The organism is Glaciihabitans sp. dw_435 (assembly GCF_018449675.1).
Lineage (GTDB): Bacteria > Actinomycetota > Actinomycetes > Actinomycetales > Microbacteriaceae > Glaciihabitans.
In genome coordinates this window covers 513,149-594,334 of the sequence record NZ_JAAVUZ010000001.1, presented here as the reverse complement: position 1 = coordinate 594,334, position 81,186 = coordinate 513,149, and the positions used below count along the sequence as shown (strand labels likewise).

General features: G+C 66.0%; 83 protein-coding genes (1 of these 83 running past the window's edge). 41 read left to right on the top strand and 42 right to left on the bottom strand.

What is annotated here, in order from left to right:
- Together HB677_RS02835 and HB677_RS02830 are read right to left on the bottom strand one after the other, a co-directional pair.
- On the bottom strand, window positions 1-964 hold a 964-nt coding region (locus HB677_RS02835; protein WP_213814115.1), incomplete at its 3' end, for an aldo/keto reductase.
- A gap of 160 nt (window positions 965-1,124) precedes the next feature.
- Window positions 1,125-2,087, bottom strand: coding sequence for an aldo/keto reductase (locus tag HB677_RS02830; RefSeq protein ID WP_213814114.1), 963 nt, complete (start codon window positions 2,085-2,087; stop codon window positions 1,125-1,127).
- Window positions 2,088-2,215: 128 nt separating this feature from the next.
- Here HB677_RS02830 and HB677_RS02825 point away from each other — a divergent pair, with 128 nt between their 5' ends.
- Entirely contained in the window at window positions 2,216-2,722 is a 507-nt protein-coding gene (locus HB677_RS02825) for a hypothetical protein (protein WP_213814113.1), read from the top strand.
- Between the two features lie 125 nt (window positions 2,723-2,847).
- Here HB677_RS02825 and HB677_RS02820 read toward each other — a convergent pair whose 3' ends face one another.
- Together HB677_RS02820 and HB677_RS02815 are read right to left on the bottom strand one after the other, a co-directional pair.
- The gene (locus tag HB677_RS02820; protein ID WP_213814112.1) at window positions 2,848-5,130 is read right to left on the bottom strand and encodes a polyribonucleotide nucleotidyltransferase; all 2,283 of its coding nucleotides are present in this window, start codon (window positions 5,128-5,130) and stop codon (window positions 2,848-2,850) included.
- Between the two features lie 361 nt (window positions 5,131-5,491).
- On the bottom strand, window positions 5,492-6,715 hold the full coding sequence (locus HB677_RS02815) for an MFS transporter (RefSeq protein WP_255546066.1): 1,224 nt from the start codon (window positions 6,713-6,715) through the stop codon (window positions 5,492-5,494).
- A gap of 81 nt (window positions 6,716-6,796) precedes the next feature.
- Between HB677_RS02815 and HB677_RS02810 the strand changes: the two genes are divergently transcribed.
- From HB677_RS02810 to HB677_RS02795, 4 genes are all read left to right on the top strand, one after another.
- Window positions 6,797-7,687, top strand: a complete 891-nt coding sequence (locus HB677_RS02810) for a LysR family transcriptional regulator (protein ID WP_213814110.1) — start codon at window positions 6,797-6,799, stop codon at window positions 7,685-7,687.
- A gap of 71 nt (window positions 7,688-7,758) precedes the next feature.
- Window positions 7,759-8,340 carry a TetR/AcrR family transcriptional regulator gene (locus HB677_RS02805; RefSeq protein WP_213814109.1) on the top strand — a complete coding sequence of 194 codons (582 nt, stop codon included), beginning with the start codon at window positions 7,759-7,761 and terminating at the stop codon, window positions 8,338-8,340.
- Window positions 8,341-8,425: 85 nt separating this feature from the next.
- Complete coding sequence (locus HB677_RS02800; protein WP_307852452.1) at window positions 8,426-9,433, top strand: glycoside hydrolase family 6 protein; 1,008 nt, start codon at window positions 8,426-8,428, stop codon at window positions 9,431-9,433.
- 104 nt (window positions 9,434-9,537) lie between these two features.
- Entirely contained in the window at window positions 9,538-10,587 is a 1,050-nt protein-coding gene (locus tag HB677_RS02795) for a glycoside hydrolase family 6 protein (RefSeq protein ID WP_213814108.1), read from the top strand.
- A 6-nt stretch (window positions 10,588-10,593) separates the two neighbouring features.
- Here HB677_RS02795 and HB677_RS02790 read toward each other — a convergent pair whose 3' ends face one another.
- Together HB677_RS02790 and HB677_RS02785 are read right to left on the bottom strand one after the other, a co-directional pair.
- A complete protein-coding gene (locus HB677_RS02790) occupies window positions 10,594-11,220 on the bottom strand; it encodes an FMN reductase (RefSeq protein WP_213814107.1) in 627 nt (208 codons plus the stop codon).
- Between the two features lie 157 nt (window positions 11,221-11,377).
- A complete protein-coding gene (locus HB677_RS02785) occupies window positions 11,378-12,508 on the bottom strand; it encodes an LLM class flavin-dependent oxidoreductase (protein ID WP_213814106.1) in 1,131 nt (376 codons plus the stop codon).
- Window positions 12,509-12,697: 189 nt separating this feature from the next.
- Between HB677_RS02785 and HB677_RS02780 the strand changes: the two genes are divergently transcribed.
- Entirely contained in the window at window positions 12,698-14,392 is a 1,695-nt protein-coding gene (locus tag HB677_RS02780; protein WP_213814105.1) for an alpha-glucosidase, read from the top strand.
- A gap of 20 nt (window positions 14,393-14,412) precedes the next feature.
- On the opposite strand, the gene HB677_RS02775 is transcribed toward HB677_RS02780, so the two are convergent.
- The 7 genes from HB677_RS02775 to HB677_RS02745 form a co-directional block, all read right to left on the bottom strand.
- The gene (locus HB677_RS02775) at window positions 14,413-14,946 is read right to left on the bottom strand and encodes an adenine phosphoribosyltransferase (protein WP_213814104.1); all 534 of its coding nucleotides are present in this window, start codon (window positions 14,944-14,946) and stop codon (window positions 14,413-14,415) included.
- A 33-nt stretch (window positions 14,947-14,979) separates the two neighbouring features.
- Window positions 14,980-15,966, bottom strand: a complete 987-nt coding sequence (locus tag HB677_RS02770; RefSeq protein WP_213814103.1) for an NAD-dependent epimerase/dehydratase family protein — start codon at window positions 15,964-15,966, stop codon at window positions 14,980-14,982.
- Window positions 15,967-16,218: 252 nt separating this feature from the next.
- Window positions 16,219-17,154, bottom strand: a complete 936-nt coding sequence (locus HB677_RS02765; protein ID WP_213814102.1) for an FAD:protein FMN transferase — start codon at window positions 17,152-17,154, stop codon at window positions 16,219-16,221.
- A 1-nt stretch (window position 17,155) separates the two neighbouring features.
- On the bottom strand, window positions 17,156-17,455 hold the full coding sequence (locus HB677_RS02760; RefSeq protein ID WP_213814101.1) for a hypothetical protein: 300 nt from the start codon (window positions 17,453-17,455) through the stop codon (window positions 17,156-17,158).
- A gap of 123 nt (window positions 17,456-17,578) precedes the next feature.
- Window positions 17,579-18,349, bottom strand: coding sequence for a fructosamine kinase family protein (locus HB677_RS02755; protein WP_307852451.1), 771 nt, complete (start codon window positions 18,347-18,349; stop codon window positions 17,579-17,581).
- Window position 18,350: 1 nt separating this feature from the next.
- Window positions 18,351-18,566, bottom strand: coding sequence for a hypothetical protein (locus HB677_RS02750; protein WP_213814099.1), 216 nt, complete (start codon window positions 18,564-18,566; stop codon window positions 18,351-18,353).
- A gap of 55 nt (window positions 18,567-18,621) precedes the next feature.
- Entirely contained in the window at window positions 18,622-19,047 is a 426-nt protein-coding gene (locus HB677_RS02745; protein WP_213814098.1) for a hypothetical protein, read from the bottom strand.
- A gap of 46 nt (window positions 19,048-19,093) precedes the next feature.
- On the opposite strand from HB677_RS02745, the gene HB677_RS02740 reads away from it, so the two are divergent.
- Complete coding sequence (locus HB677_RS02740; RefSeq protein ID WP_213814097.1) at window positions 19,094-19,675, top strand: HdeD family acid-resistance protein; 582 nt, start codon at window positions 19,094-19,096, stop codon at window positions 19,673-19,675.
- Between the two features lie 6 nt (window positions 19,676-19,681).
- Here the strand turns inward: HB677_RS02740 and HB677_RS02735 are convergent, their stop codons facing one another.
- The 4 genes from HB677_RS02735 to HB677_RS02720 all read right to left on the bottom strand — a co-directional run bounded on the left by HB677_RS02735 (window position 19,682) and on the right by HB677_RS02720 (window position 23,400).
- A complete protein-coding gene (locus HB677_RS02735; protein ID WP_213814096.1) occupies window positions 19,682-20,755 on the bottom strand; it encodes an FUSC family protein in 1,074 nt (357 codons plus the stop codon).
- A gap of 64 nt (window positions 20,756-20,819) precedes the next feature.
- Window positions 20,820-21,089, bottom strand: coding sequence for a 30S ribosomal protein S15 (gene rpsO / locus HB677_RS02730; protein ID WP_213814095.1), 270 nt, complete (start codon window positions 21,087-21,089; stop codon window positions 20,820-20,822).
- Window positions 21,090-21,211: 122 nt separating this feature from the next.
- The gene (locus HB677_RS02725; protein WP_255546063.1) at window positions 21,212-21,964 is read right to left on the bottom strand and encodes a dienelactone hydrolase family protein; all 753 of its coding nucleotides are present in this window, start codon (window positions 21,962-21,964) and stop codon (window positions 21,212-21,214) included.
- Between the two features lie 122 nt (window positions 21,965-22,086).
- Window positions 22,087-23,400 carry a S1C family serine protease gene (locus HB677_RS02720; protein WP_255546061.1) on the bottom strand — a complete coding sequence of 438 codons (1,314 nt, stop codon included), beginning with the start codon at window positions 23,398-23,400 and terminating at the stop codon, window positions 22,087-22,089.
- Between the two features lie 263 nt (window positions 23,401-23,663).
- Here HB677_RS02720 and HB677_RS02715 point away from each other — a divergent pair, with 263 nt between their 5' ends.
- The gene (locus HB677_RS02715; RefSeq protein WP_213814093.1) at window positions 23,664-24,890 is read left to right on the top strand and encodes a cobalamin-independent methionine synthase II family protein; all 1,227 of its coding nucleotides are present in this window, start codon (window positions 23,664-23,666) and stop codon (window positions 24,888-24,890) included.
- Window positions 24,891-24,934: 44 nt separating this feature from the next.
- Window positions 24,935-25,720, top strand: coding sequence for a 1-acyl-sn-glycerol-3-phosphate acyltransferase (locus HB677_RS02710; RefSeq protein ID WP_213814092.1), 786 nt, complete (start codon window positions 24,935-24,937; stop codon window positions 25,718-25,720).
- A gap of 61 nt (window positions 25,721-25,781) precedes the next feature.
- On the opposite strand, the gene HB677_RS02705 is transcribed toward HB677_RS02710, so the two are convergent.
- Window positions 25,782-26,594 carry an alpha/beta fold hydrolase gene (locus HB677_RS02705; protein ID WP_213814091.1) on the bottom strand — a complete coding sequence of 271 codons (813 nt, stop codon included), beginning with the start codon at window positions 26,592-26,594 and terminating at the stop codon, window positions 25,782-25,784.
- A gap of 86 nt (window positions 26,595-26,680) precedes the next feature.
- Between HB677_RS02705 and HB677_RS02700 the strand changes: the two genes are divergently transcribed.
- A complete protein-coding gene (locus HB677_RS02700) occupies window positions 26,681-27,868 on the top strand; it encodes a MarP family serine protease (protein ID WP_213814090.1) in 1,188 nt (395 codons plus the stop codon).
- Between the two features lie 10 nt (window positions 27,869-27,878).
- Here HB677_RS02700 and HB677_RS02695 read toward each other — a convergent pair whose 3' ends face one another.
- Window positions 27,879-28,709: an aldo/keto reductase gene (locus HB677_RS02695; protein ID WP_213814089.1), complete on the bottom strand. Its 831-nt coding sequence runs from the start codon at window positions 28,707-28,709 to the stop codon at window positions 27,879-27,881.
- A gap of 181 nt (window positions 28,710-28,890) precedes the next feature.
- Here HB677_RS02695 and HB677_RS02690 point away from each other — a divergent pair, with 181 nt between their 5' ends.
- Window positions 28,891-29,085, top strand: a complete 195-nt coding sequence (locus HB677_RS02690) for a hypothetical protein (RefSeq protein WP_255546060.1) — start codon at window positions 28,891-28,893, stop codon at window positions 29,083-29,085.
- Here the strand turns inward: HB677_RS02690 and HB677_RS02685 are convergent.
- Window positions 29,082-29,453: a nuclear transport factor 2 family protein gene (locus HB677_RS02685; RefSeq protein ID WP_213814088.1), complete on the bottom strand. Its 372-nt coding sequence runs from the start codon at window positions 29,451-29,453 to the stop codon at window positions 29,082-29,084. The genes HB677_RS02690 and HB677_RS02685 overlap by 4 nt on opposite strands.
- Window positions 29,454-29,591: 138 nt before the next feature.
- Here HB677_RS02685 and HB677_RS02680 point away from each other — a divergent pair, with 138 nt between their 5' ends.
- The 3 genes from HB677_RS02680 to HB677_RS02670 all read left to right on the top strand — a co-directional run bounded on the left by HB677_RS02680 (window position 29,592) and on the right by HB677_RS02670 (window position 32,511).
- Window positions 29,592-30,677: a M4 family metallopeptidase gene (locus HB677_RS02680; RefSeq protein ID WP_213814087.1), complete on the top strand. Its 1,086-nt coding sequence runs from the start codon at window positions 29,592-29,594 to the stop codon at window positions 30,675-30,677.
- Window positions 30,678-30,731: 54 nt separating this feature from the next.
- Complete coding sequence (locus tag HB677_RS02675) at window positions 30,732-31,019, top strand: protealysin inhibitor emfourin (protein ID WP_213814086.1); 288 nt, start codon at window positions 30,732-30,734, stop codon at window positions 31,017-31,019.
- Between the two features lie 70 nt (window positions 31,020-31,089).
- Complete coding sequence (locus HB677_RS02670) at window positions 31,090-32,511, top strand: LCP family protein (RefSeq protein WP_213814085.1); 1,422 nt, start codon at window positions 31,090-31,092, stop codon at window positions 32,509-32,511.
- Here the strand turns inward: HB677_RS02670 and HB677_RS02665 are convergent, their stop codons facing one another.
- The 5 genes from HB677_RS02665 to HB677_RS02645 form a co-directional block, all read right to left on the bottom strand.
- Window positions 32,512-32,988: a VanZ family protein gene (locus HB677_RS02665; RefSeq protein WP_213814084.1), complete on the bottom strand. Its 477-nt coding sequence runs from the start codon at window positions 32,986-32,988 to the stop codon at window positions 32,512-32,514.
- A gap of 224 nt (window positions 32,989-33,212) precedes the next feature.
- The gene (locus HB677_RS02660; protein WP_213814083.1) at window positions 33,213-35,423 is read right to left on the bottom strand and encodes a UvrD-helicase domain-containing protein; all 2,211 of its coding nucleotides are present in this window, start codon (window positions 35,421-35,423) and stop codon (window positions 33,213-33,215) included.
- Window positions 35,424-35,502: 79 nt separating this feature from the next.
- Window positions 35,503-36,675, bottom strand: coding sequence for a PrsW family intramembrane metalloprotease (locus HB677_RS02655; RefSeq protein WP_213814082.1), 1,173 nt, complete (start codon window positions 36,673-36,675; stop codon window positions 35,503-35,505).
- A gap of 70 nt (window positions 36,676-36,745) precedes the next feature.
- Window positions 36,746-37,357, bottom strand: a complete 612-nt coding sequence (locus tag HB677_RS02650) for a hypothetical protein (protein WP_213814081.1) — start codon at window positions 37,355-37,357, stop codon at window positions 36,746-36,748.
- A gap of 132 nt (window positions 37,358-37,489) precedes the next feature.
- The gene (locus tag HB677_RS02645) at window positions 37,490-38,881 is read right to left on the bottom strand and encodes an FAD-binding oxidoreductase (RefSeq protein WP_213814080.1); all 1,392 of its coding nucleotides are present in this window, start codon (window positions 38,879-38,881) and stop codon (window positions 37,490-37,492) included.
- Between the two features lie 48 nt (window positions 38,882-38,929).
- Between HB677_RS02645 and HB677_RS02640 the strand changes: the two genes are divergently transcribed.
- From HB677_RS02640 to HB677_RS02630, 3 genes are read left to right on the top strand one after another with little or no spacing between them, the layout of a single operon-like run.
- The gene (locus tag HB677_RS02640; RefSeq protein WP_213814079.1) at window positions 38,930-40,438 is read left to right on the top strand and encodes an AlkA N-terminal domain-containing protein; all 1,509 of its coding nucleotides are present in this window, start codon (window positions 38,930-38,932) and stop codon (window positions 40,436-40,438) included.
- Window positions 40,410-40,934, top strand: a complete 525-nt coding sequence (locus HB677_RS02635) for a DUF6328 family protein (protein WP_213814078.1) — start codon at window positions 40,410-40,412, stop codon at window positions 40,932-40,934. Before HB677_RS02640 ends, HB677_RS02635 begins: the two co-directional genes overlap by 29 nt.
- Entirely contained in the window at window positions 40,880-41,992 is a 1,113-nt protein-coding gene (locus tag HB677_RS02630) for a YihY/virulence factor BrkB family protein (RefSeq protein WP_218624463.1), read from the top strand. Before HB677_RS02635 ends, HB677_RS02630 begins: the two co-directional genes overlap by 55 nt.
- 49 nt (window positions 41,993-42,041) lie before the next feature.
- Here HB677_RS02630 and HB677_RS02625 read toward each other — a convergent pair whose 3' ends face one another.
- Window positions 42,042-42,989, bottom strand: a complete 948-nt coding sequence (locus HB677_RS02625) for a Ku protein (RefSeq protein ID WP_213814077.1) — start codon at window positions 42,987-42,989, stop codon at window positions 42,042-42,044.
- 90 nt (window positions 42,990-43,079) lie between these two features.
- On the opposite strand from HB677_RS02625, the gene HB677_RS02620 reads away from it, so the two are divergent.
- The 3 genes from HB677_RS02620 (at window position 43,080) to HB677_RS02610 (ending at window position 46,968) form a co-directional block, all read left to right on the top strand.
- Window positions 43,080-45,578: an ATP-dependent DNA ligase gene (locus HB677_RS02620; protein ID WP_213814076.1), complete on the top strand. Its 2,499-nt coding sequence runs from the start codon at window positions 43,080-43,082 to the stop codon at window positions 45,576-45,578.
- Window positions 45,575-46,348, top strand: coding sequence for a glycosyltransferase family A protein (locus HB677_RS02615; protein WP_213814075.1), 774 nt, complete (start codon window positions 45,575-45,577; stop codon window positions 46,346-46,348). Before HB677_RS02620 ends, HB677_RS02615 begins: the two co-directional genes overlap by 4 nt.
- A gap of 62 nt (window positions 46,349-46,410) precedes the next feature.
- The gene (locus tag HB677_RS02610) at window positions 46,411-46,968 is read left to right on the top strand and encodes a protoporphyrinogen oxidase (RefSeq protein WP_213814074.1); all 558 of its coding nucleotides are present in this window, start codon (window positions 46,411-46,413) and stop codon (window positions 46,966-46,968) included.
- A 27-nt stretch (window positions 46,969-46,995) separates the two neighbouring features.
- On the opposite strand, the gene HB677_RS02605 is transcribed toward HB677_RS02610, so the two are convergent.
- Window positions 46,996-48,630: an aspartate ammonia-lyase gene (locus tag HB677_RS02605; RefSeq protein WP_213814073.1), complete on the bottom strand. Its 1,635-nt coding sequence runs from the start codon at window positions 48,628-48,630 to the stop codon at window positions 46,996-46,998.
- 125 nt (window positions 48,631-48,755) lie between these two features.
- On the opposite strand from HB677_RS02605, the gene HB677_RS02600 reads away from it, so the two are divergent.
- The 3 genes from HB677_RS02600 to HB677_RS02590 all read left to right on the top strand — a co-directional run bounded on the left by HB677_RS02600 (window position 48,756) and on the right by HB677_RS02590 (window position 49,727).
- Entirely contained in the window at window positions 48,756-49,238 is a 483-nt protein-coding gene (locus tag HB677_RS02600) for a hypothetical protein (RefSeq protein ID WP_213814072.1), read from the top strand.
- 1 nt (window position 49,239) lies between these two features.
- Window positions 49,240-49,416, top strand: a complete 177-nt coding sequence (locus tag HB677_RS02595) for a hypothetical protein (RefSeq protein WP_213814071.1) — start codon at window positions 49,240-49,242, stop codon at window positions 49,414-49,416.
- 128 nt (window positions 49,417-49,544) lie between these two features.
- Window positions 49,545-49,727: a hypothetical protein gene (locus tag HB677_RS02590; protein ID WP_213814070.1), complete on the top strand. Its 183-nt coding sequence runs from the start codon at window positions 49,545-49,547 to the stop codon at window positions 49,725-49,727.
- A gap of 21 nt (window positions 49,728-49,748) precedes the next feature.
- Here the strand turns inward: HB677_RS02590 and HB677_RS02585 are convergent, their stop codons facing one another.
- Window positions 49,749-50,165: a hypothetical protein gene (locus HB677_RS02585; RefSeq protein ID WP_213814069.1), complete on the bottom strand. Its 417-nt coding sequence runs from the start codon at window positions 50,163-50,165 to the stop codon at window positions 49,749-49,751.
- Window positions 50,166-50,318: 153 nt separating this feature from the next.
- On the opposite strand from HB677_RS02585, the gene HB677_RS02580 reads away from it, so the two are divergent.
- The 5 genes from HB677_RS02580 to HB677_RS02560 all read left to right on the top strand — a co-directional run bounded on the left by HB677_RS02580 (window position 50,319) and on the right by HB677_RS02560 (window position 53,709).
- Window positions 50,319-50,636, top strand: coding sequence for a tryptophan synthase subunit alpha (locus HB677_RS02580; RefSeq protein ID WP_213814068.1), 318 nt, complete (start codon window positions 50,319-50,321; stop codon window positions 50,634-50,636).
- Window positions 50,637-50,695: 59 nt separating this feature from the next.
- Window positions 50,696-51,220, top strand: coding sequence for an O-acetyl-ADP-ribose deacetylase (locus HB677_RS02575; RefSeq protein WP_213814067.1), 525 nt, complete (start codon window positions 50,696-50,698; stop codon window positions 51,218-51,220).
- 33 nt (window positions 51,221-51,253) lie between these two features.
- Window positions 51,254-51,838, top strand: coding sequence for a Rho termination factor N-terminal domain-containing protein (locus tag HB677_RS18725; protein ID WP_213814066.1), 585 nt, complete (start codon window positions 51,254-51,256; stop codon window positions 51,836-51,838).
- Between the two features lie 73 nt (window positions 51,839-51,911).
- Entirely contained in the window at window positions 51,912-53,255 is a 1,344-nt protein-coding gene (locus HB677_RS02565; protein ID WP_213814065.1) for a phosphotransferase, read from the top strand.
- A gap of 157 nt (window positions 53,256-53,412) precedes the next feature.
- A complete protein-coding gene (locus HB677_RS02560; RefSeq protein ID WP_255546056.1) occupies window positions 53,413-53,709 on the top strand; it encodes a TraR/DksA C4-type zinc finger protein in 297 nt (98 codons plus the stop codon).
- 20 nt (window positions 53,710-53,729) lie between these two features.
- On the opposite strand, the gene HB677_RS02555 is transcribed toward HB677_RS02560, so the two are convergent.
- Window positions 53,730-54,650 carry an NADP-dependent oxidoreductase gene (locus HB677_RS02555; protein WP_213814064.1) on the bottom strand — a complete coding sequence of 307 codons (921 nt, stop codon included), beginning with the start codon at window positions 54,648-54,650 and terminating at the stop codon, window positions 53,730-53,732.
- 148 nt (window positions 54,651-54,798) lie between these two features.
- On the opposite strand from HB677_RS02555, the gene HB677_RS02550 reads away from it, so the two are divergent.
- Window positions 54,799-55,737, top strand: coding sequence for a phosphodiesterase (locus tag HB677_RS02550; RefSeq protein WP_307852450.1), 939 nt, complete (start codon window positions 54,799-54,801; stop codon window positions 55,735-55,737).
- Here HB677_RS02550 and HB677_RS02545 read toward each other — a convergent pair.
- From HB677_RS02545 to HB677_RS02530, 4 genes are all read right to left on the bottom strand, one after another.
- Window positions 55,679-57,262 carry a stealth conserved region 3 domain-containing protein gene (locus HB677_RS02545; RefSeq protein ID WP_307852449.1) on the bottom strand — a complete coding sequence of 528 codons (1,584 nt, stop codon included), beginning with the start codon at window positions 57,260-57,262 and terminating at the stop codon, window positions 55,679-55,681. The two genes, HB677_RS02550 and HB677_RS02545, sit on opposite strands and share 59 nt — an antisense overlap.
- Entirely contained in the window at window positions 57,259-59,406 is a 2,148-nt protein-coding gene (locus tag HB677_RS02540) for a DEAD/DEAH box helicase (protein WP_213814062.1), read from the bottom strand. Before HB677_RS02540 ends, HB677_RS02545 begins: the two co-directional genes overlap by 4 nt.
- A gap of 204 nt (window positions 59,407-59,610) precedes the next feature.
- Window positions 59,611-59,967 carry a DUF6804 family protein gene (locus tag HB677_RS02535; protein WP_213814061.1) on the bottom strand — a complete coding sequence of 119 codons (357 nt, stop codon included), beginning with the start codon at window positions 59,965-59,967 and terminating at the stop codon, window positions 59,611-59,613.
- Window positions 59,968-59,988: 21 nt separating this feature from the next.
- Complete coding sequence (locus HB677_RS02530) at window positions 59,989-61,461, bottom strand: FAD-dependent oxidoreductase (RefSeq protein WP_213814060.1); 1,473 nt, start codon at window positions 61,459-61,461, stop codon at window positions 59,989-59,991.
- A gap of 353 nt (window positions 61,462-61,814) precedes the next feature.
- On the opposite strand from HB677_RS02530, the gene HB677_RS02525 reads away from it, so the two are divergent.
- From HB677_RS02525 to HB677_RS02500, 6 genes are all read left to right on the top strand, one after another.
- Window positions 61,815-62,528 carry a DUF1684 domain-containing protein gene (locus HB677_RS02525; RefSeq protein ID WP_213814059.1) on the top strand — a complete coding sequence of 238 codons (714 nt, stop codon included), beginning with the start codon at window positions 61,815-61,817 and terminating at the stop codon, window positions 62,526-62,528.
- 63 nt (window positions 62,529-62,591) lie between these two features.
- The gene (locus HB677_RS02520; RefSeq protein ID WP_307852448.1) at window positions 62,592-64,097 is read left to right on the top strand and encodes an ABC transporter substrate-binding protein; all 1,506 of its coding nucleotides are present in this window, start codon (window positions 62,592-62,594) and stop codon (window positions 64,095-64,097) included.
- Between the two features lie 68 nt (window positions 64,098-64,165).
- Window positions 64,166-65,131: an ABC transporter permease gene (locus HB677_RS02515; RefSeq protein WP_213814058.1), complete on the top strand. Its 966-nt coding sequence runs from the start codon at window positions 64,166-64,168 to the stop codon at window positions 65,129-65,131.
- On the top strand, window positions 65,128-66,021 hold the full coding sequence (locus HB677_RS02510; RefSeq protein WP_213814057.1) for an ABC transporter permease: 894 nt from the start codon (window positions 65,128-65,130) through the stop codon (window positions 66,019-66,021). Before HB677_RS02515 ends, HB677_RS02510 begins: the two co-directional genes overlap by 4 nt.
- The gene (locus tag HB677_RS02505; RefSeq protein ID WP_213814056.1) at window positions 66,018-66,836 is read left to right on the top strand and encodes an ABC transporter ATP-binding protein; all 819 of its coding nucleotides are present in this window, start codon (window positions 66,018-66,020) and stop codon (window positions 66,834-66,836) included. The genes HB677_RS02510 and HB677_RS02505 overlap by 4 nt, the downstream gene beginning before the upstream one ends.
- A complete protein-coding gene (locus tag HB677_RS02500) occupies window positions 66,833-67,594 on the top strand; it encodes an ABC transporter ATP-binding protein (protein WP_213814055.1) in 762 nt (253 codons plus the stop codon). Before HB677_RS02505 ends, HB677_RS02500 begins: the two co-directional genes overlap by 4 nt.
- A 33-nt stretch (window positions 67,595-67,627) precedes the next feature.
- On the opposite strand, the gene HB677_RS02495 is transcribed toward HB677_RS02500, so the two are convergent.
- Window positions 67,628-68,215, bottom strand: a complete 588-nt coding sequence (locus HB677_RS02495; RefSeq protein WP_213814054.1) for a GDSL-type esterase/lipase family protein — start codon at window positions 68,213-68,215, stop codon at window positions 67,628-67,630.
- A 113-nt stretch (window positions 68,216-68,328) separates the two neighbouring features.
- On the bottom strand, window positions 68,329-69,813 hold the full coding sequence (locus HB677_RS02490; protein WP_213814053.1) for an SDR family oxidoreductase: 1,485 nt from the start codon (window positions 69,811-69,813) through the stop codon (window positions 68,329-68,331).
- A gap of 86 nt (window positions 69,814-69,899) precedes the next feature.
- On the opposite strand from HB677_RS02490, the gene HB677_RS02485 reads away from it, so the two are divergent.
- From HB677_RS02485 to HB677_RS02475, 3 genes are read left to right on the top strand one after another with little or no spacing between them, the layout of a single operon-like run.
- Window positions 69,900-70,832 (top strand): ROK family protein, encoded by a 933-nt coding sequence (locus HB677_RS02485; RefSeq protein ID WP_213814052.1) that lies wholly within the window; start codon window positions 69,900-69,902, stop codon window positions 70,830-70,832.
- Between the two features lie 32 nt (window positions 70,833-70,864).
- A complete protein-coding gene (locus HB677_RS02480) occupies window positions 70,865-71,548 on the top strand; it encodes an SGNH/GDSL hydrolase family protein (protein ID WP_213814051.1) in 684 nt (227 codons plus the stop codon).
- Window positions 71,541-73,589 (top strand): acyltransferase family protein, encoded by a 2,049-nt coding sequence (locus HB677_RS02475; protein WP_213814050.1) that lies wholly within the window; start codon window positions 71,541-71,543, stop codon window positions 73,587-73,589. The genes HB677_RS02480 and HB677_RS02475 overlap by 8 nt, the downstream gene beginning before the upstream one ends.
- Before the next feature lie 86 nt (window positions 73,590-73,675).
- Here HB677_RS02475 and HB677_RS02470 read toward each other — a convergent pair whose 3' ends face one another.
- A complete protein-coding gene (locus tag HB677_RS02470) occupies window positions 73,676-74,914 on the bottom strand; it encodes an MFS transporter (protein ID WP_307852447.1) in 1,239 nt (412 codons plus the stop codon).
- Between the two features lie 68 nt (window positions 74,915-74,982).
- Here HB677_RS02470 and HB677_RS02465 point away from each other — a divergent pair, with 68 nt between their 5' ends.
- Window positions 74,983-75,648 (top strand): hypothetical protein, encoded by a 666-nt coding sequence (locus tag HB677_RS02465; RefSeq protein ID WP_213814049.1) that lies wholly within the window; start codon window positions 74,983-74,985, stop codon window positions 75,646-75,648.
- A gap of 14 nt (window positions 75,649-75,662) precedes the next feature.
- On the opposite strand, the gene HB677_RS02460 is transcribed toward HB677_RS02465, so the two are convergent.
- The 4 genes from HB677_RS02460 to truB are packed head-to-tail and all read right to left on the bottom strand — an operon-like array spanning window position 75,663 to window position 78,401.
- Window positions 75,663-76,604, bottom strand: coding sequence for a bifunctional riboflavin kinase/FAD synthetase (locus HB677_RS02460; protein ID WP_213814048.1), 942 nt, complete (start codon window positions 76,602-76,604; stop codon window positions 75,663-75,665).
- Between the two features lie 2 nt (window positions 76,605-76,606).
- Window positions 76,607-77,092, bottom strand: a complete 486-nt coding sequence (locus tag HB677_RS02455) for a hypothetical protein (protein WP_213814047.1) — start codon at window positions 77,090-77,092, stop codon at window positions 76,607-76,609.
- A gap of 11 nt (window positions 77,093-77,103) precedes the next feature.
- On the bottom strand, window positions 77,104-77,472 hold the full coding sequence (locus tag HB677_RS02450) for a hypothetical protein (protein ID WP_213814046.1): 369 nt from the start codon (window positions 77,470-77,472) through the stop codon (window positions 77,104-77,106).
- Window positions 77,469-78,401: a tRNA pseudouridine(55) synthase TruB gene (truB, locus tag HB677_RS02445; protein ID WP_307852446.1), complete on the bottom strand. Its 933-nt coding sequence runs from the start codon at window positions 78,399-78,401 to the stop codon at window positions 77,469-77,471. Before truB ends, HB677_RS02450 begins: the two co-directional genes overlap by 4 nt.
- Before the next feature lie 43 nt (window positions 78,402-78,444).
- Here truB and HB677_RS02440 point away from each other — a divergent pair, with 43 nt between their 5' ends.
- Window positions 78,445-79,434, top strand: a complete 990-nt coding sequence (locus tag HB677_RS02440; RefSeq protein ID WP_213814044.1) for a ketopantoate reductase family protein — start codon at window positions 78,445-78,447, stop codon at window positions 79,432-79,434.
- Between the two features lie 6 nt (window positions 79,435-79,440).
- On the opposite strand, the gene HB677_RS02435 is transcribed toward HB677_RS02440, so the two are convergent.
- Window positions 79,441-80,109 (bottom strand): uridine kinase, encoded by a 669-nt coding sequence (locus HB677_RS02435; protein ID WP_213814043.1) that lies wholly within the window; start codon window positions 80,107-80,109, stop codon window positions 79,441-79,443.
- A gap of 23 nt (window positions 80,110-80,132) precedes the next feature.
- Here HB677_RS02435 and HB677_RS02430 point away from each other — a divergent pair, with 23 nt between their 5' ends.
- The gene (locus HB677_RS02430; protein ID WP_213814042.1) at window positions 80,133-81,005 is read left to right on the top strand and encodes an A/G-specific adenine glycosylase; all 873 of its coding nucleotides are present in this window, start codon (window positions 80,133-80,135) and stop codon (window positions 81,003-81,005) included.
- 38 nt (window positions 81,006-81,043) lie between these two features.
- Here the strand turns inward: HB677_RS02430 and rbfA are convergent, their stop codons facing one another.
- A protein-coding gene (rbfA, locus tag HB677_RS02425) for a 30S ribosome-binding factor RbfA (RefSeq protein ID WP_213814041.1) crosses the window boundary here: on the bottom strand, window positions 81,044-81,186 show its 3' portion. 418 nt of this gene lie beyond the right edge of the window; the window shows 143 of its 561 coding nt (coding positions 419-561); its start codon lies off the right edge, out of view — the gene reads right to left on this strand; its stop codon occupies window positions 81,044-81,046.

Below are 81,186 nucleotides of genomic sequence, written 5' to 3'. Positions count from 1 at the left end.
GGGCGCTGACCCGATCGAGCTCCGCGGTTTGCTGGCGTGTCAGATGCACCGATGCTGCAGCCGTCAGTTCCGCGACCTGCTCCGGACGACTCGCCGACGCGACGGGCGCCACGACGAGGGGCTTCGTCAACAACCACGCGAGAGCAACGGTTGCGACCGTGACGTCATGCGCAGCCGCGACGGAGTCGAGCGCCGTAAGCACCCGTGCACCACGCCGGTTGAGGTAGCGCGCTGCCTCTCCCCCGCGTTCGCTGCGCAGCAGGTCGGCCTTCGACCGGTACTTGCCGGTCAGGAAGCCACTGGCCAGGGCAAACCTCGGCATAACTCCGAGTCCCTGACGCTCGGCGACGCGCGCGAGGTCGCCCTCGTACTCGGTGCGGTGCATGAGGTTGTAGTGGTTCTGGAGCGCGATCATCGGCGCGACGCCGATCTGGGCGGACGCGATCCGAGCTTCGATGAGCCGGTTACCCGTGTGATCGGATCCCCCGAAGTACCGCACCTTGCCCGCACGAATGAGTTCGTCCACAGCCAGCAACGTTTCTTCAAAGTCGACGGACTGGTCATCGATGTGCAGATAGAGCAGGTCGATGTATGACGTTTGCAACCGTTCGAGCGAGGCGTTGACAGCACGCGTGATGGTGCGCGCCTTCAGCCCGGGGTTGTCAGCACTCTTTCCCACCTTGGTGGCGATCACCATGTCGGCACGGTTGCCGCGATCGCGCATCCAGTTGCCGATCATGAGCTCGCTGCGACCTGCGGCGTAGGCGTCGGCCGTGTCGATGAAGTTTCCGCCCTCGGCGGCGTACGCGTCGAGGATGTCTTCGGTGGTGGCCGCATCGGCTGTCCATCCAAAAACGTTGCCGCTGATCGCGAGGGGAAACACGCGGAGGTCGGAAAAACCGATCCTGCGCAACCGGGGCACACCGTCACTGGCGTTCGAGCTCACTGCCAGTACCTGGGTCATGTCCACCTTCTCGCAGCCCCTGTTACCTGACGTGGCCCGGGGCGCAGGCCACGCGTTGTTCTCGACAATAAACGGCACCGCCGACTTTTCGACGTAAGGAGAGCCAATCGTTATGAAAATTCACACATCGAGTTCGAGATGGATGACATGGCCGCCCGCATCACGTCACCGAGGCCCTGTCGAGCTCCCCAATCTGGTGTCGGCTGAGGCGAAGCGAGGCGGCGCCGAGCATGGCATCAAGCTGGTGTGGATCCTTCGCCCGCACCACCGCGGCGGCGACCCCTGGCTTGTGCAGGACCCACGCGATTGCCACACGCGCGGGGGTCTCCCCCGTCTGGGCGGCCACGGAATCCAGGGCCGCGAGAACATGGTTGCCGCGGCGCCCGATGTACTGCATGGCGGCCCCGAACATGACCGAATCGGGCAAATCGTCACGTGTCCGGAAGCGCCCGGTCAGGTACCCGGATGCCAGCGGGAGCCGCACGAATGCCGCCGTTCCCAACGCGGCGGCCGCGGCCTGCACGGCTCCCTCGAACTGCGTGCGCTCCATGAGGTTGTACTCGACGACCATCGCCCGGAACTGGGGGTAGGCCGACTCCGCCGCAATCGCCTGCACCTGTGCGAACCGGGACGCCGAGTACCCGGCGGCCGACAGAAACCTCACCTTGCCCTCGCGAATGACCCGGTCGGCCGCTTCGAGACTCTCGTCGATGGGTGACTCCAGATGCTCACCGTCGAAGGAGAGAAAGTCGATGTAGTCGGTGCCGAGGCGCGCAAGACAGGTGTCGACGGCCCGCAGGATGGTGCGGTGCCCGAGCCCCCGCGCGTCGGGGTGACGCCCGACCTTCGTCGCGACGATGAGATCGCCCCGGTTCTTCTGCTCCCGCAACCAGCTGCCGATCATCACCTCGCTGCGCCCTCCGGCGTAGTGATCGGCGGTGCTGATGAGGTTCCCGCCGGCCTCCACGAACCTGTCGAGCACGTCGTTGGTGTCGTCGACACCGGCCGCCCAGCCGAAGAGGCTTCCATCAATGGCGAGCGGATGCACCGCTACACCGGTCGCGCCCACGACCCGTTTTGCCGGGACAACGCCCGCCGCGCCATCCGCTTCGGTGTAAATCATGGATACACCGTAGGTGATAGGGAATACCGTGCACCAGAACCCCAGCACGCTCGTGCTACAACTGGGGATCTATGTCCAGTGACTCAACGCCCCTCCCTCCGTCACCCCGTTTTCGCTTTCCGCACTGGATGGTCGGTCGCGACCCGAACCTCAGCGTCGACACCGTCGCGAGCCGGTCGGAAGCGTACGTGTACGGCAACATCCTCGTGCTCGCGGCGCTTGCGACCCTGACGGAGCACGACATCCAGACGGGTCACGCCGCGCTCCTTGTGGCAGGCACCGCGCTGTCGACGTTCGTGGCTCACGTTCTCGCCCACTTCATCGGCCACCAGATCCGCGCGCAGGGCCGGGACGAGAGCGCGCACCTGCGGGCCGGGGTGCGCAACGCCGTGCCCATTGCCACGTCGGGCGCTTTCCCCACGATCCTGCTGCTTGCCGGCATGTGGCACTGGCTGCCGGGCGGATGGTCCCTCGGCCTCGCCATCGCGTCGATCGTGCTGCGCTTCTTCTCTCTCGGCACCGTGCTGGCATCGCTCAGCGGCAAGCGCAGCTCGCTCCTCGCGCTCATGTCGGGAATCGGACTCGGTGTCGTCGGCGTCATCGTGGTCACGCTCAAGGTCGTTCTCACGCACTGACACCGCTGTACCTGCTCCCGGTGCCGGCGCGGACGCAAAAGAGCCCGTCCCACGAGTGGGACGGGCTCTTTCGTCTTACCGGAGCGCTGGCGAGCGGCCGCCGGCAGATCTATTGCGGCTGAGTGCTACTCGCCTTCGGCGGGAGCCTCGGGGCCCTCGCTGGCGGCTGCACTGCCCTCGGTGTCTCCACCGACGGTCTCGTCCATGACCGGAGCCAGGGAGAGCTTTCCTCGGTCGTCGATCTTGGTGATCTCGACCTGAATCTTCTGGCCAACACCGAGGATGTCTTCGACATTCTCGACGCGCTTTCCACCGGCGAGCTTACGTACCTCGCTGATGTGGAGCAGGCCGTCCTTGCCCGGGGTGAGCGACACGAACGCACCGAAGGTAGCGATCTTGACGACCGTTCCCAGGAAGCGCTCGCCGACCTCGGGGTTCAGCGGGTTGGCGATCGCGTTGACCGCCGCGCGAGCTGCCTCGGCCGAAGGACCGTCGACCGCTCCGATGTACACGGTTCCGTCATCCTCAATCGAGATGTCGGCTCCGGTGTCATCCTGAATCTGGTTGATCGTCTTGCCCTTGGGCCCGATGAGCTCACCGATCTTGTCAACCGGGATCTGGACGGCGATCACGCGGGGCGCGGTCGGAGCCATTTCGTCGGGTGCGTCGATCGCGGCGTTCAGCACGGCGAGGATCGTGGTTCGAGCTTCCTTGGCCTGCTTGAGCGCGCCATCAAGGACGGAGGACGGCAGTCCCGCGAGCTTGGTGTCGAGCTGGATCGCGGTGATGAACTCGGACGTTCCGGCAACCTTGAAGTCCATGTCGCCGAGTGCGTCTTCCGCACCCAGGATGTCGGTCAGGGCCGCGTAGCGGGTCTGTCCGTCAACCTCGTCGGAGACGAGGCCCATGGCGATACCGGCGACCGGTGCGCGCAGCGGCACACCAGCGTTGAGCAGCGACAGGGTAGAGGCACACACGGAACCCATGGACGTCGAACCGTTAGAACCGAGAGCCTCGGAAACCTGGCGGATGGCGTAGGGGAACTCTTCACGCGACGGCAGCACGGGCGCGAGTGCACGCTCGGCGAGGAAGCCGTGACCGATTTCGCGGCGCTTGGGGCTACCAACGCGACCGGTCTCACCGGTCGAGTACGGCGGGAAGTTGTAGTGGTGCATGTAGCGCTTCTTCTTGACCGGAGCCAGGGAGTCGATCTGCTGCTCCATCTTGAGCATGTTCAGCGTGGTGACACCCAGGATCTGGGTCTCTCCGCGCTGGAAGATGGCGGAACCGTGCACGCGCGGGATGACCTGCACCTCGGCGTCAAGCGCACGGATGTCAGACAGCCCACGGCCATCGATACGAACGCCCTCGGTGAGGATGCGACCGCGAACGATGGTCTTGGTGACGGACTTGTAGGCAGCCGAGACCATCGGGGCGATTTCCGCGCCGAGCTCGTTGTTGCTGATCTTCTCGTTGATGACCTGCTTGACGCGCTCCTTGAGTGCGTCGTCGGCGTCCTGGCGCTCGGTCTTGTCAGCGATCTGGTAGATACCGCGGAGCTCGTCGTAGGCCAGCTCGGCGACCGCGTTGTAGGCGGCGTCGGAGTAGGGCGGGAAGACGGGGTAGGCGGCGATCGGCTTGGCGGCCTGAGCTGCAACCTCGAGCTGAGCCTTGATGAGCTGCTTGAGGAAGGGCTTGGATGCCTCGAGGCCCTGGGCAACGACGGTCTCGTCGGGCTTCGTGGCGCCGGCCTGGATCAGGTTCCAGCTGTTCTCGGTTGCTTCGGCTTCGACCATCATGATGGCGATGTCTTCGTTGCCGTTCTCGTCCGTGATCAGTCGACCAGCAACGGTGAGGTCGAAGACGGCCTCTTCCAGCTGGCTGTACTTCGGGAACGCGACCCACTGGTCGTTGATCAGTGCGAGGCGGATGCCACCGATCGGGCCGTAGAACGGAAGGCCGGAGATCTGCGTGGACAGCGAAGCCGCGTTGATCGCGAGTGCGTCGTAGAACTCGTCCGGAGCGATGCTCAGGACGGTGATGACGATCTGGACCTCGTTGCGCAGGCCTTCAACGAAGGTCGGGCGCAGCGGGCGGTCGATGAGGCGGCAGACCAGGATGGCCTCCGTCGAGGGACGACCCTCGCGACGGAAGAACGATCCGGGGATCTTTCCTGCTGCGTAGGAACGCTCTTCGACGTCCACCGTCAGCGGGAAGAAGTCGAAGCCGTCACGCGGGTGCTTGCCGGCCGAGGTGGCCGACAGGATCATGGTGTCTTCGTCGAGGTAAGCAGCGATGGCACCCTGTGCCTGCTGTGCGAGGCGACCGGTCTCGAAACGGACCGTGCGCGTGCCGAACTTACCGTTATCGAGAACGGCCTCGGCAAACTTGATTTCTGGACCCTCCATAGGGGGGTTTCTCCTTTGTTTTACGTCGCTACCCCGAATGGGTCGCGACTCGTCAAGGAGCAGGAGCGGGTTCGATGACACGCGTTTCGGAATTGTCCCGAAGGCGTGTACGCGCGAAGTCCCGAGAGTGGGGAGGCGCATTGTCTGATCAACAGTAGAAAATCACTGACGGGGCGCTCTCACGCCATTCAGGAATTCACCACCGGTGACCAGCGTCTTGCCGGCCTGCTCCGTTATTCGTATTCAGTTGTGCTGCTGCCCGAGGGCAACCTCACAGAGCTTACCAGTCGCGGCGTGTCGCAGCCTAGCAACGGCACGGGGGCGGCGCGTCTGCGCCGCCCCCGTGCCCGCAACGATCGGTCTAGCGGCGGGACGCGATCATGCGGAGCCCTGCCCAGAGGACGAGGGCGATGATGATGATCACGAAGCCCACCAGGACCGTGGCCTGCGGCAGGAACGCGACGGCAAGCCCGATGAGCAGCACGGGAACCGCCAGCCCGGTGTACGCAATGAGGAAGAGAGCGGCGAGCACTTCGCCACGGGATTCCGGCGCGGCCACCGAGGCGGCGACCCCGACCGCGGAGCGGAAGAGCAGGCCGACGCCCGCGCCCGCGACGATGCCGGCAACGACGAACACCGTAAGGTTCACCACGAGCACACCCGTGGCGAGGGCGATGAGACCGACGACCATGAAGATCACCGCGAGCTGCAATTGCCGCACGGCACTGAGGCGGGCGAAGACCAGCTGGGCGGCGGCGGCGGCACCGAATACGGAGAAGGTCACGACGCCGGCGAGCATGCGGGAAGGCTCGTGGAGGGACCCGGCGAGGAAGCTCGGCGCGAGGGAGGTGAACAGACCGAAGATCGCGAAGGCGGCCACCACTCCGGCGCCGGCAGCGGAGAACGTGGACCGGGCGCCATCCGGAAGCGACACCTGCTGGGGACGATACGGCGGCAGTTCCTCTGCCCGCTCGACGGTCTCGGGCACCAACGCCACCGCGAACGCGGCGATCACCATGAGCACGAGGAAGACCACGTAGGGAACGACCAGCGGCGAGACCACGTACTGCGCGAAGATTCCTGCCACGAGGGGGCCAACGGCGAGTCCGCCCACGTTTACCACGCTGGAGACGGTGCTCGAGAAGGCGGGAGACTCGGCGGGACGGGCGATGGCGCGCAGCTCGCTGAGATGCGCCGTCGCGGTGGCCGTCAGCGCTCCCACACCAATACCCGTGACGAAACGGGCGACGATGAGCCCGGGAACCTCGGGCCACAGCAGGAAGATGACGACCGCGATGATCTCGACGAGGATCGCGGCAAGGATGATGCGCCGGCGTCCGAGCCAGTCGCTGATGTGCCCCGCGAGATAGAGGCTTGCCATCACACCGACCGCGTACGCGGCAAAGATGACGGTGATGAGGAATGTCGGGAAACCATCGCGCTGCTGGTAGAGGGCGTACAACGGGGTCGGCACGGTAGAGAAGGCCATCACCGTGAGGAACGCGGCCGCGATGATCCAGAACCCCGCACCGTGGCGAATGCGGGAGGGAGCGATGGTGGGGACGTCCACCGATGTATGTGTCATACCCCGAGAATGCCCCGTATCGGTCATCGTGTCCAACGAATGATTTCTGTATCTATGATCGCTCCGGGCGATAATAGGTGCATGGAGACACGACAACTCGAATACTTCGTCGCCGTGGCCGAAGAGCTGAACTTCACCCGCGCCGCCCGTCGGCTCTTTGCCACGCAGTCGACGGTGTCGGCATCGATCCGGGCGCTCGAATCCGATCTGGGCACGGCACTGTTCGTGCGCTCGACCAAACACGTGGCGTTGACATCTGCCGGCGAGGTGCTGCTTCCCGAGGCACGGACCGTCATCGAGGGCGTCGACCGCGTGCGAAGCGCCGTCGCCGAATCGAGCCGCGGCCTGCGCGGCAGACTCCGGGTCGGCATCTTCACGAGCATCGACCTCATCGACCTGCCGACCCTGTTCGGCGAGTTTCACGCTCGCCATCCCCTCGTCGACCTGGAGCTCGGCGCATCCGCGACGGGATCCACCGGCCTCGCCGACGACGTGCTGCGTGGCCGCATCGATGTGGCCTTCACCGGTCTGCCCGCGTCCGAGCTGACGGCGTTCGCGGTACACACGGTGCAGAAGACCCGGTTCGTCGTGGTGCTGCCGGCGGGACATCCGCTGTCCGACCGCTCCTCCCTCACGATGCGGGATGTCGCGGGCGAACGTTTTGTCGACACCCCCGCCGGATTCGGCAACCGGGTGGTCATCGAGCGCGCGTTTGCCGAGGCGGGTCTCTCCCGTACCGTCACGACCGAGGTAAGCGACCTCGTCGAGGTGCCGAAGTTCATCGCCGCCAGTCTCGGGATCGGCGTCATCCCGGAGGCGGTGCTGTCTCCGCACCGCGGGATCGCTGTCATCCCCCTCGTTGACCCGGTGGTGCCCTGGGAACTGAGCATCATCAGCCGGAAAGAACCAAGCCAGGCGGTGACGGCCCTTCTCGCCCTGTTCGACGCCCGCAGGCTCCGTGACACCGTGTGAAATACACGACGCATGTTGTCGGGAGGTTTGTCCTATGGTCGAAGAAGGGGTAGCTCAGCGAGGAGTTCACCATGGCGATCGATGCCCGGGTTGCACAGACAAGAGAGTCGCTTCGGCAGGCGATTTTTCGCATGGCCGCGCGCATGCCCATGTCCGAACTCAACGTGGCGGAGCTCACCCGCGAGGCTGGCATCAGCAGGGTCACGTTCTACGACCACTACAAGTCGCCCGCCCAGCTGCTGACCGAGTCACTCACGATCGAGTTGGACGAGATCCGTCGGCTGGATGTCGAGGCACGCCGGGAGTCGAGCGCCTCGGCGGAGACGATCACCAAGGACTCCACACTCCGCATCGCGCAGCACGTGCTCGGCCACCGCGACCTGTACGAAAAGTCGCTGTCGCACCGGTCGTCGACGACGACACTGCACCACGTGCTCGTCGCCCACATCAGCACGAGCCTCGAGGAGCGCTTCGCCCGCACCCCACCGGCGGAGATGCCCGCGGGCCTGTCGATCTCCACTGCCGCGAGCTACACGGCACACGGCATCGTCGGGGCAATCGAGGTGTGGCTCGCCGGGGACGACGGTGATCGCGCGAGCGCGGAAGCCCTGTCCGACTCGATCGGTCACATGCTCCCGTCGTGGTGGCGCTAAGACTGGGGGTGATATTCCGGCGCCGGCTGTGGTGGAGTGAGCACACGTCGGTACGGCCACGACACGATTCTGGGTGGGAGACATCGTGCGGAGAAAACATGTGTTTGCGGACGCCGTCGCGGCGTCGTGCGGACTGACGCTGGTCGCCGCGCTGACGCTGGGGGTTGGCACGACCGCTCCGGATGCGGCGAGCGCCGAGGCTGCCCCTGCGGCCGTGAGTGCGTCCGCGGCCTTTCCCCGTCCGCTGTACCTCGAGCCGAACACGGATGCGGCGAAGTCGGCCGCGCGTCTGCGAAGCGAGGGCAGCGTGGCATCCGCGTCCCTCATCGACCAGATCGCCACGCAACCCACCGCCATCTGGCTCGGCGACTGGTACACAACGGCGCTGCTGCGCAGCGTGATCAAGAGAAATGTGGATGCCTCGAAAGCGCAGGGCACCACGCTGGTGTTCGTCACCTACGCCATCCCCAACCGCGACTGTGGCGGGTACTCCGCGGGCGGCCACACGAACGCCGAGTACCTCGACTGGAACCGGGAGATCGCCGCCGACCTGCAGGGCACGTCCGCGGTGATCCTCGTGGAGCCGGACTCGCTCGCGATGCTGTCGGACGCGAAGTGTGCGGGCACCGCCGCCACCCGGTTGCCGCTTCTGCGGGACGCGGTGGGCATTCTCGCGGCGGCGGGGCTCTCGACCTACCTCGATGGGGGCAACTCGCGCTGGCTCTCCCCCACCGACCAGGCCGCGTGGCTGAATGCCGCGGGCATTTCGGGAGCCACCGGCTTCTACACCAACGTCGCCAACTACAACCCCGTTGCGCTCGAGCGTGACTACGCCGGGAAGGTCTCCTCCCGGGTGGGACTGAAGCACTACGTCATCGACGTGTCGCGCAACGGGCGTGGATGGACGGGCACGTGGTGCAACTCCCCCGGCGCCGGTCTTGGCGTAAATCCGCGGGTGACGCCCGACTCGGGAAAGCTCGATGCGCTGCTCTGGGTGAAGCATCCCGGAGCGAGCGATGGCACCTGCAACGGGGGTCCCGCGGCCGGCGCCTGGTTCGAGAGTTATGCCCTCGACCTCGTGCGAAACCGGTGAGAAACACGCGCTGCTAATGTTTCGGGCGCCTGAACTGCGCCTGTGCATTGCGCGGAACGACCTGTCCACCATGCGAGGCTAGGTGAGCGACGAGTGGGGGCGAAGTGACGAGATGGACCTGGATTGCGGCGGCACTTGCCGTGGTGGTGGTGCTTGCGGTGGTCATCACCATCGCCGTGCGGACCACGCTGCCGGGTCATCCGGACGCCTCGTCCAGCCCCTCGGCAACGCCCGATTCCACGCCAACGCCGACGACGACCACGCCCGCGAACACCGCAATCTTCCCCGGCGGGCTCTACCTCGATCCGAAGACCCACGCCGTCGCCGCCGAGGCGCGTCTGACGCAGGAGGGCAAGTCGGCCGAAGCCACGAAGATCCTCGAGATCAGCGGGCAGCCGACGGCCATCTGGATCGGTGACTGGCTCACGCCAGAGAAGCTCGCTCCCCTGCTTGCCGAGTACCGGGCGGATGCCTCGAAGCAGGGTAAGACGCTGGTATTCGTCACCTACGCCATCCCCAACCGGGACTGCGGTGGACTCTCGAAGGGCGGGCTGACGTCCGAGGAGTACCTGGAATGGAATCGCACCATTGCGACCTCGCTTGCCGGGTCGGGTGCGGTGATCCTCGTGGAGCCGGACTCCCTCGCCCAGCTCAGCAACGACGCCTGCAAGAACGAGAGCGAGAAGCGCCTGCCCGTGCTGGCGCAGGCCGTCGACATCCTGACCACCGCCAACCTGACCGTGTACCTCGACGCGGGCGGCTCCAACTGGGTGCAGCCGGATGTGATCGCCGAGCGTCTCAAGGCCGTGGGCGTCGAAAAGACCCGCGGCTTCTTCACCAACGTCTCGAACTACTACCGCGTGGACGAGGAGCGATCGTACGCCGAGAAGGTGTCGGCGCTGGTGGGAAACAAGAACTACGTCATCGACGTCTCCCGCAACGGAAACGGCTGGCAGGGAGACTGGTGCAACCCGAAGGGCGCGGCGCTCGGCCAGGCGCCGCACGTCACCGCCGGCACCACCGGTCTCGACGCCCTGTTATGGGTCAAGCATCCGGGTGACAGCGACGGCGCGTGCAACGGTGGGCCCAAGGCGGGCGTCTGGTGGGAGACCTACGCGCTCGACCTCGTCAACAATCGCGACACCTCGAAGTAGATCGGCTTACTGGGCGCCGTAGCCGCCGACGGGACTGAAGCCGGCGGGAAGCGCAAACGGGTCGATCACGCGTGTGGAGCGCGTTGACGTCATTACCAGTGCGGCGAGTTCGTTGGCAGCGCGGCCGATCCGATCGGGCAGCGAGCTCGATCCAGCATCGGCTCCGTGACCCCAGTCGCTCGACGCGGCGTACACGGCGGTGGGCACGACGACCGCGTGCAGGTAGCTGAACAGGGGGCGCATCGCGTAGTCGAGGGCGAGCGAGTGACGCTCGGTACCACCGGTGGCGGCGATGAGCACCGGCATGTCGGTCAGCGACTGCGGGTCGAGGATGTCGATGAACGACTTGAACAGCCCGCTGTAGCTCGTGGTGAAGATCGGGGTCACGGCAATGACGCCATCGGCGGTGGTGACCTTCTCGATGGCCGCGGCCAGCTTCGGGTTCGCGAATCCGGTGATGAGGTTGCTGGTGACATCCTGGGCGATCTCGCGCAGTTCGATGATGTCGACGGTGACGTCCTCACCGGAGTCGGCAAGGGACTGCTGTACCGCCTGCGTGAGGCGATCGGCGAGCAACCTCGTCGACGACGGCTGGCTGAGGCCGGCGGAGATGACTGCGATCCTGCGGGTCATGACGTTCTTCTTTCTTTTCCATGCGTTTGCATTGATATTCGATACAAGTCGCGCGGACGCCCGGTTATTCCCACCCGGTCCGTGGGTCACGGCACACGACAAACGACCGGCCCCTGCCCGATTTCTCGGGCCGGGGCCGGTCGTTGTGACGGACTGATTACTTGGTGAGCACTCCGGGTGCCGTCGCGTCATCCGCTGCCTTCACGAGCGCTGCCGCATCGCGCTGAGCGACGAGGTTTGCGTGTGTCGGGCCATCCGGAACGTGCGCCGGGCGGTTCTTGGCGAACTCCTTGCGGAGCACCGGCACGACCTCCTCGCCGAGGATGTCGAGCTGCTCGAGCACCGTCTTCAGCGGCAGTCCCGCGTGGTCCATGAGGAACAGCTGGCGCTGGTAGTCGCCGTAGTAGTCGCGCATCGCTGCGTACCGGTCAATGACCTGCTGGGGGCTACCGACGGTGAGCGGCGTCTGCTCGGTGAAGTCCTCCATCGTCGGGCCGTGTCCGTAGACGGGCGCGTTGTCGAAGTACGGGCGGAACTGCTTCACGGCGTCTTGCGAGTTCTTGGCCATGAACGCCTGTCCACCGAGTCCGACGATCGCCTGGTCGGCAGAGCCGTGACCGTAGTGCTCGAAGCGCTGGCGGTAGTAGGCGATGAGCTGCATGTAGTGCTCCTTCGGCCAGAAGATGTTGTTGGCGAAGAACCCGTCTCCGTAGTACGCGGCCTGCTCGGCGATTTCGGGAGAGCGGATGCTTCCGTGCCAGACGAACGGCGGGACGTCATCCAGCGGTCGCGGAGTGGACTGGAAGCCCTGCAGCGGCGCGCGGAACTTGCCCTGCCAGTCGACGTAGTCCTCGCGCCACAGGCGGTGCAGCAGGGCGTAGTTCTCAATGGCCAGCGGAATGCCCTCACGGATGTCCTTGCCGAACCACGGGTACACGGGGCCGGTGTTGCCACGGCCCATCATGACGTCAACGCGTCCGTCGGCGAGGTGCTGCAGCATGGCGAAGTCCTCGGCGATCTTGACCGGGTCATTCGTGGTGATCAGCGTGGTGCTGGTCGAGAGGATGAGCTTCTCGGTCTGCGCGGCGATGTACGCCAGCGTGGTCGTGGGGCTCGAGGAAACGAAGGGCGGGTTGTGGTGCTCGCCCAGCGCGAAGACGTCGAGGCCAACCTCCTCCGCCTTCTTGCCAATTGCAACGAGTGCCTTGATGCGCTCGTGCTCGGTCGGCGTGGTGTTGTTGGTGGGGTCCGTCGTGACGTCGCTGACGGTAAAAATACCGAACTGCATCTGAAGCTCCTGATTTCGTAGCCTGCGTGCCCGTGGGCATTACCCGCGGCATGTTCCATGCGTTTGCATGAACATTCTATCCAACTGAACTACCCGGCAGCTTATTCCCGACCGATTCATCCCGCTGAAGAACCCGCCTGGGGCCCCCGCGCCTCGACGCGGCGCCGTCATTAGCGATTGACTGGTGGCGTGACCGATGAACTCCAGAACACCTCCGTTACCTCGAATCCCGCCTCCGATGCCGCATGGTGGACCAGCGCCGTCGTCTACCAGATCTACCCGCGCAGCTTCGCGGACTCCAACGGGGATGGCATCGGCGATATCGGAGGCATCCGCTCCCACCTCGACTACCTGGCGGAGCTGGGAGTCGACGTCATCTGGCTCTCCCCCATCTACCCGTCGCCGCAGCACGACAACGGCTACGACATCCGCGACTACGAGAACATCGATCCCGTGTTCGGCGACCTCGACCAGTTCGACGCGCTCCTGGCGGAGGTGCACGACCGCGGCATGAAGCTCGTGATGGACCTCGTGGTCAACCACACGAGCGATGAGCATCCGTGGTTCATCGAGTCCGCGTCATCCACCGACAATCCCAAACGCGACTGGTACTGGTGGCGCACACCCGGCGCCAACGGCACGCCCCCGAACGCGTGGGTCAGCGCCTTCAGCGGACCGGCATGGACGATGGATGCCACGACGGGCGAGTACTACCTCCACCTGTTCGCGGCCCAGCAGCCGGACCTCAACTGGGAGAACCCCGAGGTGCGCCAGGCGGTCTACGCGATGATGCGCTCGTGGCTGGACCGGGGTGTCGACGGCTTCCGCATGGACGTGATCAACCTCATCGCGAAGCGGATCGAGCTCATCGACGGCGACGAGCGGGGCGAGGGGCTCGGCTTCACGATGGGCCCACAGATCCACGACTTCATGGCCGAGATGCACCGCGAGGTGTTCGCCGGCCGCGAGGGCAATTTCCTCACGGTCGGCGAGATGCCCGGGGTGAGCGTCGAGGAGGCCGCACTGTTCACCGACCCCGCACGGAAGGAACTCGACATGGTGTTCCAGTTCGAGCACGTGTCGCTGGACTCGGGCGAGAGCAAATTCGACCCGCTGGAGCGCGATCTGCCCGCACTCAAGAAGAATCTCGCGAAGTGGCAGTACGGACTGGCGGCGACCGGCTGGAACAGCCTGTACCTCGACAATCACGACCAGCCGCGGCTCGTGTCGCGGTTCGGCAACGACGCCGAGTTCCGGTACGAGTCGGCGACGCTCTGGGCACTGGTGCTGCACCTGCAGCGCGGAACGCCCTACGTGTACCAGGGCGAGGAGATCGGCATGACGAACGTGCGGTTCGGATCGATCGAGGACTACCGCGACATCGAGTCGATCAATCACTACCGTGAGGCCGTCGACGAGTTCGACCGCTCCCCCGCGAGTGTGCTCGAGGGCGTCTACGCGCGCGGCCGGGACAACGCCCGCACGCCCATGCAGTGGGATGACACGGAGCACGCGGGTTTCACGGCGGGCACCCCGTGGATCGCCGTCAACCCGAACTACCCGGTGCTCAACGTCCTGGCCGACCGCAAGTCCCACCGGTCGGTGTTCGACTTCTACCAGCGCCTGATCGAGCTGCGTCACAGCGACCCCGTCGTCGCGCTCGGCGACTTCGAGTTGCTGGAGCCGGATCATCCGCAGCTCTTCGCCTTCACCCGCCAGCGGGATGGTGTCACGCTCACGGTCGTCGCCAACGCGTCGGATGAGCCGCTGTCCGAGGCGCTTCCGCCCCAGCTGACCGCGGGCGACCTCGTGCTCAGTAACTATCCCGTGAGCGACGAGCTCGTGCTGCGCCCCTGGGAAGCGCGGCTCTACCGCACCCGCTAGAGCACTGCGCGAAACCCTGGTTACAGCCCGAGGATGCGGTGCACGTGCTGGTCGCCGAGCGCCTGGCGTCCGGCGAGCTCATCGAGTTCGAGAACGACGGCGATACCGATGACGTCGTACCCCGCACGCTCGGCCAGGCGAATGGTCGCGGCGAGCGTTCCGCCGGTGGCGAGAACGTCGTCGACGATGAGCAGGCGCTGCCCCTTCGATACGGCCGGCACCGGGTGGATCTCGAGCGACGCCGATCCGTACTCGAGGCTGTAGGACTCGGCGAGCACGGGCGGGGGCAGTTTGCCCGCCTTGCGCACCGCGAGGGTGCCGGTGCCCGTGGCGTACGCGGCGCCGGCGGCGAGCAGGAATCCGCGCGCCTCCACGCCGGCGATGATGTCGAACTGCCCCGCGAACGGGCGCGTGAGTTCGTCAATGACGGCGCGGAATGCCTCCGCATTGGCGAACACCGGAGTCAGGTCGCGAAAGATGATTCCGGGGCTCGGAAAGTCGGGCACCGAGCCGAGGAGAGATTCGATCAGTTCGGTTGCGGAGGGTGTATTCACCGGTCAAGCCTAGAAGGGTGCGGTGCCCACCCGTTACCGCGCCTCGGCGATGAGGGCGTCGAGCCTGCCGTTCAGCTCGGCGTCGACGACCCGGCGGGACGCATCGGCGTCGTACCAGTCAATGATCTGCCGCGCACCGACCCAGAACGGCGTCGTCGCCCGGTAGGCGGGAACGAGCGACCTCACCTTCGCGTTATCGAACACCACCGAATGCGCCTTGTCTCCGATGAGACCCGGTCCCCACTCGGGGATGCTGCGCGCGATGCGGTCGGATGCCACGTGCACGATGGTCGGCTCGGTTCCGGCAGCCCGACCCAGCGTTGTCGCGATCTCGTCCCAGGGCAGCGCCTCGTCGGAGGTGATGTGGAAGGTGTCACCGACCGCCTTCGGGTGCCCAAGCAGCCCGACGAACGCCTGCGCGAAGTCGGCGGTGTGGGTCAGCGTCCACAGGGACGTTCCGTCGCCGTGCACGACGACCGGCTCGCCGCGACGCATGCGGTCGATGATCGTCCAGCCGCCGTCGAGCGGAATGGATGTCTCGTCGTACGTGTGTGACGGACGCACGATCGTCACCGGGAACCCGCGATCACGGTACGCCGTCACGAGCACGTCCTCGCTGGCGATCTTGTCGCGGGAGTACTGCCAGAAGGGGTTGCGCAGCGGCGTGGACTCCGCGATCGGGAGCCGCCCCACGGGCTTCTGGTACGCCGACGCCGAGCTGATGTACACGTACTGGGCGGTGCGTCCGGTAAACAGGTTGACGTCGGCCGCGGCCTGCCCGGACGTGAAGGACTGGAAGTTGACGACAACATCGAACTCGCGGGTTCCCACCGCGGCGCGCAACGACTCCGGGTCGGACGCATCACCGACGAGCGAGCTGACGCCCTCGATCGGCGGGCGGCGGGAGCTTGTCGCACGGTTCAGCAGGGTGAGGTCGATCCCCTGTTCCACCGCGAGGCGACTGCTTGCCGCGCTGATGGTGCCGTTGCCACCGATGAATAGTGCCCGTAGTGCCGACATGCAGTCTCCCTTGACCGAATTAGTGTGTGCTTCTCAATTCTGCCGCAGCGTCAGCGCGACACGCGCGCACAGGGACAGGGACATCCGACCCGCACTCAATCGCGAGCGGGTAACCCCAGTCGTCCCGGCCCAGCAGCTCGGGGAGGATCTCTGCGCACAGCACAGCCCGCGGCCGCCGCAGGCGGTCCAGTCGATGTGCAGGCTGGTGCGTGGCTCCCGTTCCCCGCCCCAACGCCTAGAGTGCTTCGTCCATCAGGCGGCCCACCGGGACTTCGCGAGCGGGCTGGTCGAGGATTCGGGCCAGTCCCCGAGGGCAACGATGCGCCCGCGCCAGTCGACGAGGCGGGCGCTCACGCCCTGGGCGCCGAGCCAGGCCATGGCGGTGTGCCCGCGCACGATGCTGGCGGTGGCCAGCGTGTTCGCACGCAGACACGTGGTCGCGACGACGGTGACGCTGCGCCACACGGCGTCGGCGGGACGCCCGGTTCGCGGATTCAGAATGTGGTGCTGAGGTTCCCCGCCCCTGGACCAGGTGCGCTTCTGGGTGCTCGACGTGGCGATGGCCCAGCCGGGCGACAGACGAATCATGCAGGCCGGATCCCCGACTGCATCCTGAGCGAGCACGTGCCAGCCACCGTCGGGCTCGGGGCCCGCCGTCGCGATGTCGCCGCCGAGGCTCACCAGGGCGCCACCGCCGAGTTCGTCGACGACGGCATGGGCGGCGCGGTCGGCCGCCACCGCCTTCGCCGTGGAGCCGAGGTCGAGCGACAGGTGCGCCGGAACGCGCAGGTGGTTCTCCGCGAGCACCACGCTCTTCCACCCGGGTCGCCGGGACTCGATCGCGCGGACGAGCACCCCGTCATCCTCGATGAGCCGAAAGTCACGGTCGTACCCGGCGGCGCCCATCGCGTATCCCAGCGTGGGATCGACGTCACCGTCGGTGGCGGCGGCGCTGTCGAGTGCCGCGCGCACGAGACCGACGAGCGTGTCACTGATCTCCACCCCCGAGTGCAGCCGCGGCGCGATCCGCTGCAGCTCCGAGTCCGCACGGAAGCGACTGGCAGCCGCATCGACCGAGGCCAGCACCCGGTGCACGATCGCGCAGGCCGCATCGAGCTGCGCGGCGTCGGTCACCACGAGGCGGGCGGTGGTGCTCCACAGGGGCCAGTCCCGCGTTCCGGTGCCCATGTCACGACCCGCTCGTCGTCGCGTGGGACGAGTCGCTGGTGGACGACGAGACGCCCGAATCGGTCGTCGTGTCGTCGGTCGTGGCATCCGTCGACGAAGAATCGGTCGAGGTGCCAGCGCTCGTATCCGACGGCGTGGTGACCGACGTTGTCGTCTCAGCGGACGCCACATCGGTTGACTTGGTCGCCTCGATGTCGGCCCACGTGTGGAGGCCGAGGGCGGTGGCGCCAATGATTCCGAGAAGCCCAAAGGTTCCGGTGATCATCGAGCTGAGTCGTTTTCCCCGTGCGAGCGTATTCATCGTGTTCCGTCCTTCCGTCGAGAAGGACAACGATCGCGGCTCCCGCTATGAGCGTTCTATGGCCCACCTGCACGATGCGGGAACCTTTGCTGAGCGGATGTCCCGTGCCACAGTCATCCCGCGTCACCGACCCGCGAGGTCGAGCACCTCTCGTGCAGCCTCCTGGAGCGCGTGTCCGTAGGAGGGGCCGTGGCCGGCCGCGTGTACGGCGAGCGGGTGCAGCTGGTGCAGCGGAACGCGGGCCTCCCAGCCGGGACGCAACGGGCTCGCGTCGAGGTAACCGTCGATCACCTCGGTCAGATACGGACACCCAAATAGCGCGAGCATGGCGAGATCGGTTTCGCGGTGGCCGCCGTGCGCCGCAGGATCGATGAGCACAACGCCGTTCGTTGCCCACAAGACGTTGCCGGTCCAGAGGTCACCGTGGATGCGCGACGGGGCATCCCCGTCGTCGAAGAATCCCGAGGCGACCACCTCGCAGGCTTCACGGACGACGTCCGCGCCCGCACGGTCGATCGATCCCACGCCCTCGGCCACGGCGAGGAACGGCAGCACCCGGTCGCGTGCGTAGAACGATCCCCAGGAGTCGTCGCGCGCGACTGCCATGGCGCGGCTGCCGATGAACAGGGGTCCGTCCCAGCCGTCGGGCGGTGCGCCAAACGCCGCGGCTCCGGCGGCATGAGTACGGGCGAGGGATGCCCCGAAGCGACGGGCAACCCCTGCGGTCGGCCTCACTTCGTCCACACGCTCGAGGTCGATCGCGCCCGGGGCGACGGAGAGCACCCGCACCACACGGGTCCCGCCGGCCACGGACAGCCATTCCAGGCCGGCCGCCTCGGCTTCAAAGAACCGGTCGGGTGCCTCTGGAAGTCGCTTCGAAAAGGAGCGGCGCACGTCAGGAGTAGTCGGCCCCGGGGATCCCGGCCTGGCGGTACTGGTAGTCGGGGGCGTCCTCGACGAGTTCCCACACCATCTCTTCGCCGTCGTCATCGAGTGAACGGACGAAGCTTTTTTGCGGGAGTCCGCTGATGAAGTCGAGCTCGACGGTCGCGGTGCCGTCGCTGCCGATGAGGGTGGCGGTGTACGTCGTGGGGCTGTCGGTATCGGTCATGAATCGAGACTACGTCGGCGCACTCGCATCGTCACAGCATCGGCCAGGAGGTTGACTAGCGGGTCAGTCCCATGAGCAGCGTGACACGCAGTCCGTTGCGCGTTCGGGTGATCTGCGCGGGGATACGCGTTGAGCGTCCGGCGTTACCCAGCCGCACGAGTGCCTCCAGCGCGGGTGCCTCGAGGCCGCGGGGAACGTAGCCCACAATGCCCGTCATGCGGCTGTCCACGAAGAAACGCACGGCGACCGGGGCATCCGTTCGCTCCTCCTCAAGCGTCCGCGGCGAGATGAACGCCTGCAGCTCGTCGAAATCCGCCCACTTTTGCAGTTCGTCCTGAAAGGGATCAGACCCCGCCAGCTGCATCGTCACGTTCTTGTTGGCGGGCAGCAGATCGAACTTGTACTGCTTGAGATCACCGGATCCGGCATCACTTTTTGCATAGCCGCCCTCATTAGTTGAGCGGCCAAAAATCTTCATCACTGACGGATCCTTCGCTACGGTTGTTCCAACACTAACGAGGAGACCCATGACTACTCCACCGAGCGGAACCCCCACTCTTCTTCCCGGACTGCCCATCGGGGTGTTGAAGATTCACCGCGGAGAACTCATCGCCGTCGCGATCGTCGGTCTCATCCTCGGCATCATCGCGCTGTTCTGGCCGGGCGCGACCCTCGTCACCGTCGCCATCCTGTTCGGCATCTACCTGATCACGTCGGGCATCTTCCGCATCACGGCGGCGTTCGTCGCCGACAAGCTGAGCACCGGGCTTCGCTGGCTCACCGGACTGCTGGGTCTGCTCGTCGTCGCCGCCGGCGTCATCTGCATCGCCCAGCCGGGGCAATCACTGGTGATTCTGGCCTTTGTCATCGGCTTCGGCTGGATCGCCGAGGGCATCGTCGACATCATGGCGGGCATCCAGCGCGGCGGCACCCAGCGCTGGCTGCACGTCATCAGCGGAATCATCTCGGTCATTGGTGGCTTCGTCACCTTCGCGCTTCCGGGGCTCGCCATCACGGCGTTCGTCACCATCGGCGCGATCATCCTGATCGTCGTCAGCGTCTCGACGCTGCTGACCCTGCCGCGCGCCGACAAGAGCGCGAAGGCGTAACCCGGGTCAGACCACCTCGGCGGGGGTCTCTCCCCTGCGGCCGCGTCGGCGCTGCACGCCGTGCGCGATCAAGAGAACCACGAGAGCAATGCCGGCTCCGATAAGCGTGTCGGTCACGCGGTCGACCACCACGGATCCGACCGGCTCGGAACGTCCCTGTGCCGCGATGGTGAGCGCCAGCGGGGTGATGAAGATGAGCGCGAGCCCGTAGTTGCGGATTACCACGATCTCGGTGACGAACTGCAGCGCCATGATCAGCAGTGCCACGAGAATACCGGTGGGATTCCACAGCAACACGAGCGCGAACACCCCCACACCGACGAGCGTGCCGAGGACGCGGTGGATGCCCCGCATCGCCGTCAACCGGATCGTGTGACCGTTTTGCAGGATCGCCACCACCGAAACAAGCACCCAGTACACCCGGTGAATCCCGAGAGGGGCGGCGATCACCACGGCAACGGCCGACGCGATCAGGATCCGCAGGATAATCACCCGGGTGATCGGGTCGAGGTCGAAGCGCAGCACGACGCGGTTACCGTGCAGCGTGGCATCCCGTTTCCGCACACCGGGCAGGAGCAGGGGCGCGAGCACAACGAGATAGGCAAGCGCGGTGCCGATCGCGAACATGCCGAGGATCAGGCCACCCGGCAGGGCCGCACCGCCGAGGCTCGCCGGTGCGGCGAGCCGACTCGAGACACCGGTGACGAGAACGAAGAACAGCACACCGGGAGGTCCGACGCCGAATCCGAGGCTGAGCACACTCGCGGCCGCGGTGACCAAGAACAGGGCGGCCAGGCTGCCGACCAGCGTGCCCGAGGCGAGAACACCGATGGCGGCCGAGAGCACGAGTCCTGCGCCGATGATGGGAAGCAACAGCGCCCGCTCCCGGCGACTGCGCGCGGACAGGTAGAGGGCGAGGAATCCGCCGCTGCTGGCGAGCAAACCCAGGTCGGCTCGACCGACGAGGGCAAACCCGAGGGTGGGAAGCCCGATGGCAATGGCGGCCTGCAGGGCGATGGGCCAGCGGACCGGACTGTCTCGAAAGGTGAACAGTGTGCGGGCGTCCTGGCTGAAACTCATCGTGACTCCATTAAACCAAAACAGACCGCCACCCGAAGGTGACGGTCTGTTTCGAAGAAGAAGATTAGCGACGGAGGCCGAGGCGCTCGATCAACGCGCGGTAGCGGTTGATGTCGACATCCTGCAGGTAACCCAGCAGGCGACGACGCTGTCCAACCAGCAGAAGCAGTCCACGACGCGAGTGGTGGTCGTGCTTGTGCTCCTTGAGGTGCTCGGTCAGGTCTTTAATGCGACGCGTGAGCATCGCAACCTGGACCTCGGGGGATCCCGTGTCACCTGGGTGGGTAGCGTATTCGTCGATGATCGACTTCTTGATTTCGGCTTCAAGAGCCATAGAAGTGATCCCCTTTCTCCTCATTGCGCGGTGCCCTTGTTCGGTATGAACGAGCTCTCTTTATCCGCGGCCGTTAGACGGCAACCTTGAAATTCTAGCAGAGTTAAGGACTCGCGCCGGTGTCAGCGTGAAAGCGATCGCCCCGCGAGGTTCTCCTGCAGGAACCAGAGGGTCATTCCCCAGGCATCCTGCGCCGCGTCTTCGCGGTAGGTGATGCTGTTGGTGTCGTTGAAGAACGCGTGTCCCACCCCGGCGTACACCTTGGGAGTGAAGTCGACCCCGGCCGCGTCCATTGTCGCGGTGAGCTCCGGCAGGCTCTCCATGAGCCGGGTGTCTTCGTCTCCGTAGAACGCCAGCACGGGGCATCCGATGCTCGCAATCTCGGTGTCGGCGGGCGGATATCCATAAAAGGGAACGGATGCCAGGACCCGGTCGTCTGCGGAGGCGAGAGCAAACGCGTAGCTGCCGCCGAAACAGAAGCCCGTGACGGCAATGCGTCCGTCGACTCCTGGCTGCGCGGCGAGGTAGTCGACGTACTTCGTCAGGGACTCGACGGCCCAGGCGCCATAGGCGGGGTCGTGGGCGGCGGCGAGCTTCTCCCGCAGCACAGGCTGCGCGTCCGTGCGTACTTTCTCGTCGGGATGGAAGACGATGGCCTGCAGCTCGGCGCCCACGGCGGGGGTGACGCCAGCATGGCTGAGGATGTCGGGCGCGATGACCACGTACCCCTCGACGGCGAAGCGATCGGCGATGTCGGTGATGTTGGCGACGAGTCCCCAAATCTCATGGATGACGATGAGGCCACCTTTGATCTCGGTGCCGGCGGGAGGGTCTGCGCGGTAGGCGGTGAGCGTGCCAGCGTCAATGTCGATCATGGGAGCCATACCCCATGATTTCACGAGGAGGTCTCGGAAACTGCGAAAAGGCCCCATGTCCCGGGGTGGGGACATGGGGCCTTTATAGCTCGAACTCGCGGTGTGGCCCTGGGGGCCATCGGTTATGCGGCGGGACCCTCGGTCAGCGTGACCGTGACGGTCTTCGACGCGCCTGCAGCGGTCGTGTAGGTGACCTTGACGGAGTCACCCGGGTTGTGGGCGGAGATTGCACTGGAGAGCGCCGTCGCAGTCGCGACGGTCGTTCCGTCGACCGCGGTGATGGTGTCACCGGCGGCGAGACCGGCGTTTGCCGCGGCGGTTCCGTCGATGACGCCACTGATGGCAACGCCGGAGGTGGTCGTGGTCGTGTCGGTGGTGGCGAGCTCGACGCCGAGGAAGGCGGGGAGTCCGATCTGCACGGTGCTGGTCTCGACGCCGGATTCGATCTGGCTGACAATGCTCAGCGCGGTCGAGATCGGGATCGCGTAGCCGGTGACGTCCGCGGATCCGGACGATGCGGCGGTCACGATACCGATTACTTCGCCGTCCTTGTCGACGAGCGGTCCACCCGAGTCACCCGAAACGACGTCGGCGTTGACCTCGATGAGACCGCTGAGGCTTTCGGTCGCGTCGCTGTACTCGCTGCCAACCGTGATGTTCTGGTTGACGGCGGTGACGGTTCCGGCGGCGGAGACCAGGTTGCCTGTGCCTTCGGCGTTACCGATCGAGGTGGCGGCGTCGTTGACCGCAACGGTCGACGCGGTGTCGGTCGTGGCGGTCTGCAGACCGGACGCGTTCTCCAGTTGCAGCAGGGCGATGTCGTCGGTGGAGTCGGTCCCGACCACCTTGGCGGTGTAGGTCATACCCGTCGTCTCCACGGTGACCTTGATACTGGTCGCCCCGTCGATCACGTGGTTGTTGGTGAGGATCTTGCCGCCGGAGGAGAGGATGACTCCCGTGCCGGCCGCCTCGGACGAGCTGCTGTAGTTCAGCTCGGAGACGATGGTGACGACGCCAACCTTCTGGGCGTCAGTCGCCGCTGTCGCGGAGGACTGCGTGGCGCCTGTCGATCCGCTGGAGGAACCGCCCGTGCTGCCATTGGACCCGCCGAAGGGCGAGGTCGGAAGGTAGCCGCCCGTGCCGCCGTCGGTCGTGCCGGTTCCACCATCGGTGGTGGTGCCGGAGCCGTTGGTCGTGCCGGTCTGGGGAAGAGTCGTGGTGGTGCTGGAACTGGCGATGACGCGACCTGCGCTAATCACTGTGCCAAGGGCGATTCCGCCGGCTCCGAAGGACAGCGCAAGAACACACGCCCCTCCGATGAGCATCGCCGCGTGACGGCGGCGGAATCCGGTGCCCTGTTTGGTGGGCGCCTCGGGAGCGACGGACACCGGCGGTGTCGAGCTTTCGATTGCGAGGGGTTCGTGTGACTGGTCCATCTGGTTCTCCTGAGCGAGGGTCGGTTGAGCTATGTGACTAGAGAACAACCGCTTCCTATGAGAAGCCAAAGACCGGGCCGAGAGTAGCCCGCAGGCAAGCTTTGGACTTGCTGGCCGGTCGAATCCGACACATATCGTCACGTGATTCCGACGAAGTGGCGACCAATGGCAGGGTGGATGCGAAGCGGCCACGCGAAGCCTCGCGCCTGTCAGGGCACCGCTCACGCACATCCCGAGATCACCCATGACGAAACGAGGCCATCGTGCTCAACAGTTCCGACCGCATTCAGACCAGCCACGCAGGCAGCCTGCCCCGCACCCCCGAGCTCATCGCGGCCAACGATGCCCGCGTGCTGAGCGAGGACGGCTTCACGCTGCAGCGCACTCCCGAATTCGACGGCCTGCTTGAAGCGGCAGTGATTGACCTCGTCGATCGCCAGACGAAGGCGGGAATCAGCATTCCCGGCGACGGCGAGTTCGGCAAGGCCATGACGAGCGCGGTCGACTACGGCGCGTGGTGGTCGTATTCGTTCCAGCGTGCGTCCGGACTCTCGCTCACCGGCGAAGACATCTTCACCGCGGAGCCGGTGCGGTCGAGCCCCGGCAACGTAAAGCTCACCACCTTCCCCGATCGGCGCGACTGGACCATCTTCCGGGACGCGTACACCGACCCCACGAGCGGCATCTCCACCGGCAGCGGCGCCACGGCGTTCCCCACCACCACCGGGCCACTCGCGTACACGGGACAGGCAGCGATCGCCAGTGACATCGCGAGCCTGAAAGCCGGGCTCGGGGCATCCGCTGTCTCCGAAGGTTTTATCACCTCGGTCTCCCCCGGCAGCGCCTCGCGCATCGCCAACGAGTACTACGCCACGGAGGAGGAGCACATCTGGGCCTGGGCAGACGTGCTGCGCGAGGAGTACCGCGCGATCATCGACGCTGGCCTCATCCTGCAGATTGACGATCCGTCGATCGCCGAGAACTGGGACCAGATCAACCCGGAGCCGAGCGTCGCCGACTACCAGGCCTTCACCCGCATCCGCGTCGAGGCTCTCAACTACGCACTGCGGGACCTGCCGGAGGACCAGATCCGCTTCCACCTGTGCTGGGGCAGCTGGCACGGGCCGCACACCACCGATATCGAGCTCAAGAACATCGTCGACGTCATGCTCGAGATCAACGCGGGCGCGTACTCGTTCGAGGCAGCCAACGCCCGGCACGAGCACGAGTGGCGCGTCTGGGAAGACGTCACGCTGCCGGAGGGCAAGCTGATTCTTCCGGGCATCGTCGGTCACGCGACCAACGTTGTCGAGCACCCCGAACTCGTCGCCGAGAGGATCGAGCGGTTCGCGTCTGTCGTCGGCAGGGAAAACGTCATCGCCTCGACCGACTGCGGTCTCGGCGGACGCATCCACCCGCACATTGCGTGGGCAAAGCTGGAGACACTCGCGCAGGGAGCGGCCATCGCTTCCGAGCGCCTCTGGCGATAGTCAACCCTCGCTGTACGCACAGGCTTCGCTTCTACGATGAGGGCATGACGCGCCGCTCCAGCGAACCCATGTACAGCACCGCCATCGCCTTCGGGCGCGGCGTCTTCGGGGCGTTGCGCCTGAAGCGGATGACGCGGGGGCTCGAGAACATCCCCACCACCGGCGGTGCCGTGCTCGCGATGACACATTTCGGGTACCTCGAGTTCGCGCTCGTGGAATGGGCGACGTGGATGTACAACCGCCGGCGCATCCGCTTCATGGTCAAAAAATCGATCTTCGGTAAGCCCGTCGTTGGCTCCATGCTGCGCGGGATGCGCCACATTCCGGTGGACATGCAAGCCGGCGGCGGCGCCTATATCAAGGCGATCGAGGCCCTGAAGAACGGCGAGATGATCGGCGTGTTCCCGGAAGCGGGAGTCAGTGCCTCGTTCACGGTGCGCGACCTCAAGACGGGCGCCGTGCGACTTGCAGCGGAGGCGGGCGTACCCGTCATCCCCGTCGCCGTGTGGGGCGGCCAGCGCCTGATGACCAAGAACCACAAGGTCGGATTCCGTGAACGCTTCGGCGTTCCCGTCAGCTTCGCGTTCGGCACTCCCCTGATGGTGACGGAAGCGGATGACCCGCGCGCGGTCACCACGCAGCTTCGGGCAACCCTCCAGGCCCTCGTCGACCAGCTCCAGGCGGAGTACCCCGTCAGTGGAACCGGTCAGTGGTGGCAGCCGCGCCACCTCGGCGGGACGGCCCCGACACCGGACGAAGCAACCGCTGCTGATGAGGCCCGCGACCGTCGCCGCGCCCGCGCGAAGGCGGAGTCGGCCGCCACGAAGTAGCAGCCCGCGGGAGCGTGCGACCGTCCCGCGTCGCGACCCGGTGCACACGGGCCGGCGCCGGTCATGGCATCGGAGCCGCATCTCCCGTCGACTCGAGGATGAAGGTGGCGGCCGCCTGCGGCTGATCCCAGTGCGGGTAGTGGCCGCTGCGCTCGAACCAGTGCAGCCGCGAACCGTGGAACTTGTCCCGGGCCCGCGCCGCCTGCGCCCGCACTGTCACCCGGTCATGGTGACCCCAGCCGATGGACACGCGTCCCGGCGTTACCCATGCCCCTACCTGGTTCGGCCCGTGAGTCAGCGCGCGAAACGTGGGGTCGAGTCCCGGAGACAGGGCGAAGCTGCGCAGCTCCGCCAGCAGCAGGGCGGGATCAAGTCGTGTCGGGTGCGCGCTGAACTGGAAGAACAGCGCGAGACGGCCGACGCGAGACCTCGTGAGGGCGGGCAACCACCGCTGGATCGCCCGCACGAGGCGCACCGATGCGCCGATGGACACCGCGAACGCGAAGCGCTCTGCCGAGGTCCAGAACCCACCGGGGTCCAGCGCCACCACGTGCCGTCCGATCCCCCGCCGGGCTAGTTCCAGCACGATGCGAGCGCCGAGAGAGCTGCCGACGAGATCGGCGGTCGTCAGGTCGTTCTCGGAGAGGAACGCCTGGACCGCGTCCGTCACCGTGTCGACCGTCACCTCTCCGGCGAGCGCCGGCGACCTGCCGTGTCCGGGGAGGTCGATCGCGATCACCTCCCGCTCGGCCGCCAGCGCCGTTAGGACGGGTGTCCAGTTCAGCCAGCTCGAACCAAGACCATGAACAAGCACGAGCGGGCGACCGGATCCGAACCGCTCGCTGTGCAGACTTTCCGACAGTGGAATATCCATCCCCCCAGCATGCCTGAGAGATCGCGCCGTCGACGGCGACGAATCGGATCCACCGGCTACTCTCGACTGACGAAAGGAGCACCACCATGTCAGGACCCCTGATTCTCGACGTGGTTCTCGTGGTCGTGCTCCTGAGTTACCTGGCCTACGGATACCGCAATGGCTTTGTGCACGCCCTCAGCGGCATTGTCGGAATCGTCGCCGGCGGTGCCATCGCCCTCGTGGTGATTCCGCTCCTCAGCACCTGGATTCCCGATCCGACCGGTCGCACCCTCGCCTCGATCGTCGTGGCCATCGTGCTGATCATCGCCGGTCACTCCGCAGGCGTCACGGTGGGGTCGCTCCTCCGGCGGGGAGTCAGGCGCGTGGGGCTCAGTCTTCTCGACCGACTGCTGGGCGCCGTCGTGAGCCTCGTCGTCGCGGCACTCGTCATTTCGGCCATCGCCGTCAGTATCGGATCACTGGGCGTGCCGTTCCTGTCACCCCTCATCGCGTCATCCACTGTCCTTCGCACCATCGACGGGCTCACTCCCACCCCGGCGAAGGCAGCTCTCGCGCAGCTGCGCACGATCGCCACGGAACAGGGAATTCCGGCCGTCGTCGGAGCCCTCGGAGGACCGACTACGTCGCCCGAGCTGCCCGAGGCGAGCGCCGCGACTCCCGAGCTCACTCGTGCGGCAGCATCGGTGCTGCGGATCACCGGCAACGCCTACGCCTGCGGGCAGAGCCAGTCAGGAAGCGGTTTCGTTGTGGCCAAGAACCGCGTGGTAACCAATGCCCACGTGGTTGCCGGCGTCGATAAGCCGGTGGTCGAGGTTCCGGGCGGGGAGGCACTACAGGGCACCATCGTGTACTTCGACCCGATCGGCGACCTCGCCGTCATTGCGGTCACGGGGCTCAGCGCTCCCTCGCTCGACCTGGTCGACTCGCTGCCGGTCGGTAGCGTCGGGGTCACAAACGGCTATCCGCTTGGCGGGCCGTTCGTGTCGACGCCCGCGCGCGTGATCTCCCTCGCGTCTTCGCCGGTCGCCGACATCTACGGTCAGAATCCGGTTCCCCGCCATATCTACTCCCTCGCGGCAGACATTCAACCCGGCGACTCCGGCGGACCCTTGCTCGATACGTCCGGGGACGTAGCGGGGGTCGTTTTCGCCAAGAACGCGACCGTTGGGAACGTCGGCTACGCCATCGCCATGGACGAACTCGCCCCGGTCGCCGATGAGGCAGCATCGCTGCGGGCGAGCGTGTCCTCCGGCAGTTGCATCGCGGACTAGGGAGCCCTGACTAAAACTCCTCGTGCTCGTCGGGGTCGCCGGCCCACAGCCGTCCCGACTCAAGCCCGGAAATCCGGGCGATCTCCTCGTCGCTCAGCGCAAAGTCAAAGATGTCGGCATTCTCGCGCTGACGATCCGCATTCGAGGACTTGGGAATCGGCACCGACCCCAGCTGCACGTGCCACCGCAGCACCACTTGCGCGGGAGTCACACCATGCTCGCGAGCGATCGCACCCACCGTCGCGTCGGTGACGAGGGCGTTTCTGGCCGCGAGCGGACTCCAGCTCTCCGTCTGGATCCCCTTCTCCGAGTGGAACGCGCGCAGCTCCGCCTGCGGAAAATACGGGTGCAGCTCGACCTGGTTGACGACCGGAAGAACGCCGGTCTCCCCCTCGAGACGGGTCAGCTGATCAATGGTGAAGTTGCTCACGCCGATCGCCCGCACCAGCCCGCTCTCGCGCAGGTCGATCATCGCGCGCCACGAATCGACGTACTTGTTGACCTTGGGCAGCGGCCAGTGGATGAGGTAGAGATCGACGTAGTCCAGCCCGAGGTTTCCGAGCGATTCATCAAACCCCGCCACGGTGTCTTCCAGCCCGTGAAAGCGGCCCGGCAGTTTGGTGGTGATCACGAACTCAGCGCGGTCGATGCCCGACCCACGAACCGCCTCTCCCACCTCGCGCTCGTTTTCATAGTTCAGAGCCGTGTCGAGCAGCCGGTACCCGGCGTCAATGCCGGACAGAATGGATGCCACGCCCGCCGTACCCCGTAGGCCGTAGGTTCCCAGCCCGATCGCGGGAAGAAGGTGCTCGTCGTTGAGTCGTACCACTGGAATTGTCATGTCCCTACTGTGCCCGCCCAATCGCTCCCGCGCATCGGGTTGATCCACCGAGACGAACTGTTACGGCCACCGTGCCCTCGACCACACGCGCACTTACCGCGTTTGCACGCCGAGCGAAACCCTGTCGGGTCGCCGTCACGCCCGGGTATGGTCACTACCACCACATCTGAAGGGGAATGCAATGAACGTCGAAGGCATGAGCGATGAAGAGAAGCGTCACGACCAACTGACGACCGCACCGAAGGCCGACGAGTCAGACGCTGCGCCTCGCATCGACATCACCGAAAAGCCGGACGGTGTCACACGCATCGATGTGCGTGAGGACGCCAAGTACCGTCCCGGCGGCACCGACGACACCGACATCGACGAAAGCTAGCCTCCGGCTTGACCCTCCGGCATCATGTACCACTCGGTGAAATGGGTGGCCCTGCCGTCCGTCGTCAACTTCACCACCCACAGGTTGTAGTACAGCCGGTGAGATTCTCGGTACTCGGTGACGGCCTGGAGGACCCCCACACCGTCATCGGTCAGGGAGATGGGTGACCACCGGAAGGTGGCTGCCCCTGGATCATCTTTTTTCCCGATCCAGGTCGCCACTATTTCGTCCCGGCCCCGCCACGGTGGGTTGAAGGGTTCGGTGTAGTACTCGGCATCGTCCGTAAAGAGGGCGCCGATGTCGGCCGGGTCGTTCGATTCCCAGGCCGCTCGGTAGTTCTCGACCCACGTTGTCAGCTGATCTGTCATCTCTTCGGTGTACCGCGAGCCGCCGACATCCGACAATCCCCCGTCCGGTGCCGTCGCGCTCCTTCCGGCCGCTCCATCGCGACGAAAACTCATCCACAACCCTTTCCAGCTGTCGGAGGTGCGTGTAAGCATCGAGGAATGAGGTGCTCAATCATTCCCCCGTATCTGCTGGAGAGGCTGGCAAGCCTCGAAGACGAGCGATTCGCGACGGCGGCTGCGGCCGCGCGTGCCTCGCTCGAACTGGACGCCCCGTTCCGGGGCATCCGCACCGGTGAGAGTCCGCCACCGACCACCGCGCGCCGGCCCTCGTCGCTCACTGCCCGCCCACTGGGCGACCCGGAGCGCACCATTTCGGATGCGAAAAACACCCAGACCCTGCCCGGGTCCGTTGTGCGCAGGGAGGGTGATCCCGCGGCCGAGGACCCCGCGGTCAACGAGGCGTACGACGGGCTCGGCGACACGCACGAGCTGTACCGGGCCGTGTACGAGCGAGCCTCGATCGACGACAACAATCTTCCACTGAACGCGACGGTGCACTATGGCGACGACTACGACAACGCGTTCTGGGACGGCGAGCGCATGGTGTTCGGCGACGGCGACGAGGTCGTATTCACTCGGATGACCCGTTCCGTCAGTGTCATCGGACACGAATTGACCCACGGTGTCACCCAGTATTCGGCCAATCTCGAGTATCAGGGTCAATCGGGAGCGCTCAACGAGTCGGTGTCCGATGTCTTTGGAGTGCTCGTCGAGCAGTATGCCAAGAAGCAGAGCGTGACCGAGGCAACCTGGCTCATCGGTGCCGGCATCTTCACCGACCAGGTACAGGGCGATGCGCTCCGCTCACTGAAAGCGCCGGGCACGGCATACGACGACGACGTGCTGGGCAAAGACCCACAGCCTGCGCACATGGACGGCTACGTCGACACCGACGATGACAATGGCGGCGTGCACCTCAACTCGGGAATCCCCAATCATGCGTTTTACCTCGTGGCCGACGCGATCGGCGGCAACGCCTGGGAGCGCGCCGGGCAGATTTGGTACGACGCCCTTACCGGCGGTTCGCTCACGGCGACCGCGGACTTTGCCGCGTTCGCGGAGGTCACGGCGAAGGCCGCCGCCGCGCGTTACGGCGACGATTCCGACGAACATTCTGCCGTGATCGAGGGATGGGACGGAGTCGGCATCACGGTTTCCGCATCCCGGGTCTCGCGAGCCGGGTGATCACATGGGCGTCCCCGAGCGCATCATTGTCTGGTGGAAGACCGGAAATAGCCCATGAAGATCACCGTTACCCGCACCGGCGGAATCGCGGGGCTCAGCCGCACGTGGGTGGTTACCGTCGATGACGGCTCCGACCGCGACTCCTGGGACGAGCTGTACAGGTCGGTTCCCTGGGATGAACGCCCGCGAACTCCGCCGCAACCGGATCGATACGTGTACCGCATTCAGTGGTCGCATCGGCGGGCGGTTGTTCCGGAGCAGAGCCTCACCGGTGCATGGCTCGAGATCGTGAACCGGGTGCGCGAGGCATCCGCCCCTCCTCACCAGCCCCCGACCCCATGAACTCACGGCGTGTTTCACTACACGCCGACGATCAGCGCTACCGCTCAGGAAGCGTTGCTTATGCTTCGGTGTGATTAATCGGCCGAGCGACCCATTCCCCCAGAATCCGCTGCCGGCGCCACTGCCCATCCAGCCCGTGCGGCGCCCGCGTAAGCGGATAGCCACGGCGTTGCGATGGATCACGCTCGTCGTGGTCGTCGTTCTCGTCACCGCCGGTGGATACGTCGCGTACAACTACCACCGGTTCACGACGGGCGTGACGCACGTTAACGCTCTGGTTCCCACGAAGACGGACATCGATGGTGATGCCCAGAACATCCTGCTGGTCGGCGACGACCACCGCCCCGCCGGAGCGACCGCGCAGGAACTCGCCCGCATCGGAACCACCCTCGACGGTGGCGGCACGAACACCGACACGATGATCGTGCTGCACATCCCCGCCGATGGCAGTAAGGCGACACTGATTTCGTTCCCGCGCGACTCGTGGGTCGACATCCCTGGCTTCGGAAAGAACAAGCTCAACGCCGCCTTCACTCTCGGAAGCGATGCAGGGGCCACGGTCGACGGGGCACGCCTGCTGATCCGGGTCATCCAGAACATGACCGGTCTCACCATCGATCACTATGTGCGCGTCTCGTTGCTCGGCTTCTACAACGTCGTGAAGGCACTCGGCCCGGTGCAGGTCTGCCTGACGAACGCGGTGGATGACCCGTACTCGACCATCGATCTCCCGGCGGGTGTCTCCACCCTCAGTGCCAAGCAGGCGCTCGCCTTCGTACGCCAGCGGCACGGGCTGCCGGGCGGCGATCTGGACCGTCAGGTTCGCCAGCAGTACTTCCTGTCGGTGGAGGCGCGCAAGATCCTGTCCGCCGGCACCCTGCTGAACCCGACGAAGCTCCAGGACGTGCTGGATGCCGTCAGTTCGTCCATCGAGACGGATCCCGACCTGAACTTCATCGACCTTGCCTCGAAGCTGAAGAACCTCGGCGCCAACAAGATCAGTTCGGCGACGATCCCCATCTCGGGAACGCCGACGATCGACGTGAACGGCACGAGCCTGTCCGTCGTCAAGGTGGACACCGCCGCCATGAAGACGTTCATCGCCAACCTGATCGGAAAACCTTCCGCCTACACCGCGGCGAAGGCAGCGACGCCGAGCTCGGTGACAGTTTCGGTGCTCAACGGCAGTTCCACCAACGGAGCAGCCGGCGCCGCCTCCGAGGCCCTGGACGCCCTCGGCTTCACGACTCTCGCGCCCGCCTCGACGGACGGACGCACACGCACCACCATCCAGTACCGTCCGGGCCAGGAGTCACAAGCCAAGGCGCTCGCGGCGCACCTGCGCGGAGCTCAGGTTGAGGTGTCGACAAACGTCACCAACGTGACCGTCGTGCTCGGGACCGACGGCACGAAGGTCACCACGCAAGCGAAGGCGTCGACCGCCAAGCCCACGACGGGCACCAGCTACAGCGCCACGTCCTGCATCCGGTAACTAGCCGTTGTAGGTCGGCATCGGCCGCGTGGGAGCGGTCGAGCGCGCGGCGTCCTGCTTGATCCGACGCGCTTTGCCATAGGTCAGAACGAGGCCACCGAGAACACCCAGCAGCCCACCCGTGGAGTTGGCGACGAGGTCGCGAACATCCGGCACGCGTGAAGGCAGGAACGTCTGAGTGCCCTCGATGGCGAGCGTCAGGGCAACGCCGAACAGCACGGCAAGCCACCACTGGCGGCGGCCGAGAAGCAGAAGGAAGAACAGGCCAACGGGCATAAACATCAGGATGTTGCCGGCGAATTCCACGCGGGAGTACGTGATCCAGTCCGTCGCGTCATGACGCGAGAAGAATCCGAGGAAACGCCACAGCAGATTGCTGTTGGAGCTGTTGAGCGGCTGGGGGCCGAGGGTCACCCACATCACGACGCCGAGGTAGGCCAGAGTTGCGACGCTCAGGAACGGATGACGGAGAAACATTTGTCCATACTGCACTAGGTTCGCCGTGTTTTCTCCGGACGCGCACAGAAGTCGTGAGGCTGGGAGCGAACACACCACTGGGAAAACCCGGTCAAAGTACCAGCAGTTTCTCCGTATTTTTTTGTTGCAAAACTGCTCGTCGAGGACGAAGCTAATGGAACACAAACTCATCGCCCGGGTGACTCGCAGGCTCAGCCGCAGCACCGGGCGATGAGTTTTTTTGTTTAGGCCAGCGGGCTGCTGCCCACCATGTGGAGCCGCTGAGTCGGTCGCGTCATGGCGACGTACAGCGCGCCCACTCCTCGCGCGGACCCGGTGATGATCTCGTTCGGTTCAACGATGACCACGGCGTCAAACTCGAGCCCCTTGCTCTCCTGGGGAGTGAGCAGAGCGATCGGGCTGCCGAGCGCCTGGGTGCCGCGCCCCACCTGCAGTCCGAACTTGGATTCCAGTTGGGTGTACAACGCATCGAGCAGTCGCGGCGGCACGATGACAGCGAGGGTGCCCCGCGAGTCGATCTCGCGGTCTTCGTCGGCCACGTCGACGGCCGCGGACAGAAGGTCGTCCGGGTCAACGATGAGGGTGTCGACAGGCCATTCGCTGTCGCGCACCGCACGGGAGCTCGTGATGGGCAGGCCGTGCGCCACCGCCATTGCCTCGGCGGCCTCCGTGATCTGGGCGGGCGTGCGGTAGTTCACCGTCAGCTCCTCGAGACGGAAGTCTGTCGTGAGGGACCGCAGCGCCTCGCGCCAGTTCGGGGCAGCTGCCGCCGCGCTCGCCTGGGCGACATCCCCCACGATGGTGAACGAACGCAACGGGCACCGGCGACGCAGCACGCGCCACTGCATGGGCGACAGCTCCTGCGCCTCGTCGACCACAATGTGGCCGTAGGTCCAGGAACGATCGGCGGCGGCGCGCTCGGCCGTTGTGCCGCGAACCGCGGTCTCACCGAAACCTGCCGCGAGGTCTTCGGCGTTGACGAGGCCCTCGACACCCATGTTGTGAATGGCGGCCTCGGCGTTCTCGATGTCGCGCTTGCGCTGCTGCTTACGCTCGCGCTTCTCGGCGTCGTTCTTCGCGTCGAATTCACCGAGCAACTCGGCAGCCTCGTCGAGAAGCGGAATGTCAGAAATGGTGAACGGGGCATCCCGGTCACGGCGCAGTAGTGCGCGCTCCTCATCGGTCCACCGCGGGGTCAGGGTCGCAAGCCAGTTCGGCCGCGCATACATGTCCTGAATGAACTTCTCGGGGGTGAGCGGGAGCCAGGCGGTGTTGAGGGCGACTCGCACGTCGTACGAAGCGCGAAGGTCCTCGCGCAGCCAGGAGTAGTCATCTTCGTCGACAGTGTTGCCGTGCGACTTGAGCTGCTCGGCGAGCTGCTTCGTCAGCGACGTCAGAACGGATTTCTGGAACTGCTGGCGCGCAACATTGTGTGGCTTGCGCGTGTGCTGGGCCGCGGCCATGGCCGTGGCAACCACGCGGGGTTCGAGGCGGAGCTTTTCTCCGTTGACCTCGAGCACCTGCACCCCGGAGGGCACCTGCTGGCGGGACTTGACGCCCTTGGCGATGATGTCGGCCATACGCGCGGAGCCCTTGAGCGCCGCGACGTCGGGCAGATCCTCGATGGTGGTGTCGACTCCCGGGTACAACTGGCCAACACTGGCAAGCACAACACCGGTCTCACCGAGGGACGGCAGCACCGCCTCGATGTACTGGAGGAACGACGGGGATGGCCCAACGATCAGCACACCGGTCGAGCGCAGGCGCTCGCGGTGCGAGTACAGGAGGAACGCAGCACGATGGAGGGCAACGGCGGTCTTCCCCGTTCCGGGACCGCCCTGAACGACGAGGACACCAGCGAGGTCAGAGCGGATGATCCGGTCCTGCTCCGCCTGGATTGTGGCGACGATATCGCTCATCCGGCCCGTACGTTCCGCACGGAGCGCCGCAAGCAGGGCTCCCTCGCCCTGCAGCTCCGAGGTGTCCCCCTCGAGCAGTTCGGTGTCGAAGATCTCGTCTTCGATGCGGGTGACCTCGCGCCCCTTGCTTGTCAGGTGCCGTCGTGCGCGGGCACCGAGTGGCGTGGCGGCCGTTGCCTGATAAAACGCGCTCGCCTGCGGCACTCGCCAGTCGAGAAGGATGGGCTGCTGGTCAAGATCGCGAAGTCCGATGCGGCCGATGTATCGGGTCTGCCCGCCCTGGAGCTCGAGGCGGCCAAAGGCCAGACGCTCGTCCACCTCATTGAGCTGTGCCATGCGGTCCGTGTAGATACGGGCGAACGAGTCACGCTCGGAGCGGTTCTGATGGGTACCGCCGACGTTGCTCGCACGAACGGCGTCGAGTTGTTCCTGCGTCTCGACGCGCAGCGCATCCAGGCGTGCGTACAGCGTTGACACATAGTCGCGCTCGCGCGCGAGTTCGGGTGAAATCGTCACTCAGACCCCCTTGAATCCAGCGATCAAGTGTATCTGTCCGCGGTCGTGGCTGCTGGCCGGCGACATCGCAGGGAGGGACTCAGCGACGCCCCTGCAACGCGAGACGCGAGCGCAGCACCGAGTCCAACAGCTCGCGCTCGTCTGCCTGTACGCCGATGCGATCACGCCCGGAGAGCATGCGCTCGCGGGCAAACGCCAGCCGCGTGGCATCCCGAATGTATTGCTGCATTGCCGCGCCAACGCCGTGTTGCCGCGCCCAGGTGAGCGCCGCCCGCCGACCTGGCCCGGTGGCGAGAACATCGACCTCGGCGGGGTTGAACCAGCCGGCCGCCGCATACTCTCCCAGCCGGGCACGCGTGGTGGCCGCCTCGCGGCGCCGCAGGAACACGACGAGACCCACGGCCAGGGCGAACAGGGGGAACTGGACGATCGCGTAGTACCCGTAGAAGTTGTTCACGAAATAGAGCGAGCCGTTCCACAGGGCGTGCAGGAAGATGGCCGGAATCAGCCCGATGAGGAAGAACCCGATGCCGCCGAGTGCTCCCGTGCGGCGGGCGGCGAGGCCGAGGAGTAGTCCCGTGCACGCGGTGAACATTACGTGGGCGAAAGGCGAGAGCAGGCCACGAATAAAGAAGAGCTCGCCGAGGCCGCGCAGGCTGCCGGACTCTGTCAGTGCCTGACCGAAGTACAGGATGTTTTCGGTGAAGGCGAAGCCACCCGCGATGGTGGCCGCGTAGACGAGCCCGTCGACGGGGCCGTCGAAGTGTTTGCGGGCAAACCAGAAGAGCATCAGGATGCCGAAGCCCTTCGCGGACTCCTCCACGATGGGGGCTTCGATTACCGCGCCGAAGAATTCACCGGCGGAACCGCCGATGCTCGCGAGAACGCTGTCGATCTCCGCTCCGACGAGGAGGGCGACCGCGACAGCGACTCCCGCACCCCAGAGGAAGGCGAAGACGAGGGCTGCGCGAGGCTCCGGCTCCCAGCGGTCGATCCAGCGAACACCAAGGAAGACGATGACTAACGGCACGAGTGCGAGCACTCCCGCGATCGTGAAGGCGAGCACTCCCAGGCCTGCCACCACGTAGGTGACGACCATCAGCACTACGAGCGCGGCCGCGACTATCCCGATGATGCCAAGGATGACGAGCGACCGGCGCCGGGGAACGGCGGCGGGGATCGGTAGCGGCGCCGCAATGCTCTCGGCGCGAATCTCGGCGGGCGCTTGCGTCGGGTTCTCACTCGGGATCATGGCACCGAGACTAGCGGCTCCGCCGAACCCGCCCCGGTGGCGCGGGGCTGGGCGGGCGGGGGGGGGGTGACTAGGCAGCGAGCCCGACTCCGAACCCGGGCAGAAGAACGACCGGTCCGGGGTTGCGCTTGGACTCGATATCCGAGTGCACTCGTACAGCGTCGGAGATCGGATGACGCGGCACCGGAACGTTATCGAAGGCACCGTCACGCAGCGCCTGGAAGACGTCTGCCGCGGCCAGCTGAGCGAGGCCGTAGCCATACCGCCACCGCCGGCCCGCGAGGTACTCCCCCGCGCCGATGACAATCTCGCCACCGATCCCGTCCGTTTCGTCGACAACGGTGGCACCGAGGTGACGGGCCCACGCTTCCACGAACGTGTCGATTCCGAAATCGTCGTGCCGGATGATTACCCGGTCACCCCGTCCCACCGGACGGATCTGCTTGACGATGACGCGGGCGACAAGGCCCGTTGCGAGTACTGCCGCCGCGTCGTCGAACGACACGTCCTTGGGGAGACCAATGAGGTCCCGCTCACTGACGATGCGCTGGAAGCCGGGGCGGTCACTCGGCTCGCGCATGGCAACCCGGTCACCGGGGGCGAATCCGACGGCTTCGGGGCCGACGGCGTCAACGGTTCCGAGTGCCTGAATACCGAGCGGGCTCATTCCGAGCGCGCCCATTCTCAGGCGCACCTCTCCCGTTCCGGGGCGTGGTCCTGTTCTGCGACGACTGGGTCTGGTTGCTTGCGTTCTCTGTACCATCACAACAGAAAACAGCGAATACCCCAGTCGTATTCCCACAATCGGCGTGGGTCAGAACACCTTGCCCGGGTTGAGGATTCCCTGGGGGTCAAACACCAGTTTGATCTGCTTTTGCAGCTCAAGCTGGTCCGTTCCGAGCTCGTCGCCGAGCCACCGTTTCTTGAGGATGCCGACGCCGTGTTCTCCGGTCAGGGTGCCGCCGAGTCGCAGGCAGGCGAGGAAAAGCTCGTCCGCTGCCGCCCACACGTTGTCCGGGACATCCGCCCCTTCGAACACAAAGTTGGGGTGCAGATTGCCGTCACCGGCGTGGGCGACGGTGGGAATCTGGATCCCGAACCGCACCTCGATGTCGGCGATTGCCTCGAACATCGCCGGCAGCTGACTGCGTGGCACCGCGACGTCCTCGATGAGCACCGTTCCCCTGGCTGCCATCGCCGGGTGGAACGAGCGGCGGATAGCGAAGAGCCGCTCGCCCTCCTCGGGATCCGTCGACAGCTCGGCGTCGCCGCCAAGGGAGCGGATGATCGCGACGGCCGCGTCGGCTTCGATGCCGGCGGATGGCCCGTCCATCTGTACGAGGAGGTATGAGCCACGACCGCCGAGCTCAAGCCCCAGGTATTCGCCGATGCCCTCGAGCGCGGTGGCGTCCAGCAGTTCCATCGCGGCGGGCTTGAGGCGGGACGCGGTGATCACCGAGGATGCACGCGCCGCCTGCTCGACGGAGGTGAAATAGGCGCCGATGGTGGCGACGGGTCCGAGGGGAATGGAGCGCAGTTTCAGCGTCGCCTCGACGATAACGCCGAGGGTTCCCTCGGACCCGATGACGAGCGCGGTGAGGTCGAGGCCGGTGACTCCCTTGACGGTGCGGTGGCCGAGGCTGAGCAGACGACCGTCGGCGAGCACGATCTTGAGACCGAGCACGGCTTCACGCGTCACCCCGTACTTGGCGCACAGCAGACCGCCGGCATTCGTGGCGATGTTGCCGCCCACGGTCGAAATCGCCTTGCTCGCGGGATCGGGCGCGAACCACAGGCCCTTCTCGGCGAGCGCCCGGTTAAGGTCGTCGTTGATGATTCCGGGTTGCACCACCGCGAGTTCGTCGTCGAGGTTGATCTCGAGGATCGCGTTCATGGCCAGCGTGGACAACACGATTTCTCCGCCGCCGGCGATGGCGCCGCCTGCCAGCCCGGTGCCGGCACCGCGGGTAACCACGGGAATGCGGTGCTCACTGGCGATCCGCGTTGTCGCTTGCACGTCCTCGGTGTTGCGGGCGGTCACGATCACCACCGGCGCGGCAGACGAGCGCTGGCCGGAGCGGTCCGCGCGGGCGGCATCCAGCTCCGCGGGAATGGTGGATACGGCATCGCCGAGCGCGGCGCGGAGGAGTGCTACAACATCGGTCACGCTTGCCAGTGTAGGACGGTGCGCGCGAGCAAATCCCATGTCCGAAATCCGCTAGCCGGTATCGGAGGTGCGTGCGACTCTTAACCCATGCCCGCACCCGACGCCCTTTTCGCCGAGCGATATCGCGCGATGTCCTCGCGTGATTCACGCTTCGACGGGCAATTCATCACGGGTGTCCACTCCACCGGCATTTACTGCCGCCCGAGTTGCCCCGCGATGACCCCTCACGCCCGCAACGTTAGCTTCTATCGCACCGCCGCGGCAGCACACGAGGCCGGGCTTCGCGCCTGCAAACGGTGCCAGCCCGACGCGGTACCGGGGTCGCCCGACTGGAACATTCGTGATGACCTCGCATCCCGCGCGATGCGGCTGATCATCGACGGTGTCGTCGAACGCGATGGCGTCCCGGGTCTGGCCGCCCGCCTCGGCTACACCCCGCGGCACCTCACCCGCGTTCTCGTCGCCGAGCTCGGAGCGGGTCCGTTGTCGCTCGCGCGCGCCCACCGGGCACAGTCGGCGCGAACCCTGTTGGTGAGCACGACGCTGGGGATCGCGGATGTCGCGTTCGCCGCGGGTTTCTCGAGCATCCGGCAGTTCAACGACACGATCGCCGCCGTCTACGAAATGACACCAACCCAGCTGCGGGCACGCGGGCACGCGCCCGCCCGGGTCACTACCAGCTCCCCACACCCCCACGGCGACGCGTCGACGCGTCCAACGAGCCTGACACTTCGCCTTCCCGCCCGCGCCCCGTTCGACGGACCGGGCCTCATGCAGTTCTTCGCCGACCATGCCGTGCCCGGTCTTGAGTCGGCGGTCGACGGCGCTTTCGAGCGGTCCGTGCGGATGCCCCACGGCATTGCACACGTCAGTATCCGGCTGGATGGCACAACCGGAGTCGCGTGCACCGCGCGGCTGGATTCCATCAGCGACGTGGCGACCCTAGTCGCGCGCGTGCGCCGACTGTTCGATCTCGACGCGGACTCCGTCGCCATCGACGGCGCGCTCTCCTCCGACCTCGCCATCGCTCCCTTGGTGCGCGCTGTCCCCGGCATTCGGCTCCCGGGCGTCCTCGATTCGGAGGAGGCACTGTTCCGCACTCTCATCGGACAACAGATCTCGGTCGCGGCGGCCCGGACAGTGCTCGGACGGCTCACGGCGGAGCTGGGTACCGATGGGCTGTTTCCCACCGCCGCGCAGATCTCCGAACACGGGAGCGAGTTCCTGCGGGGACCGGCGACGCGTGTCGCCTCGATCCTCGGAGTGGCCTCGGCCCTTGCCTCCGGAGACCTGGATCTGCACGTGGCGACGCCGGTCGATGAATTCGCCGCCCGGCTGACGGCACTGCCCGGTGTCGGGCCCTGGACCGCGGGGTATCTCGCGATGCGGGTACTGGGCAACCCCGACACACTCCTGACATCGGACCTCGTCATCCTGCAGAGTGCGGGCCGTCGCGGGCTGCCGTCGACAACACGATCTCTTGCGGCCTACGGCGCACGATGGGCACCCTGGCGCAGCTATGCGGGCCTGCATTTGTGGCGGGCACGGTCGTGGATACCATCGGATGATGACTCGACAACCAGCCCCGGCGTCTGATCCCGACGCAGACGCCCTCCCCGGCGACGGACGCGACGAATCGGAGACCGAACGCCTGGATCGCAACTGGAACGAGATGCTGCAGGAGCTGCGGGTAGCTCAGACGGGCACGCAAATCCTCACGGGATTCCTGCTCACGCTCCCCTTTCAACAGCGCTTCACGGAGCTGGACTCCTTCCAGCTCGATGTCTACCTCGTCCTTGTGGTGCTGGCTGCACTCTCCACCGGCCTCGGGCTTGCCCCCGTCAGCCTTCACCGGGTGCTGTTTCGCAGGCGCGCGAAGGCCCAGATCGTTGGGGTTACCGACGCACTCCTGCGGGCGACGCTCGCCGGAATCGGGCTGCTGTTGTCCGGGACATCCCTTCTGATCTTCGACGTTGTCGTCGGTCGCACGGCCGGGATCGTGGCTGGAGGCACGGCTCTCGTCGTGGCCGCTCTACTCTGGGTAGTGCTGCCCTATGGAGCGGGACGCACCACCACCACGAACGGACGGTAGATCCCATCTCCGCGAATCTCGACGGCACGCCGATCCCGACTGCCCGCAACATCAGCCCGGAAGCCTGGCGCTACGCCGCCGTCCGCTCGTGGCACGGATTCCTCCGCCACCGCGGAATCGACTCCGCCGCCGCTCTCTCGTACTTCTCGGCGCTCGCGCTGTTCCCCGGGTCACTCACCGTCGTCTCGCTGTTCGCCCTGCTCGACAACAAGGAAGACGCCGAAAGCGCGATCATCTCCATCGTCGACGAGGTCGCGCCCAACAACATCGGCAACGCCCTCCGCGACCCGATCGAACAGCTCCTCAGCATTCCGAACCCGGGCATCGCCCTGACGATCGGACTGCTCCTCACGCTGTGGACCACCTCCAGCTACGTCACCGCGTTCGGACGCGCCACCAACAACGCCTACGAGATTCTCGAGGGCCGCCGCATCTGGAAGTTCCGCGGCCTTATGACGATCCTCGCCGCCGCGATCATGGTCGATTTCCTGCTCGTCTTCGGAATCCTTCTCGGTACCCCCACCGTGGCCGATGCCGTGGCGGAGACTCTCGGATGGAGTCACGGAGTCGTTTCCGCCTGGAACATCCTCAAGTGGCCCGCGCTGCTCGTCCTCGCCGTGTTCGCCGTCGCCGCCCTGTACTACTTCTCCCCCAATGTGCGGCACACGCGTTTTCGCTGGGTGTCGTGGGGTGCCCTGTTCGCCATCATCGTGTGGGCCATCGCGACGACGGGTTTCGCGATCTACGTTCTCAACGTCGGCAGGTACAACGAAATTTACGGATGGCTCGGAGGAGCCGTCGTGTTGTTGCTGCGGCTCTACCTCACGAACTTCGTTCTCGTATTTGGGTCAGAGGTCGACGCCGAGATCGTGCGTGCCCGGCAGCTCGAGGCGGGGATCATCGCGGAAGAGACCATTCAGTTGCCGATCCGCGACACGACGCGCAACCTGGCGCTCGCGCGGCAGCAAACCCGGGACCAGACGCGCGGGCGTCAACTCCGCGAACATGCGGATCAGGCTCGCGCCGAAGCGACGCGCGACGCCGAACGCAACGGGTAGGCACAGCGCTCGGGTCATCCCTGCGGAACACACAGGCGTCGACATGGCGTCAGCGCGCGCTCGCCTTCTTGGCTGGAGCGGCCTTCGTGCCGGAGTCGTCATCGGACGCAGATGATTTTCTCGCCGACGTGGCCGGCGCCTTGGCAGAGGCCTTTCCCGCCGACTTCGCGGCCGGCTTCTTAGCCGTCGATTTTGCGGCCGGCTTCTTCGCCCCGCGGTTTTTGTCGATGCTCCGCCGCAGGGCCTCCATGAGATCGAGAACCTCGCCACCGGAATCCTCATCGGACTCCTCACCGAATGTCTCGTCGGTGCTGACGGCATCGCCCTTGGCGAGCTTCGCCTCGATGAGTTCGCGCAACTGGTCCTGGTAGTCGTCGCTGAACTTCTCCGGGGAGAAGTCCGATTCGAACGACTTCACGAGCGACTCGCTCATCTTTAGTTCCTGCGCCGAGATGCGCACCTTTTCGTCGAGCGCCGGGAACTTCGCTTCCCGCACCTCGTCGTCCCACAGCAGCGACTGCAGCATCAGCACCTCGCCGTGAACACGCAGCGCGCCGAGCCGTGTCTTCTGCCGGAGGGCAAAATGCACGATCGCCGTCCGGTCGGTCTCCTCCAGAGTGCGCTTCAGCAACACGTAGGCCTTGGATGACGACGAATCAGGCTCGAGAAAGTAGCTGCGGTCGAACATGATCGGGTCGAGCTGGTCGCTGGGAACGAACTCGACAACGTCGATCTCGCGACTCTTCTCCTCGGGCAGCGAGCTCAGGTCCTCCTGGGTCAGGATCACCGTACGGTCGCCGTCGTCGAACGCCTTGTCGATGTGCTCGTAGTCGACGATCTGTCCACAGATTTCACACCGACGCTGATAGCGGATCCTGCCACCGTCCTTGTCGTGCACCTGATGGAGGCTGACGTCGTGATCCTCGGTCGCGCTGTAGACCTTAACGGGCACATTGACGAGACCAAAGGTGATCGCGCCCTTCCAAATAGATCGCATGCGTCCATCTTCGTCGGCCCGATCACTGCACGGAAGAGCGCGTCTGGCAAGGGTATGCTGCGAGTTTTCTCCCCGAACGACAATGGGGGCATGGCAACTTCACAGGACCAGGTCGTGTCGGTCGGTGGTCACCGGATCAAGCTGACAAACCTCGACAAGGTGTTGTACCCCGAGACCGGCACCACCAAGGGTGATGTGCTCGCGTACTACTCGGTGGTCGCCGATGTCATGATTCCCCACGTGCGCAACCGGCCGGCGACGCGCAAGCGGTGGGTCCATGGTGTGGGAACAGTGGATGCCCCGGGCCAGATGTTCTTTCAAAAGAATCTGGATGACTCCACCCCCGACTGGGTTCAGCGCCGATCCATTCAGCACAAGGACCACGTCAACGAGTACCCGCTCGTCAATAACCTCGCCACCCTCACCTGGCTGGCCCAGATCGCGGCCCTCGAACTCCACGTTCCGCAATGGCAGTTCGGTCGCACCGGCGTGCAAAAGAACCCGGACCGGCTCGTGCTCGACCTCGACCCGGGCCCGGGGACCGGCCTTGCCGAGTGCGCCGAGGTAGCGCGATACGCCCGCGCCATCCTGCAGGACATGGACCTCGATCCTCTGCCTGTCACCAGCGGCAGCAAGGGCATCCACCTCTACGTCGCTCTCGATGGCAAGCAGACGAGCGAGCAGGTCTCGCTCGTCGCCCACGAGCTTGCGCGCGCGCTGGAAGCAGACCACCCCGACCTCGTCGTCAGCGACATGAAGAAGGACCTGCGGTCCGGACGTGTGCTCGTCGACTGGAGCCAAAACAACGAGAACAAGACAACCATCGCGCCCTACTCACTTCGCGGTCGCGCGCACCCCACGGTTGCCGCTCCCCGCACGTGGCGGGAGCTGGCCTCGCCCTCCCTCGCGCAGCTGGACTACACCGAAGTGCTCCGTCGGGTAGAACGCCGGGGCGATCCGCTCGCCGACCTCCAGGCCGCCTCCCTCGCCACGCTCGAACCGACCGCCGAGCGTATGGCGGGATTCGACCGGCTGGAGAAGTACCGCAGCATGCGGGACGGCTCCAAGACACCCGAGCCCGTCCCAGCCGAGGCTGCCCCGCACTCCGACGGCCAGACGTTCGTCATCCAGGAACACCATGCCCGCCGACTCCACTGGGACTTCCGCCTCGAACACGAGGGAGTGCTGGTGAGCTGGGCGCTGCCCAAGGGCGTCCCGACCGATGTCGCAACGAATCACCTGGCCGTTCAGACCGAGGACCACCCCCTCGAGTACGGCTCCTTCGAGGGTTCCATTCCCGCTGGAGAATATGGCGCGGGTGAGGTCACGATCTGGGACGCCGGCACCTACGAGCTCGAGAAGTGGCGCGACGGCAAGGAAGTCATCGCCACCCTTCACGGCGAAAAACAGGGCTCCCACCGCTACGCGCTGATCCACACCGGGCGTGACAACAACAACTGGCTGATCCACCTCATGAAGGAGCAAACACCGGGGACTCCATCGGAGAAGGAGGCGGATGCCCCGGCCGCCGAATCTGCTGCGCCGGTCTCACGCCGGAAGACGGTCGGCTCCGCACCCCGCCGCGCCAAGCAGCTCTCCCCCATGCTGGCCACGCTTGGCACCGCCGACGATGTCACCGCCCGCGGCGAGGATGACCACGATCCCGATGAGGGCTGGTCGTTCGAGATGAAGTGGGATGGCATCCGCGCCATCGCGACCGTCGAAAACGGCCACGTGCAGCTGGTGAGCCGCAACGGCATTGACATGACCGCGAGCTATCCCGAGCTCGCCGCGCTCGCCGAGACGGTGGACGGTGACGCAGTTCTTGACGGAGAAATCGTTGCCCTCGACCGACGGGGACGGCCCGACTTTGGCCGGCTGCAGACCCGAATGAAGCTGACGAAAAAGGCGGATGTTGAGCGTGCGGAGGAGGAAACTCCCGTGCACTATTTCGTTTTCGACGTGCTCGCGGCGACCGCGACCGGTACATCGGGCGGAGCGAAAAGCCTGACGTCGCAGGACTACGACACGCGCAGGGACGTCCTCAATCGCATTGTTACGTCGCGAGGCGCGATCCAGGTGCCGCCCGCCTTCGACGGTGACCTCGACGCTGCGATTGCCAGCAGCAAGCAGCTGGGCCTCGAGGGCGTGATGGCGAAACGGCGCGACAGCCACTACCTGCCGGGAAAACGCTCGGCTGCATGGCTCAAGGTCAAGCACCACCGCACACAGGAAGTCGTGGTGGCCGGGTGGCGTCCCGGAAAGGGACGCCGTGCGGGCGGTGTCGGTTCCCTGCTGTTGGGGATCCCCGATACCGATGGTCTCCGCTATGTCGGCCGCGTCGGCACGGGCTTCAGCGACCGCGAGCTCGACGACCTGCAGCGCAAATTCGCTTCGCTGGAGCGCAAGACAAGCCCCATGGTGGATGTGCCCGCGGCCGACGCCAGCGACGCCCGGTGGATCCGACCGTCCCTCGTTGGCGAGGTCGAGTTCGCCGAGTGGACGGCTACCGACCGGCTCCGCCAACCGAGCTGGCGGGGTTGGCGCCCCGACAAGGCTCCGGACGACGTCGTGCGGGAAGAGTCATGACCCGCATCTCGGTAATCATTCCGACCCTCAACGACGCCGACATGCTGGAGCGCTGCCTGGCCTCCCTGGCGCGGCAGACCCGCCCAGCCGACGAGATCATCGTGGTCGACAACGGCAGCACCGATGCCAGTGTGGCAGTCGCCACCAAGTGGGGAGCCTGCGTCTGGACGGAGCGACGCCCCGGCATTACCGCAGCCTCTGCCGCGGGATTCGACCAGGCATACGGGGACATCATCGCGCGCTGCGATGCCGACAGCCGGCTCCCTGCCGACTGGCTCGAGCACGTCGAAGACGCCCTCACCGAACGTCCCGGAGCGGTCGCGATCACCGGACCGGGCAGGTTTTACGACCTCTCCGGGGCGCGCGCGCTGCTCGCCCAGATCTTCTACATGAAGGCCTACTTCTTCTGGATGCACTCCGCCCTGGCTCACACCGCCCTGTTCGGTTCCAACTATGCGGTTCGCGCGACGGTCTGGCGTGCGGTCAGCGACTCCGTGCCCCGGGACGACACCGAGATTCACGATGACATCGACCTGAGCTTTCGGCTCGATCCGTCGTCCGACGTCATTTTCGACCGATCGCTCGTCGTGGGCATTTCCGGACGCCCATTTGTCGATGCTGGATCATTCGGACGGCGGATGTCCCGTGCCATCCATACCCTGTCGTTGCACTGGCCCGCGCAACTGCCCATCCTGCGCTGGCGTCACCGGATCAAGGATTCCACCCACACCCCCGGGACACCGCGGGTCCCCCGCTCACGGATTCTCTAGCACGCGTGTACCACCTGCCCAAGTCCCTGCGCACCACGTCGCCCGGCGCTTAGGCTGGCACCATGAGCTCTCGAATCCCGCTGTACGTCGGTCTTGCTGTCGGTTACGTCCTTGGCGCCCGCGCCGGTCGCAAACGGTACGAGCAGATCGTTGCCACCGCAGACCGGCTGTGGGAGAGCCCCGGCATGCAGAAGGCGCGTGACAACCTCACGGCGTTCGCCCGGCGCCAGGGTCCCGTACTCCGCGCCCGCGCCGAAGCCACGGCCCAGGACGTCGCCAGCAATGTCGCCCACGTGGCAAAGGACGTCGCCGGCAACGTGAGCCACGTCGCCAAGGATGTCGCGGACAAGACATCGTCCGCTGCGAAGGACGTCGCCGACCGCACGGCAACCACGGCGAAGGATGTCGCCGGCAAGGTCAGCGGCACCGCCGGGGACGTCAAGGATCGCGTCACATCCACGGCGAGCGACCTCCGGGAGCGCGGCGAAGACGTGCGTGACCGCGTCGTTCTCAAGGCGAGCGAAGCACGGGACAACGCCCTCGAGGTCATCGATGATGACGACGAGGACGACGACCTGTCCGGTGCCGATGACGACGCCACCCGCCCAGGGATCGCCTAAGCGCCCCTCCCGGCCGAGGGTCCGTAGTCAGCTGCGGTCGGTAGGTCCGTCACCGTCCACGGCATCGCGCGCGCGTTCCTCCACCTGACGGATGATGGTGATCGCATCGGTCACGGCTGCCATACCGCTCAGACGCTCCGGGGACAGCACGCGGTCGACCTCGACCCGCGTCATCAGACCGGACGACACCACCAGTTCCGCGATCGACGCGTTGGTCGTCAGCGCCGTGTGGGCGAGAGTGGCGGATGCCGCGTAGCCGATGTAGGGCGTCAACGCCGTCACCACCCCCACACTCGACCCGACCTGCTCGGCCAGACGCTCGGTGTTCGCGGTGATCCCCTCGATGCAGTTGACCCGCAGCGTGCGGCACGCGTTTGTCATCCAGGCGAGCGACTGGAGGATGCTGTGTGCGATCACCGGTTCGAACGCATTCAGCTGCAGCTGCCCGGCCTCGGCGGCGGCCGTTACCGTGGCATCGGCGCCGATCACGGAAAACGCGACCTGGTTGACGACCTCCGGTATCACCGGATTGACCTTGCCGGGCATGATGCTGGATCCCGCCTGACGCGGGGGCAGATTGATCTCTCCGAAGCCCGCCTGCGGACCACTGGAGATCAGACGCAGGTCGTTGCAGATCTTCGACAGCTTCACCGCCGCGCGCTTGAGCGTCCCGCTGAGCGTCATGAAGATTCCGGCATCGCTGGTGGCCTCGATCAGGTCGGGCGCCGTTTCCATCTCGATTCCGGTCAACTCGACGAGATGGTGTCGCACAGCCTCGGCGTATCGCGGGTCCGCGGTGATACCGGTGCCGATGGCCGTGGCGCCCAGGTTGATCTCGTTGAGCCACGGAACAACTTCCCGGAGGCGATCGACGTCTTCGCGCAGTGTTGTCGCGAAGCCGGAAAACTCCTGGCCAAGCGTCATAGGCACGGCGTCCTGAAGCTGGGTGCGTCCGACCTTGAGGATGCCACCGAACTCTCGCCCCTTGCGGGCAAACGAATCGCTGAGCAGGGTGTGCTCGTCGAGCAGCCGCAGGAGCGAGAAGACCATGGCCAATTTGATGGCAGTGGGATACACGTCATTGGTGCTCTGGCTGCGGTTCACATCGTCGATCGGATGCATGTGGGAGTAGTCCCCGCGCGGTATCCCCATGAGTTCGAGGGCACGGTTGGCGATCACCTCGTTGGTGTTCATGTTTGTGGAGGTACCGGCGCCGCCCTGAATCACCCCCACCACGAACTGGTCGTGCAGACGACCGTCCACGATTTCCTGACAGACGGTATCGATCACGTCTGCCTTCGCGGCGTCCAGGGTGCCGAGTTCCCGGTTGGCTCGCGCGGCGGCCTGTTTGACACGGGCGAGGGCCGTGATCAGGTCGGGGTAGTTGAAGATGGCACGTCGTGTGATCGGAAAGTTCTCGAGCGCGCGCACCGTGTGGATTCCCCAGTAGACGTCGGCAGGAATCTCGCGCGAACCGAGAGAGTCCGTCTCGGTACGCGTCAGGCCGGGGTCCGATGGAAGCTCATCATCGCCGATGGATGGACCATTGGTGGGGAGGTAATTCTCGTCCCCGTCAATCGACTGTTCATCGAACGGGAGCCCCCGGGGAACGCTGCCGTTGTGCGGCCGGATGGACTGCGCTTGTGGCGCTGAATGAGGCATGTGAGCCATTGACTAATCTCCTTTGACTGTCCTTCACCACTGTAGACCGGCCCCTTCCACTAAGGCACACCGCCGGACGGCGGCAAGGGGTTCACGGTCCGAATTGCCGGGCGTAGCGTTCAGCCATGAGCGATCCACGAAACGATTCTCTCCAGAACAGCGTCTCCGATGACGAGGCCGTCGCGCCCAATCCCTTTGCCGTGGGGTTCAGCGAGCCGACGAGCGGCGTCGTGGAGATCGAGGACGACCTCGGCCCTGATGCGCTGACAGATGTCGATCTGGACGAATCGGACATCGACGACGAACTGGACGACCCGGTCCTCGATCGCCCCGATCGGGGCGATGCCGAACTCAACGAGGGCGACCTCGACGGAGCGCTGGACGAGGACGATGATCGTGACCTCGACGATGACGATGACGATCTCGACGAGGACGATCTTGTGCTCGACGAGGACGACGACGAGATCGATGACGACTTCGACGATCGCGAACTCGACGAGCTCTCAGAGCCTTACGAACTCGGCACGCATAGAGTTGTCACGGATCCCGATGCCGGTAGCTATACCGACATCGATGTCGATCCCGATAACGACGAACTGGAGCGATGAGATGACCGAGTCCACCACCAAGAAGACGACCACAACGGACGACGACGGCACAACGACCGAGACGACATCGACCACGTCAAGTTCGTCCACGACGTCATCCGCCAGCGACACCTACACCGACGGCAGCGTTCCGGCGGACGCCGATCTGGACGCCGACGATGACACGGATGGCGTCTAGGTTCCGCCCGGCGGATAGCGCGCACGAGATTATCTCAGCGGTCAAGCCCTGATACGCACGCCCACTGGTGCCTAGGGTGGCTTGCATCGGCGCACCGCTCGCGCGCTGTCCGACCCAAGGAGCACGCAATGAACGATGCGATGTTAGGACGGCGCGTGGGAAGCGACGCGCAGGTCACGGGAATGCCGTCTCCGGAGGAGACCGTCGATTTGGCGCCCGACACCCCAATCACCGAAGAGGGCTCAAAACCCGACGGCGGCGATCTCGACCTTGCCCATGAAGCCGGAGGTGTCGACCTCGGCGAGATGTGACGGCCCTCCGGGTGCCGCGCATCAGATGTAGTCATCTGGCGCGACCCATCGGACGCCGTTGCGGTACGACAGCAGCACGGCGCGGATCGCGAGGTTCTCGACCGCGCACGCGCCCACCAGCGCCTGTAACCAGGAGACATCGTTGGCGGTAAGCGTCGCTGCCCCGTAGCGCTCCCACACCAGCACCGCACTGTCGGCGCCGATGGAGGACATGAGGTGGGAAATCGACGTCATCATCGATTCCAGATCGGTGTGACGTGGCGACGGCGGCAACCCCTCGATGGGAAGCAGGAGCGGCAGCTGCACTCCATCGTCATCGAGAAACAGCAGCCACAGCTGCCGCACGGTGGCGCGCCCGATCAGCGTCGACACTCGCGTCTCGACGTCCGCGTCGGTCAGGAGCGGCGCCAGTTCATCGGGTCGGGGAAGTTCGTTCATGCGTCGATCGTGCTCCGCAGCGCCGTGGCCAGACGGAGGGGTGAACGAAATGGGGATAACTGGGCGCCCTCGCTCCCTGTGGAGAACTGGGTGTGTTCCACCGTCGTTGAGGCGCGTTTTACGTGACCGGCGCAGGGCGTTTAGGCTTGAATCATGCACCCGAACGCCCCCGGTCCTCGCGGTCGGGTGAGTCTCGAAGCGCTTCGGCACGAGGCACGCACCGAACTGGACACCGTCATTTTCGAGAGATGTTTGGACGGTCAGGATCCCTGGGAGTTCATGGACGAACTGCCCACGGTGGACGAACTCGTCGTGTATCTCCTGCGAGCGGATGCCATCACCGCCAACGACGGACAGCTGCCGACCCCCACACGTGAATACCGGGTACTCCGACAGATAGCCCTGGATCATCCTCCGCTTACCCGCGCCGTGTGGCGGTTGCTCGGACGGTTTCGGGCGGAGGCCGGCTGACGAGCAGACGAACCGGTATCCCGTGTTCATCGTCGGCGGTGCGTGCTAGTTCTGGAAGCATGCAAATTCAAATTGTGCGCGGCGATATCACTGAGCAGGCCGTGGACGCCGTGGTGAATGCGGCCAACAGCACGCTGCTGGGTGGCGGCGGCGTCGATGGTGCGATTCACCGGGTCGGCGGCCCCGACATCCTGGCCGAGTGTCGCCGTCTGCGTGAGGAGACCTACCCGGAGGGACTACCCACAGGGCAGGCCGTTGATACGACCGCGGGCCGACTGCGCGCAGGTCGGGTCATCCACACCGTCGGTCCCGTTTATTCGCCACGCGAGGACCGCAGCGAGTTGCTCGCCAGTGCGTACCGGGAGTCGCTCCGGGTTGCCGCCCGGATCGGCGCGGACACCATTGCGTTCCCCGCCATTTCTGCCGGCGTGTACGGATGGCCCATGGCCGATGCTGCACGGATCGCGCTGCAGACCGTGCGCGAAACCGGCGGGGTCGGTCTCGTGCGGTTCGTGCTGTTCAGCGACGACGCGTACTCGGAGTTTGTCGCTGCAGAACGTGCTTCCCGCACTGCGGCAGAATGAACGGACCGCATCGTTAACGCCAAGGGGTCCCGAGTGTTCTTCAACCTGTTCCGCCGCACCAAGAAAACCCGGGAGGCACTCCAGCCGCTCCCACCCCGGTCAGTGGAATTGATAGTGGATGCCCCGGAAGCAAGCACCACGGTCGGTGCTGCCACCACCACACCGCCGACGATCCCCACAACCGCCGGCACGGCGCCTCCGAAAGCACGCGCTCCCCGTGCGCCGAGATCCACGGCCACGCGTCCCGCCGCGCCGGTTGCCACTGCGACGAATGACGCGGTCGAGGATGCCTCGGCCGCGGATATTCCGGCCACGGAGACGACCGCCTCCGATGTTCAGGTCCCCGAGGCGATTCCTGTCGAGGCAAACGCCCCTGCGGCGCCCACAGCCGACGCCACTGCCGCCGGCGCCACAGGCGAGGCACCGATGCCGCCCGCGCCCACCCCAACGCCGGCCGCTGCGGCCTCTGCTTCGACCGAAGCACCGGGCGCCCCCACGGCGGCCAACACCGTCGCGGAGCTGCGCGCGTATGCAAAGTCGGCGGGGCTCACCGGCTACTCCCGCATGACAAAGGCACAGTTGCTCACGGTGATCGCCGACCACGAAAAGGACTCGTGAGCCAAAGGTGTGGACACGCCGTGAGTGTGTCAACCCTTGGTGAATCCTCAGCGATCCAGCGTAAATTCAAACCGTGAGCTTCGATGCAGTTATCCCACCCACATTCCCTGGATGGCTGGCGTCGCAGCGCTGGTACGCCAACAAGGGCTCTGAGCCCCGGCTCGAGCGCATCGGAGGCTGGCAGGTAGCGGATGACACGGTCCGCGTCACCACTCACTACTTCCTCGATCGTGGTCCCTCGGCCACCGTGCTGTATCAGGTTCCGCTCACGGAGCGACTGACCCCCCTGCTGGGAGTCGAGCCGATCGGCGTCGTGGATGATTGGTCCATTTACGATGGAACCCACGACTCGGCCTACCCAAGTGCGCTGCTGAAGCTGATCCTCGGCAACGAGTCGGTCGATGGGGCATCAGGTCACCGCCAGCCGGGAACGCAGGACATCGAGGTCATCAGCTCGAAGGTTCTCAGCGGCGAGCAGTCCAACACGTCGATCATCTGCACCGTCACCGACGGCCCGTCGATCATCATCAAGGTATTTCGCGCGCTGCACCACGGGGAAAATCCGGATGTCACGCTGCAGTCGGTCATCGCCGCTGCGGGCAGCGACCTCGTTCCCGCCTCCATCGGCTACGTGTCTGGCACCTGGTCGGACTCTGGCCGTGACGATGGCGTCGCCGTCGGACACCTCGCGTTCGCCCAGGAGTTCCTTCCCGGAGTCGAGGACGCGTGGCGCGTCGCGCTGAGCGCCGCGGAATCGGGCGAGGACTTCAGCGAGCGTGCGCACGCCCTCGGAGTCGCAACCGCCGATGTGCACGCCATCCTCGCCACGCAGATGCCGACCCGGGTCGCGTCGCGCGACGACATCGATGCAGTCCTGGCGAGCATGCGGGCGCGCCTGACGCTCGCGATGCTCGAAGTGCCGTCGCTGGAAACCTGCCGCGAAGCCATTGAGGCAATCTACGCAGCGGCAAGCGATGCTCCCTGGCCCAACCTCCAGCGGATCCATGGCGATTATCACCTCGGCCAGGTTCTGGCGGTGCCCGACCGCGGCTGGGTGCTGCTGGACTTCGAGGGTGAACCGCTCCGGCCCATGGCCGAGCGCTCGGAGCTCGATGTCACGCTCCGCGACGTTGCCGGGATGCTCCGCTCCTTCGACTACGCCGCCGGTTCCGTTGCCCTGCGCAACGGGGACGACACCGCGGCGGCCTGGGCATCGGCGGCCCGCCACGCGTTCGTCGATGGCTACATCGAGCGGTCGGGATTCGATGTCCGGGAACACCGCGCACTACTGGACGCGTTCGAGATCGACAAAGCCCTGTACGAAGCCGTCTACGAATCCCGCAACCGTCCCGGCTGGCTTGAAATTCCAGCCACGGCGATCCGTCGGCTGTCGGCGCGACGGGCTGGCGCCCGGTAGCGCATAGCGCCCGATCTGGCTAGTCCTTTCTTCCCCTCTTTGGGGGGTCTGTACTTGCCTAATGACTGGGATCGCCGAACGCCAAACCACCGCACTTACGTCACGGCAGCGTACGTCTCTGCGGGTCCGACTCGTGGGGGATCGGGAACAAACCCGATTGTTGATCGACCGTCTCAATGAAGAGATGGGCGCATTCCTCAGTGCTCGACGCGATTCCCCTACCGACGATGAGCACGACCCCGAGGGTCCGACGCTGGCGTTCGAGCGGTCCCAGTCCTCAGCAATGCTGAAGCAGTCCGCGCAGCACCTGTCCGAAATCGACGCCGCGCTCGTGCGTCTCGAGGACGGAACCTATGGACTCTGCGGTCGCTGCGGCAAGGAGATTGCCTCCGGTCGCCTCGAGGCACGCCCGCAGGCTCACCTCTGCATTGTCTGCGCCGCGCAGGTGCGCTGACGCCGATTCACCCGGAGACGCTACTCGGTAACGAGAATCGACTTTCCCCGCGTGTGCCCCAGGGAGAGGCGCGTATAGGCCTCGGCAACCCGCTGAATCGGGAACACGGAGTCGATGGGGAGAACGATGCTGCCGCCGGCGATCAGTTCGGCCAGTTCGAGCAGGTTGTCGAGGGACGCCGCCTGCCCTCCCACTCCCCCGATGCCATGCTCTGACGCATGGCCGCGGGCGACGATCGTATTGATGCGGGAACCGTGTACGCCGAGGGCGAGTCCGGCGTCGATGGTCTCCGCACCGTTGTAGTCGAGAACCGCGGTGACGCGGCCCCGTGATGCGTCCCGCACTCGTTCGGCCAGTCCCTCGCCGTACTCCACAGGGACGACGCCGATCGATCGCAGGAAGTCATGGTTACGGAGGCTTGCCGTACCGATCACCGTCGCTCCCGTCGCCAGCGCCAGCTGGCAGGCGAGCAGGCCAACACCTCCCGCAGCGGCACTGACCAGCACCGTGTCATCCGCCGCGACCCGCACTGCCTGCACCGTCGCCCAGGCCGCACGTCCCGAGATGTCCAGAGCCCCCGCCTGTTCGATTGTGAGCCGCTCGGGCTTCCGGAGCACGCGATCGGCGTCCACCACGACAAAGTCGGCCTGGGCGCGGTGCCGGGCGCCTCCGAACACCGCATCTCCGGGCCGCAGCGACGTCACTCCCTCGCCCACCTGGTCGACGATGCCGGAGAAATCGTTGCCAACTCCGGAGGGTAGACGTGCCCCGTGCTTCTCGGCGGTCGGTCCCCCGGCGAAGATCTTGTGGTCAACGGGATTGAGTCCCGCGACGCGAACCTGCACCCGAACCTGGCCGGGACCGGGACGTGGAGGCTCGACATTCACCACCGAAAGGACCTCGGGACCGCCGAACTGTTCGAAGCGCACAAACCGAGACACCGGGGTTGTCCTCCAATTGTTTACCAACGGAAACCACGTTACGCCGCGTGGCGGCAACCTCCTGTTAACCCTCCCATGCTCGACTTACCTGTGTAGCATGGGTGATCGCGATCGCCGTGATCGCAACCTCGACCCGAATGGACGGCTCGTGAGCATTAGAACGGCTGAGTATCCGCGGGCGGACCACTTCCTCCTTCACCTCAGCGACACCCACCTTTTGGCGGGTAATAAGCGCCTGTACGACACCGTCGACAGCGAAGCACACCTGCGTGAACTCTTCGAAGAGCTCGCGCAATCGGATGGACGCCCCGAGGCGATCATCATCACCGGGGATCTCGCAGATCATGGCGAGACCGAGGCCTACCAGCGTCTCCGCGCGATCGTCGAACCTGTCGCCGCCAAGCTGGGATCCCAGATCATCTGGGTCATGGGCAACCACGACAAGCGCGAGAACTTCCGCGAAGAACTCTTTGGTGAAGTCCCCAACTCCCGCCCGGTTGACCGCGTCTATGACGTGAACGGCCTGCGCGTCATCACCCTTGACTCCACGGTTCCCGGAGCACACTACGGCGAGATCAGCAGCGCGCAGCTGGACTGGTTGGCGGAGGAGTTGTCGGTGCCGGCACCGCACGGCACCATTCTGGCCATGCACCACCCGCCGGTGCCCAGCGTGCTCGACCTCGCAGTTCTTGTCGAGCTGCGCGACCAGGCGGGGCTGGCAGAGGTCCTCGAGGGTAGCGACGTGCGCAGCATCATCGCTGGGCACCTGCACTATTCATCCACCAGCACCTTCGCCGGCATCCCGGTGTCGGTGGCATCGGCCACCTGCTACACCCAGGATCTCAACGTGCCGGTCGGAGGAACCCGCGGCCGTGACGGCGCGCGCGCCTTCAACCTCGTTCACGTCTACGAGAACACCGTGCTGCACTCCGTCGTTCCGATCGGGGAGTATTCGGCTCTCGCCTACGTCGACGCGGCCGAGACGGTCAGACGCCTCTCGGCGTCGGGCGTCCGCATCGCCGATGCGGTTAACCCACCGGTTCCGCAGGAGCCTCCGATGACTCTTCCCATTCGAGTGCTGGCGTAGTTTCCCACGGAGCGGAAATTCCGAAGTACCGGTCGAGGAACGACACAACCGCGGTTGTGCGTTTCTCGACCGAGATCTCGGGCGCGCTTCCGTCGTTGAGGCAGAAGAAGTCGTAGGACCGCTGCTTGAGCAGCGAATCCATCTCTTTCAGGGCCACCTTCAGCGTGGTTTCGATGTAGAGAACCCGTGCCTCGGTCTGCACGACGGCGCGACCGGTCATCAGCGCGTAGTAGTGATAGAACGAATTCGTCACCGAGATGTCGGTGCTCGACCTGAACGGGCTAGCCGCGGTGCGGCGGAAGTCCTCGGCGAACTCGCGCTCCATTTCGTCGAGCACGCTCTTGCGCAGCGGCGTCGCCGCATGCTCGAGGTGACGGGTGGTGACGCGACCGAAACGCTCCTGCAGCAACCGGCGGTTGACCCGCGCCGCGTTTTCGAAGCCGCTGCGGGCCGGGTTGTTTTCTCCGAGTCCGATGCGCGTGGTCGCCTCAATGAACTTGGTGATTCCCCCGGGGGAGAAGAACATGTCCGGGGTGACTGGACGGCCGAAGAACATGTCGTCATTGGAGTACAGGAAGTGCTCGCTGAGACCCGGAATGTGGTGCAGCTGGCTCTCCACGGCGTGCGAGCTGTGGGTCGGCAGCACCGACACGTCCTGGAAGAACTCCTCGCTGCGGACGATCGTCACCGACGGGTGGTCATCCAGCCAGACGGGCCTGGGTGAGTCGGTCACGATGAAGATGCGGCGAACCCAGGGGGCGAACATGTACACGCTGCGGAGGGCGTACTTGAGTTCGTCGATCTGGCGGTAACGGGCCTCCGAGTCATCCCCCTCCCCCACAACGTATGCCTGCATGCGCAGGGCGCGCGCACGCTGGAACTCGATGGCGGTGCCGTCGACCCAGGAGAAGACCATGTCGATGTCGAAGGTGATGTCCGTCGCGTGTGTCGCGAACATGCCGTCGAGGGTGCGCCATTCGCGACCGTAGAGCGACACTGTTGCGTCGATGGCCTCGGAGCGCGGGAGGCTCGTGCGCATGAGCGCGTTTTCGGAGGGGGCAACGATCGTCTCGACGCCGAAGTCCCAGAACTCCAGCCGGACGCCATTGGAGGCTCCGTACCGCAGGCGGCCGACCGGTTCGATGCGGGGACGGAACAGCCGCACTACACGGCTCTTGCCCGAGCGGGACAGGCGTCCATCCGCAACGAACAGCGCAGGGGCATCCCCCGCCTTCGAATAGAACGGTTCGGTGGCAAACGCCGCGGCAAGGGCGCGTTCGAGCTGCGAACGGCGCTTGCGATCGACGGCGAGAATCGGGTGATCATCGTCATCGCGCACCAGGAGGTACTCGATTTCGGCGGCGTCGAGAACGTCGCGAATCGCGAGCAGGTCTTCGATGAGGGACTGCTGCGGCGTCAGCTTGCTGTTGACGAGGGTGAACTGTCCCTTGCGGACGATGACGTCGTTGCGGCCAAGTGAGCGGGGATCCGGCGTCGGCTCGACCAGCACGAGGTCGGGGCTCACGCGAGGGCCTCGGTGAGGAGGCTCACGAGGGCTTCGAGCTGCACGCTGGATTCGGCTGTCACTTCTTCATCAGACCCGTCGAGTGCGCGGGCCGCAAGCCCCGCCTTGCTGTCAATGAGTTCGGCGATGCGGGCGTCGATGGTCTGCGCGGCAATGATTCGCCACGCGGTGACGGGTAGTTCCTGACCGATGCGGTGCACGCGGTCGATGGCCTGTGTCTGCTCGGCACTGGTCCAGCTGAGCTCGGCGAGGACGACGTTGGACGCGGCCTGCAAGTTGAGGCCGACACCAGCAGCGGTGAGGGATGCCACGACCACCGACACCTCGGGATCGGTGGTGAACGCGTCGATGGCGCTCTGGCGCGCCTTGGCGGACTGCTCACCACGGATCGATACGGACTTGAGGCCGACCTTGGCAAAGTGCGCCTCGGCGGCATCCATCACGTCTATGTGCTTGGCGAAGAACACCACCTTGCCGACGTTGCGAGCGAGCTGCGCGGTGTAGTCCGCGGCGAGGGTCGCCTTGGCCTGCCCGATGCGGCGGACCATCGTGAAGACGTTTTCAGCGGTCTTCGAGGACTTGGAGTCTTCCAGTTCCTCGCGGGCGACGGCGCGAATGAGGCGGTCTCCGTCGATCTCCGGGTCGAACTCCCCGGCGTCAGCCTTCCGGAGTGCGAGCCGGCGGCGGTAGCGATCGAGCAGGCGGGCGGTGAGGGCTGCCTCTGCCTCGCGGATCGAGCGTCCGAGATCGTCGTCAAGCTCGACCGGGATGTCGGCGATGCGACGAGCGGGGATGTCGGCCGCGACATCCACCTTCTTGCGACGCACGATTCCCATGTCGATGACCGCGTGCCGTGCCTCGGCGAAGAAGCCGAAGTCGGCGGGGGTGAGCCCCGTGTCCTCGAGGGCGTCCATGAGTTCTGGCATCGGCTTCTTGTCGTCGATCCAGCCAAGGAACTGCCAGATGGCGCGGAAGTCGTCGATCTGGTTGATCAGGGGTGTACCCGTCAGTGCCATGAAGAGCGCGCGCGGACTGGTGGCGCGAATGCTGCGGCTGAGCGCGAGCACGTGTTTGGACCGCTGCGAGGTGAGGTTCTTGATGAAGTGGGCCTCGTCGACGACCATGCCCTTGAAACCGAACCGGCTGAGCCAGCCGACGTGTCGGTCGAGCACCTCGTAGTTGACGATGACGACGTCGCTGAACGCGTCCACGTCGTTGCCGTCACCGTGCACGACGGTTGCCGTGCGCTGGGGAGTCCAGAGTTCGACCTCGCGCGCCCAGTTGGTCTTGACCACGTTGGGCACGACCACCAGGAGCGGGTAGGAGTTGGAGACGGATGCCGCGAGCAGGGCCTGTGCCGTCTTGCCGAGGCCCGGTTCGTCCGCGAGCAGGAACGTGCGGTGACCCTGCTTGACCTCTTCGACGAAGCGGGCCTGGTGACGCATGAGCTCGAGCTTGCCGGGAGTGCGCAGCGTGGTCGCCTCGGGAAGCTCCATGCTGGCGGTTCCGCCGCCGGCGCCGTACTCGAAGGCACGGAACAGCGGCTCGATGAGCTCCCAGTTCGCGAGACGGTTGACCCGGGCGGGCTTTGCCTGCATCGCGCTGAAGTCGGGGGCGAGGAACGGGTTGGACATCTGCAGCTGGCGCACCGACTGCGGGACGACCTGCTTGAGCACCTGCGCATCGACGGGCTTGGGCTCGGTGGTGATGATCAGCTCATCGGGGCTGAGCTCGACGCCGGCCGCCAGCAGCAGGTCACGACGCAGGGTCTTGGCCGCTGCGGTAATCGGGGCGTCGTCGCCGAGGAGTGAGATGAGGCTGGTGTCGCGGGCGGCGGTCTTGGCGAGAATACCCGCGAGGCCGTCGAGACGCTTCTGCTCGTTGGAGCGTTCTGACTCGGTGAGTTCCGGATCGACCTTGACCCGGGCGCGCTCTTCACGCAGAAGCAGGGCGGCGACCTGGAAACGGGCGCGGTTCGCCGACTTCAGGGGGCCCTTCTGAACCGCGGCCTCGACCTCACGGGCGGCGCGGGCGAGAACGGGGATCACCCCGGCATCGTCGGTTCCGCGGGGACGTCGTCGCTGTGCAGACTGCCGAGACGCTGCGGGCCTCTGGCTTCTCTGGCGCTGGCCTGATTGGGCCATGTTCCTCCTTGTGCCACACATTCGGCACGGGTAGGGGAGATCTCCACCGGCTAATTTCGGCGAATGTCCCAGATTCTAGAATCTGCCGTCATTAGATACCGACAGAAGGCGCTTTCTCGAAATCCCAGACCCAATCGCGATGCGGATGGTGGGTTCGTGTTGCGCTTGACTCATTATAAGCCCAAACGAAGTCGGGCGCCGTGCTCAGCGCTTGCGCGCGTTGCGGTCATCGGGGTTGGGCACCTTGATGAAGATGCCGCAGGCGATGAACACCAGGGCCGCTACGTACTGCAGGCCAAGCCAGAGGCCATCGTTGTGGATGTCGATGACGACGATGGGATTCCACAGCACGGCAATGGGGACCAGGCCGATGAACCACCACCACTGCTTTGCCTGCCACGCGTAGACGGCGACGATGATCGCCAGGATGCTCGTGGCGAACTGGATCCAGATGAATCCCGACCCGCCGAGGAGGGCGAAGCCCGCCATGAGAACGATCGCGGCAAGAATTCCGGGAGCGAGGGCGGTGCGGCGGAACGCCGGCGTCGGGTACGAAGTCATCGGGCACAAGGATATCGCGCATTAGCGGGGACGCAGATCACGCGTTGCCGGCCCTTCCAGCCGGGTGCCGTCGGCGGCGAAGCGCGATCCGTGCGCGGGGCAGTCCCAGCTCTTCTCCGCATCGTTCCAGGTGACGACAGCGCCGAGGTGGCTGCAGACCGCCGACAGCGCGCAGGTGGTGCCGTTGACCGTCGATTCGACAGTGGGTTTCAGCCCCTGGCGACCGACGACGCCGACGCCTTCCGCGGGCGCCTCGGCGGGAAGCGGGCGGGACAGCGCCTTCGTGTACCCCTTTGCGTACCACCAGGCGACCGCGGCGTTCTCGCCGATCCCCCGTCCGATGGCGCGCGGCATCGTCACCCGGTGGTGCAGCACCGTCTGCCATTGCGTGCTGCCGGAGCCGAGGATGTCGGCGACGAGGGTCAGCGCCGCGGCAACGCCGCCGGTCATCCCCCACTTGTCGTATCCGGTCGCGAGGAAGATGCGCTGCCGGCCCCGCGGCAGCCAGCCGACGAACGGCACACGGTGGGCGGTGCTGTAGTCCTGGGCTGACCACGCGTGGGTCAACTCCGCGCCCGGCCAGAAGCGCTTCGTCCACGCCGTCAGGTCGTCCGCGCGCGCCTGCGGGGAGGCCTCGCGCCCCACCGGATGCCCGTTGCCGCCGGTCAGCAACAATCCCTTCGAGGTGCGGATGCTCCGGGTCGGCGTCTCCACGCCCAGGTACATGCCGTCCGGCAGCGCGTCGCCGGGCAGCTCGAACGACTGCGCGTAACTGCGCTCCGCGGACACCTTGGCGAAGTAGAGGCCCCTGTCGAGAATCGGGGTGCCCGTGGCGAGGATGACGTGATCGGCGGTCAGCTCTCCCGAGTAGGTCTGCACTCGCGCCGGCTGCGAGGCCCGCACGCCCGTCACTCGCGTGCCCTCGAAGATCACCCCGCCGAGGGACCGCAGCTCCGCGGCGAGCGCCGCGAGCAGATCCAGCGGGTCGAACTGCGCCTGGTTGGGCAGCACGACGGCTCCGAAGGTGGTGAAGGGCAGCCCCGCATAGGCGACACGCGCCACGTCGAGCCCGACGGAACGGGCAAGCTCGAACTCGCGGTCGACGCGCGCCGCGCCATCCGCTGTCCCCGCGTACGTCACGGCGTCACGCCGCTCGACCTCGATGCCGTGCGTCGAGGTGTAGTCCATCAGCCAGTCGAACGCGTCGCGATTGCCGTCGGCGTATGCCTGCAGCATTGCCTGGTACCCGTGGCTGTGCACCTTCGAGAACTGGGTGCCCTGCAACTGCGAAATCTTTGCGGTGGTGTTTCCAGTGGTGCCCGCGCCGACCGTTCGCGATTCGAGCACAGCCACCCGGCGTCCGGCCCGGGCGAACAGCACGGCGGAGACGAGTCCGGTAATTCCCGCGCCGACGATGACCTCGTCGAAGTGTGCGCCGGCCACGAATTCGTCAGTGAGGATGTCACGGGCCTGGCTCAACCACAGGGATGTCATGTCACTCCTTCTCACGCCGACGGCTACCTCGCCCCGGCACTTTCCAGCGTATGCGTCGGCGAATTCTTGTCGTCGGGCTGGCGTCGGCGCAGCTGTGGTGATACCCCGACCGGAATTAGACGCGCGCCGGGGCGGAATAGAGTTCTACCCGCGGTTTGTTACACCCGCGTAGGCTCGCGCACCGTCGCACGCGCCCTCGCCCCTGGCCCGGCGTTATCCGCATGGCTGCCTCGGCGAGGAGTCACCCACCCGATGTTTGTGCCCCGCGCGCAACATTTGGTAATCACATTCGCTATTGCGGCGGACGTGAAAAATACTGAACTGCTGAACACCCAACGAATGGTCGCTGTCCCATGCCCGATGCCTCTCCCACCATCCCCACCTCCTGGACCCAGTGGCGCGAGGCCCGCGCCACCCGCGTGACGAAGCCGCAGGGCGACCTCGCGCTGATCGAGACCCGGTGGCTCACCGACGGTTCCATCGTGTCGACGGAGCAGGCTCTCGCCGGCCAGCCCTCCACCGTGACGGTAACCGCCCTCACTCGCAAGAACATCGACAACGGCTCCCGCGAGAACGGAATCCGCCTCTGGGATGCAGCGTCCGAGGCCATCCGCTCGTTCGATCACATCGACGTGTTCCCCTACGCGCCCGAGTGGGTCATCGAAGCGACCTTCACTCCCGCGGAAGACGGACGCACCATTCCGTTCGAGCACCTGCGCGACAACGTCGGTGCCACCCGCGACCTCGTTGTCCCCGGCGACATCACGTTCACCCGCGATGGCGTCGACTACACGCTGAGCGCGTTCGATGACGACGGAACCCTGCTCCTCGTCTTCGGCGACCCGACGAACGGCGTCAGCACCTACGGTTCCGGCCGTTTCCTCTTTGTCCAGCACACGGATGACCCGTCCCGCGTGATCCTCGACTTCAACCAGTCGTTCGTGCCGCCGTGCGGATTCTCCATCCAGTACAACTGCCCTCTGCCGCCGCGCCAGAACCGCTTCACTGTTCCGGTCACCGCGGGAGAGAAGAACCCGGTCTTCACCGGCGGCTACTCGGTCCACTAACCCACTGCCACCACAGCCTTCCCGCATCAGCTTGTCCCGCACCACATCCCAAGGAGAACCACAGTGAAACAGCGTTATCTGCTGTCCGGCATTGGCATCGCGACCGCAATCGTGCTTGCCGGATGCTCGACGACGGCCCCCGACTCCAGTGGAGGGGGCGCCGATTCCGACGCAACCATCACGATCGGGTCATCCTACGAACCGCAGAACCTCGACAACACCGCCGGCGGCGGCCAGGGCGTCAGCGAAGCCCTCAACGGCAACGTGTACGAGGGACTGTTCACCCTCACGGACAAGGGTGAGGTCGTCAACGGCCTCGCGTCCGACTTCACCAAGAGCGACGACGGACTGACCTACACGTTCACGCTGCAGAAGGACGTGAAGTTCCACTCCGGCGACCCACTCACCGCGACCGATGTGAAGTACAGCATCGACCGCGTGCGCGCGGAGACCTCCAAGAGCTCGCGCAAGAGCACGTTCGACAACGTGAAGACGATTGCGACACCGGATGACTCGACCGTCGTCATCACGCTGACCTCGAAGTCGATCTCCCTCCCCTACAACCTCAGCTACGTGTGGATCATGAATGACGCGTTGAAGGACCCCACCACGGCCGAGGACGGCACGGGACCCTACAAGCTCGGCACCTGGAAGCGCGGATCATCGCTCTCGCTCGAGCGCGACGCCGACTACTGGGGCACCGCTGCCAAGAACAAGGAAGTTGTCTTCACCTACTTCACGGACGCGACGGCGCTGAACAACGCGCTGCTGACCAACGCCGTGGACATCGTCACGAGCGTGCAGAGCCCCGACGCCATCCCGCAGTTCGAGAACAACGCGGACTACAAGGTGAACGACGGCGACTCGACCACCAAGGAGGTGCTCGCGTACAACGACCGCGTGGCGCCGTTCAACAACGTCAAGGTGCGCCAGGCGATTTCCGCAGCCATCGACAAGAAGAAGCTGCTGACCTCGGTGTGGGGCGACTACGGAACCCTCATCGGCTCCTTCGTTCCCCCGACTGACCCGTGGTACGAAGACCTCAACTCGGTCAACGCCTACGACCCGGCCAAGGCCACGGCGCTGCTCGCGGACGCCGGTTACCCGAAGGGATTCGAGTTCACGCTCGACACCCCCGACTACGACCCGCACCCGATCGTTGCCGAGTTCCTCAAGAGCGAGCTCGCCAAGGTCGGCATCACCGTGACGATCAACACCATCACGGCGGACGAGTGGTACACGAAGGTGTACCAGAAGCTGGACTTCCAGGCCACGCTGCAGGAGCACGTCAACCACCGCGACATCGTCTTCTACGGCAACCCGGACTTCTACTGGGGCTACAACAACCCCAAGGTGACCACGCTGATCGACCAGTCCGAGACGAGCGACACCACCGATGAGCAGACGGCGAAGCTCAAGGAAGCTAACGAGATCATCGCCAACGATGCGGCGAGCGGATGGCTCTACCTCTACCCGCAGATCGTGGTGGCGGCATCAAACGTCACCGGATACCCGCTGAACGGCATCAACTCGCAGTTCTTCGCCTTCAACATCACGAAGTCCGCGTAAGCACACGAAAGCACCACGCTTCAGGCGCCCCGGTCGGCAACGGCCGGGGCGCTAGCGTTGAGATCACCATGACGATTTACATCCTGCGCCGGCTCGTGGTGCTCGTGGTGTCCCTTGTGCTGGCGTCGATCGTGATTTTCGCGCTGCTGCGGCTGCTGCCGGGCGACCCGGCAAACGCGCTGCTGGGAGTCGGTGCGACCGACGCGCAGATCTCCGCCGCACGCGCTCAGGTCGGCAGCGACCAGAGCATCTGGCAGCAGTTCGGTATCTTCCTGCGCCAGCTGGTCACCTTCGACTTCGGGCGCTCATTCATCAGCAACCTTCCCATCGGACCTGAGATCACCGCCCGTCTGGTGGTGACCCTTCCGCTCACACTCCTGTCCTTCGTTCTTGCGGTCATCATCGCCGTTCCCCTCGGCATCATCGCGGCGACGAAGTCCTCCCGCTGGTACGGCGCCACCATTTCGGCGGCATCGCAACTCGGCATCGCCATCCCCGTCTTCTGGGTGGGGATCCTGCTGATCTCCTGGCTGGCGCTGTCTGCTCATCTTCTTCCGTCTGGCGGGTTTCCCCGGGATGATTGGAAGGACCCCGCCGCGGCCCTTCGTTCGCTGACGCTGCCGGTGCTGACCATCGCCATCGTGATGTCCGCCTCTCTGTTGCGCTACGTGCGCTCGGCAACGCTCGATGTGCTCGGCAGCGACTACCTGCGCACCTTCCGGTCCCTCGGCGGGTCCTTCTCCGGCACCCTCGTGCGCCACGGTCTCCGCAACGGCGCAGTCCCGGTCATCGCCATTCTCGGCATCGAGCTGGCGACCACGTTCCTCGGCGCCGTCGTCGTCGAGAGCGTCTTCACCCTCCCGGGCCTCGGCTCGATGCTGGTTCTCGGAATTTCCCAGCACGACTACCCGGCGGTGCAGGGGGTACTGTTCGTCTCCACCCTGTTCGTGCTGCTGGTCGGATTCGGCGCGGATATCGCACAACGCCTGGTGGACCCGCGCCTGCGCGACACGGTATCGGGGAACCGGCCGTGACCGCCGTCGTCGCCCTCGAGGCGATCACCACGGCCACCCGCCGGCGCCGGTCGTGGACGCTCGTCGTCGGGCTCGTGCTGTTCGGACTCGTGCTCGCCACCGCGATCGTCTCGCTGTTTTGGCTGCCCTACGACCCGGCGGACACCGCCGGCTCCCGCCTTGAGCCTCCGTCGCTCGCTCACTGGGCCGGGACCGACCGTCTGGGTCGCGACCTCGCGACCCAACTCATGATCGGCGCGCGCATCGCCCTGGCTGTCGGCATCGGGTCCGTCGCCATCGGCGCCGTGATCGGCATCACCCTGGGGCTGGTTGCCGCGTTCGCCGGTCGGGTCCTCGACGACGGGGTCTCGGCGTTCCTCGACATCCTGATCGCGTTTCCGACCCTCCTGCTCGCGATGCTGATCGTTGCCGCGCAAGGCGCATCGCTGTGGTCGGCGGTGCTCGCCATCGGGCTGGCAATGTCGGCCATCATCGCCCGCCTCACCCGCATCCTCGCCAAGCGCATCCTCGCTCTCGACTACATCACCGCGTCGCGCACCTCGGGCACCGGAATGTGGGGCATCATCTGGCAGCACCTACTGCCCAACGTGTGGCCGACGATTCTCGTCAACCTGGCACTGCAGTTCGGTCTCTCGGTCATCGCGGAGGCCTCGCTGTCCTACCTCGGCCTCGGCGCTCCGCCGCCCAACTCCTCGTGGGGTCGCATGCTGAAAGAGGCGGAGGGAACCGTGCTGACGGCACCCATCGGCGCGATAGCCCCCGGTATCGCGATCGTGATCCTCGTGCTCGGCCTCAACCTCATCGCCGATGGGCTGCGCGACATCGGTGACCCGCTGCGCCGGGTGTCTGCGCGAGCGGTGCCCGCACCCACGACCGAGGGACCCCGATGACCGACAACAGCCCCCTCCTCGGCGTCAACGGCCTCACCATCCGCGGCGGCGGCCGGACCCTCGTCGACGACCTGTCGCTCGCGATTGGTCGCGGCGAGCGTCTTGGCCTGATCGGCGAATCCGGCAGCGGCAAGTCCCTCACCGCGCTGGCCATCGCCGGACTGCTGCCCACCGGCCTCCGTGCCGAGGGGTCGCTCAAGCTCGACGGAATGCAGGTGATCGGGGCCCGCGAACGCGACCTGCGATCGCTGCGCGGCCGCGCGAGCTCCACAGTCTTCCAGGAGCCTCTCACCGCTCTGGATCCCCTCATGAAGCTCGGCCGGCAGCTGGCCGAGCCACTGCGGCGCCGTGCGCAGCGGGATGGCGAGCGGATGTCCCGGGACACGCTGCTGCGGGTCATCCACTCATCCCTCACCGACGTCGCCCTGCCGGACCCCGACCGGATCGCGAACTCCTACCCGCACGAGGTCTCCGGCGGACAACGCCAGCGCGTAGCCCTCGCAATGGCGCTCGCGACCAACCCGCTGCTGCTCATCGCGGACGAACCGACGACGGCGCTGGATGTCACGGTGCAGGGCGAGATCCTCGACCTGCTCGCCCGAGTCGTGGCGGAACGCCAGATGGCGCTGCTCTTCATCAGCCACGACCTCGCCGTCGTGTCGCGCGTTGTCGACCATGTGGTGGTGCTGAAGGACGGCGTCGCCGTGGAGCGCGGACCGATCGCTGAGCTGCTGCGCTCCCCCGAACACGAGTACACCAGGTCGCTTGTCGCCGGTGCCCGCGCCTTCGATGACGCCCTCGGGAGGATCTCGTGAGCATTCTCGAAACCAGTAACGTCGGATTCGCGTACCGCCGCGGACCCGCGGTGCTGCACGACGTGAGCTTCGCGGTGACCGAGGGGCGCAACCTCGCCATCGTGGGGGAATCCGGCGCCGGCAAGACCACGCTGCTGCGCCTGCTGCTGGGGCTAGCTTCCCCGACCACCGGCGACGTCACCTTCGACGGAACCGCCCTGCTGCGGGAGCGTGCCTACCTGCGGAGTTTCCGGCGCAACGTGCAGGCGGTCTTCCAGGACCCGTACTCGTCCCTCGACCCCCGCCAGACGGTCGGCCGCATTCTCGCGGAGCCGCTGCGGTCGCTGAAGATCCCCGGGGCGGCTGGCCCGGCGATTGCGGCGGCGCTGAAGGCCGTCGACCTTCCCGCGGACGCGGTGTCCCGATACCCACACGAGTTCTCCGGCGGCCAGCGCCAGCGCATCGCCATCGCCCGGGCCATCATTCCCGGACCGCGGGTGCTGCTCGCAGACGAACCGGTCAGCGCGTTGGACGTCAGCACGCGCGTGCGCATCGTCGACCTGCTCGCATCGCTGTCGGAGTCGATCACCGTGGTTCTCGTCTCGCACGACCTCGGAGTCGTGGCTGCCCTGTGTCAGGACACCGTCGTGCTCGAGCGCGGCCGGGTAGTCGAGGCGGGCGCGACGGAGTCCGTGTTGCGGTCACCCGCGTCGCCGTACACCAGAAGGCTGCTGGCCAGTGTTCCCCGATTGTCGGCTCCGGGGACAGAGGCACGCTAACGCGGCCCACTGGCCCCAGCGGCGTCCGACCGACTAGTAGCCGGGGATGATTCCGATCGGCTGGGTCATGGGCCGCGCGTCCTTCAACCGGGCGAACGCCGGACGGAGAAGTTCGAGCCATGCCTCGTACCCTGCATCGTTCAGGTGCAGGCGGTCGTCGGTGTACTCGGGACTGAGCTCGCCGTCGTCCATCGCAAAGAGGGGCCACAGGTCGAGATACTGCGCGTGCAGCGTCGTCGCGTACTGCCGAAGGTGACGATTGGCGTCCTGGATGTCGTTTGAGTACTCGCGACCCCGCGGGAGGATCGACTGCACGAGCGTCCGGGAACCAGGCACCTCGTTGCGCACGTTCGCGAGGAAGTACTCGATGCTGCGCACGACGTTCTCGACCGAGCGGTTCGCACCAAAATCGTTCGCCCCGATGAGCAGAACGATGATGTTCGGCTGCAGGTCGACGATGGCGGGCAAGCGCTCCGCGAGACGGTCGGTTGTGTCGCCGGGGGTTGCCTCGACGTGGACTTCGGCGTCCGGGAACCATTCCTGCCAGCGGCCGGAATGGGTGATGCTGTCTCCGACGAAGACGATCTTTTCGCTCGGGACCGGGTTGAGACTGTCAGTCATATGAACCACCTCACTCATATCCATCATGCGGCAGCGGAGCCGTTCGCGCCAATAAAGCTCACTATGACGCGAACATTGCCAGTCCATTGCCACGTTGGGCAGCGCAATAGCTGCTAGGCAGCCGACACCGGCGTGTCCGCCGTAGCGGCAACTGCGGTCTGGGTGATGCGGTTGGCCATGCCGGAGAAGATCACGCCGTGGAAGGGCAGGATCGAGTACCAGTACAGCCGTCCGGCGAGACCGGCGGGGAAGAACACCGCCCTCTGGCGGTAGGTGGATCCGCCGTTCGGGTCATCCTCCGCGGTCATTTCCAGCCACGCACCGCCCGGAACCTTCATTTCCGCGCGCAGGCGCAGGAATCGTCCGCGGTCGATCTGCTCAACCCTCCAGAAGTCGAGGGCATCGCCGACCTTCAGGCGCTTTGCGTCGCGGCGGCCGCGGCGAAGACCCACTCCGCCGACGAGTTTGTCCATCCAGCCGCGGGCGGCCCAGGCAAGCGGGAACGAGTACCAGCCGTTGTCGCCACCGATGCCCTCGATGACACTCCACAGCTGCGGAGCTGGAGCGTCGGAGTGCTGGGTGCGCAGGTCGGTGTAGACGGTGTGGCCCGACCAGTCGGGGTCGCTCGGCAGCAGGTCGCTGGGTGCTCCGGCGATCGACGAGTTCTGCCAGCTCGTTTCCACCTCACCGGCGCGCATCTTGCCGAGGGCAAGCCGAACGGACGTGCGGTAGCCGGTGAGGCCGCCGTCGGGATCGGGGATGTACCGCTGGATGTCGTGCTCGTTCACGACGCAGTCGTATTGCAGCGAGGCGATGATCGGCACGGCGAGCGCGCGCGGGATCGGGGTGACGAGGTTGACCCACTGGGAGGCGAGCCACGGCGTGAGCACGGGAAGCGAGGCGATGGGGCGCTGTCGCAGGCCCGCCTCGACGGCATAGCCGTTCATCATCTGGCCGTACCGCAGCACGTCGGGGCCTCCGATGTCGAACGTGCGGTTGACGTCCCCGGGCAGCTCCGCTGCCTGGACGAGGTAGTAGAGCACGTCGCGCACGGCGATCGGCTGGATGAAGTTACGTACCCACTTGGGCGCCGGCATGTACGGCAGCACCTCGGACAGGTGGCGGATCATCTCGAAGGACGCCGAGCCGGAGCCGATCACCGTGCCGGCCTGGAACGCCACCGTCGGCACTCCAGAACCCAGCAGGATGCGCCCGACGGCCGCACGACTGCGGAGGTGCGGGCTGAGGGCACCCTCGCGCGGGTGCAGACCCCCGAGGTACACGATGCGCTTTACGCCTGCCGCGGCGGCAGCGGCAGCCGTGTACTTGGCGGACCGCAGCTCCACCTTCTCGAAGTCGCGGCCGCTCGCCATCGCGTGCACGAGGTAATAGATGACGTCCATGCCCTCGGCGGCGGCGGCGATGCTCGCGCGGTCGGTCAGATCGCCCTTAACGATGTCGACGTCGGGGCTCCAGGGAACCTCGGCAAGGCGGTCCGGGTTGCGCACGAGCACGCGCACGCTGTGCCCGGCTTCCAACAGACGCGGCACGAGCCGCCCGCCAATGTATCCCGTGGCACCGGTGACAAGAATTCGCATCCTGTGAGCCTAGGAACGCTAGCTGGGAAACTGTCCAGCCGCCCGGGCGGACATTGGGCCCCTCCGCGCGCCAGTACGATTGGGGCATGACTTTGGCAGTGGCGCTAGCAGTTGACCTTGGCGGCACTAAAGCCGAAGCAGCACTCGTAGACAGCGACGGAAACGTCGTTGCCGGAACCCGGTTCCGGCACCCGACCGGACCTGCATCCACGTCCGACGACCTCGCGGCGGCCGTCCTCTCGGTGGTCGCCGATTCACTGGCGAGCCTCCCCTCTGACGCGGAGCTCGTGGGCGTTGGCATCGGCTCCGCCGGCCCCATTGATGTCGCCAATGCCCTCGTCTCTCCCCTGAATCTTCCGGTGTGGCGCGGGTTCCCCCTGCGCGACCTCGTTGCCGCGCACGTTCCCGCCGTGCCCGTGACCCTCCGCATGGACGGCCTGTGCATCGCCCTCGCCGAGCACTGGGTGGGCGCTGCCCGCGGCTACAACAACGTCATGGGCATGATCGTCTCCACAGGTATCGGCGGCGGAATCATCCTCGGCGGCCTCACCGTCGCCGGTCCCACCGGCAACGCCGGCCACATCGGCCACATCGAGGTCGCCGGCTTCGACGACCCGTGCCCCTGCGGTGGACGCGGCTGCGTCGAAGCGATCGCCTCCGGTCCCAAGACCGTTTCCTGGGCGCGCGCGCAGGGCTGGGTCGGATCGACCGGCGAAGACCTCGCCGCCAGCTACGCGGCCGGTGACACCATCGCCGCCGCCGCCGTCGAGCGTTCCGGTCGCGCCATCGGCAGGGCCATCGCGTCGGCGACGTCCCTTGTTGACCTCGAGATCGTCGCCATCGGCGGAGGCTTCTCGCACGTCACGCCCGACCTGTTTGACCACATCCGTACGGCAATCGCCACGCGCGTCAACTTCGGATTTGTTACAAAGGTAAAGGTCGTTCCCTCCGGGCTGTCCAGCGACGGCCCGCTCATCGGTGCGGCGGCCCTCATTCACCGCGCGGAGCTCGTTCCCTAACCAACCGTTCACCCGACTCGATCGGAGCGCCGATGCCACGCCCCTCCCGCCGAACCGGCAGCACGGTGATGGCGACCGCGGTCGCCCTGGTCCTCGCGTCAGCGATTGCGCTGGGATTGAGTGGATGCACCACGCCGGCGCCATCCCCAACAGGCACACACACCTCACCGCTGCGCCTTGCCATCGTGGGTGACTCCCTCTCGGCGGGGAAGACGCGTTCGATCGCCAACGGACTGGACGCGAGCACCTGGGCCCTCTGGGCAACCGATGACAACCTGGTGTACGCCGGCGGCTGGGCGGTGGCAGGAGCGACCACGACGGCGATGGCCGAGGGGGTCACCCGTATCGACGACACCGACATCGTCGTGATCCTCGCGGGCACCAACAACGTGAGTCACGGCGTGCCGTGGGATCAGGCGGCGGGCGATCTCTCCCGTATTGTGGAGACGACGGATGCCCGGCACACGGTGGTCAGTGCCATCCCTCCGTTTGATCAGCACGCCACCGAAGCTCGCACCTACAACCTGCAGCTGTCGGAGCTTGCCGCATCCCGCGGATGGGACTTCATTGATCCGTGGGTGGAGCAACGGGACGGCGATTTCTGGGAAGCTGGCCGGTCGATTGACGGCGCTCATCCAGTTGATGACGGTTATCGTCTACTCGGTCTCGCGATTCGCGAAGACCTCAATACTTTGATGGAGTCATGGGTTGGCTGAACCACGCGCTGTACGAACAGACATCCAGGCGCTGCGCGCCGTCGCGGTGCTGTCGGTAGTTCTGTACCACTTCTGGCCCCAGCATCTCCCGGGTGGGTACGTCGGCGTCGACGTGTTCTTCGTCATCTCCGGCTATCTCATCACGGCGCACCTGATGCGCGAGGTGCTGCGCACCGGCACGATCTCTCTCCCCCGGTTCTGGGCCCGCCGGGTGCGCAGGCTCCTGCCCGCGTCGTTGCTCGTGCTCGTGGCATCCGCTCTCATCACCTTCGCTGTCGTTCCGTCGGCCAACTGGCAGTCGTTCTTCTGGGAGATCATCTCCTCGGCGTTCTACTTCGAGAACTGGACGCTTGCCGCCAACTCCGTCGACTATCTGGCCGCGAACAACATCGCGACTGTCGCGCAGCACTTCTGGTCGCTCTCGGCCGAAGAGCAGTTCTACCTCGTCTGGCCGCTGCTGATCCTCGCCGCGGTGTTTGTGGCGATCAAGGTGCGCAGGTCCGCCAGTCCAGAGCGGGCGGTCACCGTCACGCTCGCCGTCGTCACCGTCGCCAGCTTCGTGCTGTCGCTGTACCTCACGCACACCAACCCGTCGCAGGCGTACTTCATCACCCCGGTGCGCGCGTGGGAGTTCGGCGTTGGCGGACTGCTCGCCCTCATCGGGTCGGCGAAGGCGACGGGCAACCAGCACGTGCGCGCCGCGGTGTCCTGGCTGGGACTTGCCGCGATCGCGATCACCGTGCTCACCTACACGGCCGCGACGCCGTTCCCCGGGACCGCGGCACTGCTGCCGGTGTTTGGCGCACTCGCGGTGCTCTGGGCCGGGTCATCCACCGCCCGCTGGGCTCCGAGCGCCCTGTTCGCGCTGCGACCCGTCGGCTTCGTCGGAGACATCTCCTACTCGCTCTACCTGTGGCACTGGCCGATCATCGTCGGTGGCGCGTTCTTCTTCGGCGGTTCCTCCAATGTGCCGGAAAAGATCGGCATGCTTGCCCTGTCGTTCGTGCTTGCCTGGCTGACCAAGAAGTACGTCGAAGACCCGGCGCGCAGCACCAGCAGTTTCCTTGCGCGGCGCAAGAGCAGCGGGCTCACGTTCGTGGCGGGACTTGCGGCCATGTGTCTCGTTCTCGCCGTCGGGGTCACCGGACTCACCATCGTGAACCAGAGGGCGGAAGCGGCGGCAAACCTCGCGTCGAGCGCAGAAAAGAACCCGGTGGTGTGCCTCGGTGCCGCCGCGATGGATCCCACCCGCAGCTGCGACAACTCGTCGCTCGGTGACATCTTCGCGCCCGATCCCGCGGGCCTCAAGGCGGACACCGGCCCCGGCTTCGACTGCGCCGCGGGTACCGGTCGTGCGTACCGCGTGTGCCACTACGGGTCGAGCGCTCCGGATGCCGTGCGCATCGCCCTCGTCGGTGACTCCCACGCGTCGATGATGATGCCCGCGATGCTGTCGCAGCTCGAGAAAAAGGGCTGGAGCCTGGACACCTACATCGGCAAGGCATGCGTGTGGGGAAACATGGGGACGGACCCGGTGTGCGACCCGCGCCGCGACGTGCAGAAGACGCTGGAGAACGCCCATTACGACGGCATAGTCCTCGCGGATACCCGTCTCGCGCAGGCCTCCGGCTACAAGGAGGTTCCGGCGGGCACGCCGGATTCCCGCGTCGCCGGATACAAGAAGGCGTGGGCACCCGTGCTCGCCACCGGAACCAAGATCATGGTCATCTCCGACAACCCGTCCTTCGAGAACAGCGATATCGACTGCCTCGCCGCCTCCGGGTCGGCGTCGGCGGCCCAGGCCTGCACCGTCACCCCCGACTACGCGTGGAGGGACAACGACGCCGCCACGGAGGCCGCAAAGACCTCCAAGGGCGTGAACCTGATCGACCTGTCGAGCTTCTACTGCGCCGACGACAAGTGTCCGCTCGTTATCGGGAACGTTGCCGTGTACTACGACCCGACCCACATCACCGCGACGTACAGCACCACACTCGGTCCGTACGTGTGGAAGGGCATGGAGCGCGTCCTGGCGAAGTAGCTCCGGGGAGGGGCGACGCCGCGCGGCTCAGTCAGTCCGCGGCGGAGGTCACGCACGTAGCTCGGCGTCAGGCGCGCGGCTCGTCGTCAGGCGCGCAGCTCGGCGATGTCGTCTTCGACGAAGCGGTGCCGGCCGAGCATGACTCCCCCGACGATGCCCAGCACCGACATGACGAGCAGGACGGTGAGCGGTGTCGTCCACCCTCCCGTGTTGGTGTGCAGCAGACCGATGATCAGCGGGCCGAACGAGGCGAGCCCGTAGCCGAAGGTCTGAGCGAATCCGCTGAGCGCGATCGAGGTGTGGTGGCTGCGCGTACGCAGGTTGATGAGCACGAGGCACACCGGGAAGATCATCGGACCGAAGCCGGCGAGGATCACCCAGAGCAGCGGTGAGAACGTCGGCGCGAACAGGAACCCGAGATACGCGGCGATGAAGCAGGCGATGCCGACGAAGATCAGCACGCCAACGTTCTTCAGCCTGGCAGCGAGCACGGGAACGATGAGTGCTGTCGGGAGCCCGACGATGGCGTACACCGCGAGCAGGTTGCCCGCCTGAATCTTGTCGACGCCCGCGATGTCCACAAGGATCGTCGGCAGCCAGGCGAAGGTCGCGTAGGCGTTGATCGTCGAAGTCGCGAACGCGAGGGCAAGTGCCCAGGCGACGCGGGAGCGCACCAGTTCCCGCAGGAGCGTCGGCTCGGGGACATCCACTTCCACCGCTGGGTCCACCGCATTGGTGCGCGCGGTGCGCTGCCGCATCCAGAGCGCCGCCCAGGGGTAGAGCGCGGTGAGCGCGAGGATCGACCACATTCCGAGGGAGACGCGCCAGCCAGCGCTGTCGGCGACGGGGGCAGCCAGCAGCGACGGCACGGCGGTGCTGATGGACAGCAGCGTGACGTATGCGGTGGTGATGAGGCCGATGCGATCAGGGAAGTACCGCTTGACCGCGGGCGGAAGCAAGATGTTTCCGAAGCCCATGCCGCCGAGGACGATGATGCTTCCGACGAGGAGCACGAAGTAGTTGGGCGAGAACGCGCGCACGAGCGCACCGACGACCATGGCGGCGCTGGCGAGGGCGAGGCTCGCGTCGAGCCCGAGACGGCGGGCAACCATCGGGGCGAAGATTCCGGACAGGGCGAAGGCGATGGGCGGCAGTGCACCGAGGCCGCCGATGGCGACGCTCGAGAGCGGAATGTCGACCGAGATGTCCCCGGTGATGGGTGAGATCGCGGCGACGGCGGTACGCAGGTTCAGGGCGATCAGGAGGATGCCGGCGAGAGCGAGCGAACGCCCCGCCCACAGGGGAAGAGGGCGGGATTCTGACACCGTGTAATTCTAGAGTGCTGGACGGGCACCCCTCCTCGGCGGAAGCCCCACGAGCCTAGAGTTGGCACATGACCGATCTAGGCAAGTACCTGCCACTCAGCCAGCGAAAGCCCGGCGATGAGTCGCACGTCACGAGTGACTGGTCGCAGCCGCTCGCGGACACGCTGATGTCGATCGCCGCGCTCGTGGACCGAATGGATGACGCGGCGCTGGAGTCCCCCACGGGCCGTGACGGGTACCGCGTTCGCGATGCCATCGGCCACACACTCTGGCGCCTGACGACGTCCGCCGCGGAGCGCAGGAGGCCACTGGTGCGCGCTGCCCTGTCGACACGAACGTCGGTGGCGGCAGTGACCCGCGAGGCAAGCATGAGGGCGGGCATGGGTTCCCGCCCAGAGCTCGCCGCCGCGCTGCGCGCGCTGTCGGCCACCATCGACATGTCTGCCCATCGCACCCGCGTCGAGGACCTGTCGGTGGGCGTCGTCGACGGCTATGACATCGCGCACACGGTTGGCCTCGGCGTCGTCGTGGATCCGATCGCCGCCGGCGCCGTGGCGCTTGCCCGGAGCCTGAGCGCCCCCACCGAGGTGCGGGCGGTGCTGCGGAGGAGAAAGCTGGAGGCAGTCGATGGCGAATGGTCGGTGGGTGCCGGCCAGAGCTGGCAGGCTGCCGCGGCCGGGATCATCCTCTTCCTCTGGTCACGCGCAGGCATGCCGGAGAATCTTGGCGACTGAGTCGCGGGCTCCCCTTACAGGCGCGGCGGTCCGCCGAGTACCGTGCGCACGCGCGTGAGGTCGTCGTTCATCTGCACGATGAGCGGCTCGATTCCCTCGAACTTGACCATTCCCCGCACCCATTCGACGAAAGCAACTTCGATGACTCGCCCGTAGAGGTCGAGGTCCTGGTCGAGAAGATGCGCCTCGACCTGGGTCTGGAGCACGCCCTCGAACGTCGGATTCTTGCCGACGGACACCGCCGCGGCGAAGCGGTCCTCGCCGATGGTCGCCCAGGCGGCGTACACGCCGTCCTCCGGCACGAATCCCTCGACATCCTGCGCGAGGTTGGCGGTCGGGAATCCGAGCTCACGGCCGCGCTGGGCGCCGTGCACGACGACCGCACGCACGGTGGGCAGGTAGCCGAGCAGCTCGGCCGCCTCGCTGACCTTGCCGACGGCGAGAAGTTCACGAATCCAGGTGGATGACGCGCGACGGCCCTCGGCAATCACGTCCGCGACGATATGCACGGTGAACCCGTATCGCGTACCGAGCTCGCGCAAGACGTCGACGTCGCCGTTGCCCTTGGCGCCGAAGCGGAAATCGGATCCGACGAGGACGACCGAGGCATGCAGGGCATCGACGAGGATCGTGCGGACGAACTGTTCCGGGGAGATCTCGCTGAACTTCTCGTCGAACTCGAGCACGAGCGCCGTGTCGACGCCCAGCTGTTCGATCAGTTCGAGCTTCTGCTTGACGCTGACCAGTGGTTCGGGGCTGACCTCGGGCTTGATGATGCTTAGCGGATTGCGGTCGAAGGTGACGACGGCGCTGGTGAGGCCGTGCACTCCCGCGAGTTCGCGCAGCTCGCCGATGACACGACGGTGGCCGGTGTGGACTCCGTCGAACTTGCCAATGGTGACGGCCGTCGGACCGAAATCGGCGGGAACCTGGTCGAGCGCCTTATAGACCTGCATTGCTACACCTTCGCCGGTTGGAGGTCGGGGCTGGAGCGACGGCGGTACAGCCAGATCATGCCCAGGATGGGCAGCACAAGGGGAATGTAGCCATATCCGCTGCCGTAGAGCGACCAAACGCTCGCGGCCCGGAACAGGTCGGGTGACACAACGCTGAGGGTGCCGACCACGAGGACGCCGAGCAGCTCGAACGAGATCGTGATCCAGGCGATGCGGTACCAGGTGCGACCGCTGCGCAGGAGGGCGACCGTCGCGAGGATGTAGACGACTCCGGAGACGGCCGAGAGCGAGAACGCCAGCGGCGCCTTATCGAACTCGGTGATGATCTGGTACACCGACCGGGCGGTGGCACCGAGAGCCAGCACGGCATACACCGCGATGAGGACGCGCCCGACTCCGAGCGAGCGTCGCGACGGGGTGCCTGCTGATGGGCCTGCTGCCGACTCGCGCGGGGCGGGCGTCGGGGTGGCCGGAGTTGGAGATGACATCACCTCCAAGATTAGGCCACTTGGTGGAGCCAGATTTCCTGCATGCGATAGACCATGACCGCGATCGCCAACGCGGCGACTCCCAGAACGACGGTGCTCCAGCGACTGCGGTCGACAAGACCCCAGACGATGGCCGCCGGAGGGATCAGCAGCGCCGAGATCAGGTAGATGTAGTACTCCACCAGATCACCGGTCGGCGGGTTACCCGCGAACGGCGCGATGATGGCGATCACGAGCTGAACCACCAGCAGAACCTCGACGAGAACGAGGGATCCCATCGTCAGGTCGGCGGGAGTGCGTCCGGCGAGGCCCAGCACGAGGCAGAGCAGCCCGGCGACGATCGCAACGACGATCTGCACGGTGGTGAACCACTCGATCACGCGTTCACCTCGCCCGGGGGAAAGTTGATGATCGGCTTGGCGATCCCGTCCGTGACCTCGACGAGCCCGACGAGCTGTCCTCCCGGAGCGATGGCGGCGATGGGGCCGCCCGACAGGTCCAGGCCGCTCAGGCGCTTGCCATGGGAGAGGTCGGTGGCGCTGTCGGCATCGAGCTCGAGAACGGGGAACAGCCGCGCCGCGACAGCGCCGGCGGGAATGAGATCACGATCGGGGTCGAGGTTCTCGAGCGGCGTGGCATCCGTCAGGGAAAATGGTCCGACCCGGGACCGGCGAAGCGCCGTGAGATGACCACCGGCACCGAGGGACGCACCGAGATCGCGGGCAAGGGCGCGAATGTAGGTTCCGCTGGAGCACTCGACGCGGACGTCCACGTCAATGAACGGTGTGGGCGACTCGTCCGTGTGGCGGATGGCGAGCACCTCGAAGGCGGACACCGTGACCTCGCGGGGCTTGAGCACGACCGTCTCCCCCGCACGGGCGAGGGAATAGGCGTGGCGGCCATCGACGCGGATGGCGCTCACGGTGCTCGGTACCTGGGAGATCTCGCCCGTGAGCGGGAGGACGCCGGCACGGATTGCCTCATCGGTGATGCCGAGGAGGACTGCTGGATCGGCGAGCGAGACGGACTCGCCCTCCGCGTCATCCGTGTCCGTCATGGAACCGAGGCGAATCGTTGCCAGGTATTCCTTGTCGAGACCGACCAGGAAGGTCAGCAGACGCGTCGAACTGTTGATGCCGAGCGTCAGCAAGCCGGTCGCCATCGGGTCGAGGGTGCCGGCGTGCCCGACCTTGCGGGTGTCGGCGAGCTTGCGCACGCGGGACACAACGCCGTGGCTGGTCAGGCCCATGGGCTTATCAACAAACAGGATCCCGCTGCGGCTTGCGGAGACCGTACTTCCACTAGTCACGTCAGGCACGCTACCAGTCATCCGTCCGCATAGGATTTGGCGTATGCGGGTGGGAGTGATCGGTGCGGGTGCCGTGGGCGGAACGATGGCCGCGCTGCTTGCCCGGGCCGGCCACAACGTCGAGGTCACCGCGCGGGGGGATCATCTTGCGGCGATCCGGTCGACCGGCCTACACCTGTCGGGCATCTGGGGAGAGTACACGGCGCGCGTCGCGGCCAACGAGACGCTGAGTGAACGACCCGAGCTTGTCATCGTGACAACGAAGGCTCAGGATGCCCCGGGGGCGCTGCGCTCGAATGCGAACCAGCTCGGGGCGATCCCGCTGGTGATCGTGCAGAACGGTCTCGACGCGATCGACACTGCGCGGCACGAAGCCCCCGCCGCGGATATTCTCGGCGGTCTCGCGCTGTTCGCCGCCTCGTACCTGTCACCCGGGGAGGTTTCCGTCACCGGCCCTGGCCGCACGTTCCTCGGCGGCGGACTCGGTGACCACGCGCTCGGTGTCGCCACCCGCCTGCTCGGAGCGGTGATGGACGTCAGCGCTGTCGAGAACTTCCGCGGTGCCCAGTGGACGAAACTCGTGGTCAACCAGATCAACGCCCTTCCGGCCATCACCGGCCTGAGCGCCCAGGAGGTCATCGCCCACGACGGGCTGCGCCACCTGATGACGGGGAGCATGCGTGAGACCGTGCGCATCGCTCTGGCCTCGGATGTGCACTTCGAGGAGCTGCAGGGTCTCAGTCACACGATCCTGCGGGTGTTCGCCGCGGCGCCGACGCTGATCGCGCAGGAGTTGCCCAAACGGCTGAGTGCACGCATGGGTGACATCCCCAACCCGGGCTCAACGCTGCAGAGCATCCGCCGGGGCCAGCTCACGGAGATCGACTACCTCAACGGGGCCGTCGTGCGTGCTGCCGGGCAGATCGGCGAGAAGGCGACCGTCAACGCCGCGCTCGTTGACCTCGTCCACGAGGTCGAGCGCACCGGGCAATTCATCACGCCGGACGAGGTAGTTCGACGCTTCCGCCCGTAGAGCTGCTCAGCAGCTGTCGGCGAAGTTGCGACGCGGGTGCTCGTAATCCGCGTTGTTGATGATGGCAGTCGCCGTGGTGCGGGGGCGCGCTTCGGCCACGTAGAGCGCCTGCGCACCGAGGTAGCGCTGGTTGAGCGGAGCGTCGGCGTCGGGTGAGGTGCCGTCACGCTCGGAATAGCGGGCAAGCGCGACATCCGCGTCCACATCGAGGTAGACGGAGTAGTTCCACAGGCCACGCAGCTCCTCGCGATTGAGGAAGACCCCGTCGACGATCAGGATCGCGTCGTCCGGCGCCGTGAGGGCCGCGAGCGTGCGCGGGATGTCTTCGGCGGAATCGAACGCTGCGGTGACGAAGCTCCCACCGCTGCGGAAGGGACTGATCAGAGCGGTCTTGAGCAGGTCGTAGTCATACGCGTTCTCGTACCAGCCCGCCGGATCGAACTCGCCGGCCCGGGTCGCCTCCGCGTACGGGTGATGGAAGTCGTCGATGGAGGCGCGGAATGCGGCGGCCCCGCGCTCACCCATCACGCGGGCGAGGTCGTCGGCGAAACGCGATTTGCCCGCGCCGTCGGGGCCGTCAATGGCGATCACCACCCGGCCGTGCGCATAGTTGTGAAGAATCTCGTCGGCGAGTGCGCCGATCGTGTCGTCCCGAGCCGGTGCCCATTTCGTCATACCCACCAGCCTAATCTTGTGTCATGAGAATCGCGCCGGCCGTCATCGACTGGTTTGCGGCAACGGGGCGGGATCTGCCGTGGCGCAGGCCCGGTTTCACCGCCTGGGGCACCCTGGTGAGCGAGTTCATGTTGCAACAGACCCCGGTTGCGCGGGTCATTCCGCGCCTCGACGAGTGGCTTCAACGGTGGCCGACCCCGGCAGATCTCGCCGCCGCGTCTCCCGGTGACGCCGTGCGGGCCTGGGACCGACTCGGCTACCCGCGGAGGGCGCTCAACCTCCACGCGGCCGCAGTGGCCATTACAGAGCGCCACGGGGGCGTCGTGCCGGAGAGCGTCGACGACCTGTTGGCCCTGCCGGGTATTGGCGACTACACCGCCCGCGCCGTTGCGGTCTTCGCGTATGGGCACCGCCACCCCGTTGTCGACATCAACGTACGGCGGGTGCTGGCCCGGGCAGTGAACGGCCTCGGCGAGGCAGGTGTTCCGTCGACCAAACGCGATCTTGCGTCGATGGAAGAACAGCTGCCCGAGGACGTCCCCGCCGCCGCGCTGGCGAACGCCGGAATCATGGAACTCGGAGCAATCGTCTGCACGGCACGGGCTCCCCGGTGCGACGTGTGCCCCATCGCGGACATGTGCCGCTGGCGGGCCGAGGGGTATCCGGAATTCGAGGGAAAGCGCGCGCCGCAACAGAAAAAGTTCGAGGGCTCCGACCGGCAGGTGCGTGGGCTGATCATGGCGGAGCTGCGCGGCAGCGACATCCCCGTCACGATGCTCGAGATCGAGTCGGTATGGGCGGATGACGCGCAACGAGCCCGCTCGCTGACCGGGCTGGTCGCGGACGGGCTCGTCGTGGAAACGTCAGACAGAACCTTCGAGCTGCCCGGCCAGTGATGCGGCCGGACCGCCAGTGTTCCAGAGACGTCTAAGCGTTAAGCCTTTTCGGGGTTCTCGGCCTCGGGGTTGGACTCGAAGGTGAACTCGTCTCCTTCGTCGCCGTCGTCCTCGAAGTCGGTCTCATCATCGTCATCGTCGTCATCATCGAAGCCTGCGGCCTCTTCTTCCGCAGCGATGT

Excerpts from the sequence above, each read along its gene's own strand:
- HB677_RS02590 (WP_213814070.1), top strand. The coding sequence starts at position 49,545 with ATGAACGATGCGATGTTAGGACGGCGCGTGGGAAGCGACGCGCAGGTC.
- HB677_RS02805 (WP_213814109.1), top strand. The coding sequence starts at position 7,759 with ATGGCGATCGATGCCCGGGTTGCACAGACAAGAGAGTCGCTTCGGCAG.
- HB677_RS02460 (WP_213814048.1), bottom strand. The coding sequence starts at position 76,604 with ATGCAGGTCTATAAGGCGCTCGACCAGGTTCCCGCCGATTTCGGTCCG.
- HB677_RS02790 (WP_213814107.1), bottom strand. The coding sequence starts at position 11,220 with ATGACCCGCAGGATCGCAGTCATCTCCGCCGGCCTCAGCCAGCCGTCG.
- HB677_RS02465 (WP_213814049.1), top strand. The coding sequence starts at position 74,983 with ATGACCGATCTAGGCAAGTACCTGCCACTCAGCCAGCGAAAGCCCGGC.
- HB677_RS02655 (WP_213814082.1), bottom strand. The coding sequence starts at position 36,675 with ATGATCCCGAGTGAGAACCCGACGCAAGCGCCCGCCGAGATTCGCGCC.
- HB677_RS02830 (WP_213814114.1), bottom strand. The coding sequence starts at position 2,087 with ATGATTTACACCGAAGCGGATGGCGCGGCGGGCGTTGTCCCGGCAAAA.
- HB677_RS02825 (WP_213814113.1), top strand. The coding sequence starts at position 2,216 with ATGGTCGGTCGCGACCCGAACCTCAGCGTCGACACCGTCGCGAGCCGG.
- HB677_RS02605 (WP_213814073.1), bottom strand. The coding sequence starts at position 48,630 with ATGCCTCATTCAGCGCCACAAGCGCAGTCCATCCGGCCGCACAACGGC.
- HB677_RS02600 (WP_213814072.1), top strand. The coding sequence starts at position 48,756 with ATGAGCGATCCACGAAACGATTCTCTCCAGAACAGCGTCTCCGATGAC.
- HB677_RS02610 (WP_213814074.1), top strand. The coding sequence starts at position 46,411 with ATGAGCTCTCGAATCCCGCTGTACGTCGGTCTTGCTGTCGGTTACGTC.
- HB677_RS02685 (WP_213814088.1), bottom strand. The coding sequence starts at position 29,453 with ATGACAGATCAGCTGACAACGTGGGTCGAGAACTACCGAGCGGCCTGG.
- HB677_RS02690 (WP_255546060.1), top strand. The coding sequence starts at position 28,891 with ATGAACGTCGAAGGCATGAGCGATGAAGAGAAGCGTCACGACCAACTG.
- HB677_RS02530 (WP_213814060.1), bottom strand. The coding sequence starts at position 61,461 with ATGACATCCCTGTGGTTGAGCCAGGCCCGTGACATCCTCACTGACGAA.
- HB677_RS02725 (WP_255546063.1), bottom strand. The coding sequence starts at position 21,964 with ATGATCGACATTGACGCTGGCACGCTCACCGCCTACCGCGCAGACCCT.
- HB677_RS02645 (WP_213814080.1), bottom strand. The coding sequence starts at position 38,881 with ATGGGATTTGCTCGCGCGCACCGTCCTACACTGGCAAGCGTGACCGAT.
- HB677_RS02665 (WP_213814084.1), bottom strand. The coding sequence starts at position 32,988 with ATGTTTCTCCGTCATCCGTTCCTGAGCGTCGCAACTCTGGCCTACCTC.
- HB677_RS02620 (WP_213814076.1), top strand. The coding sequence starts at position 43,080 with ATGGCAACTTCACAGGACCAGGTCGTGTCGGTCGGTGGTCACCGGATC.
- HB677_RS02435 (WP_213814043.1), bottom strand. The coding sequence starts at position 80,109 with ATGACGAAATGGGCACCGGCTCGGGACGACACGATCGGCGCACTCGCC.
- HB677_RS02720 (WP_255546061.1), bottom strand. The coding sequence starts at position 23,400 with ATGGACCAGTCACACGAACCCCTCGCAATCGAAAGCTCGACACCGCCG.
- HB677_RS02525 (WP_213814059.1), top strand. The coding sequence starts at position 61,815 with ATGCCCGATGCCTCTCCCACCATCCCCACCTCCTGGACCCAGTGGCGC.
- HB677_RS02595 (WP_213814071.1), top strand. The coding sequence starts at position 49,240 with ATGACCGAGTCCACCACCAAGAAGACGACCACAACGGACGACGACGGC.
- HB677_RS02495 (WP_213814054.1), bottom strand. The coding sequence starts at position 68,215 with ATGACTGACAGTCTCAACCCGGTCCCGAGCGAAAAGATCGTCTTCGTC.
- HB677_RS02760 (WP_213814101.1), bottom strand. The coding sequence starts at position 17,455 with ATGAATACGCTCGCACGGGGAAAACGACTCAGCTCGATGATCACCGGA.
- HB677_RS02735 (WP_213814096.1), bottom strand. The coding sequence starts at position 20,755 with ATGAGTTTCAGCCAGGACGCCCGCACACTGTTCACCTTTCGAGACAGT.
- rpsO (WP_213814095.1), bottom strand. The coding sequence starts at position 21,089 with ATGGCTCTTGAAGCCGAAATCAAGAAGTCGATCATCGACGAATACGCT.
- HB677_RS02640 (WP_213814079.1), top strand. The coding sequence starts at position 38,930 with ATGCCCGCACCCGACGCCCTTTTCGCCGAGCGATATCGCGCGATGTCC.
- HB677_RS02580 (WP_213814068.1), top strand. The coding sequence starts at position 50,319 with ATGCACCCGAACGCCCCCGGTCCTCGCGGTCGGGTGAGTCTCGAAGCG.
- HB677_RS02650 (WP_213814081.1), bottom strand. The coding sequence starts at position 37,357 with ATGGGCGCGCTCGGAATGAGCCCGCTCGGTATTCAGGCACTCGGAACC.
- HB677_RS02455 (WP_213814047.1), bottom strand. The coding sequence starts at position 77,092 with ATGTCATCTCCAACTCCGGCCACCCCGACGCCCGCCCCGCGCGAGTCG.
- HB677_RS02705 (WP_213814091.1), bottom strand. The coding sequence starts at position 26,594 with ATGGATATTCCACTGTCGGAAAGTCTGCACAGCGAGCGGTTCGGATCC.
- HB677_RS02785 (WP_213814106.1), bottom strand. The coding sequence starts at position 12,508 with ATGCAGTTCGGTATTTTTACCGTCAGCGACGTCACGACGGACCCCACC.
- HB677_RS02615 (WP_213814075.1), top strand. The coding sequence starts at position 45,575 with ATGACCCGCATCTCGGTAATCATTCCGACCCTCAACGACGCCGACATG.
- HB677_RS02695 (WP_213814089.1), bottom strand. The coding sequence starts at position 28,709 with ATGACAATTCCAGTGGTACGACTCAACGACGAGCACCTTCTTCCCGCG.
- HB677_RS02750 (WP_213814099.1), bottom strand. The coding sequence starts at position 18,566 with ATGACCGATACCGACAGCCCCACGACGTACACCGCCACCCTCATCGGC.
- HB677_RS02490 (WP_213814053.1), bottom strand. The coding sequence starts at position 69,813 with ATGCGAATTCTTGTCACCGGTGCCACGGGATACATTGGCGGGCGGCTC.
- HB677_RS02535 (WP_213814061.1), bottom strand. The coding sequence starts at position 59,967 with ATGACTTCGTACCCGACGCCGGCGTTCCGCCGCACCGCCCTCGCTCCC.
- HB677_RS02440 (WP_213814044.1), top strand. The coding sequence starts at position 78,445 with ATGCGGGTGGGAGTGATCGGTGCGGGTGCCGTGGGCGGAACGATGGCC.
- HB677_RS02625 (WP_213814077.1), bottom strand. The coding sequence starts at position 42,989 with ATGCGATCTATTTGGAAGGGCGCGATCACCTTTGGTCTCGTCAATGTG.
- HB677_RS02820 (WP_213814112.1), bottom strand. The coding sequence starts at position 5,130 with ATGGAGGGTCCAGAAATCAAGTTTGCCGAGGCCGTTCTCGATAACGGT.
- HB677_RS02540 (WP_213814062.1), bottom strand. The coding sequence starts at position 59,406 with ATGGCCCAATCAGGCCAGCGCCAGAGAAGCCAGAGGCCCGCAGCGTCT.
- HB677_RS02710 (WP_213814092.1), top strand. The coding sequence starts at position 24,935 with ATGACGCGCCGCTCCAGCGAACCCATGTACAGCACCGCCATCGCCTTC.
- HB677_RS02505 (WP_213814056.1), top strand. The coding sequence starts at position 66,018 with ATGACCGACAACAGCCCCCTCCTCGGCGTCAACGGCCTCACCATCCGC.
- HB677_RS02635 (WP_213814078.1), top strand. The coding sequence starts at position 40,410 with ATGACTCGACAACCAGCCCCGGCGTCTGATCCCGACGCAGACGCCCTC.
- HB677_RS02680 (WP_213814087.1), top strand. The coding sequence starts at position 29,592 with ATGAGGTGCTCAATCATTCCCCCGTATCTGCTGGAGAGGCTGGCAAGC.
- HB677_RS02770 (WP_213814103.1), bottom strand. The coding sequence starts at position 15,966 with ATGTCGGCACTACGGGCACTATTCATCGGTGGCAACGGCACCATCAGC.
- HB677_RS02810 (WP_213814110.1), top strand. The coding sequence starts at position 6,797 with ATGGAGACACGACAACTCGAATACTTCGTCGCCGTGGCCGAAGAGCTG.
- HB677_RS02430 (WP_213814042.1), top strand. The coding sequence starts at position 80,133 with ATGAGAATCGCGCCGGCCGTCATCGACTGGTTTGCGGCAACGGGGCGG.
- HB677_RS02675 (WP_213814086.1), top strand. The coding sequence starts at position 30,732 with ATGAAGATCACCGTTACCCGCACCGGCGGAATCGCGGGGCTCAGCCGC.
- HB677_RS02480 (WP_213814051.1), top strand. The coding sequence starts at position 70,865 with ATGCCACGCCCCTCCCGCCGAACCGGCAGCACGGTGATGGCGACCGCG.
- HB677_RS02815 (WP_255546066.1), bottom strand. The coding sequence starts at position 6,715 with ATGACACATACATCGGTGGACGTCCCCACCATCGCTCCCTCCCGCATT.
- HB677_RS02765 (WP_213814102.1), bottom strand. The coding sequence starts at position 17,154 with ATGGGCACCGGAACGCGGGACTGGCCCCTGTGGAGCACCACCGCCCGC.
- HB677_RS02740 (WP_213814097.1), top strand. The coding sequence starts at position 19,094 with ATGACTACTCCACCGAGCGGAACCCCCACTCTTCTTCCCGGACTGCCC.
- HB677_RS02585 (WP_213814069.1), bottom strand. The coding sequence starts at position 50,165 with ATGAACGAACTTCCCCGACCCGATGAACTGGCGCCGCTCCTGACCGAC.
- HB677_RS02515 (WP_213814058.1), top strand. The coding sequence starts at position 64,166 with ATGACGATTTACATCCTGCGCCGGCTCGTGGTGCTCGTGGTGTCCCTT.
- HB677_RS02485 (WP_213814052.1), top strand. The coding sequence starts at position 69,900 with ATGACTTTGGCAGTGGCGCTAGCAGTTGACCTTGGCGGCACTAAAGCC.
- HB677_RS02575 (WP_213814067.1), top strand. The coding sequence starts at position 50,696 with ATGCAAATTCAAATTGTGCGCGGCGATATCACTGAGCAGGCCGTGGAC.
- HB677_RS02700 (WP_213814090.1), top strand. The coding sequence starts at position 26,681 with ATGTCAGGACCCCTGATTCTCGACGTGGTTCTCGTGGTCGTGCTCCTG.